This is a genomic window from Streptomyces sp. NPDC024017, assembly GCF_040638895.1.
Lineage (GTDB): Bacteria > Actinomycetota > Actinomycetes > Streptomycetales > Streptomycetaceae > Streptomyces.
The window spans coordinates 333,698-447,768 of sequence record NZ_JBEZYZ010000006.1 but is presented as its reverse complement, the minus strand read 5'-3'; the positions used below and the strand labels follow the sequence as shown (position 1 = coordinate 447,768).

Here is a 114,071-nt window from a genome sequence, read left to right as displayed (position 1 = left end):
TCACGAACTTTTCCGACGGGCTGTCGCCGGGGGTTCGTCCGAGCCTCCCGGACGCGCTCATTCGTGATCCATGCCTGCTCAGAAGCGGGCTAGGCGACCGACCACGCGATGCCGTCGAGGATGTCGTGCTCGCTCACGACGACCTCCTGCACTCCGATCCGCTCCATGATCGACAGGAGTACCAGGGCGCCCGCCCCGATCACGTCGACCCGGCCCGGGTGCATGGAGGGCACGGCCGCGCGCTCGGCGTGGGTGGAGCGAAGCAGCCACTCGGTGATCTCGCGGACCCGGTCGTGGGAGACGCGGGAGTGGTGGATGGCCTCGGAGTCGTACTCGGGCATCTCCTGCGCGATCGCCGACACGGTCGTCACGGAGCCGGCCAGGCCGACCAGCGTGCGCGCCTCGCGCAGCGGAACGGTCTGCTCGGCGAGGTCGAGCGCGGCCTCGGTGTCGGCCCGCATCGCCGCGATCTGCTCCTCGGACGGCGGGTCGCTCACCACCCCGTCCCGGGCCAGGTGCCGCTCGGTCATGCGGACGCAGCCGATGTCCACCGAGCGGGCCGCCCGGACGCGGTCGTCGCCCACGACGAACTCGGTCGAGCCGCCGCCGATGTCCACCACCAGGTAGGGCTTCGGGAGGTGGTCGCCGCCGGCGAGTTCCTTGGTGGCGCCGGTGAAGGAGAACTCGGCCTCCTGGTCCCCGGTGATCACCTCGGGCTCGACGCCCAGGATGTCCAGCACACCGCGCACGAACTCGTCCCGGTTCTCGGCGTCCCGGGAGGCGGACGTCGCCACGAACCGCAGCCGCTCCGCCCCGTGCTCCTTGATGATCCCGGCGTACTCGCGGCACGCCGCGAAGGTCCGCTGCAGCGCCTCGGGGGCGAGCCGGCCGGTGCGGTCGACACCCTGCCCGAGCCGCACGATCGTCATGCGGCGGTCCAGGTCGACGAGCTCACCGGTGGCAGGGTCCGCGTCGGCGACCAGGAGCCGGATGGAGTTCGTACCGCAGTCCACGGCGGCGACACGGGTCACTGGGCGTCCTCCTCGACGGCCGTCACGCACGGGCCCTTGCGCCACCACTCGGGCAGCATCGCGATCGCCTCGTCCCCGAGCGGGTTCACGCCCGGCCCCGCGGCCAGGGAGTGGGCCACGAGGACGTGCAGGCACTTCACCCGGTCCGGCATGCCGCCCGCGCTCGGGAAGTTCTTCAGCTCCTCGATCTCGTCGCGCCGCCGGATGTAGTCCTCGTGCGCGGCGCGGTACGCCGCCGCCAGCTCCGGGTCCGAGTCCAGCCGCTCGGTCATCTCCTTCATCACGCCGTTGGCCTCCAGCGTGCCGATGGCCGAGTTCGCCTTGGGGCACGTCAGGTAGTACAGCGTGGGGAACGGCGTGCCGTCCGGCAGCCGCGGGGCCGTCTCGACGACGTCCGGCTGTCCGCACGGGCAGCGGTGCGCGATCGCGCGCAGACCGCGCGGGGGCCGACCGAGCTGCTGCTTGAAGGCCTCGACGTCGGCGTCGCTGGGCTCGGTGCGCGGGGTGGTCGGCGGGGGCGTTTCCATGACTGTCTTCAGGCTGTCTTTCTCTGGGTTCAGGTCACTGACTGGGGCTCGGGTCACTGGCCGGAGGCGTCGGCCTTGTCGACCCCGTCCCAGACGTTCGAGTACCAGGGGCGGTCGGCCGCCCCCAGGTCGGTGCGCGACTGCTTCGCCGCGCGCGGGTCGACGACGATGAAGCCCGTCTCCCCCGGCATGACGTAGTGCAACCGCTGCCGGATCTGCTGCTCGGCGTACGCGTCGTCCTGCCAGCGCGCCTTCAGGTCGCGCAGCCGTTCGACGCGCTCTCGGGCCTGCTGCTGTTCGCGCTGGAGGTCCTCGATCTCGGCGCGCTGCGAGACGTACTCCCGCATCGGGTAGGCCAGGGCCACGATCAGCGAGCACATCACCAGGGCGAGCAGCGCGGCCCGGCCGGTCAGCCGCGAGCGGCGGGCCTGGCGCTTGGTCTGGGAGCGGTAGACCCGGGCCGCGGTCTGCTCACCGAGCAGCCGGATCCTGGTCGCGGTGGAGAACCGGTCCCGGTCCTTCACGGCCATCTGTCCGCCTCCCGCTCCACGTCATACGCGCGTACGTCCCCGGACACGGTACGGGACCGAGTACGGGGACGTACGTACGACTGGCGCAAGCCTCGACGGGCCGGGGCTTTTGCTGATCAGCCCTTGAAGCGCGGGAAGGCGCTGCGGCCGGCGTAGACCGCGGCGTCGTCGAGGATCTCCTCGATGCGCAGCAGCTGGTTGTACTTGGCGACGCGCTCGGAGCGGGCCGGGGCGCCGGTCTTGATCTGGCCGCAGTTGGTGGCGACGGCCAGGTCGGCGATGGTGACGTCCTCGGTCTCACCGGAGCGGTGCGACATCATGCACTTGAAGCCGTTGCGCTGGGCCAGCTCGACGGCGTCCAGGGTCTCGGTCAGCGAGCCGATCTGGTTGACCTTGACCAGGAGCGCGTTGGCGGCGCCCTCGTCGATGCCGCGGGCCAGGCGCTCGGGGTTGGTGACGAACAGGTCGTCGCCGACGAGCTGGACCTTGTCACCGAGCTTGGCGGTGATGGTCTTCCAGCCCTCCCAGTCGTCCTCGAACAGCGGGTCCTCGATGGAGACGAGCGGGTACGCGTCGACGAGCTCCGCGTAGTACTCGGTCATCTCGGCGGCCGAGCGCTGCTTGCCCTCGAAGGTGTAGACGCCGTCCTTGTAGAACTCGGAGGCGGCGACGTCGAGCGCCAGGGCGATCTGCTCGCCGGGGGTGTAGCCGGCTTCCTTGACGGCCTCGAGGATGAGGTCGAGGGCCTCGCGGTTGGAGCCGAGGTTCGGGGCGAAGCCGCCCTCGTCGCCGAGGCCGGTGGCCAGGCCCTTGCTCTTCAGGACCTTCTTCAGCGTGTGGTAGACCTCGGCGCCCCAGCGCAGGGCCTCGGAGAAGGACTCCGCGCCGATCGGGGCGATCATGAACTCCTGGATGTCCACGTTGGAGTCGGCGTGCGAGCCGCCGTTCAGGATGTTCATCATCGGCACCGGCAGCAGGTGCGCGTTGGGGCCGCCCAGGTAGCGGAACAGCGGCAGGTCGCTGGCCTCGGAGGCGGCGTGGGCGACGGCGAGGGAGACGCCGAGGATGGCGTTGGCGCCGAGGGAGCCCTTGTTGTCGGTGGCGTCCAGGTCGAACATGGCCTGGTCGATCAGACGCTGCTCGGTGGCGTCGTAGCCGACCAGCTCCGGGCCGATCTGCTCGATGACCGCGAGCACGGCCTTCTCCACACCCTTGCCGAGGTAGCGGTTCGAGTCGCCGTCGCGGAGCTCGATGGCCTCGAAGGCGCCCGTGGAGGCGCCGGACGGGACGGCGGCACGACCGGTGCTGCCGTCGTCGAGGCCGACCTCGACCTCGACCGTGGGGTTGCCTCGGGAGTCCAGGATTTCCCGGGCTACGACGACGTCGATGGACGGCACGAGCATCTCCTTCTTGGTGTGACGCGGTGACGCGGGTCGCGTGGACCCGGCGAGGTGCGGGCCCGGTGGCTCGCGACATGAGCCTAACCGGCTCCGGGCGATCGGCCACCGGGTCGCCCACCCCATGGACAGAACCGAGAGTAAATTGTTTCCGAACGGAACAAAGCCCGTTGCCGAAAAAACCCCGCCCCGGTGCGTACGGGGGATGACGCACCGGGGCGGGGAGACCGTGGACCCTGGGCGGGTCCGGGTGGGCCGCTGCTTACTTCAGGTGCAGCTGCTGGCCCGTGTAGATGAGGTTGGCATCGTCGATGATGTCCTTGTTCAGCTGGTAGAGCTTCTCCCAGCCGCCCTTGACCTTCTTGTCCTCGGCGATCGAGCTGAGGGTGTCACCCTTGACGACCTTGTACTCGCCGTCGCCCTTCTCGACCTTCTTGCCGGTCGGGGTGGTGACGGTCTTCTTGGCCGCCGGACGCTCGTCGGAGCGGGAGGCCGGCTGCTGGGTCTCGCGGGACTCGGTGCTCTGCTCGGAGGAGCTGCCGGAGTCGCTCGAGGAGCCGCCGCCGGTGTAGCCGGCGCTCGACAGGCCCTTGCCGCAGACCGGCCAGGCGCCCTTGCCCTGGCTCGCCAGGACCTTCTCGGCGATCTCGATCTGCTGCTCCTTGGTGGCCTGGTCGGCGGTGGAGGCGTACTTGGTGCCGCCGTAACCGGACCAGGTGGAGGCGGAGAACTGCAGACCGCCGTAGTAGCCGTTGCCGGTGTTGATGGACCAGTTGCCGCCGGACTCGCACTGGGCGACGGTGTCCCACTCGGAGGCGGTGGCGGCGGAGGCGTTGCCGGCCGCCATCAGCGGGGCGGCGACGGCGGCACCGGTGACACCGGCGATGGCGATGACCCGAGAGGCCTTGGACGGACGGCGGTGCGTGCCCTTGCCGGAAAACAGCATGGAGAGATCCCCTCACCGACGCCTGCGAGGTGAGCTGTCGGGTTCGGGCCGGTTGAGTTGCCCGGCCGCGTCCCTCCCGGGACACGGCTTCACCCCAAGCCCTTCCGGCACAACTGGCCGGTCGGGCACCTACCTTGGGTCCCCCGCTCCTGCCTACGGCGCTTGACGCGACGACTGTTCCCGTACGGCCGCTGGCAGGATTCGGCGTTGCGGCAGCCGGGGCTCGTGGTGACGAGCGGTCACGACCGTAGACACGCGATCCGCGGAATTTCAAAGACGATCAGGGCTTCTGAGATCTATCTCTCACGGGCCTCAAACGGGACATTCTCCGCGAATCATGACGCGAACTCGTGCGGTTTGGGGGCGACTTCCGCCAACGTTTCCGCACTGCCCGAACAGCTACTCCTCGTCCCCTTCGCCCTCCACCGTGAGCTTCTGACCGGGGTGGATGAGGTTCGGGTCGGTACCGACGGCCTTCTCGTTGCCGTCGTAGAGCGCGTGCCATCCGCCGCTGACCCGAAGGGCGTCGGCGATGGACCAGAGGCTGTCGCCGACGCCCACGATGTAGGCACCTTCGGACGCGTCAGCGGAGGCCTCGTCACCGCGCGAGGAGTGACGGCCCGTGGACTCGTCCGCACGGCCGCTCTCGGGCGTGCCGGTCTCGTCGGCACTGGGACCGCGATGGCGGCCGGAGCCGGCGTCTGTCGGCGCCGAGGAGTCGTCGCTCTGCTGCGAGTTGCCGGACCGGCCGCTCTCGGGGGTGGCCGACGGAGAACCGTCGGACTGCCGGTCCTGCGACGAGTCGGAGGATGCGGACGACTTGCCCGGCTTGGCGGTTTCGTCATCCGACGATGACGACGTGTCAGGCGACGACGAAGACGAGGAAGGACTCGCGGAAGGAGACGAACCCAGCGAGTCGAGCAGACCGGGCGAGTCCTCAGACCCGGATGATTCAGACGAGTCGGACGAATCCGACCCCTTGTCCTGCTGGAGCCCGGAGAGCAGTCCGCAGGTGCGCCACGCGCCGACCCCCTGGTCGGCGAGGATTCTCTCCGCCACGGCTATCTGCTGGGAGCGGCTGGCCAGGTCGGCGCTCGCGGCGTAGTCGAGGCCGCCGTGGTTCTCCCAGTCCTCCTGGGACAGTTGCAGGCCGCCGTAGTAGCCGTTGCCGCTGTTCTGGCTCCAGGCGCCGCCGGTCTCGCAGTCCGCGACCCGGTCCCAGGTCGTGCCGTCGGCCGCACTGGCACCGGAGGCCCCGAGGAGCGGGATCGCGATGGCGGAGCCGGTCACTCCGGCCGCGACGAGGAGAGCCGGAGCCTGGCGAGGGCGACGGTGCCGACCGTTCCCGGAGAGCATACGGAGACCTTTCACGAGGCATCAGTGACCGACGCGTCCGGAATCCCGGGCCGCGTTGATGGGTGAACGTATCGGCAGACGATCACTTGTCACAAGTTAATGCCGCGCAGATCACGTGAAGATCACAGTCCTGATGTTTCGTCACCTCCCGTCGGTGAGAACTCCACCGGCAGCGTGCGCAGCCCGCGCATGATGAGGCCGCCGCGCCATCTCAGCTCGGCCGGATCCGCCGCGAGCCGGAGGTCCGGGAGACGGGTGAGGAGGGTGGCGAGCGCGGTCTGGCCCTCCAGGCGGGCGAGCGGGGCACCGAGGCAGTAGTGGATGCCGTGGCCGTACCCGAGGTGCTGGTTGTCGCGGCGGGCGAGGTCCAGCACGTCCGGATCGGCGAACCGTTCCGGGTCCCGGTCCGCGGCGGCCAGGACGACGAGGACGGGGTCGCCGGCCTCGATGTGCTGCCCGCCGAGGGTGAGGGGCTGCGTGGCGAAGCGCCAGGTGGCGAGTTCGACGGGGCCGTCGTAGCGGAGGAGTTCCTCGACGCCGGTCTCCAGGAGGCCGGTCTCCCCCGCGGCGAGTGAGGCCTGGAGCCGTGCGCGCTGCTCGGGGTGGGTGAGCAGGGCGTAGGTGCCGTTGCCGATGAGGTTCACGGTTGTCTCGAAACCGGCGAACAGCAGGATGAAGGCCATGGCCGCCGCCTCGTTCTCGGTGAGGTGCTCACCGTGGTCGGAGGCGCGGATGAGACCGGAGATGAGGTCCTCGCCGGCGGCGGGTTCGGCGGGCAGCGCCTCCCGCTTGCGGTGGATGAGGTCGGCGAGGTAGCCGCGCATCTTCTTCACCGACCGCGCGACCCCGCCCCTGGGCCCGCCCTGGTGACGGATCATCATGCCCGCCCAGTCGCGGAAGTCGTCCTGGTCCTCGCGCGGGACACCGAGCAGGTCGCAGATGGCGTAGATGGGGAGCGGGAAGGCGAACTCGTGGATCAGGTCGGCGGATCCCTTGCGCGCGAACCCGTCGATGAGGGTGTCGGTGAGCTCCTGGACCCGTGGCGTGAACTCGGCGACCCGGCGGGGCGTGAAGGCCTTGGACACGAGCCGCCGCAGCCGGGTGTGGTCCGGCGGGTCGATGTTGAGCAGATGCGTCATCAACTCGGCCTTGCGCTCCCCGGGGATCCCGGTCTTGCCCTTGGCGTGCGCCGGTTCGTCGTGATGCGCGGGGTTCTTCGAGAGCCGGCTGTCGGCGAGCGTCTGCTTGGCGTCGGCGTACCGCGTGACCAGCCAGGCCTCCACACCGCTGGGGAGCCGCGTCTTGTGAACGGGGCTGTGCTCGCGGAGCCAGGCGTAGGCGGGGTAGGGGTCGCTCGCGAACTCCCAGGTGAAGAGGTCGGGAGCGGCCGCGGGGGTGCTGGGCTGGGGCTGGTCGGTCACGCCTCGACCGTATCCGGCACCGGGGAGCTCGCCTGCCCCAGGCCGCTCAGCCCTCGGCCTCCCTGATCGCGTCCCGGTACGCGCGGGCCGCGGCTCGCAGGGCCGCCTCCGGGTCGACGCCCTCCGACTCGGCGCGCACGGCCAGGGCCAGGAGGTCGTAGCCGATGCCCTCGACGGGTGGCAGCGGTATGTCCAGGTCCGCTGTGCGGGCGCGGGAGGCCAGCTTGGCGGCGAGGGCCAGGCCGGGCTGGCCGAGGGGGATGCCCTCGGTGATCGAGGTGCGCTGCTTCTCGACCGCCTTGGTGCGCAGCCAGTGTTCCTTGACCTCCTCCGGGGTGGTGGCGGTCGCGTCGCCGAAGACATGGGGATGGCGGTGGATCAGCTTGGCGACGATGCCGCCGGCCACGTCGTCGATGGAGAAGGGGGTCTCCCCTTCCTCCGGGCGGGCTTCCTCGGCGATGCGGGCGTGGAACACGACCTGGAGGAGGACGTCGCCGAGCTCCTCGCGCAGTTCGTCGCGGTCGCCTTCCTCGATCGCCTCGACGAGTTCGTACGCCTCCTCGATGCCGTATTTGGCCAGGCCCTTGTGGGTCTGCTGGGAGGACCAGGGGCACTCGGCGCGGATGCGGTCCATGACCTGGACGAGATCGAGGAGCCGGGCGCCCGGCAGGTCGTAGGAGGCGGGCAGCAGCTCCAGCTCGGGCATGGCGATACGGCCGGTGCCGGCGAGGCGTGCCAGGCCGTCCGTCAGGGCCGGTTCGCCCTCGCCCGTCGCCACCACGACCACCGTGTGTCCCCCGGCGCAGGCGTCGACCAGCTCCTGGGCGGTCGGGGACGCCTCGGCGACGGTGATCCCCGCCTCGCGCAGATACGGCAGCTGCGGATGTGTGCCGTCCGTGCACAGCACCCGGTCCGCCGCGTGGAGGGCCTGCCAGGCGGGCCAGGAGAGCAGACCGGGTGCGACACGGTGGCTGGTGGTGAGCAGGATGATGCGGCCGGGGGCGGCGGCCGCGTCGGGAGCGGTCCGCTCGGGGCCCGGGGTGGCTTCGGGGCTGTTGGCGTTCACGGTTCGAAGCTATCCCACGCCGCCGACAGCGCCCGAAGTCGTCCACAGGGCCCGGCGGGCGGGTGCCCTGCGTGCCGGACCTGCTCTCCGCGCCGGACCCGCTGTCCGTGCCGTACCCGCTCTACATGCCCTGCTGGGGCTGTGCCGCCGCCGTGACGTCCCGCACCCACGGCGTCTTGGCGTCGGCGCGGCTGCTCTTCTGGACGTCCCAGGTGCCGTAGCGCGGGTTGAGGTCGACGTTCAGGTCCTTGGAGGCGTCGGAGAGGGCCTTCCAGAACTCGGGGCGGCCGGTGTCCGTGCCGAGCTTCTCGGCGAGCTTCTGGGCCTCCAGCTGGAGGCGGAGGTTCTCGTCGAGGCGCTGCGGCGGGATGCCGTACTGCTGGAGCCAGGTCGTCTCCAGGGCCTTGGCGCCGCCGGCCTGCTGTTCCAGGCCGGACCGCATCGCCTGGATCTCCTTGCGGGAGACGGTCACTCCGGCGTCCTCGGCGGCGCGGTGCAGCACCCGGTCCAGGACCATGGTCTGCAGGGTGTCGCGGGTGAGGGTGCCGGTTCTGGCGATGGCCTGCTGGTACTGGGCCTCGTCCTGTACGGCCGCCCGCTGGGCCGCGCGTACCTCGCCGACCCGCTCGTCGAGCTGGGCGACGGTGATCCGCTGGCCGCCCACCACGGCTGCGGCGCCGGGATGCGCGTCGTTTCCGCAGGCGGTGAGGAGGGGCGCCGCGGCGGCGATCGCGGCGGTGAGGAGGAGCGCGGTGCGACGGCGGCGGTGCAAGGAAACCTCCCGAGGAGATTGTGCGACGGTGCACAAGGTCTTGCGATGATCGATGGTAGGCAGTGGGCAAGCTCTGGCCAACCCATTCGACCAACGATTCACCGGGACTTCCGGCACCGCCGCGCCACGCCCCGGGGCGGTCGTCAGCCGCGGACCTGCCCCAGCCAGTGCAGCGTCCTGCGGATCTCCGCACCGAGCGGGTGCCCGGGGCCGTGGGTGCGCTCCACGTCGTGCAGCAGCCGGGCCAGGGTGTCGTGGGCGGCGCCGCGGTCGCCGAGGGCGAGCAGGAGATGCCCGATCCGGCGGCGGACGTCGTGCGCGAGCTCGGGGCCGCCGGCGGCGACGTACTGGTTCTCGTAGTACGGCAGCACCGCCCGGTACTCGGCGAGCGCCGCGGCCGGTTCGCCCAGCTGTTCGAGGCACTGGGCGGCCTCGTAGCGGAAGCGCAGGGCCTGCGGGTCGGCCTGGCCCGCCTCGGCGGCGCGCTCGTCGGCGAGCCGGCGCAGCTCGGGCAGGGCGCGCCGGTACTGACCGTCGTCCAGGAGCGTCGCCGCGTACTGCTTGCGCAGGGTGCGGACGACCGGGGAGTGCGCCCCGTGCTGCTCGGCGGCGGCGGGCAGGATTGCTCCGAGGATGTCGACGGCCTGGGTGACGCGGCCCTCGCCGAGGAGCCGTTTGACCTCGTCGACGGCGCGGGCGATGTCGGTCTGCCCCGGTGTGTCGGTGACGGTCGTGGCGGGCGTGGGCTGGGGCGCGGGGGTGCGCGCGCGGTCGGGCCAGGGGGCGTGCGGGCGCAGGAACGGGCGGGTGGGGTCCAGGGCGGCTCCGGTGGGCGTCCCGCGCGCGGGCAGGAGCAGCTCCAGGTGCTCGTAGACCTCCTGCGCCGAGGCGGGCCGGTGCTGCGGGTCCTTGGCGAGGAGGCGCAGGACGAGGGCCTCCAGGGCCTCGGGGACCTCGGGGCGGAGGCGGCGTACGGGCAGCGGGGGCTCGTACAGGTGCCGGTGCAGGACGCCGAGGGCCGTGGAGCCGGAGAAGGGCACGTCGCCGCTGAGCAGTTCGTGCAGGACCACGCCGAGGGCGTACAGGTCGGTGTAGGGGCCGACCGCGCCGCCCATCGCCTGCTCCGGGGCCATGTAGGCGGGCGAGCCGATGGGGGTGCCGGTGTGGGTGAGGCGGGTGGTGTCCGCGTCCATGACGGAGGCGACGCCGAGGTCGAGGACGGTGACCGTGCCGTCCTGCTTCACCATCACGTTGCGCGGTTTGAGGTCACGGTGGACGATCGGCACGGCGTGCACGGCGCTCAGCACGGCGCACAGCTGCGCGGCGACCGCGACCGCCCACTGCCAGGGGTACGGGGCGTGCTCGGCGAGGTGGCCGGCGAGGTCGGCGCCGTCGATGTACTGCATGACGAGGAACAACTCCTCGCCCTCACTGCCCGCGTCGTGCACGGTGACCAGGCCGGGGTGGTCGACCTGCGCGGTCACCCGGCACTCGCGCACGAAACGGCGGCGCAGTTCCTCCGCGTCCTGGCCGGCCACCTTGTCGGGGCGCAGCAGCTTCACCGCCACGCGCCGGTCGAGCCGCTGGTCGTACGCCGTCCAGACCTGGCCCATACCGCCCTGCCCGAGGACCGTGGACAGTTCGTAGCGGCCGGCGACGACACGTCCTGCCGCGCCGGTCACCGTCCGCCCTCGTGATTGCCGTCCCGGTGGCCTTCGCCCTCGTGCCGGCGCAGGTAGTCGCTGAGCTCGTCGAGTTCGGCGCGGACCTGGTCGATGCGGGCGGGGGCGGGGCGCTGGGGGGACGGGGGCGGCTGGATCGGGCCCGGGGCGTGAGGCGTGGCGTCGTGGGGGGCCGGTGTGTGAGGTGCCGGGGGCTGCGGGACGGGCGTGGACGTCGGGGCGTACGGCGGCGCGGGTTGCGGATAGCCGTACGGGGTGTGCGTGACGGTCGGTGCGTGGGGCGAGGCGTAACCGGCGAACTTCCGCTGTTCGCCGTGGTGGCCGATGTCCACGACGAGGAAGTAGATGGCGGCGCCCGCCCCGAGCAGCAGGATCATGGCCAGCGCGATGTCGGTGCGGTAGTCGTCCTCCGGCAGCGCGCCGACCACGGCGAAGCCCGCGATGGACAGCGGCAGGCTCACCCAGGCCAGCACCCAGTCGAGGGCCCGTCCGCGCAGGACCGCGACCCGGAACAGCGGTACGCAGGCCAGCACGCCGCACGTGAGGAAACCGGCTGCGGCGAACAGCACCCGCAGGGAGATGACCGTTGCCGCGCTGCGGGGAGGCGGCGCCGCGCCGTGGCCGTACATGACTGCTCCTGGACCGGTGGCCGATGAGGACGGACGTGCGAGTGACAGACCCTGTTGGGGAATCCGAGCGTATAGCCCGACACGGACAACCGGTCACGGGTTGTACCGAACCGTTGTCATGCTGATCACTTCGTGTGAACAGCCCGCCCCCGGCCCGTCGTAGGCCGTACCGTCCGTCACGCCCTACAACGGGTGCCGCATCCACACGTTGGGCTCGACGTACACCGCGTACCCGCGCTCCACCTCGCAGCGCACCGGCACCAGAGCGCCCGGCACCTCGATGTCGCCGTCGGTGTCGAAGGGCAGGCCCGTCCAGCGGCGCCAGTCCGCGAGCGGGGCGGCCACCGTCATGGACGCCGGTGCCACCGAGTCGATGGTGGCGCCGGCCCTGGCGTGGACGCGCAGCCACGGGTCCTGGGGCAGGCCGTCGGGGCGGACGCGGTGGGCGTACTCCTCCATCGGCGTGTGCGGTTCCAGGTGTTTGGCGTTGGGGCGGACCGGGGCGACGACCTCGCGGAAGCCGCGGGCCCGGGCGTTGTCGCGCATGGCCGAGAGCATCACCGCGGACAGGCCGTGGCCCTGTGCCTGCGGGGCGACGGAGACCGAGATTGCGCTGACGGTGTCGGGCCGGACTCCGCGCCGCAGATCGGAGAAGGCCCACACCAGCGCCGCGTCCCAGCCGTTGGCCGGCAGCCGGCCGCGGTGCGCGGCGTCGAGGGCGAACGGCACGCTGTAGGCGTTCGCCACGATCTCGCCCTGCTCGTCCTCGGCGAACAGGACGTACTCCGGGAGTTCGGTGGCGATCCGCGGGAAGTGGGCTGCGCCCACGAGGTCCTGGATCACGAACTCCGGCCAGCTGTCCGCCATCCCGACGACCCGCTCCAGCATGTCCGGGCGGTCGGCGAGGCTCGATATCTTCGGCTGCATGTGATCACGGTAGACACGGGGGGCGGGCCCCCGGAACCGATTAACGAGCGGGCACCCGGTCCGCCGGCCGGGAAGACCTGGCTCGCTGTGCGGCAACCACCATGACGGCCACGGACATCAGAACGATCCCGGCGCCCACGTAGAGCGGCGCGGTGTAGCCGAGACCCGCGGAGATGGCCAAGCCTCCGAGCCAAGCGCCCAGCGCGTTGCCGACGTTGGAGGCGGACACGTTGGCGCTCGCCGCCAGTGCCGCCCCGTGGGCGAAGTCGGTGACGCGAGTGATCATGCCGGGCACGCTGGCGAACCCGGTCACCCCCATGAGGAAGACGAGGACCACCGAGGCGGTGGCGCTTTCCGCCAGCAGCCCGAACAGGGCCAGGGTGAGGGCGAGTCCGAGCAGGGCGAGGACCAGGGCCCGGTCCCGGTCGCGGTCGGCCGCGCGCCCGCCGACCAGGTTTCCGACGACCAGGCCGATGCCGTAGACCATCAGCAGCCAGGCCACGTCCGCCGGGGCGAAGCCGCTGACCTCGGTGAACGTGTACGCGATGTAGCTGAACGCGCCGAACATCCCGCCGTAGCTCAAAGCGGTGGCCACCAGCGTCAGCCAGACCTGCCAGGACCGGAAGGCCCGGAGCTGCTGCACCAGGCCGCTGGGCGGTATTCGCTCCGCCTCCACAGCGGTCGTCCCCACATCCGTCGCTCCCACCGCGGTCGCTCCGACCGCGGTCGTCTTCGCCGCCTCTGCCACCGGCCGCGCCTGGTCCGCCCGGGCGGGCACCAGCGCGGCGATTCCCGCCAACGCGAGGAGGCCGATCGCCGTGACCGCCCAGAAGGCCGCTCGCCAGCCCCACCGCTCACCGACCAGCGCGCCGAAGGGCACACCCAGCACGTTCGCGACCGTCAGCCCGGCGAACATGATCGCCACGGCCTGGGACTTCTTCTCCGGTGCGACCAGGCTGCGCGCGACCAGGGATCCGATCCCGAAGAACGAGCCGTGGCACAACGCCGCCACGATCCGCCCGAGCAGCATCACCTGGTAGTTCGGTGCGACCGCGGACAGCAGGTTGCCGATGACGAACAGCGCCACCAGGCCGACCAGGATGTGCTTCCGGGGCAGCCGCGCCGTCGCCGCGGTCAGGGCGATCGCGCCGACCGCGACGCTCAGCGCGTACCCCGAGATCAGCCAGCCCGCGGCCGCCTCGGACACCGCGAAACTCGACGCCACCTGCGGCAGCAGCCCGGCGATCAGGAATTCGGTCAGGCCGATACCGAAACCGCCGAGTGCCAGCGCGATGAGTCCACTCGGCATCCGTCACTCCCCGATCGACATCAACTGGCCTCCGGGCAGGGCTCCTACCCGCCGCACTGCTCCAGCATCATCTCCTTGTCGGCCGCCGTCACGGCGAGTTCGTACTTCAGCGACACCTGGGCGAAGCGCACCGAGTAGGCGCAGCGGATCCGCTTGTTCGGGGGCAGCCAGGACGCCGGGCCGGAGTCTCCCTTCGAGCCGTTGGTCGGCCCGTCCACCGGGACGAGGTTGAGCGGGTCGTTGGCGATGGACTCCCGCTTGTCCTTCGTCCAGCGCGAGGCGCCCATCTGCCAGTCGTACGACAGCGGCATGACGTGGTCTATCTGGACCTTGATCGCATGGGACTTGGTCCACTCGATGACCTTCCCGGTGTACGGGTCGTTCAGCGTCAGTGAGGTGACGACGCAGTCCGATCCCGCCCGGAAGCGCAGGTCTTCCCCGTCTCGTTTCAGAAGGTCGTTCCGCGAGTCGCAGCCGTTGCGGGAGAAGGGGACGTCGCGGGGTGCCGAGTCCATCCAGGCGTAGCCGAACTTGTCCCGTTCGTAGCCCGTCTTGGGGCCGCGTCCCTTCGTCGCCACCTTCTCGATCAGGGCACGCGCCCGCTTCTTGTCCGCGCTGGAAGTGATCGCCGCCAGCCCCGGCTTGGTGCCGTCCGGGTTGTCCAGCGGGTTCACGGCCCGTCCGTCGCCGGCGGCCGGGACTCCGGAACCGGAGGCTCCACCACCGTCCGCGGGCGGGGCCAGGCCCTCGCAGCCGGCCAGTGCCGAACCGGTGAACACCATCGCGACAGCCAGTGCCGCCCCGCCCCTCAGACGCGTCACCGTGCGCCCCTCCTCTGTCTGCGTGTTCCGCTCCGGCACGGGCGCCCGTGCCCGGTCCCACGGTAGCGAGGAAGAGGTTCAGACCACATCGGGCCTCAATGCGCATTCTTCGCATCTCGCGCGTATCGTCGGTTCTGAATCACCTCCGGAGGGAGCTTTGCATGGGCATCTTCGACAAGTTCAAGAGCCAGGCGCGGAACAAGGGCAAGCAGGGCTCTGACACCGCGGAAGAGCGGATGAACGAGAGGACCGGCGGCAAGTACGAGGACCAGGTCGACTCCGGCCAGCAGCGCGTCGAGGGCTCGCTGGGTATGGACCGCGACCGCGACCGCAACCGGCCCGAACAGCAGTAAGGCCTCCGATTCCGGGGCCGTCCGCGGAGACACGGACGCATTCTCCTGCGGGCGGCTTCCCATGTCCGGAGCCGGGCCACCCCCTCCGGTCAGACCTTGCCTATGCCCAGCGTCGTCTCCGAGGGCAGCAGGCCCGAGGCCAGGACCGCGACCCAGAAGTCGCCCAGCAGTTCGGCGAGACGGTCGGCACCGACCGGACCGAGGAACTGCCAGGGTCCGGTGGCCAGTTGATCGGTGTGCTGCTCCACGCGGAGGCGCAGGGCTCGGCCCGCCTCCGTCGCCTTACCGTCCGCGTCGACGAGTCCTCTGGCGGCCAGGCGGTCGCGCGCGGCCGTCCACTGCTCAGGACTCCAGCCGCGGCTCTCGAAGCGTTCGACCGACGCGGCGCCTATCGCGGCGAAGGAGACGAGCGCCTCCACGGGATCCAGTCCCGCCATGAGCAGGGCCGCGAGGTGGCCGTCGCCGCGGTGTTCGCGCAGGATCGTCGCCGCGTGCCACAGCTGCAGGTGCGGGGCCTGCGGCCAGTCGAGCGCGGCGTTGGCCGCGGCCAGTGGACGGGCGGCCGTGTCCGCGGCCTCTGCCGCGCGCCGGGCGAGCGCGGCGGCCTCTGCCAGCTCGGGGCCGGCCACCCGGTCGCCGAACAGGGAGCGGTAGGCCCTGTCGACCGCCCGCATCCTCGCTTCCAACACCGCGGCGGGGCTCGCGATCCGCCACGCCGGTTCGACGTACTCGGCGACCATGCGGGGACTGAAGCTGTAGAAGGCCGAGGCCACCTGCTCCGGCCCGACCTGCCCCAACGGGGCGGCGCGATACGGGAAGTAGCTCGGCCAGCGCTCCCTCGTGTCGTATCCGAGAGCGGCCGCCTCCTCGAAGGCCTCCGGCGCGTAGTACACCACCGCGTGCAGGGGCTCCAGCAGGTGCCACATCTGCCGCACGCGGGCCGGCTCCACGCCGCCCTCCCGCGCCCCGGCGCCCCCGCCGATCTCACTGACCTGTTCCGGCATGGCGTTCCTCCACTCGTGCCCGACCCCCGCAGCCCGTGACCCCGTCGCATCCGGCCACGCACAACTTGACACTGACAAGATTGCACGGAGCGAGCCCAACTTGTCAATGACAAGATTCGGCGTACGCTCCTGACCATGAGCTCCAGCAAGGCATCAGCGAACGAAAAGGGCCCCGCGAACCGCCCGTACCACCACGGTGATCTGCGCCGTGCCATCCTCGGCGCCGCCCTCGACGTCATCGCGGCGGACGGTCCGGCCGCGCTGAGTCTGCGCGACCTCGCCCGCCGCGCCGGTGTCTCGCACGCCGCGCCGGCCCACCACTTCAAGGACCGGGCGGGGCTGCTCACGGCGATCGCCGCCGAGGGCTTCGGACTGCTCGCGACCACGCTCAGGGAGGCGGCGGACCTGAAGGAGGCGGGCGTGCGGTACGTGCGTTTCGCGCGCGAGCATCCGGCGCACTTCCAGGTGATGTTCGCGCCCGAGCTGCTGCGCGGCGGCGACCTGGAACTGACCACCGCCCGAGCCCTCGCCTCGGACGCCCTGCGCGACGCCGTCGCCGCCGTGCCGCCGGAGGGCCGCGGCACCGACGCCCGTCTCGCCGGTGTCGCCGCCTGGTCCCTGGCCCATGGCTTCGCCACGCTGCTGCTCAGCCACAACCTCGACGGCCCGGTGGGCGACCAGGACCCCGAGGAGGTGTTCCGCCGGCTGGCGGCGATGCTGTTCCGCCCCGCCGACTAGCGGACCCGGGTGTGGCGCGCGCTTGACCTTGACACTGACGTCAGGGTCGGACGATCCCCGCATGACATCCCCGTATGCGAAGACCAGGCCGCAGAACGCGCGGACGGCCCCGCGCACCGTGCTCGTCACCGGCGCCAGTACCGGCATAGGCCGTGCCACCGCGCACGCCTTCGCCGACGAGGGCGCACACGTCGTGGCGGTGGGCCGCCGCGAGGCTCCGCTCGTCGAGACCGCCGGCCACGCCCCCTCCCGGATCAGCCCGCTCGTAGCCGACATCACGGCCGCCGACGGCCCCGAGACCGTCGTCCGTACGGCACTCGACCGGCACGGCCGTATCGACGTGCTGGTGAACAACGCGGGGATCGTCACGACCCAGTCGCGTGATGTCACGGCCGGGCCCGCCTCCGAGAAGGGGCTGCGGGTGGCCGCCGACCGTCTCGCCGTGCTGGAGGCCCGTATCGCGGCGCAGGTCGCTGTCCGCGACCGGCTGGCGGCAGCGCTGCGTCAGGCCGGCGGCACCGCACCCGCACGACCGGCGGCCCTGCACCAGGCCACCGGTGCACACGTACGACCGGTGGCCTGACGGAGCCTCAGCGGAACCGGGGCGTCAGCCTCGCCCCGGCCCCCGGGGTGAGGCCTCGGCGCGGCCCCGGGGTGAGGCGTCGGCGCCGCCCCGTTCGCCGATGCCTCAGGAGCCCAGAACCGAGGTGAGGAACTCCCCCACCCACGCCAGCAGTTCCCGTCCGACCAGCGGCTTCCCGCCCACCTTCGCGGTCTTCGGGCGCGGCACCAGCACCTGGTGCACCGCCGGCTTGATGACGACCCCGGGGTACAGCCGCTTGACCCGCAGTTCCTGCGACTCGCGCAACTCCACCGGCGCGAACCGGATGTTGTTGCCCTGCAGCACGATCTCGCCGACGCCGCACGCGCGGGCGAACATGCGCAGGCCCGCGACGAGCAGCAGGTTCTCCACGGGCTCGGGCAGCTTGCCGTAGCGGTCGACGAGTTCCTCGCGGACCGCCTTGATGTCCTCCTCCGAGTTGGCGGAGGCGATGGCGCGGTACGCCTGGAGCCTGAGCCGCTCGCCCGGCGCGTAGTCGTGCGGGACGTGCGCGTCGACGGGCAGCTCGATCTTGACCTCGAGCGGCGGCTCCTCCTCGATCTCGCCGGTCTCCAGCTGGCGCCGGTAGTCGGCCACGGCCTCGCCGACCATGCGCACGTACAGGTCGAAGCCGACGCCCGCGATGTGGCCGGACTGCTCGCCGCCGAGGAGGTTGCCCGCGCCGCGGATCTCCAGGTCCTTCATGGCCACGTACATACCGGCGCCCATCTCCGTGTGCTGGGCGATCGTCGCGAGCCGCTCGTGCGCGGTCTCGGTCAGCGGCTTCTCCGGCGGATAGAGGAAGTAGGCGTAGCCGCGCTCGCGGCCACGGCCCACCCGGCCGCGCAGCTGGTGCAGCTGGCTGAGCCCGAAGTTGTCGCCGCGCTCCACGATCAGGGTGTTGGCGTTGGAGATGTCGATGCCGGACTCCACGATCGTGGTGGACACCAGCACGTCGAACTTCTTCTCCCAGAAGTCGACGACGACCTGCTCCAGCGCCGACTCCGACATCTGCCCGTGGGCGGTGGCGATGCGCGCCTCGGGGACGATCTCGCGCAGCCGGCCCGCCGCGCGGTCGATCGACTCGACGCGGTTGTGGATGTAGAAGACCTGGCCCTCGCGCAGCAGTTCACGGCGGATGGCGGCGCCGATCTGCCTCTCCTCGTAGGGGCCGACGAAGGTGAGCACCGGGTGGCGCTCCTCCGGCGGGGTGGTGATCGTCGACATCTCGCGGATGCCGGTGACCGCCATCTCCAGCGTCCTGGGGATCGGGGTCGCCGACATCGTCAGCACGTCGACGTTCGCCCGCAGCTTCTTCAGCTGCTCCTTGTGCTCGACGCCGAAGCGCTGCTCCTCGTCGACGATGACCAGGCCCAGATCCTTGAACTTCGTCTCGGACGAGAACAGCCGGTGCGTGCCGATGACGATGTCGACCGAGCCCTCGCGCAGGCCCTCCAGGACCGCCTTGGCCTCGGTGTCCGTCTGGAAGCGGGACAGGGCCTTCACGTTGACCGGGAACTGCGCGTACCGCTCGCTGAACGTCCCGAAGTGCTGCTGCACCAGCAGGGTCGTGGGCACCAGGACGGCCACCTGCTTGCCGTCCTGGACGGCCTTGAAGGCGGCGCGGACCGCGATCTCGGTCTTGCCGTAGCCGACGTCGCCGCAGATCAGGCGGTCCATCGGGACCGTCTTCTCCATGTCCTCCTTGACCTCGGCAATGGTGGTGAGCTGGTCGGGCGTCTCCGCGTAGGGGAAGGCGTCCTCCAGTTCGCGCTGCCAGGGGGTGTCCGCCCCGAAGGCGTGCCCGGGGGCGGCCATGCGGGCGCTGTACAGCTTGATGAGGTCGGCGGCGATCTCCTTGACCGCCTTCTTCGCGCGGGCCTTCGTCTTCGTCCAGTCGGCGCCGCCCAGGCGGTGCAGGGTGGGGGCCTCGCCGCCGACGTACTTGGTGATCTGCTCCAGCTGGTCGGTGGGGATGTAGAGGCGGTCGCCGGGCTGGCCGCGCTTGGCGGGGGCGTACTCGACGACCAGGTACTCGCGGGTGGCGCCCTGCACGGTGCGCTGCACCATCTCGATGTAGCGGCCCACGCCGTGCTGCTCGTGGACGATGTAGTCGCCCGGCTCCAGAGTGAGCGGGTCGATGGTCTTGCGGCGGCGGGCCGGCATCCGGGCGCCCTCGCGGCCGGACGCCTTCTGGCCGGTCAGGTCGGTCTCGGTCAGGACGGCGAGTCTGAGGGCCGCGTCGACGAAGCCGTGCTCGATCGAGCCGCACGCCACGTGCACGACGGACGGGGAGATCTCGGCGAGGTCGGAGTCGAGGCGGGCCGCGATGCCCTCGCCGCCCAGCACCTCGACCGTACGGGCGGCCGGGCCGTGGCCCTCGGTGACGTACACCGCGCGCCAGCCGTCGGCGAGCCAGCCCTTGGTGTCGGCGAGGGCCTTGGCGGTGTCGCCGCGGTAGGTCTCCGGGGCACGCATGCCGAGCTTGAGGGTGTCCCTGTCCAGTTCCTCGTCCGCGGCGAACGGCGACACTGACCACCACATCATGTCCAGCTCGCGGGCCCGGTCCCGGACGTCCGCGATGGACCACAGGGAGGCCGCGCCGACGTCGATGGGCGCCTCGCCGCCACCGGCGGTGGCCGCCCAGGAGGCCTGCAGGAACTCCTGCGAGGTGGCCACGAGGTCCGACGCGCGCGTGCGGACCCGCTCCGGGTCGCACACGACGGCCATGGCGCCCTTGGGCAGGACGTCGAGCAGCAGCTCCATGTCGTCGACGAGGACCGGCGCGAGGGACTCCATGCCCTCCACCGCGATGCCCTCGGCGATCTTGCCGAGCAGCTCACCGAGCTCCGGGTGCTGTTCGGCCAGGGCACGCGCGCGCGTGCGGACGTCCTCGGTCAGCAGCAGCTCGCGGCACGGCGGCGCCCACAGGCCGTGCTCGGCGACTTCGAGGGAGCGCTGGTCGGCGACCTTGAAGTAGCGGATCTCCTCGACGTCGTCGCCCCAGAACTCGACGCGCAGGGGGTGTTCCTCGGTGGGCGGGAACACGTCGAGGATGCCGCCGCGCACGGCGAACTCGCCGCGCTTCTCGACGAGCTCCACGCGCGCGTACGCCGCGGCCGCGAGGGCACTGACGATCTCCCCCAGATCGGCGCTCTGCCCCGACTTCAGGGAGACCGGCTCCAGGTCGCCGAGGCCCTTGACCTGCGGCTGGAGCACGGAGCGGACAGGCGCCACGACGACCGATACCGGACCGGTCTCGGGGTCGTCGGGGCGAGGATGGGCCAGGCGGCGCAGCACGGCCAGGCGGCGGCCGACGGTGTCGCTGCGGGGGCTGAGCCGCTCGTGCGGGAGCGTCTCCCAGGACGGGTACTCCACGACCTCCTCGGCCGGGAGGAGGGAGCGCAGGGCCGCGGCCAGGTCCTCCGCCTCACGGCCGGTCGCCGTGACCGCCAGCACCGGGCGGCCCGTGTCACGGGCCAGGGCGGCGACCGCGAAGGGGCGGGCCGCAGGGGGGCCGACCAGGTCGACGTGCATGCGGTTGCCGTCTGCGGCCGCCCTGATCGCTTCCGCGAGGGCGGCGTCCTTGACTACGGCGTCGAGCAGACCGTGCAGGCTCATGGGGGCTTTTTCCGTCCAGAGGTGGGCAACACGACGGGCCCGACGCGCGCCGCGGGCCGGGGGGTCTCCAGCGTACGACGATGCGCGCCCGCGCGGCGGGCCTGTGGATAACGCCCGTTCTCCGCGGGGCGGACCCTGGATTCATCCGCCCGACCTTCACAACATCATCCCCACCCGCTGATTTCGCCCCGGCATGATCGGTCGGACGCCGCTTCCGGCCGCTCACCGCACCCCTAAGGCACGGCATGCCTGCCCCCACCCTCCAGGTCTCGCAACCTCACATACCGGCGCCGGTCGCCCACCCCCCGGGTGACCGGCGCCCCGGCCGCGCGCGAGGGGAGCCCTGGGTCCTCGCGGCAGCCCTCTTCATCGGCTACGCGGTCGTCTCCGTGGGCCGTTACCGGCACATGGCCACCCTCTCCTGGGACCTGGGCATCTTCGAGCAGGTCGTGCGCGCCTACGCACAGCTGCGGGCGCCGGTGTCCGACCTCAAGGGGCCGGGGTTCGACATCCTCGGTGACCACTTCAGCCCGGTGACCGCCCTGCTCGCGCCGCTGTACCGGCTCTTCCCGTCGCCGGTCACGCTGCTGGTCGCGCAGGCCGTGCTCTTCGCGCTGTCCGCCGTTCCGGTCACACGGGCCGCCGCCCGGCTCCTGGGCCGTCGCCGCGGGCTCGCGCTCGGTCTCGGGTACGGACTGTCCTGGGGCGTCCAGCGCGCGGTCGACTTCGACTTCCACGAGATCTGCTTCGCCGTCCCGCTGATCGCCTTCTCCCTGGAGGCGCTCCTCGCGCGGCGCCCCCGCGCGGCCCTGTGGTGGGCGCTTCCCCTGGTGCTGGTCAAGGAGGACCTGGGGCTGACGCTGGCCGCGATCGCGCTCGTCGTCGCCTGGCGGGCGCGCGGCTCGTCGCCGCGGACGGTTCCTCACGCGCTCGGCGTCGCGGTGTTCGGCGCGGCGGCGACGGTACTCGTCCTGACGGTGGTCATCCCGTCGTTCAACACCTCGGGCGGCTACGACTACTGGAACAAGGTCAGCGACGCGGGCAGCCCCTTCGACGGCGCCGGCATCAAGCTCCGCACGCTCGCCTGGCTGCTGATCCCCACCACGGGCCTGCTCGCCCTGCGCTCCCCGCTGCTGCTGGTCGCCCTGCCGACGCTCGGCTGGCGTTTCCTCTCCGGTGACGAGCACTACTGGGGCACCGACTGGCACTACAGCGCGGTCCTGATGCCGGTGGTCTTCCTCGCCCTCGCCGACGCGCTCCCGGCGGTCCGCCGCAGCACGCGCGCGTGGCTGCGTTCCTACGCCGCTCAGGTGCCGGCCGCGGTCGTCGCGGCGGCACTGGCGCTGACCACGTCGCTGCCGCTGGCGCAGCTCACCGAGGCCGAGGTCTACCGCAAGCCCGCCGCGGTTTCCGAGGTGGAACGGCTGCTGGCGCGGATTCCCGACGATGCCACCGTCGAGGCCGACATCGGCCCGATCAGCCGCCTCGCCTCGCGCTGCCGGGTCTTCTGGCTCGGCGACACCCGGCACGTCACCCCGCGGTACATCGCCCTGGAGAACATCGGCGACGAGTACCGCGACCCCGTGGGCTACGCCCGCAAGCTGCACCCCCTCGCCGAGTACGCCGTCGCGGGCGAGGCGGGCGGGTACGTGGTTCTCGAGCGGCGGAGGGCGGCCGGGGGCTGACCCGCCGGGTGCGGCCTGGGGGCTGACGCGCCGGGTGCGGCCCGGGGCGCGACCGTCCCCTGCAGAGCCACCCGGCACCCACACCACCCACCACGAACCGCCGGGCCCGCCCCGGAGGTGGAGACCTCCGGGGCGGGCCCATCCCCCGCAACCCCCGTGTGCGGTGGTATTCGGGTGGCTACGGCTACTCCGTCGCGATCGCGTTCAGGACGTTCATCCGGCCCGCCCGGAACGCCGGGATCAGTGCCGCGAACAGGCCCACGAACGCCGAGCCGATGAAGACGCCGATGATCGTCGGCCAGGGGATGTCCAGGACCATCAGGCCCTCCAGGGCGAGCAGCTTCTGCGCCGTCGCGCCCCAGCCCATGCCCAGTCCGAGGCCCAGCAGGGCACCGAAGAGCGCGATGACGACCGACTCCAAGCGGATCATGCGGCGCAGCTGGCGGCGGGAGAGGCCGATGGCCCGCATCAGGCCGATCTCCCTGGTGCGCTCCACCACCGACAGGGCCAGGGTGTTCACCACGCCCAGGATGGCCACGATGATCGCCAGGGCCAGCAGGCCGTAGATCATGTTGAGCAGCTGGCCGATCTGGTCCTTCAGGGCGTCCTTGTAGTCGGTCTGGTCGCGCACGACGTACTGCGGGTAGTCGTGCAGCGCCGACTTCAGGGACTTGTAGGCGGCGTCCTGCTGCCCTTCCTTGGCGCTGGCGAAGACCAGCGAGTCCAGCGGCATCTTGTCGGCCGGGACGTACTTGGCCATCGTCGAGATGGACGTGTACATCGCGCCCGCGTCGATCACGACGTCGCTGCTGGTGATCGCCCGGACCGTCAGGTCGGCCGCGGAACCGTCCTTGAAGGCGACCTTGATCTTGGACCCGAGGCTGATGCCGTGGTCCTTGGCGAACTTCTCGTGGACCGACATCGAATCGGGCTTGTAGGCGTCGGGGAGCTTGCCGGCGACGGTCTCGGTGCGCAGGTCGGTCGCGTACGACGGGTCGGCCGCCGTGATCGCCGTGTCCTTGAGCGTCTTGCCGTCGGGGGTGGTGAAGTCGGCCTTGGTCCACTTGTACTGCGTGACGTGCTCCAGGTCCGGAGACGACTTCACGGCCTTGACCGCCTGCGGGGTGACCAGCTGGCCGCTGTCGGACTGGATGATGAAGTCCGTGCCGACGGTCTTGTCGAGCTGGTCGGTGGCGGACGCCACCATGGAGGAGCCGACCACGGACAGGCACGCCACCAGGGCGAGGCCGATCATCAGCGCGGCGCCCGTCGCACCGGTGCGGCGCGGGTTGCGCAGGGCGTTGCGCTCGGCCATGCGCCCCACGGGGCCGAACATCCGCAGCAGGACGGCGCCGAGGACGCGGACCACGCCGCCGGCGAGCAGCGGGCCGATGACGACGAAGCCGATCAGCGACAGCACCACGCCGAGGCCGAGCCAGAGCGAGCCCTCCTTGGCCTTGTCGGCCTCGGCCGCCAGGTACAGGCCGAAGACGCCGGCGCCGGTGAGGACCGTGCCGATCGCGGCGCGGATCCAGCCGGCCTTGGCGTCCGCGGGGGCGCCCGCGTCGCGCAGGGCCGCCATCGGGGAGATCTTGCCGGCGCGCCGGGCGGGCAGGTAGGCGGCCAGGACGGTGACGATCACGCCGAGGAGGAGGCCGACCACGGGGGTGGTCCAGGCCACGGTGAGGTCGTCGGTGGACAGCTCCATGCCCATCTGGCCCATGAGCTTCATCAGGCCGACGGCGAGACCGACGCCCGCTCCTACGCCGAGCACCGATCCGACGAGGCCGAGCAGCAGCGCCTCGGCCAGCACGGAGCGGTTGACCTGCTTGCGGGAGGAGCCGATCGCCCGCATCAGGCCGATCTCCCGGGTGCGCTGGGCGACCAGCATGGAGAAGGTGTTGATGATGAGGAAGATGCCGACGAGGAAGGCGATCCCGGCGAAGCCGAGCATCGCGTACTTCATGACGTTCATGAAGCCCGCGACGTCCTTCTGGCCGGCGTCGGCGGTCTCCTTGGCCGTCTTCACCTGGAAGCCGGCGCCGAGTTCGGCCGTGACGTTCTTCTTCAGCTGTGCGTCGCTGACGCCGGCGGTCGCGGTCACGTTGACGTTGGTGTAGACGTCGCTCTCGCCGACCAGCGACTGCTGGGCGGTCCTGGTGTCGAGGTAGAAGATCGCGGCGCCGGGGTTGGTGACGGTGAAGTCGGCGATGCCGGAGATCTTCGCGGAGTGGGTGCCGATAGCGCTGATGACGCCGATCTCGTCGCCGAGCTTCAGGTCGTGCTTGTCGGCGGTGTCGGCGTCGACCATGATCTGGTCGGCGCTCTTGGGAGCCGCACCGGTGGTGATCTTCATGGTGCGGGCCTCGTTGGCGTTCCAGCTGCCGACGATGGTCGGGGCGCCGCTGGAGGGCGACAGGTTGTCCTTGTCGGCGTCGACGACGGTCACCGAGGTGGAGAACACCGAGCCCTCGGCGGACTTCACGCCCTGCACCTTGCGGACCTCGCCCAGCACGGAGGCCGGCATGACCGGCGGCTTGCCGTTGTCCGCGGTCGTCTCACCGCCGTCGGAGGCACCCTTGGCGCTCACCGTCACGTCCGAGGACGTGGCCGCGAAGAGCTTGTCGAAGGTGGTGGACATGGTGTCCGTGAAGACGAGCGTGCCGCAGACGAAGGCGACCGACAGCAGGACGGCGATCGCGGAGAGCGCCATCCGCCCCTTGTGCGCGAAGAAGTTGCGCATCGAGGTCTTCATGACGGTCATGACGTGCGCCCCCGGGCGTCGAAGTCCTTCATGCGGTCCAGGACGGCCTCGGCGGTCGGCTTGAACATCTCGTCGACGATGCGGCCGTCGGCGAGGTACAGCACACGGTCCGCGTAACTGGCGGCCACCGGGTCGTGGGTGACCATCACGATGGTCTGGCCCAGCTCGTCGACGGACCGGCGCAGGAAGCCGAGGACCTCGGCGCCGGCGCGCGAGTCGAGGTTTCCGGTCGGCTCGTCCCCGAAGATGATCTCGGGCCGGGCCGCCAGGGCCCGCGCCACGGCGACGCGTTGCTGCTGGCCGCCGGAGAGCTGGGTGGGCCGGTGCTTGAGGCGGTCGGCGAGCCCGACGGTCTCCACGACCCGCGTCAGCCACTGCTGGTCCGGCTTGCGGCCCGCGATGTCCATGGGCAGCGTGATGTTCTCGATGGCGTTCAGCGTCGGCAGCAGGTTGAACGCCTGGAAGATGAACCCGATCCGGTCCCGGCGCAGCCGCGTGAGCTTCTTGTCCTTCAGACCGGTGATCTCGGTCTCGTCGAGGTAGATCTGGCCGCTCGTCACGGTGTCGAGCCCGGCGAGGCAGTGCATGAGCGTGGACTTGCCGGACCCCGAGGGGCCCATGATCGCGGTGAACTGGCCGCGTGCGATGTCCACGTCGACGTGATCGAGAGCGACGACACGGGTCTCACCGGATCCGTACGCCTTCACGACCTGCCGCGCCCGCGCGGCTACGGCCGTACGCCCTCCAGTACCCCCGTGCCTGGGAATGGTCACAGCCGAAGTCACGGTATGTCTCCTATATCGGTCAGCAGATGGTGAAGGCGGTCGCCTGGTCGACAGCCGCTGTGCGTGGTGCCGGACCAGGAATCCGTCCGACGCGTTTCAAGTCTCGCGGCGGGGAGGGGTCCCGCGCCCTGGTGCTCAGCGCAGTCTTTTGCTGTGGAAAACCCCACCCCCGCCGGTGCGCCGAACCGCCCCCCGGCGGCGTAAAGCCAGGTTAAGGACGAGCCCCTGCCGGTCTCGTCCTCCGTCGGTACGAACCCTCCCCAGGTCGTAGTACGGAGGTACCCCTAGGGGCAGTCCACCGACGGGTGGAGACCGTCTCAGGGTTGGCTCCACCCGTCGGCCCGGTCAGGCTCCACCCTCCCGCTGCGTCAGGGTCAAGTGGGAAGCTGTCCGCGGCAGGTAGGTGCAAGGGGCAGACATACGACGGGACCCGTGGCGCGGGCGCGGCCGGGGCGAGGGGGAGGGACCCGGGGTGGGCAGCACCAATTCCGCGGCACGAGAGGCCGCACGTCCCGCCACGGCCGGGCGGCGGGGAGCCGTCGTCGCGGCGCTGATGCTCTCGATGGCGCTGGCGGCGCTCGACGCGACCATCGTCTCCACCGCCGTCCCGCAGATCGTCGGGGACCTCGGCGGCTTCTCCGTCTTCTCGTGGCTGTTCTCCGGCTATCTGCTGGCCGTGACCGTCACGCTGCCCCTGTACGGCAAGCTCTCCGACACCTTCGGCCGCAAACCGGTCCTCATAGCGGGGTCGGTGGTCTTCCTGCTCGGGTCCCTGTTGTGCGCGCTGGCCTGGAACATGGGTGCGCTCATCGCCTTCCGCATCGTGCAGGGCCTGGGCGGCGGCGCGCTCCAGGGCACGGTGCAGACGCTCGCCGCCGACCTGTACCCGCTGAAGGACCGCCCCAAGATCCAGTCGAAGCTGTCGACGGTGTGGGCGGTGTCCGCGGTCGCGGGCCCCGGTATCGGCGGGGTGCTCGCCGCGTACGCGGACTGGCGCTGGATCTTCCTGATCAATCTGCCGATCGGCGCGGTCGCGCTGTGGCTGATCGTCCGTCACCTCCACGAGCCGGAGCGGGAGGCCACCGCGCACGGGCGCGTGGACTGGGCGGGTGCGCTCGCGGTGTTCGCCTGCGGCGGCGTGCTGCTCACGGCCCTGGTGCAGGGCGGGGTGGCGTGGCCGTGGCTCTCGGCGCCCTCACTGGCCCTGTTCGGTGCGGGACTCGCCCTGGTCGCGGTCGTGGTGCTGGTGGAGCGCCGGGCGGCGGAGCCGATCATCCCGGGCTGGGTGTGGCGGCGCCGTACGATCGCCGCGGTCAATCTGGCCCTGGGCGCGCTGGGTCTGCTGATGGTCGCGCCGTCGGTCTTCCTGCCCACCTACGCCCAGTCGGTGCTGGGCCTCGCGCCCGTGGCGGCCGGATTCGTGCTGTCCGTCTGGACGTTGAGCTGGCCGGTGTCGGCGGCGCTGAGCCAGCACGTGTACCGCAGGATCGGTTTCCGCAACACGGCGATGCTGGGCATCGGCACGGCCTCACTGATCCTGTTCGCGTTCCCCTTCCTGCCCTACCCCGGGCAGGCGTGGCAGCCGGCGCTGCTGATGCTGCTGCTCGGCGCCGCGCTGGGCCTGTTCCAGTTGCCGCTCATCGTCGGTGTGCAGTCGACGGTGGGCTGGGCGGAGCGCGGTACGACGACCGCGTCCGTGCTGTTCTGCCGCCAGACCGGCCAGACGATCGGCGCGGCGGTGTTCGGCGCGGTCGCGAACGGGGTGCTGGCCGCGCGGCTCGGTGGTGCGGGCGACCTGGACTCGGTGACGCGGGCGCTCGACTCGGGCAGCGCGCCGGAGGCGACCCGGCGGGCCATCGCCGACGCGGTGCACGCGGTCTACCTGGGGGCGGCGGGCGCGGCGGCACTGGCGTTCCTGGTGCTGCTGTTCCTCGCTCCCCGGAAATTCCCGGTGCTGAAGGACTGACCGTCCGTATCCTCCCGCCCATGGTGACCTTGGAGCCCTTGCGGGCGGAACACGCGGACGCGTTGCTGGCCTTCGAGCGGGAGAACCGGGCGTATTTCGCCCGCACGGTGCCGGACCGCGGGGACGCCTTCTTCACGACGACGGGGTTCGCCGCACGCCTCCAGGCGCTCCTCGACGAGCAGCACGCGCGCGTGTGCCGCTTCCACGTAGTCCTCGGGGAGGACGGCGAGCTGATCGGCCGGGTCAACCTGATGGACCTGGTGGACGGCAGCGCCGAACTCGGCTACCGCGTCGGCGAACAGGCCGCCGGCCGGGGCGTGGCGACGGCCGCCGTCGCGCAGGTGTGCCGGCTGGCCGCCACCGACTACGGTCTGACGTCCCTCACCGCGGTCACCACCCTGGACAACCCGGCTTCCATGAGGGTCCTGACCCGCAGCGGCTTCACGCAGGTGGAGGACACGACCGTGGACGGCCGCCCCGGACTCCGTTATGTGCGCCGGAACTTGGCGTTCACACCACCCGCACCACCGGTGATTGCGGGTTAACGCGGGTAACACCCGAGGTCGGAGAGGTAAGCGCGTACCGACCGATCAGTTTGCAGAAACCCTCGCGCAGGACCCCTACTCCGAAGTAGCGTGCGTGGCTCCCGCCCCCCACCTCCCTGCGGCCCGCCGCACCGGATCCCACCTCGCAAGGAGCCCCGGGATGTCCTACGACCCGTCCCCGTCCTACCCGTACCGACCACCCGATCCGCCGTCGTCCTACGACCCGTACACGTACGACACCTACCCCTGGGCACCGCAGGAGGCGCCCGAACCGGCCGGACGGCGTCCCCAGCGCCACGCCGCGCTCGGACACCACAGCGACCTTCGCGTTCTGCGCAGCGCCTACCGCTGGCAGCGGCGCGTGGCCACGCTCACGGCGCTCGGCTACTTCGTCCTGTTCCTGCTCCTGTCGGCGTTCGCACCGTCGTTCATGACGAGCACCGTCACCGACGGCGTGCCCACCGGCCTGCTGCTCGCGCTCCTCCAGGTCCCCGTGACCTGGCTGGCGATCGCCCTGTACGAGCAGACGGCCCGCCGCCGCGTCGACCCGATCGCGGACCGGATACGCAAGCACGCCGAGCTGGACGCGAAGCGGGAGGGGGCACGGTGACCACCGATTTCAGCGGCAACGCCCAGACGATGTCCCTCGTCGGCTTCTCCGCCGTCGCCACGATCACGCTGCTGCTGTGCGTGATGACGGGCCCGGACCGGGACGACCTGGACGAGTTCTACACCGGCTACAGCTCGCTCTCGCCCATGCGCAACGGCCTGGCGATCGCCGGCGACTACATCTCCGCCGCGACCGTCCTCGGCACCGGCGGCGTCATCGCGCTGTTCGGCTACGACGGGATCGTGCTGGCGCTGAGCACGGCCCTGTCGCTGATGCTGCTGATGTTCCTGCTGGCCGAACCGCTGCGCAACGCGGGCCGGTTCACCATGGGCGACGCGCTGACCCGCCGGATGCCGGGACGCGGTGTCCGGATCGCGGCCTGTGCAGTGACCCTGGCGGCGCTGGTGCCGCTGATGGTGGTGCAGCTGGCCGGAACCGGGCAGCTGATGGCGTTCATCCTCGGCTTCTCCGGCGAGACGCTGCAGACGGGCTGCATCATCGGCGTGGGCGCGCTGATGATCAGTTACGCGGCGATCGGCGGGATGAAGGGCACCGCCCTCATCCAGATCCTGAAGATCGTGATGCTGCTCGGCTCCGGCATGGTGGTCGCCCTGCTGATCCTCAACCGGTTCGACTGGGACCCGGGGGCGCTGTTCGACGCGGCCGCCGCGAACAGCGGTGTGGGCTCGGCGTTCCTCTCCTCGGGCCTGCAGTTCGCGGACGGCCCCAGCCCCGACCTGGACATGATCACCGCGCAGCTGACGGTGGTCCTCGGCGGTGGCGTCCTGCCGCACGTCACCATGCGCATGTACACGGCCTCCAGCGCCCGGCAGGTGCGGCGTTCGATGTCCTGGGCGGTGTCGGGCGTGGCCCTGTTCGTGCTCGTCATCACGGTCGTCGGCTTCGGCGCGACCGCGCTGGTCGGGCGGGAGCTGATCGCGCAGGTCGACCCGCAGGGCAACACGGCGTATCTGCTGGGATCGCAGGCGGCGTTCGGGGCGGATGTGTCGTCGGCGGAGACGTTCCTGTTCACGACCGTCACCACGGCGGTGTTCCTCACGCTGCTCGCCTCCGTCGCCGGCATGATCCTGGCCTGCGCCAACTCCCTCGCCCACGACGTGTTCGCGGCCCGGGTACAGGAGATGTCGCCCCGCCGCGAGATGACCGTGGCACGGCTGTCGGCCCTGGCCGTGGGCGTCTCCGCGATCCTCCTGGCCACCCAGGTCCAGCACCGCAGTCTGCAACCGCTGGTGACGCTGTCGTTCTGCCTGGGTGCCTCGGCCATCGCGCCCGCGCTGGTCTACAGCCTGTTCTGGCGTCGCTACACGCGAACGGGCCTGCTCAGCACCCTCATCGGCGGCTCCCTGGCCGTCCTGCTGCTGATGCCGGGCACCAACCTGGTCTCCGGCTCACCCGTCTCGGCCTTCCCCGAAGCCGACTTCAACTGGTTCCCGTTCACCACCACGGGTCTGCTCTCCATCCCCCTGGGCTTCGCCTGCGGCTGGCTGGGCACGATCGCCTCCGGCCATCGGAAGTCGGAGGAGCAGCGCCACCAGTACGAGGCGGTGGAGGGCTGGATCCTGGCGGGCGCGGTACGCAGGGACCACTGACGCGAACGCGAACGGCACGGCAGCCGAGGGCGGCTTGCCGTGCCGCCGGGCGGGAGGTGTGCGCCTGCGCGGACTCGCGCGCTCAGGTCGCAAACACCGTCGGCATCGGCGCGCACCGCGAGCCGGAGAGCGACGTCATCCGTCGGCCCCGGCCGACCTTGCACGCTGCGCCGTCCCGTTCAGTGTCGCGTACGGGCGGCGGGGACAGCGGGCCCTGTGTCGTCCACCACCGGCAGCCTGTGTGCACCCGCCCTCGGCTCACTGCGCCGCCCGCCCTCGACTCACTCCGCCGCCACCCGTCCGGCCCAAGCCGTCAGGCTGGTGTGGACGTGGTCGATGTGGGCCCGGGCGTCGTCTCGTTGCCCGGCGTGTTCGCGCAGGATCCGGTCCGTCTCCTCCTCCACGCTCTCCGCCTGTTCGCGGGCCTGGGCGATCAGCTCCGCCGCATGGGCCTGGGCCTCTTCCTCCAGGTCGCGGGCGGAGTCCTCCGCGTCGGCGAAGGCCTGCTCGGCCTCGGACAGCGCCTCCTCGGCGCGCGTCACCGCCTCCTCGTCGCGCGCGTCCAGCGCCGCCTCCCGGGCGGCCTCCTCCCGCTCCGTCTCCGCCCATCGCTCGGCGCGTTCCTTGTCCTGCTCGGCCAGCATCCCGGAGGTGCGTTGTCGCATCTCCTGCAGCGCGGCCAGCGCCTCGCCCCGCTCTTCCTGCGTCTCGCGCCGGGCCGCGCCCCGGATCTCGTCGGCCTCGGCGTGCGCGGCGAGCAGCCGCTGCCGGGCACGTTCGTCGGCATCGGCGCGTAGGGCATCGGCGTACGCCTGCGCGGACTCGCGCACGCCGTCCGCGAACTCCCGCGCCCCGTCCACGCGTTGCCGCGCCGCCTGCCGCGCCCCCTCCCGTACGGCTGCGGCCTCCTCCTCGCCGAGTTCGAAGAGCCGCCGTGCCCGTTCTCCGAGCATCTCGTAGTTCTGCGGGGCCAGCCGGGCCACGGCCTCGTGCAGCCGCCCCAGTTCCTCGTCCATCTGCCGGGCGAGCACCGTCAGCCGGGCCGCCCTCTCCCAGGCCGCGTCCCGATCCGCGGAGAGGGCCTCGGCGTACTCGTCGACCTGCTCGGGACGGTAGCCGCGCCCCCGCACGGCCGTGAAGCCGTGCGGTGACACCGTCGCGCTGCTCATCCGGACCCCTCTCCACCACACCGCCGTGAAGTAGCGCTAGAAATGGGATGATTTCGCGCACATCTTGGTGGATCAGACGGAAGTGTTCATAACGCGACACTCCGCACAGAGGCCACGGGCCCACTGCCGGGCCGTACGGCCGTCAGCCCCAGGTGGTGCCCGCGGGCTCCTGGATGGTCGTGTTGATGCGGTTGAACATGTTGGTGACCGAGACGGTGAGGATCAGCGCGGAGAGCTCCTTCTCGTCGAAGTGGTCGGCCACCTCGTCCCACAGCGCGTCCGGCACCGACTCCCCGGAGAGGTCGGAAAGCCGCGTCATCGCCTCCGTCAGCTTCAGTGCGGCGCGCTCGGCGTCCGAGAAGAAGGGCGCGTGCCGCCAGGCGGCGACGGCCGCGATGCGCTCCTCGCTCACCCCTGCCTTGCGGAGGTTGGCGACGTGGCCGTGCACACAGGCCCCGCAGCCGTTGATCTGGCTGGCGCGCAGCCCGGCCATCTCCGCCACGTCCTGCGCCAGACCGGCCTCCCCGATCGCCTGGAAGAGGGTGCCGATGCCCTTCATCGCGCCGGAAAGGACATACGCCGGGTTCGTCATCCGTGCCTGCATGATCTCTGCCTCCTGGGTCGGCGGTTCGTCACTGTCACTGCACTGACGGAGCGGCGGCAGAAGGTGTGACAGCCCGGCCCGGATTTCTTCTCCCGGCCCGGGCACGAAGAAGCCGGGCCCGGTCGTACGAGCGACCCGAACCCGGCTCCTTGCGGCACGTCAGCGGCGAGGCGTCACAGCAGTCCGTCCCACATCTCCTCCAGCAGCACCGACCACCAGCTCTCCGGCGAGCCCAGCGCCGCCGGGTCGAGCGCGGCCAGCTGGGCCTGGAAGTCGACGGTCCAGCGGCCCGCCTGCTCCTGGTTCAGCCCGAACCGCAGCCGCCACATCCGCCCGAGCAGCGCCAGACAGCGCGCGAACTCCGGCAGCCCGGTGTTCACGAACTGCGGCGGCACGGGCGCCCCGCCCGGCCCGGCCTCCACCGGCACGGCGACGATGTTGGCCGTGCCGTACTGCACGCAGATCGCCTTGCCGAAGTCGCTGCCCATCACCAGATAGGAACCCGCGTCCGAGGCCGGCTGCACACCACGCTCGGCCGCCAGCTCCGCCAGCGTCGGAACCGGCCGCCCGGGCTGCGCCTGAGCCCAGAAGAACGGGCCCATGTCCATCGGCAGTCCGGCCGCCACCAGCGTGTGCGCCACCACCGGCGGCACACCCTGCCGTGACACGGCGGCCTGCTCGAACCGGAACACCCCCGGCCCGAACGCGGCCCCCAGCTCCTGCCCGATGGCCTCCGGCGGGATCGGCGGCACCGGCTGCACCGGCTGCAGCGGAGCGCGCACCGGAGCCGGACGCGCCGGGCCGTCCGCCACCTGGTGCAACTCGCCCTGGTGGGCCAGCAGCTGCTGCATGCCCTGCTGCCGGCTCGCGTGGTCCGTACCGTACGGCGCGATGCTCGTGATGCGCGCCTGCGGCCACTGCTCCCGGATCATCCGCGCGCAGTACGCACCCGGCAGCTCGCACGACTCCAGCTCGGTGTGCAGCTCCAGCACCTGGTCCGGGGGCACGTTCATGGCCCGCAGCTCGTGGAAGATCTGCCACTCCGGGTGCGGCGTACCCGGCGCCGAACGCCGGATCAGCTGCTGCTCGGAACCGTCCTGCGCGCGGTAGCGCAGCACGGCCTGGTAGCCGGGGCCGACGGTCGGCTGCCCGGTGGGCTGCTGCGGATAGCCGTACGCCGGCGGCTGCCCGGGGACGGGCTGGCCGGGCGGCGGCATCGCACCCGGGGGCATCGCGCCGGGCGGCATCGCACCCGGCACCGCGCCCTGCGGCATGGGTGACGGAGCACCGGGCACGCCAGGGGCGCCCGGGGCAGCGGGTGGTGCGCCGGGGGCCTGCGGCGGCGGAGGCACGCCGGGGCCGCCCGCCGGAGGCGCGGCCAGCATGGTCTCCGCGTGATGCACGGGACCCGGGCCGCCGGGGACACCCGGAGCACCGGGGGCACCGGGGGCACCGGGTGGATGCGGCGCGCCGGGCGGCTGCGGAGCACCCGGAGGCTGCGGCGCACCAGGCGGGTTCGGAGCGCCAGGTGCTCCCGGAGGCCCAGGCGGCTGCGGAGGCTGAGGCGCGCCCGGGCCCATCCGGCCGGGGTCGGCAAGCATCGTCGCGGCATGGTGCACACCACCCGGAGGCGTACCACCAGGAGCGCCAGGCGGCTGCGGCGCACCAGGCGGGTTCGAAGCACCAGGCGGGTTCGGAGCGCCAGGGGCCCCCGGAGGCTGCGGCGCATGCGGAGCACCCGGCGGTTGCTGCGGAGGCGGCGGCGTACCCGGCCCCTGCGGAGACCCGGCACCACCGGGACCCTCGGAACCCGGGCCTCCCGGACCCCCCAGCCCCTCGGGACCGAGCGCCGACACAAGCTGCGTAGGCACGTAACCGCCCGCCGGAGTCCCCGGAGCCCCGGGTCCCGACGGCGGGGGCGTGCCGCCCGGCCGCGCACCCGGCGCACCCGGAGCGCCCGGCGGAGGCGGGGTGGTCGGACCCGCGTTCCGCCCACGGCCGGGCGGCGGAGCCGCCTTGCTGGTCGCGGCGTCGGCGATGTCCCCGGCGTTGGGCGCGAGGCGCCGCTCGGGCACACCGGGCCCGGCCGGCGGCTGCGGCCCACCCACAGGACCGACAGCACCGGAAGGACCACCGGGACCGGCAGCCCCACCGCCCGCCCCCTGCGGATACCCGTACGTCGTCCCGCCCGGCCCGGCCGGAGGCGTGCTCCCCTGCGGACTCTGCGCGTTCTGAGAATTCTGCGGATAGCCGTACGGCTGACCGCCCGGCACAGGCGGAGGCGTACTGCCCTGCGGCACCCCACCGGGCGGCGTCCCCGGCACGCCGGGCGCGGTGGCCGGTCCCGAGGGATAGCCGTACCCCGGGCCGCCCGCAGGGCCGGAGCCCGGGGCGTTCGGGCCGTCCACCGCCGGTGTCACCGCCGTCGGCGGAAGCTGGCTGCCGCCCGACATCAGGGCCGTCTTGGCGTCGGGCGTCGCCGAGGGCGGCGGCGTGTCGCCGTCGGCCTCGCTCAGCGGCGGCGCGAAGACCGTCGCGGGCAGCGGCACGGAACGGTCGTCACCGGCATCGCCGTTGGTGTCCGTACCGGCCCAGGGCGTCGCCCCGGCGGGCACACCCGGCGCACCGGAAGCACCCGGATCGGCGGCCGAGCCACCGCCCGCCCCCGAGTCGCTCCCGCCCGCGGCCGGCCACGACGCACCACTCCCCGGCGCGACGGGCGCTCCCTGCGCCGGAGTCGCCGAGCCACCGGCCGACCCGGCGGCAGCGGAAGCCGGCCCACCGGCGGCAGCCGCACCAGCGGCAGAGGCCGGATCCCCGGCGGAAGCCGCGGAAGCCGAACCCGGCTCACCGGCAGCGGCCGACGCGGCACCAGCCCCCGCACCCGCACCCGCACCCCGACGATCCGGAATGCCCAGCTTGTCCGCCGCGTCCTGCAACCACTCCGGCGGAGTCAGCAGGAAGGACGTCTGATTCAGGTCCACCCGCGCGGCCGGCGCCGGCTCGTCCACCTCGTCCGGGCGGCCGTACTCCTCCTCGTACCGGCGGACCACCTCACCCACCGGCAGCCCGGGCCACAGCGTCGCCTCGCCGCTGTCCCGCGCGATCACCAGCCGCTGCGCACCGCCGTCCGACCGCGGCCCGTCGGCCCGGTCCTCGGCCCACACCACGAACCCGAGGTCGAACTCCCGCACCCGCACCTCACGATGCTGGTACGAGGGCAGATCCCCGTTGATCCACTCTTCCGCGCGCTCCTGCGCCTGCGCGAAGGTCACCATCGCCGACCTCACTCCCCCACAGCCGAGGACGACACCGCACCCACCGGCACCACACGCGCGAACCCGCCGTCCACCATCAGGTTCGCCACCGTCTCCAACTCCGGCGGATTGCCCGCCAGCCGCGACAGGAACACGTCGAAGTCGTCCCCGCACGGCAGCAGCAGCCGCTCCACCCGCTCCGCCGGCGGCACCGAGGGATCCACGTCCCGCGCGTCGTCGTACGCGCAGAACCACACCGAACCGATCCGCTCGCCCTTCACCTTCACGGCCAGCAGCCCGCCCTGGACGAACGAGATCCCCAGGTAGTCCTTGGTCAAATGGTCACGCAGACACTTGTTGACGTACACCAGGTCATTGACCGCAGCCTCGTCGCGCACCGTGAAGAACGGCTGGTCGACCAGCAGCCCCAGCTCCGCGTCCAGCGCGGCACCCACCGGCGCGCAGCCACCCGCCGCCTTCAGGAACGACCGGTACGCACCCGGCAACCGGTAGCCGAGGTCCTCCTCGACCCCCTGCACCTGCGACTCCGTCACCGCGACACCCGACTTCGGCAGCCCGAAGTGCGCCGGACGCGTCTCCTGCAGCGGCCGCGTGCCCCGCTTGGAGTGGTCGACGCCCGACGTCGCCACACCCCCGTGATGCCGCAGCAGCGCCTTCACCTCCACCGGGACCAGCTCCAGCCGCCGCGAGCCCACCACGTGGTGCCACGTCCAGCCGTGCGGCGTCGCCACCGCCGGCACCGTGTCCCACAGCTCGTGCCCGGACGCCGACAGCGCCGTGTTCGCCGACACGTAGTCCGTCAGCCGCAACTCGTCGACGCCGAAACCCTCCGGCGGCTCCGCGATCTCCGCGGCCGCGCGCGCGTAAGCCGAGAAGTCGGGGTAACCATGCTCGTCGACCCGTACCCCTCTCGGGTGACGGGCCGCCCGGACCGGATCCGGGAAATGCACGACCTGCCCGGCGTAGGCCGCGTTCGGCGGCGCGGCTTGCTGCCCGAGCCGACCTGTCGTCATGGCGGTTGCCCCCTGCGGCACTCTGTACGACCCGTATTGACCACCCTCGGCGCACTACGACCCGTATCGACTGTCACGTCCACTGTCTCGACTGCACTGCACCTCGGCGCACTTCACCGCGCCTCACTGCGCACGCACCGGCACCGCGGATCACCCTCCGGTTCACTGCATCGATCTCCGAACGGATCACCGCATCGCCCGCGGTGCGGACAGCCTATGCGGTACGACGACACCGGTCACCGGGCACCGGTCGGCACCCCCTCCGCCTCCGTGACCAGCCGTCACCCCACCGTGACGGCACACCCCGCTACGGGCGTGTCGCCGCGCCCCAGCTTCCGCACCAGCCACGGCATTTGGCAGTCTGTGACCTCCGGGGGGATGCACGGAGGGGAAGGCGATCATGAACGCGACGCAGACGGGACCACACACCGGCAGGTCCGCCGACCCACGAAACGGCGACCCCCGCATCGGCTGGAGCGCCACCGAAGCGGCCCACGCCCCCGTCCTCCGGCACCGCCGCGACGGCATCCTCCCCACCGTCGCCGCCGCCCTCTCCGTCCGCGGCGCCACCCTCACCGGCACCGCCGCCCGCGGCGACACACCCCCCGCCCTGCACCCCCTCGTCCAGGACTTCCTGGACACCCTCACCAGCGCCCAGCGCGACCGCTTCACCGGACGCTGCGCCGAAACCATCCTCATCTCCCGCCACCTCGCCGCCGCCGACACCGCCCGCAGCAAACGCGCCGCACGCAAACCCATGACCAACGGCGAAGCGCGCAAAGCCCTCAAGCAGGCCAAACTCACCGCCCGGCGCATCCGCGAGGACGGCGACCCCCTCCACGGCAGCTTCGCCACCCCCTGCCGCGCCTGCACCGCGCTCAGCGCCCACTTCGGCGTCCGGATAGTCGACCCGGCGTCCCAGAACGGCTGACGCCCCCTCCCCCCACCGCCCCGGCGCCAGGCACCCCGGCGCGCCCCTCACGCCACCCCATGACCTCGACGAGACGAAGGGCAGATGCACACCGACCGCACCTCCACCACCCGCTTCGCCGTACCCGTCGACGCCGCCCTGCGCGCCGCCGGCTGGCAACCCGGACGCTGGGACATCAAACAAGCCGAGATCTGGGCCGACGCCCTGCGCGACCACGCCTCCCCCGCGGGCCACCGCCACACCGTCTTCCCCGCCGCCGTCGAGGCCTGGGCCGAATTCGGCGGACTCCACATCACCCCCACCGGCCCCGGCCGCCAGGTCGCCCCCGCCACCCTCCACCTCGACCCGCTGCACGGCCTCCACATGGCCCGCACCCTCGGCGACCTCGGCCGCGCCCTCGGCACCGACGTCTGCCCCCTAGGCGCCGAAACCGACAGCCAGGCCCTCCTCGCCATCGACACCCACGGCCGCGTCTACACCCTCGACCACACCGGCGACTGGTACCTCGGCCCCGACATCGACCAGGCCCTCGCCACCCTCATCGCCGGCACCGAACCCCTACGCCTCACCACAGGCTGACCACGGCACCCCGAGCGGGCTACGACGCCGGAATCACCGCCGACACCCGAAAACCCCCCGCATCCGTCGGCCCCGACACGAACACCCCACCCAGCGCCGAAACCCGCTCCTTCATCCCCACCAGCCCGTTCCCCCCGGACGGCAACCGCGCCGACGACGCCGCCTCCTCAGGCGGCTCGTTCTCCACCTGCATCGCGATCTCCGACACCCGATGCGCCAACCGCACATACGTCTTCGCCCCGGCCGCGTGCTTGTGGACGTTCGTCAACGCCTCCTGCACCACCCGATACGCCGTCTGCTCCACCTGAGGCGCATACGACCGGACATCCCCCTCCACCGACAGCGCCACCACCATCCCCGCGGCAGCCGACTGCCCCACCAACTCCTCGATCTCCGCCAGACTCGGCCCCTCGTCATCGGCCGCCCGCGAAGCCGCCGCAGCAGCGGCCGCGGCCACCCCCACCGCCGCCAACGGCACCGACGCCGCCCGCTCACGCCGCCCGTCCCCACCGCTGCGCAGCACCCCGAGCATCTCCCGCAGCTCCGTCAGCGCCTGCCGCCCCATGTCCCCCACCAGCGCGGCATTGCGGACGGCCTTCTCCGGATCCTTCCGGGCCACCGCCTGAAGCGCCGCGGCATGCACCACCATCAGACTCACCCGGTGCGCGACGACATCGTGCATCTCCCGCGCGATCCGCGTCCGCTCCTCGTTCCGGGCCCACTCGGCCCGCTCCTCCGCCCGCTCCGCGAGCAACTGAAGCTCCCGCTCCAGACTGTCCGCCCGCTCCCGCAGGCTCTCCATCAGCCGGCGCCGCGCCCCCACGTACAGACCGAGCAGCACCGGAGGCGCCGTAAAGCCCAGCGACATCGTGATCGCCGCGAAGGGCACGAACCAGTCCCCTATGTCGAGGTCCCCCCGCGACATGTCCTGCCGCGTCTTCACGAACGTCACGATCAGCATCCCCACCAGCGACATCCCCGCCAGCGAGGCGATGATCCGCCGGGGCAGCTCGGCCGCGGCCAGCGTGTACAGGCCGACGACGCCCATCAGGAAGCCCATCTCGGCCGGCGTGATGGCGATCGAGACCAGCACGACGGCGATCGGCCACCGCCGCCGCACCAGCAGCACGGAACCGGCCAGCAACCCGAACACGACCCCCGCCGGCACCGGGATCCCGGCGTCCCTGGCGAACGGCACCCCCTCCAGCGCGCACTCCAGCGCGGACACCACGGCCAGACTCACATCGAACACGGCACTGCGCTGCCTGGCCCACCACCACGGCCCTCCCCGGGCCGTCACATGGTCTTCCCCCGTCGCGGTCATGCCTCCAGCCTAAAGGCGCCCCCCGCCCGCTTTCCGGTGAGTTTCCGGGACTGGCCCGCACCACACTCCGTGACCGTTCGGCTGCGATACCACCCGATATCCCTCGAACTGCTGAATCGCACACCGTTCGACCCCGGAAGCGATCATTCCGCCCGGACGGTATGCGTATGACACATGCACGGGGCAAGTACGCCGACTTCGAGGGGCTGCGGGAGAGGGCGGTGTCACTCCGCCGTCAGGGCCTCAGCCTCCGCCAGATCCGCGACGAACTGAAGATCTACAACAACGACATCCTCAACCAGCTGGTCAAGGGCGAACCGCCCCCGGCCTGGACGAAACGCCCCCGAGCGAAGGACGACCTCCGGGAGAGGGCGAGGGAGCTCCGGCTCCAGGGCTGGACGTACGACCAGATCGAGGTCGAGCTGGGGTGTTCGAGGAGCTCGGTGTCGCTTTGGGTGCGGGATCTACCGAAGCCGGAGCGTCGCGATCCCGCGGAACAAGCGAAGCTGGCAGCACAGAAGCGCTGGGAGCACGAACTGGCCGTTCGGGACGAGGAGCGGCAACGGACCAAGATGACTGCGGCGCAGGAGATCGGCGAGCTGTCAGCGCGCGACCTGTTCATGGCCGGCGTGGCCCTCTATTGGGCCGAGGGTGCGAAGGACAAGCCCTACGCCCGACGAGAGAACGTCCTCTTCGTCAACAGCGACCCCGGAGTGATCCGGCTCTACCTCGCCTGGCTGAACTTGCTGGGCGTCGAGCGTGACCGCCTGCGGTACCGCGTCATGATCCACGCGACGGCAGACATCGAGGGCGCCGAGCGCTTCTGGGCCACCGCAGTGGGCGTCGAAGTCTCCACCTTCCAGAAGACGACGATCAAGAAGCACAACCCGAAGACCGTTCGCAAGAACGTGGGCGAGGACTATAGAGGCTGTCTCGTGATCCGCGTTTCCCAGGGAGCCGAGTTGTACCGTCGCATCGAGGGCTGGTGGTACGGCATAGTAGGAGCTGTCCTTCCGGGCGATCATTCGAACCGGACATAAGGGCGATCCCGGGTCGTCTAAGGGCAAGACGGTGTCTTTTGGTGTCACTTATGGGGGTTCGAGTCCTCCCCCGGGAGCCCCGGTAGATGCGGGCCCTGACAGTCACGTCAGGGCCCGCACCCATACCCCCCACAAACCCCCCGGTATCCTGCGGATGTCACCCCACCCCATCCACAGCCGAAGGGCATCCCGTGAGCGCCAACCGCCCGGCAGCCGTCGTCGTTCTCGCAGCGGGTGAGGGCACCCGTATGAAGTCGGCCACACCCAAGGTCCTGCACGAGCTCTGCGGCCGCAGCCTCGTGGGCCATGTGCTCGCCGCCGCAGGTGAGCTGCAGCCACAGCACCTGGTCGTCGTGGTCGGCCACGCCCGTGAGAAGGTCACCGCCCACCTCGGCGACATCGCCCCCGACGTCCGCACCGCCGTACAGGCGGAGCAGAACGGCACCGGGCACGCCGTGCGGATGGGTCTCGAGGAGCTCGGCGGGTCCGTCGACGGGACCGTCGTGGTCGTGTGCGGCGATACGCCCCTGCTGACCGGCGCCACCCTGCGGGCCCTCGCCGCCACGCACTCCGCCGACGGCAACGCGGTCACCGTGCTGACCGCCGAGGTGCCGGACGCGACCGGCTACGGCCGGATCGTGCGGGACGACGCCTCGGGTGCCGTGACGGCGATCGTGGAGCACAAGGACGCCAGCGAGGCCCAGCGGTCGATCCGTGAGATCAACTCGGGTGTGTTCGCGTTCGACGGGCAGCTGCTCGCCGACGCGCTGAAGAAGGTGCGGACGGACAACAGTCAGGGCGAGGAGTACCTGACCGATGTGCTCGGGATCCTGCGTGAGGCCGGGCACCGGGTCGGGGCGTCGGTGGCCGGCGACCACCGTGAGATCGCCGGGATCAACAACCGTGTGCAGTTGTCCGAGGCCCGCCGGATTCTGAACGACCGGCTGTTGACCGAGGCCATGCTCGCCGGTGTGACCGTCGTCGACCCGGCGACCACCTGGATCGACGTGACGGTCACCTTCGAGCAGGACGCCGTCGTCCACCCGGGCACGCAGCTGCACGGCTCGACGCACTTGGCCGAGGGCGCCGAGGTCGGGCCCAACTCCCGGCTGACCGACACCCGCGTGGGTGCCGGTGCGCGGGTCGACAACACCGTGGCCTCGGGTGCCGAGGTCGGCCCGGAGGCGACCGTGGGTCCGTTCGCGTATCTGCGTCCGGGGACGCGGCTCGGCGCGAAGGGCAAGATCGGGACGTACGTCGAGACGAAGAACGCGTCGATCGGGGACGGCACGAAGGTGCCGCACCTCTCCTACGTGGGTGACGCGACCATCGGGGAGCAGACCAACATCGGTGCCGCGAGCGTGTTCGTGAACTACGACGGCCAGGAGAAGCACCACACGACCATCGGTTCGCACTGCCGGACGGGCTCGGACAACATGTTTGTGGCGCCTGTCACGGTGGGGGACGGTGCGTACACCGCTGCCGGGTCTGTGATCACGAAGGATGTGCCGCCCGGTTCGCTGGCTGTGGCCCGTGGTCAGCAGCGGAATATCGAGGGTTGGGTGGCTCGGAAGCGTCCGGGGAGCGCCGCTGCGAAGGCGGCGGAGGCGGCTTCCCGGGAGTCGGCCGGCGAGGGCTGACCGGAAACCGATGCCTCAAACACGGCGTACGGTGATAAGTGCACACCCGCACCCCCACCAGCTGAGACGGCCTCCGGCAAGCCGGCTGCGAGGTCTCTCGACACCCAGCTGCGAAACCTCTGAGGAGACAGTGCTGTGACCGGGATCAAGACGACCGGCGAGAAGAAGTTGATGTTCTTCTCCGGCCGCGCCCACCCCGAGCTTGCGGAGGAGGTCGCCCAACAGCTGGGTGTCGGGGTTGTCCCGACGAAGGCCTTCGACTTCGCGAACGGTGAGATCTATGTGCGGTATCAGGAGTCGGCTCGTGGTGCCGACTGTTTCCTGATCCAGAGCCACACCGCTCCGATCAACAAATGGATCATGGAGCAGTTGATCATGATCGACGCGCTGAAGCGTGCGTCGGCTCGCTCCATCACGGTCATCGTGCCCTTCTACGGTTACGCGCGGCAGGACAAGAAGCACCGTGGACGTGAACCGATTTCGGCGCGTCTGATCGCGGACATGATGAAGACCGCGGGTGCGGACCGGATCCTGACCGTGGATCTGCACACGGACCAGATCCAGGGCTTCTTCGACGGTCCGGTGGACCATCTGTTCGCGCTGCCGCTGCTGGCGGACTACGTGGGCCGGAAGGTGGACCGGCAGAAGCTGACGGTCGTGTCGCCGGACGCGGGCCGGGTGCGGGTCGCGGACCGCTGGTGCGACCGGCTGGGTGCGCCGCTGGCGATCGTGCACAAGCGGCGTGACAAGGACGTCGCGAACCAGGTCACCGTCCACGAGGTCGTGGGTGAGGTGAAGGGTCGCGTGTGTGTCCTGGTGGACGACATGATCGACACCGGTGGGACGATCTGTGCCGCGGCGGACGCGCTGTTCGCGCACGGTGCGGAGGATGTGATCGTGACGGCGACGCACGGTGTGCTGTCGGGCCCTGCGAGCGACCGCCTGAAGAACTCGCGGGTGAGTGAGTTCGTGTTCACGAACACGCTGCCGACGCCGGGTGAGCTGAGCGCGGACCTGGACAAGATCTCGGTGCTGTCGATCGCGCCGACGATCGCGAATGCGGTGCGTGAGGTGTTCGAGGACGGCTCGGTGACGAGCCTGTTCGACGACCAGTAAGAGCCCTTGGTCGTGCTTGTGTAGATCGTTTTGGGTGCGGCCTCCCTTGCCGAGTAGACTGCTGAAGTTGCTCGGCGAGGGAGGCCGTTCCCGTTTCGGGACGCGGTTGTCCGTTATCGACGCGCTCTTCGTAGCAGGCCGTTCGTGGCCGGGTGACCACGTCCGTTCTGATTTCGAGGAGTGACTATGTCCGAGGTGAAGATCTCCGCCGCGACGCGCACCGAGTTCGGCAAGGGTGCCGCGCGCCGTATCCGTCGTGAAGACAAGGTTCCGGGTGTCCTGTACGGGCACGGTTCGGACCCGGTGCACCTGACCCTGCCGGGTCACGACCTGCTGATGGCGCTGCGTACGCCGAACGTGCTGATCGCGCTGGACATCGACGGCAAGACGAACGAGCTGGCGATTCCGAAGTCCGTGCAGCGTGACCCGCTGAAGGGCTTCCTGGAGCACGTCGACCTGCAGCTGGTGAAGCGTGGCGAGCAGGTCAACGTCGACATCTACGTCCACACCGAGGGTGAGCTGGCCCCGGGCGGCAACCTGCTGGAGCACGTGCTGAACGCGCTTCCGGTCGTGGCCGAGGCCACGCACATCCCGGAGTCCGTGACCGTCTCCGTCGAGGGTCTGACGGCCGGTGACTCCATCCTCGCCAAGGACATTCCGCTGCCGAAGGGCACGACGCTGGCCGTCGAGGAGGACACCGTCGTCCTTCAGGTCCTGGCCGCGCAGGCCGAGGAGGCCCCGGAGGGTGAAGAGGCCGCGGGTGAAGAGGCCGCTGAGGCCTGATCCTCTTCGTCGTCGTTTCGTCGGCCGCTGCTCCCGTGCGGGGCGGCGGCCGACGCGTATGAAGGAGACATGGACGTGACGACCGATGCGGCCGCTCCCTGGCTGATCGTGGGGCTGGGCAATCCGGGGCCGGAGTACGCGGGGAACCGGCACAACGTGGGTTTCATGGTGGCCGATCTGCTGGCGGACCGGGTCGGGGGGAGGTTCAAGCGGGCCGGGCGTGCGCAGGCGCAGGTCGTGGAGGGCCGGATCGGGCCGCCGGGGCCGTTGAACCGGCGGGTGGTGCTGGCGAAGCCGATGTCGTACATGAATCTGTCGGGCGGGCCGGTGAACGCGCTGCGGGATTTCTACAAGGTGCCGGTGGGTCATGTGGTGGCGGTGCATGACGAGTTGGACATCGACTACGGGATGTTGCGGCTGAAGCTGGGTGGCGGGGACAACGGGCACAACGGTCTGAAGTCGATGACGAAGGCGTTCGGTGCGGAGTATCACCGGGTGCGGTTCGGGATCGGGCGGCCGCCGGGGCGGATGCCGGTGGCGGATTTCGTGCTGAAGGATTTCTCGTCGGCGGAGCGCAAGGAGCTGGGCTACTTCGTGGACCGGGCGGCGGACGCGGTGGAGGCTTTGGTGATCGAGGGGCTGGAGCGGGCGCAAAGCACGTACAACTCCTGACTTGTCACCCACCGAGGTTGACGGGCCGTTCAGGCATGGCCAATGATCCCGGCCATGCCTGCCACTGCCACCTCCTCCCGTCAGGCCTCGGCCGCCGTGCTGCGGTTCGGGCGGTTCGCGGCGATGGGTGCGGTCGCGGTACTGATCCTGATCGCGGGTGTGTGGGCGTCGTGGGGTACGGCGCAGCACGTGATGCTGACGAAGGGCCGGGAGCGGGGCACGGTCGATGTGGCGCGGTGCGGGCCACAGACGTGCTGGGGCCGGTTCACGCCGTCGTCGGAGGGGTGGCAGCCCCGGGCGCGGGTGGTGCTGGAGAAGTCGGTCGCGGTGGAGAGGGGCCGGACCTACACGGTGGTCGTGAAGCCCGGGAGTGATGATGCGGTGCGTTCGGGCCCGGCGGGGGTGCTGTACGCGTGGATTCCGCTGGGTGGTGCGCTGTTGCTGGCGTCGGTCGTGGTGGCGGGTGGTCTGCTGCGGACGCGGGTGGCGTGGGTGATGGCGTTGTCGGGGGTGGCGTTGCTGACGGCCGCGTTCGTGACCGTCTGAGGGGTTGGGGCGTTCTTTCCTTCTGTGGAGGGGCGAGCGTTGTGTGTTCGTGATTGACGTGCTGCCGGGCGAGGCTGGAAGCTGAGCCGCCCCCTCCACATCTTCCCGGTCACTTCTCGAAGATGGACTACCTCCCCATGCGAACCTTCTCGCGTTTCGGCGCTGTGTGCGCCGCTGCTTCCGCGGTCCTGCTGCTTGCTCCGGCCGCCCACGCCACTCCTGGTGGTGACAACGGCACGGTGAAGATTCATGACGCCTCGACGGGCGAGGAGCTGCGCCGTAACGAGCCGCATGTGTGCGCCTTCTACCTGGATGCCTTCGGTTTCGACGGCGGTCAGGAGGTGGACTGGCGCATCGACGCGATCCCTCCGAGTGCGAACAAGGGGGAGACGGTGGAGTCCGGTGCGCTGACGCTGGATGCCCAGGGTCACGGCCGTAGCGAGGATCTGTCGCTGCCCGACGGGCACTACAAGCTGTTCTGGAACTTCGAGGGCGAGAAGGGCTCCGCCAAGCACAAGGTGTTCTGGTCGGAGTGCGAGGACGAGGAGGAGCCCGGTGGGGCGACGCCGTCCGGTTCGGCGTCCGTGTCGCCTTCGCCGGGGGTGTCCGAGGCGCCGTCGGGTGAGCCGGGTGCGTCGGCGTCCCCGAGCTCGTCGGCCGGCGGAGGTGTGCCGGCGTCCTCGTCGCCGTCCCCGCAGGGCGGTGCCGACGGTGACCTGGCCGAGACGGGCAACGGGGCCCCGGTGGGTCTGCTGTCCGGTGTGGCGGCGGCGCTGGTGGCGGGCGGCGGGTTCCTGGTGCTGCGGCGCCGGAGGCTCGGCCGCGGCTGATGTGGAACGCGCCGTGCCCCCGAGTCCGTACGGGCTCGGGGGCACGGTGGTGTCGGGGGTGGTTCAGCCGGTGTTGCGCAGGCCGGCTGCCACGCCGTTGACGGTGAGGAGCAGGGCGCGGGCGAGCAGCGGGTCGGGCTGTTCGGCGGCGCCGGCGGCGTCGCGCTGCCGCTTGAGCAGGGCGACCTGGAGGTAGGAGATGGGGTCGAGGTAGGCGTCGCGGATGGCGAAGGTCTGCTTCAGGACGGGCGCGGCGTCGAGGAGTTCCTGTTCGCCGGTCACGCGCAGCACTTCACGCACGGTCAGTTCGTGCTCGGCCTTGATGGTGTCGAAGACGTGCTTGAGCTCGTCGGGGACGAGGGTGTCGACGTAGTGCTGGGCGATCCGCAGGTCGGTCTTGGCGAGGGTCATCTCGACGTTGGAGATGAAGTTGCGGAAGAAGTGCCACTGCTGGTGCATCTCGTCGAGGACGGTGTCGAGGCCGGCTTCGCGCAGGGCCTTGAGGCCGGAGCCGACGCCGAACCAGCCGGGGACGATCTGGCGGGACTGGGTCCAGCCGAACACCCAGGGGATGGCGCGCAGTCCGTCGAGCGAGACGCCGGAGCCGGGGCGGCGGGAGGGCCGGGAGCCCAGGTGCAGGTCGGCGAGCTGGTCCACCGGCGTCGACGCGAGGAAGTACGTCGGCAGGTCGGGGTCCTCGACGAGGCGGCGGTAGGCGGCGTGGGCGGCGTCGGAGACGACGTCCATGGCAGCGTCCCAGCGGGCGAGGGCCTCGTCGGACTGGCGGGGTGCGGTGTGCAGGGCGGAGGCCTGGAGGGTGGCGGCGACGGTGAGTTCGAGGTTCTCCCGGGCCAGGGACGGGATGAGGTACTTGTCGGAGATGACCTCGCCCTGTTCGGTGACCTTGATCTCGCCTTCGAGGGTGCCCCAGGGCTGGGCGAGGATGGCGTCGTGGGTGGGGCCGCCGCCGCGGCCGACGGTGCCGCCGCGGCCGTGGAAGAGGCGCAGGCGGACGCCGTAGCGGTGGGCGACGTCGCGCAGGCGGCGCTGGGCGCGGTGGATCTCCCACTGGCTGGTGGTGATGCCGCCGAACTTGGAGGAGTCGGAGTAGCCGAGCATGACCTCCTGGACGTCCCCGCGCAGCGCGACCAGGCGCCGGTAGGACGGGTCGGAGAGCATGTCTTCGAGGATGGTGTCGGCGGCCTTGAGCTCGTCCGTCGTCTCCAGCAGCGGCACGATGCCGATCTTGGCCCAGCCGGCGTGCAGGTCGATGAGGCCGGCCTCGCGGGCGAGGACGGCGGCGGCGAAGACGTCGTCGGCGCCCTGGCACATGGAGATGATGTACGACTCGATGACCTCGGGCCCGAAGACCTCCAGGGCCCGCTTGACGGTCTGGAAGACGCCGAGGGTCTTCTCGCCGGGCGCGTCCACGGGTGCCGGGGTGGGGGCGAGGGGGCGGCGGGAGCGCAGTTCCTTGGCGAGGAGCTTGCCGCGGTAGTCGCGGGGCATGTCCGCGTACCGCCAGGACTCCTCACCGAGCCGGTCGAAGAGCTGGCCGAGGGCGTGGTGGTGGGCGTCGGCGTGTTCGCGGACGTCCATGGTGGCGAGCTGGAGGCCGAAGGCGGCCAGGGTGCGGATGGTGCGGGCGAGGCGTCCGTCGGCGAAGAGGCTGCCGCGGTGCTCGCGCAGGGAGTCCTGGATGATCCGCAGGTCGGCGAGGAGCTGGCCGGTGCCGAGGTAGTCGCGGCCCGGCACGTGGGCGGTGCCCTCGGCGAGGCGCTTCTTGGTGTTCTCCAGCTTCTGCCGGATGCAGGTGGCCTTGAGCCGGTAGGGCTCTTCGGCGTTGAGGCGCTTGTAGCGGGGGCTGATCTCGGGGAGGTTCTCCAGGTCGGCCTGGAGGGAGGTCAGGAGTTCCTCGGTGGCGCCGGCGTAGCGGATGGAGTTGGACAGGAAGCCGCGGAGTTCGTCGATCGTCTCCAGGGCGTCGTTGATGCCGTGTTCGTGCTGGAGGATGAGGACGTCCCAGGTCACCTGGGGGGTGACGTTGGGGTTGCCGTCGCGGTCGCCGCCGATCCAGGTGCCGAAGGAGAGGGGGCGGGTTTCGTCGGGGAGCTTGACCCCGGCCCGCTCCAGCTCGGCGGTGAGGTCTTCCAGGACGTCGCCCACGGCGTTCGCGTGGAGCTCGTCGAGGTAGTAGATGGCGTTGCGGGCCTCGTCGGCGGGCTCGGGGCGGACGACGCGCAGTTCGTCGGTCTGCCAGACGAGGTCGATGTTCTCGGCCAGACGGGTGTCCAGGCGGCGCCGGTCGGATTCGATGACCGGGGTCTCCAGGAGCGCGGCGATGCGCCGGAGCTTGTTCAGGACCGAGCGGCGTGCGGCCTCGGTGGGGTGGGCCGTGAAGACGGGGCGGACGTTGAGGTTGCGGACCGTCTCGCGCAGGTGCTCGGGGTCGGCGTCCTTGAGCCGGTCGGCCGTTCGGGCGAGGAGTCCGCCCTCGGCGGCGCGGCGGGCGCGCAGCTCGCGGCCGCGGTGGACCTGCTCGGTGACGTTGGCCAGGTGGAAGTAGGTGGAGAAGGCGCGGACCAGCTTGGCCGCGGTGTCGAGTTCGGTGCCGCGCAGCAGCTCGGCGGCGGCCTCGCCGTCCTCACGGGTGAGGCGGCGGACCTTCTCGACGAGTTCCAGGAGCTCAGGGCCCTCTTGGCGGACGAGGGTCTCGCCGAGGAGGTCGCCCAGCCGGCGGATGTCGGCTCGCAGCTCACTGCTCGTCGTCGTGGTCTGGTCGTCGGCACTGCTCACAGGTGCGGCTCCTTGCAGTGTTGAAGCTCGTCTGGGAGGGGAACCCGGACGGCGTCTCGCGCGGCGGCGCGCCGCGTACGGTCCGGACATCCGGGAAGAAATCAGAGCGGACCGCGCTGTCCGACCGACTCCAGGATAGGTGTCGGCCGGGACGCGCAGGCTCTTGGGCTCTTGCCGCCGGGCGACGCGCTGCCATACTTACGATGCCGTAGGTTACGGAACCGTAGGAAGCACGTCGCGGTTCACGTGCCCCGGCCACTCCTTCTCCGTCCACATACCCCCCAGGGGACGCGTATGACCAGTAGTTCCGACGTGATCGAGGACGCCCCCGAGGCGCCCGGTCAGGCCACCGACGCCGCTACCGCCACGCTGGGCGGCGAGAAGAAGCGGTCCATCGAGCAGATCGCCCTCCTCCTCTTCATCACCGTCCCGTTCCTCGCGCTGCTGGCGGCGGTGCCGCTGGCGTGGGGCTGGGGGGTGAGCTGGCTGGACCTCGGTCTGCTGGTCTTCTTCTACTACCTGGGGTGCCACGGCATCACGATCGGCTTTCACCGTCACTTCACCCACGGTTCCTTCAAGGCCAAGCGGCCGCTGAAGATCGCGCTGGCGGTCGCGGGGTCCATGGCGGTCGAGGGGCCTCTGGTGCGCTGGGTGGCCGATCACCGCAAGCACCACAAGTTCTCCGACGCGGAGGGCGATCCGCACTCGCCGTGGCGGTTCGGCGAGACTCTGCCGGCCCTGATGAAGGGCCTGTGGTGGGCGCACATCGGATGGATGTTCGATGAGGAGCAGACGTCGCAGGAGAAGTACGCCCCGGACCTGATCAAGGACAAGACGCTCCGCACCATCTCGCGCCAGTTCGTCCTGTGGACGGTGGTGTCGCTGGGGCTCCCGCCGCTGATCGGCGGTCTGGTCACGATGTCCTGGTGGGGCGCGTTCACCGCGTTCTTCTGGGGTTCGCTCGTCCGGGTGGCCCTGCTGCACCACGTGACCTGGTCGATCAACTCGATCTGCCACGCGGTGGGCAAGCGCCCCTTCAAGTCGCGGGACCGCTCGGGCAACGTGTGGTGGCTGGCGATCCTGTCCTGCGGTGAGTCCTGGCACAACCTGCACCACGCCGACCCGACCTCGGCGCGGCACGGGGTGATGCGCGGCCAGCTGGATTCGTCCGCCCGGCTGATCCGCTGGTTCGAGATGGCGGGCTGGGCGTACGACGTGCGCTGGCCGTCACGCTCGCGTATCGATTCGCGCCGTAACAGCGGGGAAGGCGGCTCCCGGCAGGGGAAGGAGCCCGTCGAGGCGGCATGATGGTCGCTGTGGCGACCGACTCGAGCAGCACCCCCAGCAATGACAAGCCGCGGCGAGCGCGTCGCACCCGGATGACCGGTGCCGAGCGCCGTCAGCAGCTGCTGGAGATCGGTCGCACGCTCTTCGCGGCGAAGGGCTTCGAGGGCACGTCGGTGGAGGAGATCGCGGCGAAGGCCGGGGTCTCCAAGCCGGTGGTGTACGAGCACTTCGGCGGCAAGGAGGGGCTGTACGCGGTCGTGGTGGACCGTGAGATGCGGCGCCTGCTGGACATGGTGACCAGCTCGCTCACGGCCGGTCACCCCCGCGAACTCTGCGAGCAGGCGGCGTTCGCCCTGCTGGACTACATCGAGGAGTACACGGACGGTTTCCGCATCCTGGTCCGTGACTCCCCCATCCCCCAGTCGACGGGCTCCTTCGCCTCGCTGATCTCGGACATCGCCACGCAGGTGGAGGACATCCTGGGCCGCGAGTTCAAGAGCCGCGGCTTCGACCCCAAGCTGGCCCCGCTGTACGCCCAGGCCCTGGTCGGCATGGTCGCCCTGACCGGCCAGTGGTGGCTGGACGTGCGCAGGCCGAAGAAGGCCGAGGTGGCCGCGCACCTGGTGAACCTGGCATGGCACGGCCTGGACGGGATAGAGGCCAAGCCGCACCTGATAGGGCGCCGGAAGGCTTAGGGGTCCTTTCACCACCTCACCGGGCGGGCGTGGTGAAAGGACCCCTTAGCGGGGTTCAAGGAACTCCAGGCGGTTGAGGACATCGACGTAGTACGCCCGCAGCCGCTCCTCGCTCCCGGGCGGGGCGGCGAGCTGGACATGATCGAGGGCGGTGATCATCAGCCCTCCCTCCGGGCCACGGCGAACACCCGGCGGAACGGGAACGGCGTGCCGTGCGGGCCGGCCGGATAGGCCTCGCGCAGGGCCGCCCGGTACTCGGCGACGAAGGCCTCCCGCGCCTCGGGCTCCTCGGCGAGCGCGGTCAGCACGGGCCGCAGGCCGGTCCCCTTCACCCAGTCGAGCACCGGGTCCTCGCCCTGCAGCAGATGGATGTACGTCGTCTCCCACACGTCGGCCGCGCAGCCGAGGGACGTGAGCCGCGCGAGGTAGGCCTCGGGGGTGAGGACGGCGTCGGCGTGGCGCAGGGTGCCGGCGAGCCGGCCGCGCCAGCGCGGGGAGGCGGCGATTTCGCGCATGAGCCGGTGGCTGGGGGCGTCGAAGTTGCCCGGCACCTGGAAGGCGAGGGTGCCGCCGGGTTTCAGCCCGGCCACCCAGTCGGCGAACCGCTCGACGTGCCCCGGCACCCATTGCAGCGTGGCGTTGCTGACGATCAGGTCGTACGGCTCGTCCGGCGTCCATGTCCGTACGTCGGCGTGGCCGAAGTCGAGACGCCCGCCGCCGGACGTGGGCCCCTCGTGATCGACGTGGGCCTTGTCGAGCATCTCGGGCGAGTTGTCGTAGCCGGTGATCCGGGCGGTGGGCCAGCGGGCGGCGAGCAGCGTGGTGACGTTGCCGGGGCCGCAGCCGAGGTCGGCGATGCGGGGACGGCCTACGGGCGGTTGCGTGGGCAGGTCGGGGACGCGGGCGAGGAGGTCGGCGAAGGGGCGGGCGCGGTGGCCGGCGTGACGGAGGTACTGGGCGGGGTCCCAGGTGGGGGCGGCTGCGGGCATGGGTCCTCCTGGTGTCCTGGTGGTGGCCGTGCGGGACGCACACCCAGCGTGATCCCCGAGATATCTCGACGTCAAGAAACTAGACGTCAAGAGACTCTACGTCGACACAACCACTACACTGATCGTCATGGAGGACGAGGTCGATCGGCTGGTCGCAGCGTGGCGCCGGGAGCGCCCGGACCTCGACGTGGAACCGCTCGAGGTGCTCAGCCGCGTGAGCAGACTGGCCCGGCATCTGGACCGGGCACGGCGGCTGGCGTTCGCGGAGCACAATCTGGAGCCGTGGGAGTTCGACGTCCTGACGGCCCTGCGCCGGGCGGGCACTCCGTATCAGCTCTCACCGGGACAGCTCCTCACCCAGACCCTGGTCACGTCGGGCACGATGACGAACCGCATCGACCGCCTGGCCAAGAAGGGCCTGGTGGAACGGCTCCCCGACCCCAGCGACCGCCGAGGCGTCCTGGTCCGGCTGACGGACGAGGGCCGGGACCGCGCGGACCAGGCCCTGGCGGGTCTGCTGGACCAGGAGCGCGCGATCCTCGCCGAGCTCTCCCGAGCCCAGCGCGGCGACCTGGCGGGGCTGCTACGCCAGCTGACCGCCCCGTTCGACAACATCCCCGGCTAGGTCCGCGGGCCCGACCCCGGCCCGCCGCGCGAGGGCTACGGCGGCGAGGGTGGAATGCACGCCGAGCTTGCCGAGAACGTTCTGCATATGAGTCCGCACGGTGTGCGGCGACAGATACAGGCGCTCGGCGACGGCCTTGCGCCCCAGCCCCGCCACCATGCACCGCAGCACTTCCCGCTCACGCGGAGTGAGGGACTCGACGAGCCGCTCGCTCTCGGTGCGGTGCTTGCGGGCGGCGGTGAGCTCCCGCAGCACGCCCGTCAGCAGAGCGGGCGGCAGATGGGTCTCGTCCCGCAGCACACCCCGGATGACCGTGAGCAGCCGGGACAGCGAGCAGTCCTTCGCCACCCATCCGGAGGCGCCGGCCTGGAGGGCGAGCGCCGCCCGCCGCGGATCGTCCTTCTCGGCGAGCACGACGATCCGTACGTTCGGCTGCCCGGAACGCACTCCCGTGACGAGGGAGATCCCGTCGACGAGCCCGTCCTCGTTGCCCTCCTGCACGGGTACGGCCGGGCGGGCGCCCGGCACCTTGCCGCCCAGGTCGGCGTCCACGAGCAGCACGTCGAACCGTCGCCCCTCGGCGACCGCCCGCTCCAGGCTGCGCAGCGCGGCCGGGCCGCTGCCGGCCGCGGAGACGTCGACATCGGGCTCGGCGGCCAGTGCCGCCGCGAGTGACTCGGCGAAGATGCGATGGTCGTCGACGACCAGGACTCGAATGCGAACCACGAAACCCCTTCCCCGAGCTCCTGAAGAGCAGGGGCTACCCCATCGTCGGAGGATGACACCGCGCGGGTACGACGCCGGAGTGTCCGGATCTGCTGCGGCTGACCGTTCGTCCTTGCCGCAGCAGCCCGTTCGGGTCGCCGCAGCCGCACGGCCGCCGCCGTGCAGTAACCGCTACCCCCACCCCGGGCGTCGTACCCGGCTGTCTCGCCCCCTGATCGGCACCGGCCCCCACCGGTGCTGTTCATCAGGGTACGGACGGGGGCCCGGAGCGGAAGGTTATTTGCAGAACTGACTGTCCGACGCGTTTATGGTGTGCCGCATGTTCCGTCTTGAGACAGAAGTCGACAAGGCCCGACGTGATCTGCTCCGCACACGCCTGCGGGACGCGAACACGGCCGCCTCTCCGATCCTGCGCGCCCTGCGCGGAACACCGGACGAAAGGGACGCCCCCTTGCATGTGTGGGCTGTGAACGACAGGGACGACGACCTCGCCGGCGGCCTGGTCGGCCACACCTGGGCGACATGGCTCCACGTGACCTACCTCTGGGTCGACGAACGCCACCGCGGCAGGGGCCTGGGCGCGCAGTTGCTCGCGCAGGCGGAACACATCGCGACAACGTCCCGCGGCTGCCGCTCGGCCCGCCTGGAGACCTGGGACTTCCAGGCCCCGAGGTTCTACCAGAAGCAGGGGTACGACGTGGTGTGCGTGGTGCCGGACTATCCGCCGGGGATCACGGAGTACACGCTGACGAAGAGGCTGGGCTGAGCTGACCTGCGGGGACGAAGCCCTCGATGACGCCCCGTCTTCGCTCACCGATAGCGTTGGTTCGCTTGAGTTATCCCCCCACATGATCAACGGGAGACACAGTGAACCGCCCCGCTCGGCTCGTGACAGCCGCGCTCACCGCATCCGCGGCCCTGCTGCTGACCGCCTGTGGCTCGGGGGGAGGTGACGGTTCGTCGTCGTCCGACAAGATCGCCGGAGCGGATTCGGGCGACAAGGCCTCTGCCTCGCCTTCGGTTTCCGCGTCTGCGGGCGGGATCGATCGGCCGGAGATCAAGCTGCCTGGGGACATGAAGCTGGTCTTCGAGGGCCAGCAGACCGGTGACGCCGTCAAGGACGCGATCCTGGCGGACAACGAACGTGCCGTCAGCACCGTGTGGCAGGCCGTGGCCTCCGGCGATCTGAAGAAGTCGGGCATGGGCTTCTACTACACGGACACCGCGCTGAGGGGCGTTTACAACTACGCGAAGGACAACAACGCCAGGAAGACCAGCTGGGCCGGCACCCTGCGCTACTTCGATCGCCAGGTGACGGTGTTCGACAAGACGTCGGCGGCGCTGACGTACTGCGTGGACGAGAGCAAGGCGAACGTCAAGGACCTGAAGACGAAGAAGGTGAAGGTGGTCGAGACCTCGCCTGACAGCTACGTGTACTACAACGCCAGCGTGAAGAAGGACAAGCAAGGCGTCTGGCAGATCTGGAGCCTGCACGAGGACCGCGGTTCCCAGAGGTGCCAGCCGTGACCCAACGCGTGGCGCTTGTTGCCCTGACCGCCGCGATGCTCTTCCTCGGAGTGGACACAGCCGTCGCTGGAGGTATCGGCAGCAATGGAGAGCAAGCCGAGGAAACGTCTGGTGACTCCTCAGGCCCCATGCTGGAGTCGCGCGTCAGCTTCAACGTAAAGGGCAGTGTCCCCTCGAAAGACAGTGGCCCGATCACGTCCGCCGCCGTGGACTGGGAACCACCGGCCTGCTGGTACGAGCCCTACTGGAAGGCCAAGGACTTCAAGACCTACACCGAGGCCAACTGGTCGATCTACGACTCGGTCGGTGGTGCGCCTGCGGGCGTCGCGGACGACAAGGCGCGCTACAAGGGGGGCCGCCCCTACAAGAACTTCAACGTCGACAAGAACGACGAGGGCATGTGGTGGGTCGCCGTCAAGAATCCGAAGATGGTGGATGACCCTGCCGCCGGAAACTGTAAGCGCGACCCCTTCTGGGTCGACAACGGTGAGGACCCCGGTGTCCCCCAGGCCATCGACACCGAAACCCTCGCCGGGCTCGCGCACCAGCGCACCGTCGTGCCGCCGACCAAGATCTCGCTGGCCCCGGACGGCAAGTCGACGGTGAACGCCCCCACCTGGATCTGGCTGGACAAGGGCGCCTTCAAGCCGGTCTCCGTCACGGCGAGTCTGCCCGGCACCGGGCTGTGGGCGACCACGACCGCCAAGCCAGTGAGCCTGCACATCGAACCGGGGACGCAGGACGCGGAGAGCCTGCCGGCGTCCGGCGAGTGCGGGATCAATGAGGACGGTTCGATCGGCGAGCCGTACGCCAGGGGCAAGGGCGAGCTGACGCCTCCGTGCGGCGTGCGGTATCTGCGCTCGTCGGGAGACCGCACCTACGGCCTGGAGGCGACTCTCACCTGGGAGATCAGCTGGGAAGGCGCGGGCGGCACGGGCGGCGACCTGCCCAACGGCACGTTCGCCACCACCACCCAGGTGCCGGTCCAGGAGATCCAGTCCGTCAACCGCTGACCATGGCGAGAGCGGCGCCCCGTCGGAGGAAGGGTGCCGCTCTCGTCGGGTCGGGTCAGTGCAGGCGGCGTGCTCCCGCCGAAGGGACCGCTTCGAAGACGCGGGGGGTCGTGAAGCCCGCCGTCGCGAAGGCCTCTGTCACCGCCTTGGTGATGGCGTCCACGTCCGGCTCCTGCGCGAGGACGATCGCAGCGCCGCCGAAGCCGCCGCCGGTCATGCGGGCGCCCAGGGCGCCGGAGGCCAGGGCCGTGTCGACGACCAGGTCCAGCTCCGGGCAGGAGATGCGGAAGTCGTCGCGGAGCGAGGCGTGGCCCTCGACCAGGACGGGGCCGATCGCGCGGGTCTCGCCGGACTCCAGCAGGGAGACCACTCGTTCCACGCGCGCGTTCTCCGTGACGATGTGGCGGACCAGGCGGCGGACCTCCTCCTCGTCGCCCAGGCGGGCCAGCGCCGCGTCCAGGTCGGCGTAGGGGACGTCCCGGAGCGCGTCGACGCCCAGCAGGTCCGCTCCCTTCTCGCAGCCGGCGCGGCGCTTGCCGTACTCGCCCTCGCTGTGGGAGTGCTTGACCTGCGTGTCGACGACCAGCAGGCGCATGCCCTCGGCCGCCAGGTCGAAGGGGATCTGCTTCTGGGAGAGGTCACGCGTGTCGAGGAAGAGGGCGTGGCCGGCCTCGCAGCAGGCCGATGCCGTCTGGTCCATGATGCCGACCGGGGCGCCGACGTAGACGTTCTCCGCGCGCTGGCACAGGCGGGCCAGCTGCCAGCCGCGCAGGCCGAGCGAGAACAGGTCGTTCAGGGCGAGGGCGACGACGATCTCCAGGGCCGCCGACGACGACAGGCCCGCGCCCGACGGGACCGTGGAGGTCAGGTGGATGTCCGCGCCCGTGACCGCGTGACCGGCCTCGCGCAGGGCCCAGACCACGCCCGCCGGGTACGCCGTCCAGTTCTTGTCCGACTCGGGGGCGAGATCGTCGAGACGGAGTTCGGTCACCCCGCTCTCGACGTCGGCCGAGTGCAGGCGCAGCACGCCGTCCGTGCGCCGGGAGACGGCCGCCACGGCGGTGTGCGGCAGCGCGAAGGGCATCACGAAGCCGTCGTTGTAGTCGGTGTGCTCACCGATGAGGTTGACGCGGCCCGGGGCCGCCCAGACGCCCTCGGGGGCGGCTCCGTAGAGCTCCTCGAAACCGTCCCGCGCCTGCTGTGCGCCCACTACTGCTCCCTTGAGATGTTCTGTGCGAAGTCCCACGCGTCCGCGACGATCCCCGCGAGGTCCGCGCGGGACGGGTTCCAGCCCAGCTTCTCGCGGGCCGTGGCGGCCGACGCCACCAGGACCGCCGGGTCGCCGCCCCGGCGCGGAGCGACCACTTCCGGGATCGGGTGGCCCGTCACCGTGCGGACGGTTTCGATGACCTCGCGGACCGAGAAGCCGTTGCCGTTGCCGAGGTTGCAGATCAGGTGCTCGCCGGGAGCGGCGGCCTGAAGCGCCAGCAGGTGCGCCTCGGCCAGGTCCGCGACGTGGATGTAGTCGCGCACGCAGGTGCCGTCCGGCGTCGGGTAGTCGTCGCCGAAGACCGAGATCGCCTCGCGCCTGCCCTGCGCGACCTGGAGGACCAGCGGGATCAGGTGGGACTCGGGGTCGTGACGCTCGCCGTGCGCGCCGTAGGCGCCCGCCACGTTGAAGTAGCGCAGGGAGACCGCTCCCAGGCCGTGCGCCGCGGCCTCGCCCGTGATCATGTGGTCGACCGCGAGCTTTGAGGCGCCGTACGGGTTCGTCGGGGACGTGGGCGCCGACTCGACGATCGGGACCTGCTCCGGCTCGCCGTACGTCGCCGCCGTCGAGGAGAAGACCATCGTGCGGACGCCCGCCTCGCGCATCGCGGCCAGCAGCGCCATGGTGCCGCCGACGTTGTTGTCCCAGTACTTCTCCGGCTTCACGACCGACTCGCCGACCTGCGAGAACGCGGCGAAGTGCAGCACCCCGTCGAACGAGGGGTCGAGCCACTTGGCTGCGTCGCGGATGTCGCCCTCGACGAACGTCGCGCCCGCGGGGACGCCCTCGCGGAAGCCCGTGGAGAGGTTGTCGAGGACGACGACCTCGTGGCCGGCCTCCAGCAGGTGCTGTGCGACCACGCTGCCGACGTATCCCGCGCCGCCCGTCACCAGGTACTTCCCGCTCATGAACTCGCTACCTCTCGCAGTCGCTCGGCCGCGCGCTCCGGCGGCACGTCGTTGATGAACACGTTCATGCCGGACTCGGAACCCGCGAGAAACTTCAGCTTGCCGGAAGTGCGGCGGATGGTGAAAAGCTCGAGGTGAAGCGCGAAGTCCTCGCGCACGACCCCGTCGAACTCCTCCAGCGCGCCGAACGGTGCCTGGTGCCAGGCCGCGATGTACGGCGTCGGAGGCTCGCCCGCAGAGCCTTCCCCTCCGTCCCGTCCGTCGAAGATCCGGTCGAAGCGCCTCAAGAGTTCCAGATAAACCTTGGGGAACTCTGTGCGCGCGCCCTCGTCCAGGCCGAGCAGGTCGGGCACGCGGCGCTTGGGATACAGGTGGACCTCGTACGGCCAGTGCGCCGCGTACGGCACGAAGGCCACCCAGTGTTCACCCTCCAGGACGACCCGCTCGCCGGCGAGTTCACGCTCCAGGACGGCGTCGAAGAGGTTCTCCCCGCCGGTCATCTCCTTGTGGGCCGCGGCCGAGCGGAGCATCAGCGCGGTGCGGGGCGTGGTGAAGGGGTAGGCGTAGATCTGCCCGTGGGGGTGCTGGAGGGTCACGCCGATCTCGGCCCCCCGGTTCTCGAAGCAGAACACCTGCTCGACGGAGGGGAGATGGGACAGCTCCGACGTACGGTCCGTCCACGCCTCCAGCACCAGGCCCGCCTGCTCCTCGGTGAGCTCGCCGAAGGACGCGTTGTGGTCGGAGGTGAAGCAGACGACCTCGCAGCGGCCCGAGTCACCGGCGAGCGAAGGGAACCGGTTCTCGAAGACGACGACGTCGTACGAGGAGTCCGGGATCTCGCTCAGGCGATCGCCCGCCGACGGGCACAGGGGGCACTCGTCGGCCGGGGGGTGGTAGGTGCGGCCCTGGCGGTGCGAGGCGATGGCGACGGAGTCGCCGAGGAGGGGGTCACGGCGAATCTCGGACGTGGTGACGGTGCGGTCCAGCGGGCGGCGGTCGATGGAGTCCCGCACGCTGTCGTCACGCAGGTCGTAGTAGATGAGCTCGCGACCGTCGGCCAGCCGGGTCGAGGTCTTCTTCACGCCGGACTCCTTGTCCTTCAAACAGAACCCAACATACTAAAACATAAATCCCCCCAATCGACAACATCACAAACAAACAAAGAGAAGTAACGAAGCGAGGGCTCATGCAGACCCCCACACATCTGTCAGCCGAGCTGCGACTCCCCACGAACTGGCTCGACTACACGATCCTCGGCATCTACTTCGTCGTCGTCCTCGGCATCGGCTTCGCCGCCCGCCGCTCGGTGAAGACCAGTCTCGACTTCTTCCTCTCCGGCCGTTCCCTGCCCGCCTGGGTGACCGGCCTCGCGTTCATCGCCGCCAACCTGGGCGCCACCGAGATCCTCGGCATGGCCGCCAACAGCGCCCAGTACGGCGTCTACACCACGCACTGGTACTGGATCGGCGCCATCCCGGCCATGGTCTTCCTCGGCCTGGTGATGATGCCCTTCTACTACGGCTCCAAGGTGCGCTCGGTCCCCGAGTTCCTGCTGATGCGCTTCGACAAGGCGGCGCACCTGCTCAGTTCGGTCCTCTTCGCCTTCGCCGCCATCCTCATCGCCGGCGTCAACCTCTACGCCCTGGCCATCGTCGTCGAGGCGCTGCTGGGCTGGCCGGAGTGGGTGGCGATCGTGGTCGCCGGCTTCTTCGTCCTGGCGTACATCACCCTCGGCGGCCTGTCCTCGGCGATCTACAACGAGGTCCTGCAGTTCTTCGTCATCCTCGCCGCGCTCATCCCGATCACGGTGCTCGGTCTGAAGAAGGTCGGCGGCTGGGACGGCCTGTCCGACTCCCTGACCGAGAGCCGCGGCGCCGACTTCATGACGTCCTGGGGCGGCACGGGCATCGGCAGCGCCAACCCGCTCGGCGCGAACTGGCTGACGATCGTCCTGGGCCTCGGCTTCGTCCTCTCCTTCGGCTACTGGACGACGAACTTCGCCGAGGTGCAGCGTGCGCTGTCCGCGAAGAACCTCTCGGCGGCCCAGCGCACCCCGCTGATCGCCGCGTTCCCGAAGATCTTCATCGTGTTCCTGGTGATGATTCCGGGCCTGGTCGCCGCGGTGCTGGTCCCGAAGATCGGCACCGCCGGATCCGATCTCCAGTACAACGACGCCATCCCGTACCTGATGGAGCAGCTGCTGCCCAACGGCGTGCTGGGCATCGCCGTCACCGGCCTGCTCGCGGCGTTCATGGCGGGCATGGCGGCCAACGTGTCGTCGTTCAACACCGTGTTCACGACGGACATCTGGGCGAAGTACGTCGTCAGGGGCCGCGAGGACGAGTACTACGTGCGCTTCGGCCGGCTCATCACCGCGGTCGGTGTCCTGGCCTCCATCGGCACGGCGTTCCTGGCGCGGTCCTTCTCGAACATCATGGCCTACCTCCAGACGCTGTTCTCCTTCTTCAACGTGCCGATGTTCGTCGTCTTCATCATCGGCATGTTCTGGAAGCGGGCGTCCATGAAGTCGGGGTTCTGGGGGCTGTTCGCGGGCACCACCGCCGCGATGGTCAACTACTTCGTCCTCTACAAGCAGGACATCGTCGGCATCCCCTCCGACCAGGGGGCCAACTTCGTCTCGGCGATCGCGGGATTCGTCGCGGGCGCGGTCGTCATGGTGGCGGTGTCGCTCTTCACCGCGCCGAAGCCCGCCGAGGAACTCCAGGGTCTGGTCTACGGCACGACCTCGCCCGGCATGACGGAGCCGCCGGCGCCCGGGGACGAGGCCTGGTACCGCAAGCCGGCGCTGCTGGGCTGGGGCGCGGTGGTCCTGGCCGCGGTCTGCTACATCCCGTTCTCGTTCTGACCGAGGGAGGATCGATCACTCATGTCCGAGTCCTACTCCGAGAAGGACCTGCAGCGGGAGGTCACCGAGCTGCAGGGCAAGTCGGCGACCGCTGCGCGGTTGTTCGACATCCGGCGGATCATCGGTGGGCTGTTCGTGGTCTACGGCGTCATCGTCACGATCGCGGGGTTCACTGCGTCCGACGCCGACATCGACAAGGCGGAGGGCGTCAACATCAACCTGTGGACCGGGTTGGGGATGCTCGCCCTGGGGTTGTTCTTCCTGGTGTGGCTGAAGCTGAGGCCTGCGGCACCGGCCCCTCCGGGGGTTGAGCCGGAGGGCGACGAGCGGGTGGAGTGACCCGGGGTCGTGCAGTGCCCGGCGCCGGGGCCGGGGCCGGGTGGGTGCGCAACCCGGCGGAGCGGGGTGCCGCTGCGCCCACCCGTGCCGCCCTCAGCGGCACGCATGCCCGCAGCTCGGCGAGACCGGGTGCGAGGGGACGCTACTCCCGCTGCACCGGCCCCGCCCGGTCCAGCAACCCCGTCCGCGCCGCCAGAGCCGCCGCCTCCAGGCGGGAACCCACGCCCAGTTTCATCAGGACCCGCTGGACGTGCGTGCGGGCCGTGGAGGGCGCGATGCCCATGCCCGCCGCGATCAGCCGCGTGTCCTCGCCGTCGGCGACGCGCACCAGCACCTCCACCTCGCGCGGCGTGAGCATCTGGAGCAACCGCTGGCCCTCGTCGTCCGGTTGGGCCGCCGGGTTGAGCAACTCGCTGAACGCCCCCTGCAGCAGCTGCGGCGCCACCGCCGCCTCCCCCGCCCGCGCCTTGATGATCGCCCGCTCGACACCCTCTATGCGCTCATCGTGCCGCACATAGCCGGAGGCCCCCGCCGCGAACGCCGCCGCGATCCCCCGAGGGCTCGGCACCGGCCCCAGCACCAGCACCGCGACCTGCGGCCGTTCCCGTTTGATCTTCACCACCGGGTCGAAGATCCCTGGCTCCGCCGGCGCCGCCGTCCCCAGCAGGCACACCTCCGGCGCCCGCGTGATCACCAGCTCCGCCGCGCCCGCGGCCGGCGCCGCCGCGGCCAGCACCCGGTGCCCCCGCAGCTTCAACGCCGAAGCCAGTGCTTCGGCCAGCAATCGGTGGTCGTCGACCACCATGAGCCGTACTCCCATCGAGCAACCCCCCAGTCACCCCAGCCCCCTATGGAAGCCCCCCGGCTCCCCCGCCTTCATGCCCCCGGAAGCTACACGCTTGTTCGACGTTGCGCTCCCCCTACCGGCGAGAATCGCCCCGGATCGCCGAAATTCCTCTCATTCCAGGTTGACCGCGCCAAACAGATGCGGCCCCGCCCCTGAACAGGGACGGGGCCGCATCAGCCACCAGTCGATCAAGAACCGGTCAGTATCCGATCAGCCCGTACCGAAGCCGACCGCGAGGTACTCCTTCTCCCTCACCGTCGACCGCTTGCTCGCGTACACCTTGGACATGTAGAGGTGTCCCTCGGCGTACAGGAACTCGGAGTACTCCGGCGACATGCTGGTCTCCACGTCGCGGACCGAGTCCGTCGCGGGGTTCTGCAGCAGCGTCGTCTGCTTGAAGCTGCCTCCGGCGATGCTCACGACCTGTCCGCCCTTGTCGTACGGGGGACGCTTGTACGCGATCAGGTTGCCGCCGTCCATGCGCAGCGGCGAGATCGTGTAGCCGTCGCCCGCGTCGGCCCGCTGCCCGGTCTGCTTGCCGGTGGCGAGGTCGAAGGCGACGATCTCGTTGGTCTCGCTGTACTTGCCGGTGCCGTCGTGCTCCTCGGTCGGCAGGTACAGCCGGTCGTTGCCGACGGCCAGCAGGTTGCAGGCCTCGACGCGGGTGATGCCCTCGCAGCGGGCCGCGAACTGCTCGCCCGGCGCGGAGATGCGCGTGCGCAGCTTGCCGGTCTTGCTGTCGATGGAGAAGAAGTCGGAGATGCCGCTGCCGTCGCCGGCGGAGTCGCCGACGTCGGCGGCCACGACCAGCGGGTTGGTCGACACGATGCTCGCGTACTCGATGCCCTCGGTCATCTTGTACTCCGAGATCACCTTCCCGGACTTCGGGTCGATGGTCTGGATGTGCAGCTGCCGCTGGTCGTACGAGCCGCACTTGCGCACCGCGACCAGCTTCTCGCCGCCGCCGTACCCGGCGTCGTAGCAGGAGTCGGTCGGCTTCGGGCTCCACAGGAGCTTGCCGGAGACGTCGAACGCGGCGCCGCCGCTGGTGCTGCCGACGGCGATGGTCTTCCCGCTGACCGTGACGTTGTCGAAGGTGATCAGCTGGTCACCGGTCTTGACGGTCTTGGTCCACAGCCTCTTGCCGGCGTCCAGGTCGATCAGCGCGATCTCGCTGCACCCGTGCGAGGGGTCGGCCTTGGTGGGCATCGCCGGCTGGTAGAGGACCGCCGTCAGGTTGTCGTCGGTGACATGGCGGCTGGCCTGGCAGACCGGGCCGGCCAGCGGGATCTTCCACAGCTCGCCGCCCTTGTCGCGGTCGTAGCCGACGATCTGGGCGATGCCGCTCTTGACGTACGCCTTGTCGGTGAGCCACGAGCCGGAGACGACGACCGTGCTGTCGTTCTTCACCTCGGGTGCCGGGACCTGGAAGAGGACCTTGGCACTGGGGTCGGACGGTGCCTTCTCCTTGCCGGAGGTGGTGCCGCCGTTGATGTCGTCCGTGCCGCCGGTGCCGCCGCTGGAGCCGGCGGTGTCGTTCTTCTTGCCCTCGTCCCCGCCGGACTTGGCGTACCAGACGCCGCCGCCGATGATCAGGGCGATCGCCACGACCGCGGCGATGATGATCGCCATCTGGGCGTTGAACTTCCCGCCGCCGCCCGGCTGTCCGGCCTGCGGCTGGTGCGGCATGGCCTGCTGCGGATAGCCGTAACCGGGCTGCCCGTAGCCCGGCTGCCCGTAGCCCGGCTGCCCGTAAGGCGCCTGCTGCGGCTGCCCGTACGGCCCCGGCTGCTGGCCGGGGTAGCCGTAGCCGGGCGGGGCCTGCGGAGGCTGGGGCGCCGGAGCCCCCTGCGGATACCCGTAACCCTGTGGAGGCTGGGGCGGCGTCTGCGGGGCGGCCGGCGGAGGCGTCTGCGGCGTCTGCGGCGTCTGCGGCGTCTGCGGCGTCTGCGGCGTCTGCGGCGTCTGCGGGTAGCCGTAGCCCGGCTCCGGGGCCTTGCCGAGGTCGGGCCCGGCCGCGGGCGGCGGGGTCTGCGGCGGCTGGTCCTGGGGCGGACCGAAGCCGCCCCCCTGCGGGGGCTGTTGGGGCGGCGGGGGCGGCGGCTGGGTCATGGCGTGGCTACCTCGGGGAAGGGGACGGGCGACTGAGGGAGTTCGGAAGGAGGAGGAGTCACTTGCCGTAGGCGAGCATCAACTTCTCCTTCGTGTCGTCGTTCCCGCTCAGCCGGGTCGTCGAGATGTAGAAACGCCCGTCGACCCAGTCGATCTCCTTCGAGAAGAAGCTGTCCTCGATGTCAGCGGCGTTCTGCGGGTTCTGCAGCAGCTTGGACGGCTTGTGACTGCTGCCGCCGGTCGGGATGGACACGACCTGCCCGCCCGCGTCGTACGACGGCTCCACATAGGCGATGAGCTTGCCGCCCTCGGTCTTCACCGGCAGCATCGACTCGTCGGAGGGCGACTTCACGCGCCACTTCTCCTTGCCGTTCGCGAGGTTGACCGCGACGATCTCGTTGGCGCCGGAGGTGGCCTCGGTCGGCAGGTACAGCGTGGTGTCGTCGACGGCGACGCCCTGACAGCCCGTGAGGTCGCGCTCGAGGATGGCCCAGCCGCACTCGGGGGCGAAGTCCTCGTCGAAGCCGACCTGCGAGCGGAACTTGCCGCCGGAGGTGAAGGTGGAGATGTTCCAGGCCTTCTTGTCCTCGTTGGTGCTGTAGACGACCAGCGGGCTGACCGAGTAGGTGCGCGCGACCCGCCAGCCCTTGTCGAACGGCTGGGTCCACCGGGCCTTGCCGGTCTTCGGGTCGAGCTCCTGGATCTCGTCGTGCTCCTTGTCGGTGCCGGCGCCGCAGGAGGAGACGGCGATCAGCTTCTCGCCGCCGGCGAAGGCGGCGGGGAAGCAGGCGTTGCCGTAGCGCTTCTTGTCGAAGAGCTTGTCGCCGTTGGTGACGTCGTAGGCGGTGCCGGACTGGGAGCGGCCCACCATCAGGGTCTTGCCGGTGATGGACAGTTCGACGGAGAGCGTGGAGTCGAACAGGGCGCCGTCGGCGACCTCTTCCTTCCAGCCCTTCTCGCCGGTGCCGAGGTCGATCTCCTGCAGCTGGTTGCACTTGGCGCGGTCGCTGCTGCCGCTCATGTACGCGACGACGATCTTGTCGTCGGACGTCTTCTGCTCAGTGGTCGCGCAGATCTTCTGCGGGAAGGTGATCGGGTCCCAGGCCGGTTTGCCGTCACCGACGTTGTACGCGGAGAGTTGCTTGTACGCCGCCTTCACCGCGGTCTTGCCGGTGATCCACATGCCGTCGGCGTCGGCGCCGGAGCCGGGGGCGTCGGGCGCCTCCTTGTACCAGAGGACCTTGGCCTCGCCGGCCTGGCGGCCCTCGTTGAGGTCCTCCGGGTCCTCGCCGCCGTCGCCGCTGCCGTCACCGGGGTTGACCGGGGCGGAGGAGGCGGGCTTGGCGTCGTCGGTCTTCTGGGCGACCGGCTTCTTCTTGCCCTTGCCGTCGTCACCGGTGACGGCCCACACGGTGCCGCCGACGACGAGCAGCGCGGCGACCGCGGCGCCGATGATCAGGGCGGGCTTGCCCTTGAAGGGGTTGCCGGAGCCGCCCCCGGGCGGGGTGCCGGGCGCGCCGGGGTACTGCGGCTGCTGCGGGTAGCCGTAGCCGGGCTGGCCGTACGGCCCGGGCTGCTGCGGCTGGCCGTAGGGGCCGGAGTTGTACGGTCCCGGCTGCCCGTACGGACCGGGCTGCTGCGGAGGCTGCTGCGGGTAGCCGTACCCGGGCTGCGGCGGGCCCTGCGGGGGCGGCGGCGTCTGGGGCGGGCCCTGGGGCGGTGGCGGCGTCTGCGGTGCCCCGTAACCACCGCCCTGCGGCGGCTGGTTCTGCGGTGCTCCGAAGCCACCGTGCGGTGGCTGATTGGGCGGCTGAGTCATCAGCGGCTCCCCCGTTCGATCACTGATTTTTAGCCACACCCTGAGATACGAAATGGGCTCAGAGTCGCTTCATAAAGTTCTAAGACGACTCTTTGTATCACCAGGTTCCGACAGCGGCCGGGCCGTCCCACCCCCTGTTCCCAAGGGCGGACCGGCCCGTGATGCCGTCGTTATGCGTCTTCACGCACCCTTCACGCGTCCTCGGCGAGTTCCAGCCAGCGCATCTCCAGCTCCTCGCGCTGACCGGCCAACTCCCGCAGCTCGGCGTCCAGTTCAGACACCTTCGAGAAGTCCGTGGCGTTTTCGGCGATTTGGGCGTGGAGCTTGGTCTCCTTCTCGGAGACCTTGTCGAGCTGCCGCTCGATCTTCTGGAGTTCCTTCTTGGCGGCGCGCTGGTCGGCGGCGCTCACCGCCGGGGCGGCGGACTGCGAGACGGCGGCGGGGGCCGAGGCGGCAGCGGCCTCCTCCATGCGCCGGCGCCGCTCCAGGTACTCGTCGATGCCGCGCGGCAGCATCCGCAGGGCGCCGTCGCCGAGCAGGGCGAACACCCGGTCGGTGGTGCGCTCGATGAAGAACCGGTCGTGGGAGATGACGATCATCGAGCCGGGCCAGCCGTCGAGCACGTCCTCCAGCTGGTTCAGCGTCTCGATGTCGAGGTCGTTGGTGGGCTCGTCGAGGAAGAGGACGTTGGGCTCGTCCATGAGCAGGCGCAGCAGCTGGAGCCTGCGGCGCTCACCGCCGGACAGGTCGCCGACGGGCGTCCACTGCTTCTCCTTGCCGAAGCCGAACGTCTCGCACAGCTGCCCGGCGGTCATCTCGCGTCCCTTGCCGAGATCGACGCGCTCGCGCACCTGCTGCACGGCCTCCAGCACGCGCGTGGCGGGGTCGAGTTCGGCGACCTCCTGGGAGAGGTAGGCCAGCTTCACCGTCTTGCCGACGCGGACGCGCCCGCCGACGGGCTGGGCCTCGCCGTCGGACCGGGCGGCCTCGGCCATGGCCCGCAGCAGGGACGTCTTCCCGGCGCCGTTGACGCCGACGAGGCCGATCCGGTCGCCGGGTCCGAGCTGCCAGGTGACGTGCTTGAGGAGGACCTTGGGGCCCGCCTGGACGGTGATGTCCTCCAGGTCGAAGACGGTCTTGCCCAGCCGGGTGGAGGCGAACTTCATCAGCTCGCTGCTGTCCCGGGGCGGCGGTACGTCGGCGATGAGCTCGTTGGCGGCCTCGACGCGGAAGCGCGGCTTGGACGTACGGGCGGGCGCCCCGCGGCGCAGCCAGGCCAGCTCCTTGCGGACCAGGTTCTGCCGCTTGACCTCCTCGGTCGCGGCGATGCGCTCGCGCTCGGCCCGGGCGAAGACGTAGTCGGAGTAGCCGCCCTCGTACTCGAAGACCGAGCCGCGCTGGACGTCCCACATGCGGGTGCACACCTGGTCCAGGAACCACCGGTCGTGGGTGACGCACACCAGCGCCGACCTGCGGTTCTGCAGATGCTTGGCCAGCCAGGCGATGCCCTCGACGTCGAGGTGGTTGGTGGGCTCGTCCAGGACGAGCAGGTCCTGGTCCTCGATGAGCAGCTTGGCCAGCGCGATCCGGCGCCGCTCACCACCCGAGAGCGGGCCGATGACGGTGTCAAGACCCTTGGGGAACCCCGGCAGGTCGAGCCCGCCGAACAGGCCGGTCAGCACGTCCCTGACCTTGGCGACGCCCGCCCACTCGTGGTCGGCCATGTCGCCGATGACCTCGTGGCGGACGGTGGCCTCGGGGTCGAGGGAGTCGTGCTGGGTGAGCACGCCGAGGCGGAGCCCGCCGGAGTGCGTGACGCGCCCGGTGTCGGCGCTCTCCTGCCTGGCGAGCATGCGGATGAGCGTGGTCTTGCCGTCGCCGTTGCGGCCGACGACGCCGATGCGGTCCCCCTCGGAGACGCCGAGGGAGACGCCGTCGAGCAGGGCGCGGGTGCCGTACACCTTGCTGACGTTCTCGACATTGACCAGGTTGACGGCCATTACTCTCCTGCCAGGGGGGATGGATCGACCCCCAGGGTAGTCGCGCGCAGGGGTGCTCCGGCCGGGGCGGTCAGCCGCCGTCCGCGGCTTCCCGGCGGCGTTGGTAGCGCGACACGTCCATCAGCCTCTCGTCGAACGGCAGCTCCGGGTCGAGGGGGCCGATCCGGTGCTCGGCCTCCACGCAGCGGGGATCGTCGCGGTAGGCCAGGCCGGAGACGGCGCAGATGCGGATCTGCTGCCGCTCGTCATGGGTGAGGGCGACCAGCGCGTCCCCGATCTCGGGCTCGATCCCCCGGTAGTGGCCGAGCCAGCGGCAGGCGGCCTCGCGCACGCCGGGGTCCTCGTCACCGGCCAGGGTGAGCACCGTGGTGAGGCTCTCGGGGCGGACCTGGAAGCGGCCGTCCTCGGAGCGCTCCAGGGTGTCCGGCACCAGGGAGCGCACCCTCGGGTCCGGGTGGGTGAGGTGCAACAGCCCCACGGCCTCGATCTCGGGGGCGCTGTCATGAGTGATCGCGTTCAGGAGGGCTGCCAGCACCTCCGGATCCTCCTCCTGTTCGGCCCAGGGCACCAGCTCCCTGCCCCGCTCCCAGAACGGATCGCTTCCCTTGACGGGGTCGCCGAGGATCAGGAACAGCAGCGTCTCCGCCGCCAGCAGGCGGTGCAGCCGGTCGGGGTGGTTGAGGAGGTCCCTGGTCCACTGCCATGTCTCCTCGTCCAGTCGGCGGCCGAGGGTGAAGACCACGTCCGACCAGACGACGTGGTCCCGGTCGGGGTGGGCGAGGGCCCGGGCGACCAGTTCGTCGAAGGGCGTACGGATCCCGTAGCGCTCCTCCATGGACGTGAGCACCGCCCGGTGCTCGTCGCGCACGGTCGTCCCGCCGAGCGTGAACTGCTCGCACCACCAGCCGATCTCGTCGTGCCGGACCCGGATCCGCTCGATGGGCCCGGTGAGTCCGGTGACGCGGCGCAGTCCGGCCTCCGCGCCCGCCTCGGCCCAGTGCCCGGCCCGGGCCAGCAGTTCGGCGCGCGCGGGTGCCGGGAGGGGGGTCCGGCTGGTGGCGAGCGCGTAGGTCAGGAGGTGGGACCCGCCGTCCACCGCCCGCAGCAGCGGGGTGCTCCCGTCGGGCAGCCGGCGCAGCGGGTCGGCTCCGGCCCGAAGCAGCGCTTCGGCGACGGGTTCGTCGTACGCCTCCACCGCGAGGCAGAGGACCGGCAGGCCGTCGGCGAGGGTGTCGGGGTCGGCCCCGGACTCCAGCAGTGCCGTGACCTCGTCCGCGTCCCCGCGCCGTACCGCCGCGACCAGTTCCCGCACGCCCGCGCCCCCCCCCTCGTGAAACAACCGGGAGAGCCTAGGCGCCCGGCAGCCGCCGGGGCACGTGATTAACGCCCGGCGATCGTCGCCCCGGGTGCCGGGCCCGACGCCGTGCGCACCGTCCGGCACGTCCCGGACGACACCAGCGCCTGCGCCACCGCGGCGGCCGACTCCGGGTCGCGGACCAGGAACGCCGTGGTCGGGCCGGAGCCCGAGACGAGCGCGGTGAGGGCGCCGGCGGCCCGGCCCGCGGCCAGGGTGTCGGCGAGTTCAGGGAAGAGGGAGAGGGCGGCGGGCTGGAGGTCGTTGGAGACGGCGGCGGCGAGCGCGTCCGGGTCGCCCTTGGCGAGGGCGGCGAGGAGTTCGCCGGAGGCGACGGGCTCGGGGATGTCCGTGCCCTCGCCGAGCCGGTCGAACTCGCGGAAGACCGCCGGGGTGGACAGGCCCCGCCCGGCCATCGCGAACACCCAGTGGAAGGTGCCGCCGACCTCCAGGGGGGTCAGCTGCTCGCCCCGCCCGATGCCGAGGGCGGCCCCGCCGACCAGGCTGAACGGCACGTCGCTGCCCAGCTCGGCACAGATGTCGAGGAGTTCGTCGCGGGAGGCGCCGGTCTCCCACAGGGCGTCGCAGGCCACCAGGGCGCCCGCGCCGTCCGCGCTGCCGCCCGCCATGCCGCCGGCGACGGGGATGTCCTTGGCGATGTGGATGTGGACGCCGGGGCTGCGGCCGTACCGCTCGGCCAGCGCGATCGCCGCGCGCGCCGCCAGGTTCGTACGGTCCAGGGGGACCTGGTCGGCGTCCGGGCCGTCGCAGGTGACGCGCAGTTCGTCGGCCGGGGTGACGGTGACCTCGTCGTAGAGGCCGACGGCGAGGAAGACGTTGGCCAAGGGGTGGAAGCCGTCGGGGCGGGCGGCGCCGACCGCCAGCTGGACGTTGACCTTGGCCGGGACGCGGACCGTGACGCTCACGCGGTCTCCTTCTCCTGGTGCCGGTTCGCCTTGTGCTCGGCGATCCGCGCGAACTCTTCCACGGTCAGCGACTCGCCCCGGGCCTGCGGCGAGACCCCGGCGGCGACGAGGGCCTCCTCGGCGGCTGCGGCGGATCCGGCCCAGCCGGAGAGCGCGGCCCGCAGCGTCTTGCGGCGCTGGGCGAACGCAGCGTCGACGACGGCGAAGACCTCGCGCTTCGAGGCCGTCGTCTTCAGCGGCTCGCTCCGGCGGACCAGGGAGACCAGGCCGCTGTCGACGTTGGGCGCCGGCCAGAACACGTTCCGCCCGATGGCACCGGCGCGCTTGACCTCGGCGTACCAGTTGGCCTTGACCGAGGGGACCCCGTAGACCTTCGAGCCGGGCGGGGCGGCGAGCCGGTCGGCGACCTCCGCCTGGACCATGACGAGGGTGCGTTCGATGGTCGGGAAGGTGTCGAGCATGTGCAGCAGGACCGGGACGGCCACGTTGTAGGGGAGGTTGGCGACCAGCGCGGTCGGGGCGGGGCCCGGCAGCTCGGTGACGTGCATGGCGTCCGAGTGGACCAGGGCGAACCGGTCGGCGCGCTCGGGCATGCGGGCCGTGATGGTCGCGGGCAGCGCACCGGCGAGCACGTCGTCGATCTCCACCGCCGTGACCCGGTCGGCGACCTCCAGCAGCGCGAGGGTGAGCGAGCCGAGCCCCGGGCCGACCTCGACGACCACGTCGTCGGGGCGCACCTGTGCGGTGCGCACGATACGGCGGACGGTGTTCGCGTCGATCACGAAGTTCTGTCCGCGTTGCTTGGTCGGGCGTACGCCGAGGGCTGCCGCGAGCTCGCGGATGTCGGCGGGGCCCAGGAGGGCGTCGGGGGTGGGGCTGCTGGTCACGGGACAAGGGTACGGGGGTTCGGTTCCCCCCTTAGCCGCCCAGCCGTGCCCCGCAGTGCGGCCAGGGGCTGGCCCCACGCCGCACATACAGCTTCTTCGCCCGGTACGTCTGTTCCGCCGCCGGGGCGTCCTGGGGGCGGCCGCTGCCGCCGAGGGCCTGCCAGGTCTGGGTGTCGAACTGGTAGAGGCCGCCGTAGGTGCCCGAGGAGTCGACCGCGTCGGGCCGGCCGCCGGACTCGCAGGCGGCGAGGCCCTGCCAGTCGAGGTGGTCGGCGCCCTGCACGGACGCGGGGCGCGGTTTGGTGCCGACCTTCACGACCTGCGGGCGCGGCTCGCGCACCACCTCGGATCTGATCCGGCGCGGCTTCTGCCTGACGCCGTTGACCGTGCGCACGGAGAAGGTGACCCGGCGCAGTCCCGGCTCGCCCGCGCGCTCCACGACCTCCGTGCCCCGGAACAGGTCCGGGTCCTCCGTCCGCCGTACCTGGAACGGGATCGGCTCCTCGCGGACCTCCTTGCCGCCGGTGATCCGCAGCACCGTCACGGTCTGCCCGTCGCGCGGGAAGCTCCCCTGCGGGACCGACGTGGTGTCCTGGCCGTGCAGGGTGATCCCGGCCTCCTCGACGGCCTCCCGTACGGTCGCGGCGTTGGTGCGCACCGTGCGGGCCCGGCCGTCCGCCATGATCGTGACCGTGCGCTCGGTCCGCACGTCCAGCGCGAGCCCCTCGCGCCCGATGCGCCGGGAGCGCGACGTGGACACGTAGGCGCCCTCCTGCCGCACTCCGAGCTGCCGCAGCGCGCCCTCCACCGTGTGGGCGGTCGTCCACACCTCACGGCGGTGTCCGTCGAGGGTGAGCCGTACGGGGCGGGCGTAGTGCACGGCGACCTCGTCGCCGCTGCTGATCTCCGTGCCGGGTCCGGGCGCCACCACGTCGTGGGCGCCGACCTCGACGCCTTCCTCCGCCAGCAGCTCGGTGACGTCGTCGGCGAAGGTGTGCAGCGTGCGCGCCTTGCCGTCGACGTTCAGCTCGATCGCCTTGTCCTTGGCGACGAACGCCGTGGTGCCGCCCGCCAGGAAGGCGACGACCAGGGCCTGCGGGAGCAGCCGCCGCATGGGGCTGTCCGGGCGCTCGGCGTAGCGCGCCTTGCGCCGGCGCGCGGACCTGCGATGCGAGCCGGTGCGCGCCGCGGCACGCGATCCGGCGCGCGCACCCGTGCCCTGGTCGGGGTGCCCGGCGGGCCCGGGCGCGGGCTCGCCGCCCGGGGCGCCCTGCCGGGGCAGCCCAGGCAGGGTCGGCGCCTCGTAGGCGGGCCGGTAGGTGTCCTCGTAGGCGCCCGGTGCGCCGGGTACCCCGTAGGCGAGTGTCTCGGCGCTGTGCAGATCGGCGGGCGGCGCGTCGTAACCGCCGTACACCGGGTCGGCGTAGGCCGGGCCATACGTCTCGTACGTCTCGTACCGCGAGTTGCTCACGCCGACACGCTCCAGGGGCCGGAGGGGGTCCAGAGGGGTCCGGATGGGGCCCCCAGAACCTAGCGGAGCGGCCGTCACTCTCCAAAGCGACGCGACTACGCACAGTCGTGCGGTGCGGGTCGGCGGGCGGGGTCGGCGGGGCGGGGTCAGTAACCGAACGCGCGTGCCGTGTTCGCGCCGAGGGCGGTGGCCAGCGTGTCCTCGTCGACGCCGCGCACCTCGGCCATGGCGCGCACGGTGATCGGCACCAGATACGGAGCGTTGGGCCGCCCGCGGTAGGGCGCCGGTGTGAGGAAGGGCGCGTCCGTCTCCACGAGGAGGAGCTCCAGCGGGGCCACCGCCACCGCGTCCCGCAGGTTCTGGGCGTTCTTGAAGGTGACGTTGCCGGCGAAGGACATGAAGTAGCCCGCGCTCGCGCAGATCCGGGCCATCTCGGCGTCGCCCGAGTAGCAGTGGAAGACGGTCCGCTCGGGGGCGCCCTCCTCCTTCAGCACGCGCAGGACGTCGGCGTGGGCCTCGCGGTCGTGGATGACCAGGGCCTTGCCGTGCCGCTTGGCGATCTCGATGTGGGCACGGAAGGACCGCTCCTGCGCGTCCTTGCCCTCGGGCCCGGTGCGGAAGTAGTCGAGGCCCGTCTCACCGACGCCCCTGACCTGTTCCAGCGCGGCCAGCCGGTCGATCTCGGCGAGCGCGTCGTCCAGGGCCGCTTGGCCACCGGGTTCGCGGGCGCCCTGCCGCGACCAGCCGTCGGGGTCGCCGTGCACGATCCGGGGAGCCTCGTTCGGGTGCAGGGCGACCGTCGCGTGGACGGCGTCGTGGGCCGCCGCCGTCTCGGCCGCCCACCGGGAGCCCTTGAGGTCGCAGCCGACCTGCACGACCGTCGTCACTCCGACCGACGCCGCCTTCGCCAGCGCCTCCTCGACCGTGCCGGACTGCATGTCCAGGTGGGTGTGGGAGTCGGCGACCGGCACCCGGAGGGGCTTCGGGAGGGGTGGGGCCGCGTTCTTGTCCTGGCGGTCGGAGTCGTTCGAAGGCATGCCCCGATCCTACGAAAGGGGTACGCCCTCCCCGGCGGGGAGGACCGGGGAGGGCGTCGGCAAGGGAGGCCGGACGGGTCAGCTCGCCTTGCGCTGGAAGTGGTGCAGCAGGTCGGACAGGTGCCAGTGGTGGTCCTCGCCCTCGGCCGCTGCCGCGGGCGCGTCCACGGGCCCGGCGGGCGGCGGCACGCGGGAGGGCCGGTGCGCCGCGTCGCGCGCCGACGCGACCCGCCCGGGCCGCATGATCCGCACGACATGGCTGTCGCAGTGGTGGCATTCGGGCTTGCTCAGCGGAGAGGGCACGACCTTGCCGTCCGCCACGTAGAGGACGAACTCGTGACCCGCGGCGTCCGTGTGGTGCTCTATCTCGAACGACTGCTCCCAGCCGTGCCCGCACCTCATGCAGGCGAAGGAGTAGGACTCGTTGACGACTGCGGTCGCACCGGCGCGGAGCCCGGTCTGCCCTGCGATCTCACTCATGCCAGCTCCTGTTGGTCCGCTGTGGCGTGAGGACGGTTCCGTCCCCGCGACCCAGTGGACTCCTCGGCCGGACCGATGGCAGCAGACCTGTCGAGTGTTGGCCCCGATTTGGGCGTCCCTTGCCCCTGCGCCCCTTCTGCTTTGCCCACCCATGGGGCGCACGCTCATCTGACATGCGCCCTGCTCAGAGGGCACTTGGCGCTCCTTCAGGGGCGCGGGGAATCGCGCGATCAACCTTCCACAACGCGCGTCCCGCGCACCACGTCAGCCCCCAGCCCGAACCCGGCTGTCACGCCGAATTCTTCGCAGCGACCACCGCATCGAACACAACCCTCTTCGGCACCCCGGCCTCCACCGCCACCGCGGCGATCGCCTCCTTGCGGCGCTCCCCCGCTTCCTCCCGCACCCGGACCCGCCGCACCAGTTCCTCCGGCCCGACCTCCTCGGGCCCCTTCTCCGGCGCCCCCTCCACCACGACGGTGATCTCCCCGCGCACGCCCTCCGCGGCCCACGCGGCCAGCTCCCCCAGCCCGCCCCGCCGGACCTCCTCGTAGGTCTTGGTCAGCTCCCGGCACACCGCGGCCCGCCGCTCGGCCCCGAACACCTCGGCCATGGCCGCCAGCGTGTCGTCGAGCCGGTGGGGAGCCTCGAAGTAGACGAGCGTGCGCCGCTCCTCGGCGACCTCCCGCAGCCGCCCCAGCCGCTCCCCCGCCTTGCGCGGCAGGAACCCCTCGAAGCAGAACCGGTCGACGGGCAGCCCGGACAGCGCGAGCGCGGTGAGCACCGCGGACGGCCCGGGCACGGCGGTGACCCGCACGTCCCGCTCGACCGCGGCGGCGACCAGCCGGTACCCCGGGTCGGACACCGACGGCATCCCCGCGTCGGTCACCAGCAGCACCCGCGCCCCGCCCACCAGCTCCTCGACCAGCTCCGGCGTCCGGGCGGACTCGTTGCCCTCGAAGTACGACACCACCCGGCCCTTGGGTGTGACGCCGAGCGCCTGGGTCAGCCGGCGCAGCCGCCGCGTGTCCTCGGCGGCGACGACATCGGCTCCGGCCAGTTCCTCGGCGAGCCGGGGCGGGGCGTCCGCGATGTCGCCGATGGGGGTGCCTGCGAGTACGAGGGTTCCGATCACGCTCCCATCCTCCCAGGGGCGGACGGTGCGGACTCCTCCCAGGGGCGGAGGATGCGGACGCATACCGGCCATGCACGGGACTCACACAGAACGGTTCCCTACGATGGCGCGGTGACCAGTACCGCGTCCTCCACGGACACCCGTCAGGGCCAGGCACCGCTCGACCAGCGGCCGTCCTGGCAGCAGCGGCTGCGCCGCTTCGGCTACCAGGGGCAGCCCAGAAGCGACGCCCGCGACGTCCGTGACCGGCTGGTGCCGCCGTACACCGAGCCCGGGCCGCGCCTGTGGGCGGCGCTCGGCGTCCCGCACACGCTCGCGGGGCGGCTGGTGCGCTGGTCGGGCTGGATCGGCCCGCTGCTCGTCACGCTGCTGGCGGGTGTGCTGCGGTTCTGGAACCTGGGCAGCCCCAGGGCGGTGATATTCGACGAGACGTACTACGCGAAGGACGCGTGGGCGCTGGTCCACCGCGGGTTCGAGCTCAACTGGGACAAGAACGCCAACGACCTGGTCCTGTCGTCGGGCGGGAACGTCGCGCTCCCGACGGACGCCGCGTACGTGGTGCATCCGCCGGTCGGCAAGCTCATGATCGGGCTCGGCGAGCTGATGTTCGGGTTCGACCCCTTCGGCTGGCGGTTCATGACGGCGCTGCTCGGCACGCTGTCCGTGCTGCTGCTGTGCCGCATCGGCCGCCGCCTGTTCCGCTCCACCTTCCTGGGGTGTCTCGCGGGCACGCTGATGGCGGTGGACGGCCTGCACTTCGTGATGAGCCGCACGGCGCTGCTCGACGGCGTGCTGATGTTCTTCGTGCTGGCCGCGTTCGGCTGTCTGCTCGTCGACCGGGACAAGGCCCGCGGGAAACTCGCCGCCGCGCTGCCGCTCGACGACGACGGCCGGGCCCGGCCCGACCGGCACACGGCCGAGACGGCCCGCCTGGGATGGCGGCCCTGGCGCTGGGCGGCGGGCCTGATGCTGGGCCTGGCCATCGGCACGAAGTGGAACGGCCTCTACATCCTGGCCGCGTTCTGCCTGATGGCGGTGTTGTGGGACGTCGGTTCGCGGCGGGTCGCCGGCGCCCGGCACCCGTACTCGGCGGTCCTCAAGCGCGACACGGGTCTGGCGTTCGTCGCCACGGTCCCGGTCGCCCTGGTCACCTACGTCCTGTCCTGGACCGGCTGGATCCTCTCCGCGACGAACGGCTCCGGCGGCTACTTCCGCAACTGGGCCGCGACCAGCGGCAAGGGCGGCAGCTGGACGTTCCTGCCCGACTGGCTGCGCAGCCTGTGGCACTACGAGCACCAGGTGTACGAGTTCCACGTCGGGCTGTCCTCGCCGCACACGTACCAGTCCAACCCGTGGAGCTGGCTCGTCCTCGGCCGCCCGGTGTCGTACTTCTACGAGTCCCCGGCGCCCGGCAAGGACGGCTGCCCCGCCGACGCCGGCGAGAAGTGCGCCCGCGAGGTCCTCGCCCTGGGCACGCCGCTGCTGTGGTGGGTCGCCTGCTTCGCGGTCCTCTACGTCCTGTGGCGCTGGTTCTTCCGCCGCGACTGGCGCGCGGGCGCCATCGCCTGCGGCATCGCCGCCGGCTACCTGCCCTGGTTCATGTACCAGGAGCGCACGATCTTCTTCTTCTACGCCGTCGTCTTCCTGCCGTTCCTGTGCCTGGCGGTGGCGATGCTCCTCGGCGCGATCATCGGACCGCCACGCTCCACCGACACCCGCCGCGTCGCGGGCGCCACAGCCGCGGGCGTCCTGGTCCTCCTGATCACCTGGAACTTCATCTATTTCTGGCCGCTGTACACAGGCACTGCCATCCCCATCGACGACTGGCGGGCCCGGATGTGGCTGGACACCTGGGTCTGATCTACATTCGGTCACAAATCGAAACTCCCGGCCCTGCAGTAACCGCTTCCCCATAGAGTGCAGCCGGGGCCGAGCTTTCTGAACGTGTTCAAAGGAGCACGTTGGGGGCTCAACGGGGAGGGGACCGCCCAATGGGCAAGGGGGTCAAAGCCGCCGTCATAGGCGGGGTGTTCGCGGTGATGGTGGGTGGGGCCGGGTACGGCGCCTACAACCTCGTGAGCGCGCTGAACGGTGACGGGGGCGGCACGAGCGGGGTGTCCGCGGAGAAGCGGACGGGGCCGCCCGGCGAGGACGAGGTCAAGGAGACCACCGCCAAGTTCTTCGCCGCCTGGCAGACGGGAGCGGCCGGGAAGGCGGCGTCGTACACGAACAACGACGCGGCCGCCGAGCAGCTGCTCTCCGCCTTCAGCGGCGATGCGCACATCACCGACGTGAAGATCACACCGGGTGCGGCCCGGGGCACCACCGTGCCGTACACGGTGAAGGCGAAGGTGGCCTACGACGGGAAGTCCAAGCCGCTGAGCTACCAGAGCAAGCTGAAGGTCGTGCGCGGGCTGACCACCGGGCGGGCGCTCGTCGACTGGCAGCCGTCCGTCGTGCACCCCGAGCTGAAGAGGGACGACACCCTCGTCACCGAGCAGTCGGCCACCCCGCCCATCGAGGCCGTGGGCCGCGACGGCTCCGAGCTGACGAAGGAGAAGTACCCCTCCCTCGGCCCGGTCCTGGACGCCCTGCGCGACAAGTACGGCGACAAGGCCGGTGGCACCCCCGGCATCGAGCTGGTCGTCCGGCACGACGGCGACGGCGCTCACGACACCCCGCTGCTCACCCTCGCCAAGGGCGAGCCGGGCAAGCTCACCACCACGATCAGCCCGAGCGCGCAGGCGGCGGCCGAGAAGGCGGTCAAGCGGTTCGCCCAGTCGTCGGTGGTGGCCGTCAAGCCCAGCACCGGCGAGGTGCTGGCCGTGGCCAACCACCGCACGGACGGCTTCAACGCCGCTTTCCAGGGTGAGGCGGCACCCGGCTCCACCATGAAGATCATCACCGCCGCGATGCTCATCGACAACGGCGTGACCTCCATGAACGGCCCGGCGCCCTGCCCCGACACCGCCGTGTGGCAGAGCCAGACGTTCAAGAACCTCACGAACATGAAGTCCAACGAGAACGCCACGCTCGCCAACAGCTTCATGCGGTCCTGCAACACCGCCTTCATCAAGCTCATCGACGAGAAGCCGCTCACGGACGCCTCGCTGGCCCAGGAGGCCGAGGAGCGCTTCGGGCTGGGGCAGGACAACTGGAAGACCGGCATCGCCTCCTTCGACGGCCGGGTCCCCGCCGTCGACGGGCCGGACCGGGCGGCGGGCGCCATCGGGCAGGGCCAGGTACAGATGAGCCCGCTGAACATGGCCTCGGTCACCGCGACCGCGATCACCGGCGCCTTCCGGCAGCCCTACCTGGTCTCGCCGAAGCTGGACGGCCGGGAACTGGCCCAGGCCCAGGGCCTGCGGTCGAGCACCGCCGCCCAGCTCAAGCAGATGATGCGGCTCACCGCCACGCAGGGCACAGCCGCGCAGGCCATGGCCGGACTGGGCGGTGACATCGGTGCCAAGACCGGTTCCGCCGAGGTCGACGGCAACGCCAAGTCCAACAGCTGGTTCACCGGTTTCCGGAACGACATCGCGGCGGCGGCCATGACCGAGGAGGGCGGCCACGGCGGCGACGCGGCCGGGCCGATTGTCGCAGCCGTGCTACGAACGGGTGGCTGATCTCACCTCCGCGGGACGGGACTCTAGGGTGGTGGCCGTCGTTGGGACAGCTGAGGGCAACGGGGACCCTGGGGATTCGCGGAGGAAAGAACAGCAGTGGGCAACAGAAGGCGCGTCGCCGAGCGACGGAAGACGAGACCCGCCGTGATCGGCGGGGTGATCGCCGTGGTCGTCGTGGGCGCAGGGGCCGGTGCCTACGCGCTGTACGGCGGTGGCGCCGCCGCCGACGACGGGACGCGCGCGTCGGACCAGAAGGCCGAGGTGAAGACCGGCCCGCTGTCGCAGGCCGAGGTCGCCACCACGGCCCGCGCCTTCCTCACCGCCTGGCAGTCCGGAAAGGTCCCGCAGGCCGCCGCGGCCACCGACGACGCCCCCGCGGCCCAGCGGCTGCTCACCGGCTACACCAAGGACGCCCACATCAAGGACGTCACCCTCACGCCGGGCAAGCCGACCGGTGACAAGGTGCCGTTCTCCGTCAAGGGCACGGTGTCCTACAAGGGCACCGACAAGCCGCTGACGTACGCCGGCGCGCTGACCGTCACGCGCCGCGCCGCCGACGGAAAGCCGCTGGTCGACTGGCACGCGGCGGTCGTCCACCCGGATCTGAAGGACGGCGACGAGCTGGTGACCGGTGAGGCGGGCACGCCCCCGGTCAAGGCCCTCGACCGGGACGGCGGCGAACTGACCAAGCAGAAGTACGCCTCGCTCGGCCCGATCCTGGACGGACTGCGCGAGAAGTACGGCAAGAAGGCCGGGGGCAAGGCCGGCATCGAACTCCGGGTCGTGCGCGGCAAGTCCGCCAAGGCGAAGGACCTCTCCGACAAGACGCTCCTGGAGCTGAGCGAGGGCACGCCCGGCACGGTGAAGACCACGCTGGACCCGGCCCTGCAGGCGGCGGCCGAGCAGCAGGTCGCGAAGAAGGCCAAGTCGTCGGTGGTCCTGCTGCGGGTGTCGACCGGCGAGATCCTGGCCGCCGCCAACGCCTCCCCCGGCTTCAACACCGCCTTCCAGGGCTCCCTGGCCCCCGGCTCCACGATGAAGGTCATCACCTCGTCGCTGCTGCTCGAGAAGGGCCTGGCCTCGGCGGACAAGAAGCACCCGTGCCCGAAGTACTTCACGTACGGCCACTGGAAGTTCCAGAACGACGACAAGTTCGAGATCAAGAACGGCACCTTCAAGGCGAGCTTCGCCCGCTCCTGCAACACGGCCTTCATCAGCCAGGCCCCGAAGCTCAAGGACGACGACCTGACCAAGGAGGCCCAGCAGGTCTTCGGCCTGGGGCTGAACAACTGGGCGATCGGTGTGCCGTCCTTCGACGGCGCGGTGCCGGTGCAGTCGGCGGCCCAGATGGGCGCCTCGCTGATCGGGCAGGGCGGGGTCCGGATGAACCCGCTGAACATGGCGTCGGTGTCGGCGACGGTCAAGGCCGGCACCTTCCACCAGCCGTACCTGGTCTCCCCGGACGTGGACGGCCGCAAGCTGGCGAAGGCCTCGCGCACGATGCCGGCGAGCACCCTGTCCCAGCTGCGTGAACTGATGTCGTACACGGCCGCTTACGGCACGGCGGCGGAGGCGATGGCCGGGGTCGGCGGCGATGTCGGTGCGAAGACCGGGTCCGCCGAGGTCGACGGGCAGAAGAAGCCGAACGGATGGTTCACGGCCTACCGGGGCGACCTGGCCGCCGCGGGCGTGGTCCAGCAGGGCGGGCACGGCGGTTCGACGGCCGGTCCGATCGTGGCGGCACTGCTGAAGAAGGGCGGCTGAGCCACCGGTTCAGTGCGTCACGGGTTCCGCGGCGGCCATGTACGTCCGCCGCAGGAACCGCAGCAGCGCCTGCCGCTCGAACTGCACCACCGACACGCCCTGCGCGGAGTGGAACTCCACCACGACCTGCACCCGGCCGCACGGCCACACCCGCACCTCGCCGCTCCCCACGGGGGCCCGCAGCCCTTCCTCCAGGAGCTCGCGGCCGAAGGTCCATTCGCGTCCCCCGGCGCCGGGCAGCACCATGCGCACCGACCGGGGGTCGTGGTCGGGGTCGTACCGCAGGGTGACCGGAACCGCCTCCAGCTCGTCGACGAGAGGGACGGCCGCGTCCGAGACGATGTGGGCTCGCGCGTACTGCTCGACTACGGACATCGGACGGCCCCTTCACCGTGCGTGATCCGAGTGGAAACCGTGCGTCCACTCCCCCTCCAATGTCGCATATTTTCCGGATTACGCCCTTGGAGCCGGATATATCACGGGTGAGATAAAACGAACCTCGCGCTCTTGCAAATCGTTCGCATCAAGCCACATCATCGAACGGTGCATGTACCTGACGGATTCATCAACGCGCCCACCTCCGCCGCCACCGGTGTGATCGCCGCGGGCGCCGTCGCCGTGAGCCTGCGCGGCGCACGCCGCGAACTCGACGAGCGCACGGCGCCGCTGGCCGGCCTCGTCGCGGCGTTCATCTTCGCGGTGCAGATGCTGAACTTCCCCGTCGCGGCGGGGACCAGCGGCCATCTGCTCGGTGGCGCGCTGGCGGCGATACTCGTCGGCCCCTACACCGGGGTCCTGTGCGTCTCCGTCGTCCTGCTGATGCAGGGCATCCTCTTCGCGGACGGCGGTCTGACCGCGCTCGGCGTGAACATCACCAACATGGCGATCGTCACGACGGTCGTGGCCTACGCCCTCTTCCGCGGCCTGGTGAAGGTGCTGCCCCGCACCCGCCGGTCGGTCACCGCGGCCTCCTTCGTCGCGGCCCTGGTCTCCGTGCCGGCCGCCGCGCTGGCCTTCACGCTGATGTACGCGATCGGCGGCACCACCGACGTCTCGATCGGCAAGGTCGCCACCGCCATGATCGGCGTGCACGTCCTGATCGGCATCGGCGAGGCCACGATCACCGCACTGACCGTCGGCGCGGTCATCGCCGTACGCCCGGACCTGGTGTACGGGGCGCGCGGTCTGACGCAGAAGCTCAAGCTGCGGGTGAACGGCGAACTGGTCGACGCGCCGGAGGCCGAGCCCGCGCCGGTGGCCGCCCGGACCTCGCACCGCAGGGTGTGGGCCGCCGGTCTGGTCGCCTCCCTCGTGCTGGCCGGGTTCGTCAGCTTCTACGCCTCCGCGAACCCCGACGGCCTGGAGAAGGTCGCCGCCGACCACGGCATCGACCAGCAGGCCGAGGAGCACGCGGTGGCCGACTCCCCGCTCGCCGACTACGGCGTCGAGGACGTCGACGACCCCCGCCTGTCCGGGGGGCTGGCGGGCGTCATCGGCGTGGGGGTCACGGTCGTCGCGGGCACCGGCGTGTTCTGGGCCGTGCGCCGTCGCCGTACGGGCGACGCCTCCCCGTCGGACACGTCGAACACGCCGGACGCGGCGGACTCGACGAGCCCCACGAGCGTCTGACATGGGAGCGGGGCACGCGCACAAGCTGTACCGGCACGGGCACTCGCCCGTGCACGGCCTGCCGCCGCACACCAAGCTCGCCGCCGTGTTCGCCTTCGTGGTGGTCGTCGTGTCGACGCCGCGGGAGGCGATGTGGGCGTTCGGGCTGTACGCCGTGCTGCTCGGGACCGTCGCGTACATCGCGCGCGTGCCCGCCGCCTTCCTGCTCAGGCGACTGCTGATCGAGGTGCCGTTCGTCGCGTTCGCGGTGCTCATGCCGTTCGTGGCGGAGGGCGAGCGGGTCGACGTCCTCGGCCTGTCCCTGAGCGTGAACGGCCTGTGGGGCGCCTGGAACGTGCTCGCCAAGGGCACGCTCGGCGTCGCGGCCTCCGTGCTGCTGGCCGCCACGACCGAGCTGCGCGAACTGCTCCTCGGCCTGCAGCGCCTCAAGCTCCCGCCGCTCCTCGTGCAGATCGCGTCCTTCATGATCCGCTACGGCGACGTCATCACCGACGAGATGCGGCGCATGCGGATCGCCCGGGAGTCACGCGGCTTCGAGGCCAGCGGCGTCAAGCACTGGGGCGTGCTCGCCAAGTCGGCCGGCGCGCTGTTCATCCGCTCCTACGAGCGCGGCGAGCGCGTGCACCTGGCCATGATCAGCCGCGGCTACGCCGGCTCCATGCCCGTCATCGACGAGGTGACCGCGTCCCGGGCGCAGTGGTCGTACGCCCTCGCCCTCCCCTGCGCCGCTCTGCTCGTCTGTCTGCTGGGATGGACCCTGTGACACCTTCACTCGACGTGGCCGGACTGGCCTTCGCCTACCCCGACGGACACCAGGCCCTCTTCGGCGTCGACTTCTCGGTCGCCCGCGGCGAGCGGGTCGCGCTGCTCGGGCCGAACGGCGCCGGCAAGACGACCCTCGTGCTGCACCTCAACGGCATCCTGACCGGCGGCGCCGGCACGGTGAAGGTCGCCGGGCTGCCCGTGGACAAGCGGAACATGGCCGAGGTGCGGCGCCGGGTCGGCATCGTCTTCCAGGACCCGGACGACCAGCTCTTCATGCCGACGGTCCGCGAGGACGTGGCGTTCGGGCCCGCGGCGGCCGGGCTGAAGGGGCCGGAGCTGGAGGAGCGCGTGGACCGGGCGCTGGAGCGGGTCGGCATGGCGGAGTTCAAGGACCGCCCGCCGCACCACCTCTCCTTCGGCCAGCGCCGCCGGGTGGCCGTCGCGACCGTGCTGGCGATGGAGCCGGAGATCCTCGTGCTGGACGAGCCGTCCTCCAACCTCGACCCGGCCTCGCGCCGCGAACTGGCGGACATCCTGCGCTCCCTGGACGTGACCGTGCTGATGGTCACGCACGACCTGCCCTACGCCTTGGAGCTGTGCCCGCGCTCCCTGATCCTCAGCGACGGGGTGATCGCGGCGGACGGGCCGACCGGCGAGCTGCTCTCCGACGAGGAGCTGATGCGGGCCCACCGGCTGGAGCTGCCGTTCGGCTTCGATCCGCGTTCCGTCCCGGCGGCTGAGGCCCGTCCGTGACAATGGCCGCGTGACGAACGAGGAGAGCGACGGATCACCGCTGCTGGACGACCAGCTGTGCTTCGCCCTGTACGCCGCCCAGCGGGCGGTGACGGCGGCGTACCGTCCGCTCCTCGACGAACTGGGCCTCACCTACCCCCAGTACCTGGTCCTGCTGGTCCTCTGGGAGCGTGGCGAGACCACGGTCAAGGAACTGGCCGCGGCCCTGCGCCTCGACTACGGCACGGTCTCGCCGCTGCTGAAGCGGCTGGAGGCGGCCGGTCTCGTACGGCGTGAGCGGTCGGCGCGGGACGAGCGGTCGGTGCTCGTGGCCGTGACAGGGCGCGGGGAGGAACTCCGGGAGCGCGCGGGGCGGGTGCCCGGCGCGCTGCTCACGGCGACGGGGCTCGACGGCACGGAGGCCGGGCGGCTGCGTGCGGAGCTGTGGCGGCTGGCCGAGCGGGCGGAGTCGGCGGCGGACCGGGCCCGCTGAGGGTTACCCCGGGTTGCCACCCCCTGGGCATGACAGGGGAGTTACCGGCCAGTACCTTGTGCACGATGTGTTTGTGCGCACTTGGTTCCGGGGGAGGACAGCATGACTGACGGCCCCGCCGTCGACAGCCGCCCGACGAAGATCATGTACGTGGCGGAGGCCACCGCCCACGGCGGTCGCGAGGGCTACGTCACCAGCCAGGACGGTCAGCTCGACCTCAAGGTCGCGATGCCCCAGCCGCTCGGCGGCGACGGCAACGGCACCAACCCGGAACAGCTCTTCGCGGCCGGTTACAGCTCCTGCTTCCACAACGCCCTGATCCTCGTCGGCAACCGCGAGGGCTACGACCTGACCGGCTCCACGGTCTCCGCGAAGGTCGGCATCGGCCCCAACCGGCAGCGCGGCTACGGTCTCGCGGTCGCCCTCAGCGTGTCCCTGCCGGTCGTCGACGCGGACCTCGCGACCAGGCTGGTGGACGCGGCCCACGAGGTCTGCCCGTACTCGAACGCGACCCGCGGGAACATCGACGTGACCATCCTGCTTGGCTAGAGGGGAGCACCACGAGCACAGCGGCGAGACGAGGAGTACGGGCGTGGACGTGCACGGCACAGTGGCCGAGGGCTTCGAGCCGGTGAGGGACGCGTTCGTACGGAACTTCGACACGCTCGGGGACCGGGGCGCGGCGGTCGCCGTCTACCGGGACGGGCAGAAGGTCGTCGACCTGTGGGGCGGCACCAAGGACGTCGACGGTACGGCTCCCTGGGAGCGCGGCACCGCCCAGGTCGTGCGCTCGGCGACGAAGGGGGTCGCCGCCGCCGTCCTCCTGCTGCTGCACCAGCGCGGGCAGCTGGACCTGGACGCGCCGGTGGGGCACTACTGGCCGGAGTTCAAGGCGCAGGGCAAGGAGCGGGTCCTGGTCCGGCACGTGCTGAACCACCGGGCCGGGCTGCCGGTCCTCGACCGGCCGCTCACCCCGGAAGAGGCCCTCGACCCGTTGAGGGGCCCGGCGGCCCTCGCCGCTCAGGCGCCGGTCTGGGAGCCCGGCACCGACCACGGCTACCACGCGCTCACCTACGGCTGGCTGCTCGACGAACTGGTGCGGCGCGTGACCGGGCAGGGCGCCGGGGCGTGGCTCGCGTCGCAGGTCACCGGCCCGTTGGGGCTGGACCTCTGGCTCGGCCTGCCGGAGTCGGAGGCCGGCCGGGTCGGGCGCGTGGGCCGTGTCGAGGGGGCCGAGCCGGCCGGGGGTCTGCGGGCCCGCCCGAAGCGCTCGGTCACCGAGGCCTACGAGGACCCGGCCTCCCTCACGCGCCGGGCGTTCGCCGCGATCTCCCCGTTCCCGGACCAGAACGACCCCGCCTACCAGGCGACCGCCCTGCCCGCGACGAACGCCATGGCGACGGCGGACGGACTGGCCCGCTTCTACGCGACCCTGATCGGCGACACGGCCGGAGCCGCACGCCTCTTCACGCCGGAGACGGTGGAACTGGCCCGGGCCGAGGAGTCGGCGGGTCCCGACCGGATCCTGGTGGTCGGCACCCGCTTCGGCCTCGGCTACATGCTGCATGGCAGTGCCTCGCCGTTGCTCACCCCGGGTTCCTTCGGCCACCCGGGCCGCGGCGGCGCCCTCGGCTTCGCCGACCCGGAGACGGGCGTCGCCTTCGGTTACGTCACCAACGGCTTCCGCAAGACCGTGACGGCGGACCCGCGGGCGCAGGCGCTGGTGCGGGCGGTGCGGGGAGTGCTGAACCTCTAGGGTCTGTCGTCTGGATCAGGCCCTACACGTGGATGGGGTGCGAGGTCCGGCCGGACGCCTGGTCGATCTCCTCGTGGGCCTTGGTCAGCAACGCCATGGCGAGTTCGTTGAGCGCCCGGGCCCCGGCGATCTCCTCCCCGACCCTCGGCTGATTCGCGTCGGTCCGGTGCCGGCTCGCGTGCCCGTGCGCCCGTATCTCGCTGCCGTCGGGCAGGCGGACCATTGCGGCCGCGCGCGTGTGCTGGTCGTCCTCCGTGAACTCCATCTCGACGTGCCATCCCACTGTGGTGTGCATCATGACGATCACCTCCGGAACGCTTAGTTCCAGGGTGCTCCTCGCACGGGCCGGACGCACCCGCCTGACGGGCCCCTATCCGGCGTGCAGCATCAGCCCGATCCCCACGACCAGCAGCCCGGCCGCCGCGATCCTCGGCGCCCCGAACCGCTCCTTGAAGAACACCGCCCCGATCGCCGCGCCGACGATGATCGACGACTCGCGCAGGGCCGCGATGGGGGCGAGCTCGGCCCTGGTCTGGGCCCACAGGACGAGGGCGTAGGCGGCGACGGACAGCGCGGCCCCGAGCAGCCCGATCCCGGCGAACGGCCGTAGCAGGGCGAGGGTCTCCCCGCGTCGGCGCCATACGACGTACGCCGGGACGAACACCCCCTGGACCGCCATGAGCCAGGCGATGTACCCGAGCGAGGACCCGGAGGCCCGCACGCCCAGCCCGTCGACGACGGTGTACACCGCTATGGTCAGCCCGGTCGCCAGGGCCGCCCCGATCGCCGCCCAGTCGGGCCGCCGCCCGCGCAGTCCCCACAGGGCGACGCCGGTCAGGCCCGCGCACGACACGGCGATCCCGGTGGCGGCCCACCCGTCGGGCACCTCGTGGGCGAAGAGGGCGGCGAGCAGGGTCACGACGAGGGGCGCGGTGCCCCGGGCGATGGGATAGGCCTGCCCGAAGTCGCCCAGCCGGAAGGACTTCATCAACAGGGCGTAGTAGGCGACGTGGACGGCGGCGGAGGCGAGCAGGTACGGCCACGCCGCGGCCGCCGGGAACGCCACGAAGGGTGCGAGGGCCAGCCCGATGGCGACGCCCCCGCCCGAGATCAGCGCGAAGCCGGCCGGCTTGTCGGTGATCTTGTGGGCGATGGCGTTCCAGCTGGCGTGGGTGACGGCGGCGAGCAGGACGGCGGCGGTGACCAGAGGGGTCACGAGGTGCGCTCGCGCACGTCCACCAGGGTGCCGTCGGCGTGGCTGACGAGGTCCTCGGGGGCCATGGGGAACACGGTGTACGGCGTCCCGGCAGCGGCCCAGACGACGTCGTGCTCCAGCAGGGACCGGTCGGCGAGCACCCGGGTTTTGGTCCGGTGCCCGAAGGGCGGCACGCCGCCGATGGCGTACCCGGTGGTCTCCCGCACGACGTCGACCTTGGCCCGGGTGACCTTTTCGGCGCCGAGCTCCTTGCGGACTAGTTCGAGGTCGACCCGGGAGGACCCGTCCATGAGCACCAGAACGGGCACCCCGTCCGCGGCGAAGATCAGCGACTTGCAGATCTGGCTCAGCTCGCATCCGACCGCTGCGGCGGCCTCGGCGGCGGTACGGGTGGCGTCCGGGAACCGGCGAACCTGCTGTACGAGATCTCCCAGCCCGAGCTCCCGCAGGGCCTCGGCGAATCGGGGATGAGCTCCGGAGCTTCCGGCGTCAGTGGCGGCTGTCGTCGTCATGCCCTGCACGCTAGCGGTACGTGTACGGGACACGCGAGGCCGTATCGGCGCGGTGCCCGGGTCCGGTTCAGCCGGTGGCGTCCTCCGGCCGGACGTCCGCGAACTCCCACCAGGCGAGCGGCAGCCAGTCCCCGTCGACGAAGCCGTCGACGGAACCGCCGGTGCCCTGGATGGCCACGCGGGTCCCGACCGGGTAGGTGGTGCCGGACAGTCCGGAGACCGCCACGAGAAGGGTGCCGATACGTCGCGACAAAGTCCTATTTCCTTTCTTGTGTGCGTGCAAATCGTCTCATCATGCACCAGCCTGGTATATGAGCCACGGCACAGACGGAGGTGCTTGACGATGAGGGCTGTCGTATACAAGGGGCCCTTCGAGGTAGCGATCGAGCAAGTGGAGGATCCACGCATTCAGCACCCGAACGATGTGCTCGTCCGGGTCACGTCAACGGCCATCTGCGGCTCCGACCTGCACATGTACGAGGGCCGCACGGCCGCGGAGCCGGGCATCGTGTTCGGCCACGAGAACCTCGGAGTGATCGAGGAGACAGGAGAGGGGGTCACCACCCTCAACAAGGGCGACCGGGTGGTCATGCCGTTCAATGTGGCCTGCGGGTTCTGCAAGAACTGTTCGGCGGGCTTCACGGGCTTCTGCCTGACGGTGAACCCGGGCTTCGCCGGCGGCGCCTACGGCTATGTCGCTATGGGCCCCTACACGGGCGGCCAGGCGGAGTACGTACGGGTTCCGTACGCCGACTTCAACTGCCTCAAGCTTCCGGAGGGCACCGAGAAGGAGAGCGACTTCGTGCTGCTCGCGGACATCTTCCCGACGGGTTACCACGGCAACGAACTGGCCGACGTGCGCCCCGGTGACTCGGTCGCCGTCTACGGCGCCGGTCCGGTCGGGCTGATGGCCGCCTACTCCGCGATGCTGCGCGGCGCGAGCAAGGTGTTCGTGGTCGACCGGGTGGCGGAACGTCTCCAGAAGGCCCGGGAAATCGGCGCGATCCCGATCGACTTCACCCAGGGCAGCCCGGCCGAGCAGATCAAGGAACAGACCGGCGGCGAGGGGACCGACAAGGGCATCGACGCCGTGGGCTACCAGGCCCAGGCGCAGGGCGAGGACCGTGAGGAACCGGCGATCGTACTGAACTCCCTGGTCGAGACGGTCCGGCCGACGGGTGCTCTCGGGGTGCCCGGCCTGTACGTCCCGAGCGACCCGGGCGGTCCGGACGAGCAGTCGAAGAAGGGCTTGCTCATGGTCGCCGTCGGACGCCTCTTCGAGAAGGGGCTCCGCATGGGCACCGGGCAGTGCAACGTCAAGAGGTACAACCGCCACCTGCGGGACATGATCATCGAGGATCGCGCGAAGCCCAGCTTCGTCGTCTCGCACGAACTGCCGCTCGACCAGGCGTCGTCGGCATACGAGAAGTTCGACAAGCGCGTCGAGGGCTACACGAAGGTGGTCCTCCACCCACAGGCGGCCTGAGAAGCCCGGGTGGGACCGCCCGCTTCTTTGGCCAGTGTCGTGCTTCCGCGAGCCGAGTAAAGGGCGCTACGCGTCGCCTGCGGCGATGGCCCTGCGGGCCACCCTTGACTCACCTCGCTCCAGCACGGGGAAGAAGCGAGCGAGCGGCCCGGAAAGAACGGGTGGCCACACCACGTGTGCGATCAACGGCCCGTGGCCTGGCCACCCGGCGTCAGCGGACGCACCCGCGCCTCGCCGGCACGCCGGGCGGACTCAGCGGCGAGCGCTGGGCGGGTGGCCAGGCCACGGACCGGACGCGGGGCCTTTTGGAGCGTCTGGGCCACCTCAGAGATCAGAGTCCCAGGCATGTGACATCAGCAGTGTCCCAACCGCTCCAGTTGGCCCCCCGCACCCCACCCACACAACACCGGCAAGGAAGCGGGCGGCCCCGACAGTCAGGTGGTGACGTACGTCAGGAACGACGCCCACGTGGTGGAGTCGACCGTGACGTGGGGAGTGCCCGGGGTCTTGGAGTCGCGGATGTGGATCGTGGCGGGGGTGTGGGCGACCTCTACGCAGTCGCCGGGGTCAGGTCCGCTGCTGTAGCTGCTCTTGACCCAGTGGAGTTCCGTGGCGCTCATAGTCTCCCCAGCACTTGCTCAATGAAGGCCAGCGACTCCCTCGGAGAGAGAGCCTGCGCCCGGATCATCCCATAGCGCAGTTCAAGGACCCTGAGGTCTCGAGGGCTTGAGACGGGACGGCCGTTGAACGCACCGTCAGAACGCCCGACCCCCGTGCCGTCCGAGAACCTCAGCACTTCGATCAGCCCGTGCATACCGGCATGCTCCTCACGATCAGTCGGCATCACTTGGAGCGAGATGGTCCGCAACTCTCCTACCTCCAGAAGGTGTTCGAGTTGTCGGCGCAACACCATCCTGCCTCCGAGAGGGCGTTCCAGCGTCACCTGTTCCTGGACGAAACTCAAAGCCGGAGCAGGGTCCCGATCGAACACGGATTTTCGAGCCATCCGTGCTGCGACTGCGCGTTCCACCACGTCTCGCGAGAGCGCGGGGAGTCGGTTCTCGAACATCACCTCCGCGTACTCGGGCGTCTGCAACAGGCCGTGGATGTGATGCGTGGTGTAGAGCAGCATCTCAACCGCCCGCTCCTCCAACTGCGCCAGTTCCCGAGCCCTCTTCGGATACCGAGCCCTCTCCATATCCTTCATGAACGCCCTCAGATGCCCCTGGGCGTTCAGCACCTGGTCCGCCCTGTCCAGGTACTCCGGCCGGGGGATCCGTGCCCCGCGTTCCATCTTGCGGATCATGTCCTCGCCGTAACCGAGCACCTCGCCCAGCTCGGCGACCCGCAGGCCCGCCGCCTCCCGGCACACCTTCAGCAGCTTCCCCACCGCCTGGACCAGCGGCTCGATCTCGTCGCCCGGCTCGACATCCCAGCCGGCCTCGTCGACAGCCTCGTTCATGCCCCACCTCCATCGCGCAGCCGTACCCGTACAACGCCCGGGACAGCCGAGACAGCACGAGACAAGCTCCGGACAGTAGCCATACGCACACCTGCTGTCGCCGGTCACGGTGAGCGGACTCCGCCACGCTGAGTCACATGGACCAGGAGACCACCATCCGCAACCTCAGCCTTCTGCTCTCCCCCACACCCCGGGGGGCCCGGCTCGCCCGGCTCCTCACCACGGAGCAACTCCGCGCGTGGGGAATGCCCTTGGACCCTGCCGGGCAGATCGTCGCCGAGCTCGCGACCAATGCCGCCACGCACGGGCGCGTCCCCGGCCGGGACTTCCGGCTGACGCTCCACGTCGTCGGCGGCACCCTCCGTATTGAGGTCACGGACACGCGCGGTGACCGGCTTCCCCACCCCACCCGGCCGACCCCGGACGCCACCACCGGCCGGGGCCTCCTCGTCGTGGCCGCCCTCGCCGGCCGCTGGGGCGTGACCCCGGGTCCGCACCCGCGCAAGACGGTGTGGGCCGAGGTCGACGTGCCCAAGTGAAAGGCCGGTGAGGGCGCACCGTCCCCACAGCGCCCTCACCGGCCGGTCTCTCGCGAGCTGTCAGACGCGGACCAGTTCCCTGTCTCCGTCGTCGTCGCCGGAGGCGTCGCGCAGCCCCTCGCCCTCCACGTCCACGTTGGGCAGCGCGCGGTCGAGCCACCTGGGGAGCCACCAGGCCTTGCGGCCGAGGAGGGCCAGGACGGCCGGGACGATGGCCATGCGGACGATGAACGCGTCGAAGAAGACCGCGATCGCGAGGCCGAAACCGATCATCTTGACCATCGACTCGGACGAGCCGATGAAGCCGGCGAAGACGGCCATCATGATGACCGCGGCGGCGGTGACCACCCGCGCGCCGTGGCGGAACCCGGTGACCACGGCCTGGGCGGGCTTCTCACCGTGGACGTAGGCCTCCCGCATCCGGGTCACGAGGAACACCTCGTAGTCCATCGCCAGGCCGAAGACCACGCCGACCATGAAGATCGGCATCATCGACATGACCGGCCCGGTCTGCTCCACGCCCATCAGGCCGGACAGCCAGCCCCACTGGAAGACCGCGACGACCGCGCCGAGGGCCGCCATCACCGACAGCAGGAAGCCGAGGGCCGCCTTCAGCGGGACCAGGATCGAGCGGAAGACCACGATCAGCAGGAGGAAGGCCAGGCCGACGACCAGCACCAGATACGGCACCAGCGCGTCGTTGAGCTTCTGGCTGACGTCGATGTTCATCGCCGTGCTGCCGGTGACCAGGACGTTCGCGTCCGTGTCGGCCTTGATGTCCGCGCCCGCGTCCCGGATGCCGTGCACCAGGTTCTCCGTCGTGACGGAGGACGGCTTGGAGCCGGGGATCACGGTGATGGTGGCGGTGTCACCGGCCTTGTTGGGCTGCGGCGGCGTGACGGTCACGACGTCCTTCAGGCCCTTGATCTCGTCGCCGGTCTGGGTGAAGACCGCCTTCGGGTCGTCGCTGCCCTTGGCGTCGACGACGACCATCAGCGGGCCGTTGAAGCCCGGCCCGAAGCCTTCGGACAGCAGGTCGTAGGCGCGGCGCTGGGTGGTGGAGGTCGGCTGGGAGCCGTCGTCGGGCAGGCCCAGTTCGAGAGAGGTCGCCGGGACGGCGGCCGCGCCCAGGCCGATGACACCGAGCAGCAGGACCGCGATCGGGCGGCGGACGACGAAGCTCGCCCAGCGCGTGCCCAGGTTCGGCTTGGCCGGCTGGTCCTTCTTCTGCGCACGGCCGAGGCGCTTGCCCTTCTCACCCATCGGCTTCACCTTGCGGCCCGCGTATCCGAGCAGCGCCGGGACCATCGTCAGGGCGATCAGCACCGCGATGGCCACCGTGCCCGCGGCCGCGATGCCCATCTTCGTCAGCATCGGGATGTTGACGACGGACAGGCCCACCAGGGCGATCACCACCGTCAGACCCGCGAAGACCACCGCGGAGCCCGCCGTGCCGGCGGCCCGGCCCGCCGCCTCCTCGCGCTCGCGGCCCTCGGCGAGTTCGGCGCGGTAGCGGGAGACGATGAACAGCGCGTAGTCGATGCCGACCGCCAGGCCGATCATCATCGCGAGGGTGGAGGTGGTCGTGCCCAGGTCCAGCGCACTGGCCAGGCCGGTGATCGCGGAGACGCCGATGCCCACGCCGATGAGCGCGGTCAGCAGCGGCAGTCCGGCCGCGACCAGCGAGCCGAAGGTGATGACCAGGACGACCGCGGCGACCGCGATGCCGATGATCTCGCTGGAGCCGGTGTGCGGTACGGCCTGGAGCGCGTCACCGCCGATCTCGACGGTCAGCCCGGCCTTCCGCGCGTCCTGCGCGCTGTCCTCCAGGGCGTCCTTCGCGGCCTCGTCCAGCTCCATGCCGGAGACCTTGTACGACACCTGCGCGTACGCGACCGTGCCGTCCTTGCTGACGGCCTTCGCCTGGTACGGGTCGGTCACGCGGACGACCTCGGAGCCGTCGGACAGCTCCTTCACCGTGTCCTGGACCGTCGCCTTGTTGCCGGGGTCGGTCATCTTCTCGCCGCTCGGCGCCTTGAAGACGACGCGTGCGGTGGCCCCGTCGGCACTCGTGCCGGGGAAGCGCTGTTCCAGCAGGTCGAAGGCCTTCTGGGCCTCGGTGCCGGGGATGGAGAACGAGCTGTTGCCCGCGGCGGGGGCACTGGCCGCGCCGACACCGGCGAGGGTCAGCAGCGCCACCCATATCAGGGCGACGAAGTGCCGCCGCCGGAACGAGAGCCGGCCGAGTTTGTAGAGGAAAGTGGCCACGAGGGCGTACTCCCGGTCAGTCGTGGGGTCTTCAGGGCAGGGGTGATCAGCCCGACGACGTGAGCGGAGACGTCAGGTAAGGGCTAGCTGAGGGGGACTACTCGGTGGGCACGCCGAGGGCGGGGAGGACCACGGCGTCGATGTACGAGATGAGGAACTGTTGTGTCGGCGGCTGGTCGTCGATCAGCGTGCGCGTCGCGAAAGCGCCGGTGAGCATGTGCATGAGGTAGTCCAGTGCCGGGCAGTCGGCGCGGACCTCGCCTCGGTCGACGGCCCGCTGCACCACCCGGTGGAACTCCTCCATCTCCGGCTCCACGAGCAGTTCCTTGAACGCCTGGAGGAGGTCCGGATTGGCGTGCACCGCCATGAACAGGCCCCGCATCAGCGCGGCGTTCTGCTGCATGGTGCAGTCGTCCTCACGGGAGGTGAGGGCGTGCAGGTCGCCCCGCAGGGACCCGGTGTCGATGTCGGCGATGTTGCCCGGCTTGTTGTGCCGGATCGCCTTCGCCACCAGCTCCGGCTTGCCGCCCCACTGGCGGTAGAGCGTGGCCTTGCTGGACCGGGTGCGGGCGGCCACGGCGTCCATGGTGAGAGCGTCGTAGCCGACTTCGCGGAGCAGGTCGAGCACGGCCGCGTAGAGCTCGGCCTCACGCTCGGGGGTGATCCGACTGCGACGCGCGGCGGCGACCTCAGCCATCTCTCTCACCTTCCTGCTCCGAACGACACGGTTTCGTACGCCACGAATGTAGCGCACCCCTCATGAAAACGAAACCGTTTCGTACGTGTGCTGGCTCACGCCGGACATATGCCTTGACTTGCCCCGGTCCGTCCCCCGGCAAAGCATGAGGACGTGACCTATCTGCGTCTGCCGCACCTCCATGACGACCTGCTGTGCTTCGTGGCCGAGGACGACCTCTGGCTCGCCCCGCTCGACGCCCCCGGCCGGGCCTGGCGGCTCACCGTCGACCGCACCAAGGCCGGCCACCCGCGCTTCTCGCCCGACGGCCGCCACCTCGCGTACACGAGCTGGCGCAGCCTGGTGCCCGAGGTCCACGTCGTCCCGGTGGACGGCGGCCCGGGCCGCCAGGTGAGCCACTGGGGCAGCGCCGACACCCGGGTCTGCGGCTGGACCCCGGACGGCGAGATCCTGGCCGTGGCCTCGCACGGCGAGCCCTTCTCCTACTTCACCTGGGCCTACAAGGTCACCCCGGAAGGCGACCCGGGCCGCAAACTGCCCTGGGGGCCGGTCGCCGACATCCAGGTCGCCGACGTGGACGGGGAGCGCAAGTCCCTCCTCCTCACCGGCGCCCCGCCGCACGAACCGGCCTCCTGGAAGCGCTACCGCGGCGGGGCCACGGGCAGGCTCTGGCTGCACGGCGAACGGCTGCTGGAGGGCCTCGACGGCCATCTGCACTCCCCCATGTTCGTCGGCGGCCGCATCGCCTTCCTCTCCGACCACGAGGGCGTCGGCAACCTCTACTCCTGCGCCTACGACGGCTCCGGTCTGCGCCGGCACACCGACCACGACGCCTTCTACGCCCGGCACGCCGCGAGCGACGGCACCCGGGTGGTGTACCAGTGCGCGGGCGACCTGTGGCTGGTCGACGACCTCTCCCCTGGCTCCGAGCCGCGCCGGCTGGACGTACGGCTGAGCGGGCCGCGGGCGGGGCGGCGCCCCTACCAGGTGGCGGCGTCCCGGCACGTCGACGGCCTCTCGGTCGACGAGACCGGGCGGGCCAGCGCCGTCGTCGTGCGCGGCAGCCTGTACTGGCTGACCCACCGGGACGGCCCGGCCCGCACCCTCACCGACACCCCCGGCGTCCGGGTGCGGCTGCCGGAGATGCTCGGCGGGAGCGGGCAGGTGGCGTACGTGACGGACGCCGGCGGCGAGGACGCGATCGAGATCGCCTCCCTGCCCCGGGCGAGCGGCGACCGGGCGCCCCGGCGGCTGGCCTCCGGTGCACTGGGCCAGGTGCGCGAGCTGGTCTCGGACCCGGAGGGCGAGCGGCTGGCGGTCGCCTCGCACGACGGCCGGCTCCTCCTCGTCGACGTCACGGAGGAATCCGGCGGCGAGGTCACCGAGCTGATCCGGTCCGTCAACGGGCCCGTGCGCGACCTCGCGTTCTCCCCGGACGGGGCGTGGCTCACCTGGTCGCACCCGGGCATCGGACGGACCCTGCGGCAGATCAAGATGGCCCGGCTCGCCGGCACGGCGGACGGGGAGCTGCTGATCGTCGACGTCACCAACGGCCGCTTCGAGGACGAGAACCCGGTCTTCACACGCGACGGCCGCTACCTCGCCTTCCTGTCCTGGCGCGGCTTCGACCCCGTCTACGACGTGCACACCGGCGACCTGTCCTTCCCGCTGGGCTGCCGCCCGTACCTGGTGCCGCTGTCCTCCGCGACGCCCTCCCCGTTCGCGGTGAACCCGGAGGGCCGCCCGGCCGCCGGGGGCCTGGACCCGGTCGAGGACGACGACAACGGGGACAACGGGGCCGTGACCGTCGAGGTCGAGGGGCTGGAGAGCCGCGTCACGCCGTTCCCGGTGGCCGCCTCCAAGTACTCGGCGCTGCACCCGGTCGCGGGCGGCGGGCTGGTGTGGCTGCGCTGGCCGATCTCGGGCGCGCTCGGCGAGACGTTCGCCAACCCGGACGACACCAGCGGCCGGCCGACCCTGGAACACTTCGGCATCACCAAGGCCAAGAAGTCCGAACTCGCCCAGCACCTCGACTGGTTCGCGGTCAGCGGCGACGGCAGCCGGCTGGTGATCGTCGACGAGAGCGAGCTGCGCGCGGTCCCGGCCGGCGAGCCGGGCGACAGCGACTCCACCGTGTGGATCGACGCGCGCCGCATCCTGCACACCGTCGACCCGGCCGCGGAGTGGCGGCAGTCGTACGACGAGGCCGGGCGGTTGATCCGGGCCTACTTCTGGGAGCCGGGCATGTGCGGCATCGACTGGGACGGGGTGCTCGACCAGTACCGTCCGCTGGTCGAACGGGTCGCCTCCCCCGACGAGTTCGCCGACCTGCTCCGCGAGGTCCTGGGCGAGCTGGGCACGTCCCACGCCTACGTCACCGCCGCCCGGCGCAACGAGGGCCCGCCGCACTACCAGCGCCGGCAGGGCCTGCTGGGCGCCAACCTCGTACGCCGGGACGGCGGCTGGTTGGTCAAGCGGATCCTGCCCGGCGACTCCTCCGACTCCAAGGCCCGCTCCCCGCTGGCCGGCACGGGCATCCGGGAGGGGGCGGTCCTCACCCACGTCGACGGCCGCCCGGTGGATCCCGACGCGGGCCCGTATCCGCTGCTGGCCGGCGCGGGCGGTACGACGGTGGAGCTGACCTTCGACCCGGCGGAGGGCGAGGGCCCGCCCCGGCGGGTCGCCGTCGTCCCGCTCGTCGACGAGCGGCCGCTGCGCTACCAGGACTGGGTGGCCAAACGCCGGGCGGTGGTGCGCGAGTTGAGCGGCGGACGCTGCGGCTATCTGCACATCCCGGACATGGGCGGCTCGGGCTGGGCGCAGTTCAACCGCGACCTGCGCATGGAGGTCTCCCGCCCGGCACTGATCGTGGACGTGCGCGGCAACGCCGGCGGCCACATCAGCGAGTTGGTCATCGAGACGCTGAGCCGGACGATCCTGGGCTGGGACCTGACCCGCGACGCCCAGCCGGTGTCGTACACCTCGAACGCGCCGAGGGGCCCGGTGGTCGCCCTGGCGGACGAGGCGACCTCCTCCGACGGCGACATGATCACCGCCGCGTTCAAACTGCTGAAGCTCGGCCCGGTCGTGGGCCAGCGCACCTGGGGCGGCGTGGTCGGCATGACCGGCCGCCACGAACTGGGCGACGGCACGGTGATCACGGTGCCGATGAACGCGGCCTGGTTCGACGCGTACGGCTGGTCGGTGGAGAACAAGGGCGTCGCCCCCGACATCGACGTCCTGCGCACCCCGCTGGACTGGGCCGAGGGGCGGCACGCCCAGCTGACCGACGCGGTGGAGCTGGCGCTCGGGCTGCTGGAGACCAACCCACCGGCGACGCCGCCGACCTACAGCGACGTACCGGACCGCTCCCGTCCGAAGCTGCCGCCCAGGACGTGAACGCCCGGGGCCGGACAGGGGAAAGGGGCGCCCCGCACGGGGACGCCCCAGTCCGCTCAGCACGCAACGTCAGGCGTCGAAGTCCTGGTCGAAGCGGTCCTCCTGCTCGCGCTCACGGTCGCGGTCGCGCTGCGGCTCCGTGCGCTCACGGTCGCGCTGCGGCTGCGAGGGGTCCATGTCCTCGTCACGCCGGCGACCGCGGCCCGGCACCTGCTCGCGAGCCTGCTCCGCCTTCTGGCGAGCCTGGTTCTGCCACTGCTCGGACTTCTCCTGGAACTGGTCCTTCATACCCATGTGGGTTCACTCCCGTTGGGGGTGAGGGGATCTGGCTCGTTCAGATTCACACGGGCCGTGACGCTGCGCATGTCGATCATTTACGGAGCGTAGTCCGCTGCTGTTCATCGGCCGCCCCACCGGCCCCGACCAGACCCGTGCGCATGCCCGTCAGCCGGTCCGCGAACCGCCGCATCTCGCGCTGGCCCACCGTCCCGATGACCGCGGGCAGGTAGCCGCGCACGCCCTGCATCCCGCGCAGCCACCACTGCCCGTACACATGGCTCGACCTGCGCTCGATCCCCTCCACGAGCCGGTCCACGGCCGGCCCCAGCGGGTAGGTCTTGTTGGACGGCCAGGGCAGCCGCTGCCTCAACTCCCGCATGACATCGTCCTGGTCGGCCCCGCGCACCATGTCGGTGTCCGTCCACGACAGGTACCCGACGCCCACCTTCACACCCCGGTGCCCCACTTCGGCACGCAGGCTGTGCGCGTACGCCTCCACACCGGACTTGGACGCGCAGTACGCGGTCATCATCGGCGCCGGGGTGATCGCCGCGAGGGACGCGATCTGGAGCAGGTAGCCCCGGCTCTGCGTCAGCAGCGGCAGGAAGGCGCGGGCGGTCACCGCCGAGCCGATCAGGTTGACCTCGATCACCCGCCGCCAGGACTCCGGGTCGGAGTCGGCGAACGGCCCGCCGGTGGCGACACCGGCGTTGGCGACGACGATGTCGACCCGGCCGAAGCGTTCCTTGACCTCGGCCGCGACACGGGCCATCGCCTCATGGTCGGTGACGTCGGCGTGCCAGTGGTCGCTGTCGCTGTGCAGCCGCGCGGAGACCTGCTTCAGCGCGTCCGGTTCCAGGCCGACCAGCGCCACCCTCACTCCGCGCGCCGAGAGCTTGCGGGCCAGCAACTCCCCGACGCCGCGCGCCGCCCCGGTCACCACGGCGACCTTGCCCTCGAGGCTCACCCTGCTCATGCGCTCTCCTCGGATACGACCTGGATGTGTGCGTGGACGAGGTCCCGGATCGTGCCGGTGACCAGTTCGGGCGCCTCGATGGGCGTCATGTGGCCGATGCCGGGCAGTTCGACGATCCCGGTGCAGTGCGGCAGCGCGGCGGCCAGGGCCCGGGCCTGCACCGGCGGTGTCAGCCGGTCCGCCGTACCGACGATCACGGCCGTGGGCACGTCCAGCTCCCGCACGCCGTAGTCGAGGTCCAGCAGATCCAGCACCTGCGACCAGGAGTGGCGGACCTTGCGGGGGCAGGCGTGCACGATCCGGGCACACGCCTCGATCATGTGCGGGGCCGAACCGGGCCCCATCGTGCCGTACTTGAGGATCCGGCGGGCCAGCGGCGTGACCGGCCCGAGCGGGGCGCGGGAGCCGAGGATCCGCCGGGTCAGCCAGGTCCGCGGCCGCCCGGCCCGCATGGGCACGACGGTGGAGGCCGCGACCAGCTGCGAACTGCCCGTGCTGCACAGCAGGACGGCGGCCGCGTGCGCCCGGAAGGCAGCCCTCCCGGAAGCCGCCATGACGGTCATCCCGCCCATCGAGTGCCCGGCGATCACGGCCTGCTCGCCGGGCGCGAGGGCGGCCTCGAGTACGGCTTCCAGATCGTCCGCGAGCGCGTCGGAGCTGCACGCGGGGCTCGCGGGGCTGCGCCCGTGGCCGCGCTGGTCGTAGGCGATGACCCGGTGGTCGGCGGCCAGGTCGCGGATCTGCGCCGCCCAGAAGGCGGTCGAGCAGGTCCAGCCGTGGGCGAGGACGACGGCGGGTGCGCCCTCGGGCCCGTGGACCTCGACGTGCAGCCGGGCGCCGTCGGCGGAGACGGCGGTCAGCTCACGCGCCGGGGCGGGCGGGGCGTAGGGGCCGGAGTCGACGTGCAGGAGGCGGCTCACGCGTCCACCTCCGCCTTCTCCGCATCGGCGGCCTTCTTCGTCGCGGGCGCCCGCAGGACGTCGTACTCCGCGAGGTCCACCCGCCGCGTCGCCCGCCGGAACTCGGCTGTCGTACCGGGCCAGATGGTGGTGTTGCGGCCGCTCGCGTCGAGGTACCAGCTGGTGCAGCCGCCGGTGTTCCACACCGTGCGCTTCATGCGCTCCTGCACCCGGTGGTTCCAGGCGCGCACGGCGTCCGGACGGGCGTCGAGGGCGACCCGGCCGCCGAGGACGTCGAGTTGACGGAGGTAGTCGGCGAGGTAGTTCAGCTGGGACTCGATCATGAGGATCATCGAGGAGTTCCCCAGGCCGGTGTTGGGCCCGATGACCGTCATCCAGTTGGGGAAGCCGGCCGCCGAGGCGCCGCGCAGGGCCTCCATGCCACTCTTCCAGGTCTCGGCGAGGGTCCGCCCGTCGGCGCCCACCACCCGGTCGGCGATGGGCATGTCGGTGACGTGGAACCCGGTGCCGAAGACGATCGCGTCGACCTCGGCCTCGCTGCCGTCGGCGGCGACCAGGGTCGAGCCGCGGACCTCGGCGAGGCCGCTCGCGACGACGTCCACATTCGGCTGCGCGATCGCCGGGTAGTACGCGCTGGACAGCAGGATCCGCTTGCAGCCGATGCGGTAGTCCGGGGTGAGCTTCGCCCGCAGGGCCGGGTCCTTGATGGAGCGGGCCATGTTGCGCCGGGCCAGCTGCTCGACGAAACCCAGCTCGTTCGGGCGCTTGGTGAACGCCTGGACCTGCAACTCCCGGATGCCCCACAGCAGTCCGCGCCGGACCTGCGAGGTGAAGGGCAGCTGCCGGTGGATCCACCGCTCGGCGTCGCTGATGGCCCGGTCGATGCGGGGCATCACCCACGGCGGGGTGCGCTGGAAGAGCGTGAGCCGGGAGACGTCGGGCTGGATGGACGGCACGATCTGGATGGCCGAGGCGCCGGTGCCGACCATCGCGACGCGCTTGCCGCGCAGGTCGTAGTCGTGGTCCCAGCGGGCGGAGTGGAAGACCTTGCCCGGGAAGGAGTCCAGGCCGGGGATGTCCGGGACCTTCGGGTCGGACAGGGGGCCGGTGGCCGACACGACGATGTCGGCGGACAGGCTCCCGCTGCTGGTCTCGATGTCCCAGCACAGCCGCTCGCCGTCCCAGGCCATCCGCTTCACCTCCGAGTCGAAGCGGATGTGCGGCCGCAGCCGGAACACGTCCGTCACGTGCTCCAGATAGGCGCGGATGTGCTCCTGCCCCGAGAAGGTGCGCGGCCAGTCCGGGTTGGGCGCGAAGGAGAACGAGTACAGATGGGACGGCACATCACACGCACACCCCGGGTAGCTGTTGTCCCGCCAGGTGCCGCCGACGCTGCTCGCCCGCTCCAGGACGACGAAGTCGGTGACACCCTCGCGGCGCAGCCGCACGGCGGCCCCCAGCCCGCCGAACCCGGACCCGACCACCGCGACCCGCACATGCTCGTGTTCGCGCTCGCCCATGCCGACACCTCCACACACCACGAGAACCATGCCAGTGAACACTGGCGCAATGGGAGCGTAGGGCAGCGGCGTACTGATGGGTAGGGGGCGGGACGAGGAAAGTTACCCTTGGTACGCCTTAAGGTGCCCAGGTGGCCGAGAAGCGTGAATACCGCATGGAAGAGCTGGCCCGCCTCGCCGGGATCACGGTGCGCACCCTGCGCTTCTACCGCGAACGCAAGCTGATCCCGCCACCCCGCCGCGAGGGCCGCATCGCCTGGTACGACGACCACCACCTGGCCCGGCTGCGCACGATCACGGCCCTGCTGGAGCGCGGCCACACCCTCAGCGGCATCGCGGAACTGGCGGAGGCCTTCGACCACGGCCGGGACGTCGGCGACCTGCTCGGCGTCGGCGGCCCCACCGAGGAGGAGCCCGTCCACCTCACCCCCGAGGAACTCGCCGACCACTTCGCGGGCGAGGCCACACCGGAGAACCTCGCCGCCGCCATGGAACTCGGCTACCTCGGCACCGACGGCGAGGAGATCGTCCACATCAGCCGCCGCCTCCTGGACGTCTCCTCGGCCCTGGTCCACGAGGGCATCCCCCTCGCCGATGTCCTCGGCGCGGCCAAACAGGTCCGCACCCACGCCGACGCCCTGGCCGAACTCTTCACCGCCCTGGTCCTCCGCCACGCCTCCCCCCAGGACCTCCCCCGCCTGCGCCCCTTGGCACGGAGCGTGGTGGAGGCGGAACTGTCGCTGGCGCTGGACCGGAGGATGCGCAGGCCTTAGCGGGCGGCGGGCCTAACGGTCGTAGACGACGGTGACGGGCGCATGGTCGGACCACCGCTCCGTGTGCGTGGCGGCCCGCTCCACGAAGCCCTTGACCGCCCGCTCGGCGAGCCCGGGGGTCGCTACGTGGTAGTCGATCCTCCATCCCGTGTCGTTGTCGAAGGCCCGCCCGCGGTACGACCACCACGAGTACGGCCCCTCGGTGTCCGGGTGCAGGGCGCGGACGATGTCGACGTACCCGCCGTCGTCCGGGTCGAGGACCCGCCCGAGCCACTCCCGCTCCTCCGGCAGGAACCCGGAGTTCTTCTGGTTGCCGCGCCAGTTCTTCAGGTCGGCCTGCTGGTGGGCGATGTTCCAGTCGCCGCAGACGAGCACCTCGCGCCCCTCGGCGGCGGCACGCTGCCGCAGCCCCTTGAGGTAGGCGAGGAACTCGCCCATGAAGCGTTCCTTCTCGTCCTGCCGTTCGGTGCCGACCTCGCCGGAGGGCAGATAGAGGGAGGCGACGGTGACCCCTGGCAGGTCGATCTCCACGTACCGCCCACTGCCGTCGAACTCTTCCGACCCGAAGCCGACCTGCACACGGTCGGGCTCACGGCGGCTGTACAGGGACACTCCGGCCCGCCCCTTGGCGGCGGCCGGCGCGTGCACCACATGCCACCCCTCGGGCGCACGGACGTGCTCCGGCAACTGCTCCGGCTCGGCGCGCACCTCCTGGAGGCACAGCACATCGGCTTCGGTCGCGGCGAGCCACTCCACGAAGCCCTTCTTCGCGGCGGCACGCAGTCCATTCACATTCACAGAGGTCACAGTGAGCACCCCGGCACGATACCGGCACACTGGACGAGGTCCAGTTCCGGATCGAATACGGTAGCGGCCATGCACATACGCCGGGTCTCCTTCGACCACCCCGACGCCTTGAAGCTGAACGACCAGGTCCAGGCCGAGTACGCCGTCCGCTACGGCGACGATGGCGACGCCACGCCCATGGCCGCCGCGGACTTCGACCCGCCGAACGGCACCTACCTGATCGCGTACGACGAGGACGGCACCCCCGTCGCCTCGGGCGGCTGGCGCGCCCAGGACACCAACGGCGAGGGCAACGTCGACGGCGACGCCGAGCTCAAGCGCATGTACGTGATCGACGGCATGCGCGGCCGGGGCCTCGCCCGCCGCATCCTGGCCGCCCTGGAGGAGGACGCCCGCACGGCCGGCCGCGTCCGCATGGTCCTTGAGACCGGCACCAAGCAGCCGGAGGCCATAGCCCTGTACACGTCCAGCGGCTACGAGCCGTGCGCCAAGTTCGGCTACTACCGCTTCCACGACGCGAGCCGCTGCTTCGCGAAGAGCCTCTGACACATGAGGTGCTGAACACACGTCAGAGCCCCGGTCGGTTTCCCGACCGGGGCTCTGAGCTGCGTGGACCTGAGGGGATTTGAACCCCTGGCCCCCTCGATGCGAACGAGGTGCGCTACCGGACTGCGCCACAGGCCCTTGCAACGAGTGAAACTTTAGCACCCCGATCGGCCTGCTTGGAAATCCGTTCCTCAGGGGCGGTCACCTGCGGCTTCGCGGGGCTACTCGTTGGCGGCGCGGGGGCGATCCCCGTCCTCGTACTGGTCGAACAGCGGGGTGCGGCCGCGCTCCCTGGCCCGTCGGGCGGAGGCCGCCCGGCGCGCGTCGCTGCGTCCGTCGTCGTCGCCGGTGTCCTGGGTGGAGGGGTGCGGCTCGCCCGGGTGGTCCGCGGAGCCGTCGTCGTTCTCCCCGTTCGGGGTGACGGCGCTGGACCGGGCCGAGCTCCAGGTGTCGGGGGCGCCGAGGTCCACGTCGCTGGTGGCCCGCGGGGCGACCGGGGCCGTCACGTACGTCGGCAGGGGCACCGGCACGGGCTCCCAGCTGTCGCCGCCCTGGCCGGGGCGGCGCTGTCGCTCGCGCTGCTGGTCGACCCACTCCGCGTGGTCGGTCTGCTCGACGAGGGCGCGCCGGTCCGCCGCGAGGGCCGACAGGCCGGGGTCGGTCACCGGCTCGGGTCCTTCCTCCGGTTCGTCGCTCGCCTCGTCGGCCAGGGGGCGTCGGCGAGGCTGGCGCTGGCGCTCCCGCAGGCGCTGGGCCGCGGCCTCGGCCATGCGGCGGTCCATCTGGTAGGCGAAGCGGCGGCGCTCCTGGGAGCGCAGGTACGCGATGTAGACGCTGAGCATGACCGCGGGCACGCCGGGGGCCCACAGGAACGCGAGTCCCCCGACCGCGGCGACGATCGCGCCGAGGGTGAAGGCGAGGAACAGCATGGTGGTGGTGCGCCGACGGCGCGCGAGCACCTTCGAGCGCCGGGCTCGCGCAGCGGCCGCCTGGTTCGCCTGCGCCGAGGCGCTGCGCCGGGCGGCGGGCACCTGGTCCCGGGGGCGCCCGGAACGCGCCGCGTTCGGTGCGGGCGACTGGCGGGCCGGGGGTTCGGGGGCCGCCGGCCGGGCCGGCTGCTCGGGGGCGGGCGACGGTACGGGCACCTGGGTCTGCGGGCGGGTCTTGGACACGGCGAAGGCCCGGACGTCCACCGAGTCGGTGACGGCGTCCAGGTCGTCGGCGTCCTGCTCCCCCTCTTCGGTGGAGCGCGCCCGCAGGTCCTTGGCGTACCGGCGCTCCATGGCCGCCTTTCCGGACAGAAGCCGGATGGCGGTGCTGAAGCGTTCCGTCGGACGGGCCTCGTTCAGCTCGTCCTGCCTACGGAGCCACATCGGCACCAAGTAGGCGGCCCAGGCCCCGACAATGACTGCGTAGATGAGGCCGCTGCTGCTCACGCCTCACACGGTAGAGGGGTTTGCGTGAGGCCATCTGCCAATTGAGCCGGTGTGTCGCACGATCTGGCTGATATTTCGAACTTTTTTTGTGACCGATGCGATCAGCAGACCGCTCTGGCCGGGAATTCATTGCCCTGAGACGGTCACCGGCCGATCAATTTCGAACACTTATTCAATTTCCGGGGTAGGGCCGCATTCCCGGATTACTCTGCGATCGTGCCCGTTGCCAGCGCCTCAGCAACCCGTCGGGCACCTCTTCCGCCGTGAGGGCGAAGACGAGATGGTCGCGCCAGGCTCCGTCGATGTGGAGATATCGGGGCCGCAGGCCCTCCTCGCGGAATCCGAGTTTCTCCACGACCCGGCGGCTGGGGGCGTTCTCCGGGCGAATGCAGACCTCGATGCGGTGCAGTCCGACGGTGCGGAAACAGTGGTCCGTGACGAGCGCCACCGCCGTCGGCATCACACCGCGTCCCGCCACCGCCTCGTCGACCCAGTAACCGACGTGGCCCGAGCACATCGAGCCCCAGGTGATCCCCGCGACCGTCAACTGCCCGACCAGCCGCCCCTGGTACTCGATGACGAAGGGCAGCATCCGGCCCGCGTTCGCCTCCGACCTCAGATGGCGGACCATCTGGCGGAAGGTCGGGCGGTGGGTCATCGGCCCGCCGGGCGTGGGCGGCGGGATCGTCGCCTCCCAGGGGCGCAGCCAGTCGCGGTTGCGCCGGTTGACCTCGCGCCATGCCCGCTGGTCGCGCAGCTTTATCGGCCTGAGGACGATGTCTCCGTCCACCAGCTCCACGGGCCAGGATGGGCTGTTCAGCTCGCACCCCCACTGCCGGGTCTGGGGTGGTCGCCGCCCCGGAGCTGCTCGACGGCGTGGACGAGCAGCGGCTCCAGGACGGCGAGGCCGTCCTTCACGCCGCCGCTGGAGCCGGGCAGATTGACGATCAGCGTGCCGCGCGCCACTCCTGCCAGGCCGCGGGAGAGCGCCGCGGTCGGCACCTTCTCCCGGCCGAACGCGCGGATGGCCTCGGCGATGCCCGGCACCTCGTGGTCGATCACGCGGCGGGTCGCCTCGGGGGTGCGGTCGGTGGGTGAGATGCCCGTGCCGCCGGTGGTGACGATGACGTCGTAGCCGGCGTCGACCCCGGCGCGCAGGGCCGCCTCCACCGGGTCGCCGTCGGGGACGACCTGCGGGCCGTCGACCTCGAAGCCGAAGCGCTTCAGGCCGTCGGAGATCAGCGGGCCGCCCTTGTCCGCGTAGATCCCGGCGGAGGCCCGGTTCGAGGCGGTGACGACGAGAGCGCGGTACGTCATGCCCGGCTCCAGTCGCCCGACTTGCCGCCCGTCTTCTCCTCCACCCGTACGTCCGTGATGACCGCTCCCTTGTCGACCGCCTTGACCATGTCGATCACGGTGAGCGCGGCGACGGAGACCGCGGTGAGGGCCTCCATCTCGACGCCCGTGCGGTCCGTCGTCTTCACGGTGGCGAGGATCTCCACGGCGTCGTCCGCGACCGACAGGTCCAGTTTCACACCGGACACCGACAACGGGTGACAGAGCGGGATCAGATCGGGGGTGCGTTTGGCGCCCATGATCCCGGCGATCCGCGCGGTCGCGAGGGCGTCGCCCTTGGGGACGCCCTCGCCGCGCAGCAACTCGATCACGCGGGGCGAGACGAGGACGCGTCCGCTGGCGCGGGCGGTGCGCGCGGTCACGTCCTTCTCCGACACGTCGACCATGCGGGCGGCGCCCGCCGCGTCGATGTGCGTCAGCCGGTCCTGCGTGGGGCCGTCCTGCGGGGGTGGGTCCTGCGTGCTCATGCTGTGTGGCGCTCCCGGTCCGGGCCCGTCGCGGTGCGGCGCACGGGCCTGCTGTGCGCGACACGGTACTCCCAACCAGCGGCTATCGGCCGAGCAGGACCACGTCGACCTCGGTGCCCGGCTCGACGGACTCGGTGTCCTCGGGGACGGTGATCAGGGCGTCCGCGTGGGCGAGGGCGGCGACCAGGTGGGATCCGGCGCCGCCGACCGGGGTGACCTTGCCGTCGGCGTACGTGCCGCGCAGGAACTGGCGGCGGCCCTTTGGGGAGGTCAGCGCCTTGTCGGCGGCCAGCGTCGCCCGGGTCGTCGGCCGGTGGACGTCCGGCAGGCCCATGAGGGCGCGGATCGCGGGGCGGACGAACAGTTCGAAGGAGACGTACGACGACACCGGGTTGCCGGGCAGGGCCAGCAGCGGGGTGTGGTCGGGGCCGATGGAGCCGAAGCCCTGGGGCTTGCCGGGCTGCATGGCGAGCTTGCGGAAGTCGATGCCGCTGCCGGCCTCGTCCTCGTCGCCGACGTGGGACAGCGCTTCCTTGACCACGTCGTACGCGCCGACGCTCACCCCGCCGGTGGTGACCATCAGGTCGGCGCGGACCAGCTGGTCCTCGATGGTGGAGCGCAGGGTCTCGGCGTCGTCGGCGACGGCGCCCACGCGGTAGGCGATGGCACCGGCGTCGCGGGCGGCGGCGGTGAGGGCGAAGCTGTTGGAGTCGTAGATCTGACCGGTGCCCAGTTCCGTGTCCGGCGGGACGAGTTCGCTGCCGGTGGAGAGCACCACCACGCGCGGGCGCGGTCGGACGCGGACGGTGCCGCGGCCGATCGCGGCGAGCAGGCCGATCTGGGGCGGGCCGAGGATCGTGCCGGCCTCCAGGGCGCGGTCGCCGGCCTTCACGTCGCTGCCCTTGGCGCGGACGTGCGCGCGTGCCTCGGCCGGGCGGTACACGTGCACGTGCCCGGTCGCGCCCTCGGGGCCGAGGCTGCGGGCGCGCATGCCGCGCACGGGGCCCTCGCCGAGCCCGCCGTCGGTCCACTCGACGGGCACGACCGTCTCGGCGCCGGGCGGCAGCGGGGCGCCGGTCATGATGCGGGCGGCCTGGCCGGGGCCCACGTGGAGCAGTTCGGCCTGGCCCGCGGCGACGTCCCCGACGACCTCCAGGGCCGCCGGGAACTCTTCGCTCGCGCCGGCGACGTCCGCGACCCGTACCGCGTATCCGTCCATCGAGCTGTTGTCGAAGGGCGGCAGGGACACCGGCACCGTGATGTCCTCGACGAGGACGCAGCCCTGGGCGTCGAGCAGGTGCAGCTCGATGGGTTCCAGGGGCCGGACGGTGGCGAGGATGTCCTCCAGGTGCTCGTCCACCGACCAGAGGTGGTCGGGGCCGACGTGGTCCTGGCCGGTGACGTGGGGCGCGGCGCTGCTCAACGTGCTACATCTCCTCGGCTACGTAACTGCGAAGCCAGGTCCGGAAGTCCGGGCCCAGGTCTTCACGTTCGCATGCGAGTCGGACAATGGCACGCAGGTAGTCGCCGCGGTCGCCGGTGTCATAGCGGCGGCCCTTGAAGACGACGCCGTGCACCGGTCCGCCGATCTTCTCGTCCTCGGCGAGCTGCTGGAGGGCGTCGGTGAGCTGGATCTCGCCGCCGCGACCCGGCTCGGTCCGGCGCAGTATGTCGAAGATGTGCGGGTCGAGGACGTAGCGGCCGATGATGGCGTAGTTGGACGGGGCGTCGGCCGGGTCGGGCTTCTCGACGAGGCCGCTGATCCGGACGACGTCGCTGTCCTCGGTGGTCTCCACGGCCGCGCAGCCGTAGAGGTGGATCTGCTCCGGGGCGACCTCCATGAGCGCGATGACGCTGCCGCCGCGCTGCTCCTGGACCTCGACCATGCGCTGCAGCAGCGGGTCGCGGGGGTCGATGAGGTCGTCGCCGAGGAGGACCGCGAAGGGCTCGTCGCCCACGTGCGGGGCGGCGCACAGGACGGCGTGGCCGAGGCCCTTGGGGTCGCCCTGGCGGACGTAGTGCATGGTCGCGAGGTCGCTGGACTCCTGCACCTTGGCGAGACGGCCGGCGTCGCCCTTCTTCTGCAGCGCCGACTCGAGTTCGTAGTTGCGGTCGAAGTGGTCCTCGAGGGGGCGCTTGTTGCGGCCCGTCACCATGAGGACGTCGTCGAGACCCGCGGCGACGGCCTCCTCGACCACGTACTGGATCGCGGGCTTGTCCACGACCGGCAGCATCTCCTTGGGAGTGGCTTTGGTGGCCGGCAGGAACCGGGTGCCGAGGCCTGCTGCGGGAATGACAGCCTTGCTGATCCGAGGGTGCAACTGAGTCATGTCCGCCACCCTATCCGGTGCCTTTGCATGGAATCTGCGGCTCCGGTTCATAGGCGCTCATATGAGCGTATTGCCATAGTTCGGGAGCAACCATTGAGTCCTATTGCACGTCCGGGCGAGCCTGACAAGCGCAGTTTGCGGCGCGGACTCCTCGCGGTGAGGAGCAGGTTGACGGCGGATGACCTGCGGGAAACGTCGGTGGCGCTGGCCGGGCGGGCCCTGGAGCTGCCCGAGTTGGCGGGGGCCGGCACGGTGGCGGCGTATGTCTCGGTGGGGAGTGAACCGGGGACGCTCGCGCTCCTGGACACTCTGCGCGCCCGGGGCGTGCGCGTGCTGCTGCCGGTGCTGCTGCCCGACAACGACCTGGACTGGGGCGCGTACGAGGGCGAGGGCTCGCTGGCGCCTGTCCGGCACGGCGGCAGGATGACCCTCTTCGAACCCGCGGGCGAGCGCCTCGGGCCGGACGCCGTGACCACCGCCGGCGCCGTGCTGCTGCCGGGGCTCGCGGTGGACGCGCGCGGGATGCGGCTCGGGCGGGGCGGCGGCTCGTACGACCGGGTCCTGGCCCGGCTGGAGCGGGCGGGCGCTCATCCCGCCCTGGTGGTGCTGCTGTACGACTCCGAGGTCGTCGAGCGCGTCCCGGAGGAGCCGCACGACCGGCCGGTGCACGCGGTGGTGACACCGTCGGGCGTACGGCGCTTCCGCCAGGAGCCCTGACGCGAAGCGGCCCTCCACGCACGCGTGGAGGGCCGCTCGTCCTGCCGGCGTCAGTGGCTCACGGTTTGAGCACCAGCTTGTCGGACGTGCTCTTCTCCACCGCCTGGTCCGAGAAGGACCACGGCAGCAGTTCGCCGTCGGCCCACTTGTCGGTCTGGTCGACGTAGTGGGCGCTGTAGGCATGCCCGGAGGCGCCGGTGAGGTTGATCCACTTCGACTTGTCGAGGTCGCCGAGGTTCACCACCATCCGCATGGACGGCACCCACACCACCCCGTAGCCGCCGGCCGCGTTCCAGCCGGTCGCGTTGACCGTGGCCTCGCCGCCGCCGAGCTCCCAGGGGCCGCGGTTGAGGGCGTACCGGATGAATTCGGGGCCCGCGGTGCCGAGGGTCTGGTTCTTCAGGAACAGGCGGTGCAGCCGGCCCCAGCTCCAGGAGTCGATGTCCTTGCCGAGCTTGGCGGTCAGCTCCCAGCGGGCGTCGATCATGGCCCGCTTGAACAGCTCGTCGCGGTTGTCGGCGCCGGGGCGGGTGCCCACCTTGGACGTCTTCCACCAGTCGCTGTCCGGCTGGTCCATGAGCCCCCGGACCACCTCGAACCAGCGGTCACCGCCGTCCGGCTGCGCCTGGTCGGGGTCGCGCTGGCCGCACTCGCGGACCTCCTCGGCCTCGTCGGCGGGGCCGGTGGTGTTGACCGGCTTGACCCACAGGCACTGGCCCTTGGGCCGCAGCTCCTTGGGGAGCTTGTTGCCGAAGGCGAGCTTGAGGATGTTGCGCCAGACCGCGTTGAAGTACGCGGCGGCCGCCGAGTCGGCGTCCTGGGTGTAGTCCCAGCCCTCCAGGAGCTTCTGCGCCTCGCGGACGTCCTTGTTCTCGGGGTCGATCTTCAGCAGCGTGGGCACCAGCAGGCGGGCGACCTCGCTGCTGTTGTCCAGCTGCATCTGGCGCATGTCGTCCGTGGAGATCTTGCCGCCGTCCTTGATCTTCGACTGGATCAGGTCGGTGATCCGCTGGCTGCGCGCGCCGTAGCCCCAGTCCGCGGTGAGCGTGTACGGGTACTTGTCCGGGTCGATCACGGCCTGGTTGGCGGTGACGATGTAGCCGCGGTCCGGGTTGTACTCGTAGGGCAGCGCGTCCTGCGGGATGTAGCGGGTCCAGCGGTACTTGGGGTCCCAGCCGGGCGCCGGGATGGAGCCGTTGTCGCTCTCCGCGCGCGCCGGGATCTTCCCCGGCAGCGTGTAGCCGATGTTGTTCTCGCCGTCGGCGTAGATCAGGTTCTGCGAGGGCACCTCGAACTGCGCGGCGGCCTTGCGGAAGTCGGTCCAGTTCTTCGCCTTGTCCATGGCGAAGACGGCGTCCATGGTGGTGCCGGGCTGCAGGGCGGTCCAGCGCAGCGCGACGCCGTAGCCGTCCCCTCTGTCGGGTGCGGCGGTGTCGACACCGGCCTTCTTGCCGACCTTCACGAGCTCCTCGTCGCGGTCGGACAGCAGGGGCCCGTTGTTGGTCTCGCGGACGACGATCTTCCTGGGTGAGCCGCCGGCGACCTTGATGGTCTCCTCGCGCGTCTCGAAGGGCTTGACCTTGCCGTCGTACAGGTACCCGCTACCGGTGATCTTCTCCAGGTAGAGGTCCGTGACGTCCACGCCGGAGTTGGTCATGCCCCAGGCGATGTCCTGGTTGTGGCCGATTATCACGCCCGGCATGCCGGCGAAGGTGTAGCCGCTGACGTCGTACTGGCAGGTGCTGGAGACGCTGCGGCAGTGCAGGCCCATCTGGTACCAGACGGACGGCAGGGAGGGCGACAGGTGCGGGTCGTTGGCCAGCAGCGGCTTGCCGGTGATGGTGTGCTCCCCGCCGACGACCCAGGAGTTGGAGCCGATGCCGTCGCCGTTCACGCCGACGGCCGGCGGGAGGTCGTTCAGGACCCGGGTCAGGCCCCCGAGCTGGCTGCCCAGGCCCGCGGTGCCCGAAGCGCCGGAGGAGGTGCCGCTCGTGCCGGACGCGCCGGAGGCCGTGCCCGAGGCGCCGGTGCCGCCGGCCCCCGTGCCCGCGGTGCCGGTACCGGTACCGGTACCGCCGGTTCCGTTCGTGCCGGACGCGCCGCTCGTGCCGCCCTGCTCGAATGCCCCCGCCAGCTCGCTGTACTGGCCCTCCTGGACGATCGCCTTGTTCCGGCTGTACGGGTACTGCGGGTACAGGTCGGCGATCTGCTTCGGGCCGAGGCGGCTGGTCAGCAGGGCGCGGTCGATCTCGTCCTGCATGTTGCCGCGCAGGTCCCAGGCCATCGCCTTCAGCCAGGAGATCGAGTCGACCGGGGTCCACGACTGCGGCTTGTAGTCGTTGGTGAAGCCCAGTGCCGCGTACTCCAGGGAGATGTCCTCGCCGTCCTTGCCCTGGAGGTAGGAGTTGACTCCCTTGGCGTACGCCTGGAGGTACTTCTTCGTGGCGGCCGACAGCTTGGTGTCGTACTCCTGCTTGGCGACCCGGTCCCAGCCGAGGGTGCGCAGGAACTCGTCGTTGTCGACCTGGCTCTTGCCGAACATCTCCGACAGCCGCCCGGAGGCCATGTGGCGGCGGACGTCCATCTCGTAGAACCGGTCCTGCGCCTGGACGTAGCCCTGCGCCATGAACAGGTCCGCGTCGGAGGAGGCATAGATCTGCGGGATGCCGTAGTTGTCGCGTTTGACCTCGACGGGACCCGAGAGGCCCTTCAGCGTGAGGGTGCCCTTGGTCTGCGGGAAGGAGGCCCGGACGGTACTGATGGACCAGTACGACCCATAGGCCACGCCCCCGATGAGGGCCAGCACCAGGACGAGCACGAAAAGTCGGGCTTTGCGCCCTTTTCTCCTGCCGGACTTGCCGGGCTGCTGACCCGTGGAGGCGGTGGTGTTGGGGGGCATCGCTGTCCTTGCTGTCCTAACGCGAGCGGCAGGTTCGGCTGTGCTTTTAACTGAGCGCTGGAGCAACGATAGGCGCAGGGCCTTGCACCCCTTGACGCGGAGTCGGGAACCAGCCCGGACGAACGTTCGATCTTGCCCTCGGAAGCGTCAAGAAATCGTCAAGAGTTAGGTAAGGTAACGAAGTAGTTGGCGCGGTGCGCCACAGCTTCATGTGCGATGTACGTGAGCCCACGCGCGTGTGCGTGCGGGCCAGGGAAGGATTCGGCCGCTGACTGTTCACCACCTCAACCAGCTCCTGCTCGTCTGCTCGCTCGTCCTGCTCGTCGCCGTCGCAGCGGTACGGATCTCCTCGCGCAGCGGGCTCCCCAGCCTGCTCGTGTACCTGGGGATAGGCGTCGCCATGGGCCAGGACGGCGTGGGCGACATCCACTTCGACAACGCCGAACTGACCCAGGTCATCGGGTACGCGGCCCTGGTCGTGATCCTGGCCGAGGGTGGTCTGGGCACGAAGTGGAAGGAGATCAAGCCGGCCCTGCCGGCCGCCACGGCACTGGCGCTGGCCGGTGTCGCGGTGAGCGTTGGGGTCACGGCGTCGGCCGCGCACTATCTGATCGGGCTGGAATGGCGGCAGGCGCTCATCATCGGGGCGGTCGTCTCCTCGACCGACGCGGCGGCCGTGTTCTCCGTGCTGCGCAAAATCCCCCTCCCCGCGCGCGTGACGGGCACGCTGGAGGCGGAGTCCGGCTTCAACGACGCCCCGGTGGTCATCCTCGTGGTGTCGCTGTCCACGGCCGGACCGGTCGAGCACTGGTACGTGCTGCTGGGCGTGATCCTGCTGGAGCTGGCCATCGGCGCGGCCATCGGGCTCGCGGTGGGCTGGCTGGGCTCCTGGGGGCTCAGGCACGTGGCGCTGCCCGCCTCCGGTCTCTACCCGATCGCCGTCATGGCGATCGCCGTGGTGGCGTACGCGGCCGGCGCGCTGGCCCACGGCAGCGGATTCCTCGCGGTGTACCTCGCCGCGATGGTGATGGGCAACGCGCGGCTGCCGCACTGGCCGGCCACGCGCGGGTTCGCCGACGGGCTCGGCTGGATGGCCCAGATCGGCATGTTCGTCCTGCTCGGCCTGCTGGTCACCCCGCACGAGCTGGGCGACGACATCGTGCCCGCGCTGGTCATCGGACTGGTGCTGACCATGGTGGCGCGACCGCTGAGCGTGGTGCTCTGCCTGTCGCCGTTCCGGGTGTCGTGGCAGGAGCAGGCACTGATGTCCTGGGCCGGGCTGCGCGGGGCCGTGCCCATCATCCTGGCGACCATCCCCATGGTGGAGGGCATCGAAGCCAGCCGCCGGATCTTCAACATCGTCTTCATCCT

101 protein-coding genes, 2 tRNA genes, 2 pseudogenes and 1 riboswitch (1 of these 106 cut by a window edge) are annotated in these 114,071 nt (G+C 71.1%); of the genes and pseudogenes, 42 read left to right on the top strand and 63 right to left on the bottom strand.

Annotation, left to right across the window (positions count from 1 at the left end):
• Positions 1–89: 89 nt before the first annotated feature.
• The 14 genes from AB0G20_RS19165 to AB0G20_RS19100 all read right to left on the bottom strand — a co-directional run bounded on the left by AB0G20_RS19165 (position 90) and on the right by AB0G20_RS19100 (position 14,414).
• Positions 90–1,031 (bottom strand): Ppx/GppA phosphatase family protein, encoded by a 942-nt coding sequence (locus AB0G20_RS19165; RefSeq protein WP_361303589.1) that lies wholly within the window; start codon positions 1,029–1,031, stop codon positions 90–92.
• Entirely contained in the window at positions 1,028–1,558 is a 531-nt protein-coding gene (locus AB0G20_RS19160) for a DUF501 domain-containing protein (protein WP_361303586.1), read from the bottom strand. The genes AB0G20_RS19165 and AB0G20_RS19160 overlap by 4 nt, the downstream gene beginning before the upstream one ends.
• A 53-nt stretch (positions 1,559–1,611) precedes the next feature.
• Positions 1,612–2,088 carry a septum formation initiator family protein gene (locus AB0G20_RS19155; RefSeq protein WP_361303583.1) on the bottom strand — a complete coding sequence of 159 codons (477 nt, stop codon included), beginning with the start codon at positions 2,086–2,088 and terminating at the stop codon, positions 1,612–1,614.
• Between the two features lie 116 nt (positions 2,089–2,204).
• Positions 2,205–3,485, bottom strand: coding sequence for a phosphopyruvate hydratase (gene eno, locus AB0G20_RS19150; protein WP_361303580.1), 1,281 nt, complete (start codon positions 3,483–3,485; stop codon positions 2,205–2,207).
• Between the two features lie 262 nt (positions 3,486–3,747).
• On the bottom strand, positions 3,748–4,431 hold the full coding sequence (locus tag AB0G20_RS19145) for a transglycosylase family protein (RefSeq protein WP_361303577.1): 684 nt from the start codon (positions 4,429–4,431) through the stop codon (positions 3,748–3,750).
• Between the two features lie 4 nt (positions 4,432–4,435).
• A riboswitch (cyclic di-AMP (ydaO/yuaA leader) is annotated at positions 4,436–4,602 on the bottom strand.
• Positions 4,603–4,830: 228 nt separating this feature from the next.
• Positions 4,831–5,787: a transglycosylase family protein gene (locus AB0G20_RS19140; protein WP_361303574.1), complete on the bottom strand. Its 957-nt coding sequence runs from the start codon at positions 5,785–5,787 to the stop codon at positions 4,831–4,833.
• A 122-nt stretch (positions 5,788–5,909) separates the two neighbouring features.
• Positions 5,910–7,208: a cytochrome P450 gene (locus tag AB0G20_RS19135; RefSeq protein ID WP_361303571.1), complete on the bottom strand. Its 1,299-nt coding sequence runs from the start codon at positions 7,206–7,208 to the stop codon at positions 5,910–5,912.
• Positions 7,209–7,254: 46 nt separating this feature from the next.
• On the bottom strand, positions 7,255–8,274 hold the full coding sequence (locus tag AB0G20_RS19130) for a nucleoside triphosphate pyrophosphohydrolase (RefSeq protein WP_361303568.1): 1,020 nt from the start codon (positions 8,272–8,274) through the stop codon (positions 7,255–7,257).
• A gap of 121 nt (positions 8,275–8,395) precedes the next feature.
• Positions 8,396–9,046 (bottom strand): SurA N-terminal domain-containing protein, encoded by a 651-nt coding sequence (locus tag AB0G20_RS19125; RefSeq protein ID WP_361303565.1) that lies wholly within the window; start codon positions 9,044–9,046, stop codon positions 8,396–8,398.
• Between the two features lie 143 nt (positions 9,047–9,189).
• Positions 9,190–10,686, bottom strand: coding sequence for a protein kinase (locus AB0G20_RS19120; protein ID WP_361303866.1), 1,497 nt, complete (start codon positions 10,684–10,686; stop codon positions 9,190–9,192).
• 38 nt (positions 10,687–10,724) lie between these two features.
• Complete coding sequence (locus AB0G20_RS19115; RefSeq protein WP_361303562.1) at positions 10,725–11,357, bottom strand: hypothetical protein; 633 nt, start codon at positions 11,355–11,357, stop codon at positions 10,725–10,727.
• Between the two features lie 183 nt (positions 11,358–11,540).
• Positions 11,541–12,284: an N-acetyltransferase gene (locus tag AB0G20_RS19110; RefSeq protein WP_361303559.1), complete on the bottom strand. Its 744-nt coding sequence runs from the start codon at positions 12,282–12,284 to the stop codon at positions 11,541–11,543.
• 40 nt (positions 12,285–12,324) lie between these two features.
• Entirely contained in the window at positions 12,325–13,593 is a 1,269-nt protein-coding gene (locus AB0G20_RS19105) for an MFS transporter (RefSeq protein WP_361303556.1), read from the bottom strand.
• Positions 13,594–13,637: 44 nt separating this feature from the next.
• Positions 13,638–14,414 carry an HNH endonuclease family protein gene (locus AB0G20_RS19100; protein WP_361303553.1) on the bottom strand — a complete coding sequence of 259 codons (777 nt, stop codon included), beginning with the start codon at positions 14,412–14,414 and terminating at the stop codon, positions 13,638–13,640.
• Between the two features lie 161 nt (positions 14,415–14,575).
• Here AB0G20_RS19100 and AB0G20_RS19095 point away from each other — a divergent pair, with 161 nt between their 5' ends.
• Positions 14,576–14,767 carry an antitoxin gene (locus AB0G20_RS19095; protein ID WP_361303550.1) on the top strand — a complete coding sequence of 64 codons (192 nt, stop codon included), beginning with the start codon at positions 14,576–14,578 and terminating at the stop codon, positions 14,765–14,767.
• An 89-nt stretch (positions 14,768–14,856) separates the two neighbouring features.
• Here AB0G20_RS19095 and AB0G20_RS19090 read toward each other — a convergent pair whose 3' ends face one another.
• Positions 14,857–15,693, bottom strand: a complete 837-nt coding sequence (locus AB0G20_RS19090) for a hypothetical protein (protein WP_361303863.1) — start codon at positions 15,691–15,693, stop codon at positions 14,857–14,859.
• Between the two features lie 213 nt (positions 15,694–15,906).
• Between AB0G20_RS19090 and AB0G20_RS19085 the strand changes: the two genes are divergently transcribed.
• A complete protein-coding gene (locus AB0G20_RS19085) occupies positions 15,907–16,509 on the top strand; it encodes a TetR/AcrR family transcriptional regulator (RefSeq protein WP_361303547.1) in 603 nt (200 codons plus the stop codon).
• Positions 16,510–16,570: 61 nt separating this feature from the next.
• Positions 16,571–16,876: pseudogene (locus tag AB0G20_RS19080) on the top strand (SDR family NAD(P)-dependent oxidoreductase); the annotation flags it as partial.
• A gap of 321 nt (positions 16,877–17,197) precedes the next feature.
• Here AB0G20_RS19080 and mfd read toward each other — a convergent pair.
• Entirely contained in the window at positions 17,198–20,731 is a 3,534-nt protein-coding gene (gene mfd, locus AB0G20_RS19075; protein ID WP_361303544.1) for a transcription-repair coupling factor, read from the bottom strand.
• A gap of 245 nt (positions 20,732–20,976) precedes the next feature.
• Here mfd and AB0G20_RS19070 point away from each other — a divergent pair, with 245 nt between their 5' ends.
• Positions 20,977–22,416, top strand: coding sequence for a DUF2079 domain-containing protein (locus AB0G20_RS19070; RefSeq protein ID WP_361303541.1), 1,440 nt, complete (start codon positions 20,977–20,979; stop codon positions 22,414–22,416).
• A 184-nt stretch (positions 22,417–22,600) separates the two neighbouring features.
• On the opposite strand, the gene AB0G20_RS19065 is transcribed toward AB0G20_RS19070, so the two are convergent.
• Both AB0G20_RS19065 and AB0G20_RS19060 read right to left on the bottom strand, forming a co-directional pair.
• Positions 22,601–25,180 carry an FtsX-like permease family protein gene (locus AB0G20_RS19065; RefSeq protein ID WP_361303538.1) on the bottom strand — a complete coding sequence of 860 codons (2,580 nt, stop codon included), beginning with the start codon at positions 25,178–25,180 and terminating at the stop codon, positions 22,601–22,603.
• Positions 25,177–25,965: an ABC transporter ATP-binding protein gene (locus AB0G20_RS19060; protein ID WP_361303535.1), complete on the bottom strand. Its 789-nt coding sequence runs from the start codon at positions 25,963–25,965 to the stop codon at positions 25,177–25,179. The genes AB0G20_RS19065 and AB0G20_RS19060 overlap by 4 nt, the downstream gene beginning before the upstream one ends.
• 472 nt (positions 25,966–26,437) lie before the next feature.
• Here AB0G20_RS19060 and AB0G20_RS19055 point away from each other — a divergent pair, with 472 nt between their 5' ends.
• The 4 genes from AB0G20_RS19055 (at position 26,438) to AB0G20_RS19040 (ending at position 30,696) form a co-directional block, all read left to right on the top strand.
• A complete protein-coding gene (locus AB0G20_RS19055; RefSeq protein WP_361303532.1) occupies positions 26,438–27,931 on the top strand; it encodes an MFS transporter in 1,494 nt (497 codons plus the stop codon).
• Between the two features lie 20 nt (positions 27,932–27,951).
• Positions 27,952–28,476, top strand: coding sequence for a GNAT family N-acetyltransferase (locus AB0G20_RS19050; RefSeq protein ID WP_361303527.1), 525 nt, complete (start codon positions 27,952–27,954; stop codon positions 28,474–28,476).
• Between the two features lie 160 nt (positions 28,477–28,636).
• Complete coding sequence (locus tag AB0G20_RS19045; protein WP_361303524.1) at positions 28,637–29,086, top strand: DUF485 domain-containing protein; 450 nt, start codon at positions 28,637–28,639, stop codon at positions 29,084–29,086.
• Entirely contained in the window at positions 29,083–30,696 is a 1,614-nt protein-coding gene (locus tag AB0G20_RS19040) for a cation acetate symporter (protein ID WP_361303521.1), read from the top strand. Before AB0G20_RS19045 ends, AB0G20_RS19040 begins: the two co-directional genes overlap by 4 nt.
• 281 nt (positions 30,697–30,977) lie before the next feature.
• Here AB0G20_RS19040 and AB0G20_RS19035 read toward each other — a convergent pair whose 3' ends face one another.
• The 4 genes from AB0G20_RS19035 to AB0G20_RS19020 form a co-directional block, all read right to left on the bottom strand.
• The gene (locus AB0G20_RS19035; protein ID WP_361303518.1) at positions 30,978–31,865 is read right to left on the bottom strand and encodes a cellulose-binding protein; all 888 of its coding nucleotides are present in this window, start codon (positions 31,863–31,865) and stop codon (positions 30,978–30,980) included.
• A 142-nt stretch (positions 31,866–32,007) separates the two neighbouring features.
• Positions 32,008–32,469 (bottom strand): carboxymuconolactone decarboxylase family protein, encoded by a 462-nt coding sequence (locus tag AB0G20_RS19030; protein WP_361303515.1) that lies wholly within the window; start codon positions 32,467–32,469, stop codon positions 32,008–32,010.
• A 173-nt stretch (positions 32,470–32,642) separates the two neighbouring features.
• Positions 32,643–35,747 carry an SUKH-4 family immunity protein gene (locus AB0G20_RS19025; protein ID WP_361303512.1) on the bottom strand — a complete coding sequence of 1,035 codons (3,105 nt, stop codon included), beginning with the start codon at positions 35,745–35,747 and terminating at the stop codon, positions 32,643–32,645.
• 8 nt (positions 35,748–35,755) lie between these two features.
• Entirely contained in the window at positions 35,756–36,760 is a 1,005-nt protein-coding gene (locus AB0G20_RS19020) for an SMI1/KNR4 family protein (protein WP_361303509.1), read from the bottom strand.
• Between the two features lie 400 nt (positions 36,761–37,160).
• Here AB0G20_RS19020 and AB0G20_RS19015 point away from each other — a divergent pair, with 400 nt between their 5' ends.
• Together AB0G20_RS19015 and AB0G20_RS19010 are read left to right on the top strand one after the other, a co-directional pair.
• Positions 37,161–37,691, top strand: coding sequence for a YwqJ-related putative deaminase (locus tag AB0G20_RS19015; RefSeq protein ID WP_361303506.1), 531 nt, complete (start codon positions 37,161–37,163; stop codon positions 37,689–37,691).
• An 84-nt stretch (positions 37,692–37,775) separates the two neighbouring features.
• Positions 37,776–38,270, top strand: coding sequence for an SUKH-3 domain-containing protein (locus AB0G20_RS19010; protein ID WP_361303503.1), 495 nt, complete (start codon positions 37,776–37,778; stop codon positions 38,268–38,270).
• Positions 38,271–38,289: 19 nt separating this feature from the next.
• Here the strand turns inward: AB0G20_RS19010 and AB0G20_RS19005 are convergent, their stop codons facing one another.
• Positions 38,290–39,594, bottom strand: a complete 1,305-nt coding sequence (locus AB0G20_RS19005; RefSeq protein ID WP_361303500.1) for a histidine kinase — start codon at positions 39,592–39,594, stop codon at positions 38,290–38,292.
• 167 nt (positions 39,595–39,761) lie between these two features.
• On the opposite strand from AB0G20_RS19005, the gene AB0G20_RS19000 reads away from it, so the two are divergent.
• The 8 genes from AB0G20_RS19000 to AB0G20_RS18965 all read left to right on the top strand — a co-directional run bounded on the left by AB0G20_RS19000 (position 39,762) and on the right by AB0G20_RS18965 (position 46,221).
• Positions 39,762–40,634, top strand: coding sequence for a hypothetical protein (locus AB0G20_RS19000; RefSeq protein ID WP_361303497.1), 873 nt, complete (start codon positions 39,762–39,764; stop codon positions 40,632–40,634).
• Positions 40,635–40,640: 6 nt separating this feature from the next.
• A tRNA-Gln gene (locus tag AB0G20_RS18995) sits at positions 40,641–40,711 on the top strand.
• Between the two features lie 114 nt (positions 40,712–40,825).
• Positions 40,826–42,274 (top strand): bifunctional UDP-N-acetylglucosamine diphosphorylase/glucosamine-1-phosphate N-acetyltransferase GlmU, encoded by a 1,449-nt coding sequence (gene glmU / locus AB0G20_RS18990; RefSeq protein WP_361303494.1) that lies wholly within the window; start codon positions 40,826–40,828, stop codon positions 42,272–42,274.
• A gap of 135 nt (positions 42,275–42,409) precedes the next feature.
• On the top strand, positions 42,410–43,390 hold the full coding sequence (locus AB0G20_RS18985; RefSeq protein ID WP_361303491.1) for a ribose-phosphate diphosphokinase: 981 nt from the start codon (positions 42,410–42,412) through the stop codon (positions 43,388–43,390).
• Between the two features lie 186 nt (positions 43,391–43,576).
• Positions 43,577–44,173: a 50S ribosomal protein L25/general stress protein Ctc gene (locus AB0G20_RS18980; protein WP_361303488.1), complete on the top strand. Its 597-nt coding sequence runs from the start codon at positions 43,577–43,579 to the stop codon at positions 44,171–44,173.
• A gap of 69 nt (positions 44,174–44,242) precedes the next feature.
• Positions 44,243–44,845: an aminoacyl-tRNA hydrolase gene (gene pth / locus AB0G20_RS18975; protein WP_361303485.1), complete on the top strand. Its 603-nt coding sequence runs from the start codon at positions 44,243–44,245 to the stop codon at positions 44,843–44,845.
• 42 nt (positions 44,846–44,887) lie between these two features.
• Positions 44,888–45,391, top strand: a complete 504-nt coding sequence (locus AB0G20_RS18970; RefSeq protein ID WP_361303482.1) for a hypothetical protein — start codon at positions 44,888–44,890, stop codon at positions 45,389–45,391.
• A 137-nt stretch (positions 45,392–45,528) separates the two neighbouring features.
• Complete coding sequence (locus AB0G20_RS18965; protein ID WP_361303479.1) at positions 45,529–46,221, top strand: LPXTG cell wall anchor domain-containing protein; 693 nt, start codon at positions 45,529–45,531, stop codon at positions 46,219–46,221.
• Between the two features lie 63 nt (positions 46,222–46,284).
• Here AB0G20_RS18965 and ppc read toward each other — a convergent pair whose 3' ends face one another.
• Positions 46,285–49,017: a phosphoenolpyruvate carboxylase gene (gene ppc / locus AB0G20_RS18960; RefSeq protein WP_361303476.1), complete on the bottom strand. Its 2,733-nt coding sequence runs from the start codon at positions 49,015–49,017 to the stop codon at positions 46,285–46,287.
• Positions 49,018–49,311: 294 nt separating this feature from the next.
• Here ppc and AB0G20_RS18955 point away from each other — a divergent pair, with 294 nt between their 5' ends.
• Together AB0G20_RS18955 and AB0G20_RS18950 are read left to right on the top strand one after the other, a co-directional pair.
• Entirely contained in the window at positions 49,312–50,325 is a 1,014-nt protein-coding gene (locus AB0G20_RS18955; protein WP_361303473.1) for a fatty acid desaturase, read from the top strand.
• A complete protein-coding gene (locus AB0G20_RS18950) occupies positions 50,322–50,999 on the top strand; it encodes a TetR/AcrR family transcriptional regulator (protein WP_053675827.1) in 678 nt (225 codons plus the stop codon). The genes AB0G20_RS18955 and AB0G20_RS18950 overlap by 4 nt, the downstream gene beginning before the upstream one ends.
• Positions 51,000–51,074: 75 nt before the next feature.
• Here AB0G20_RS18950 and AB0G20_RS18945 read toward each other — a convergent pair.
• Together AB0G20_RS18945 and AB0G20_RS18940 are read right to left on the bottom strand one after the other, a co-directional pair.
• Positions 51,075–51,158, bottom strand: a pseudogene (locus AB0G20_RS18945) (glyoxalase); the annotation flags it as partial.
• Positions 51,158–51,988, bottom strand: a complete 831-nt coding sequence (locus AB0G20_RS18940) for a trans-aconitate 2-methyltransferase (RefSeq protein WP_361303469.1) — start codon at positions 51,986–51,988, stop codon at positions 51,158–51,160. The pseudogene AB0G20_RS18945 and the gene AB0G20_RS18940, both read right to left, overlap by 1 nt.
• A 127-nt stretch (positions 51,989–52,115) precedes the next feature.
• On the opposite strand from AB0G20_RS18940, the gene tamR reads away from it, so the two are divergent.
• Positions 52,116–52,613 (top strand): MarR family transcriptional regulator TamR, encoded by a 498-nt coding sequence (gene tamR / locus AB0G20_RS18935; RefSeq protein WP_161369771.1) that lies wholly within the window; start codon positions 52,116–52,118, stop codon positions 52,611–52,613.
• Here the strand turns inward: tamR and AB0G20_RS18930 are convergent.
• Positions 52,572–53,339, bottom strand: coding sequence for a response regulator transcription factor (locus AB0G20_RS18930; RefSeq protein WP_361303465.1), 768 nt, complete (start codon positions 53,337–53,339; stop codon positions 52,572–52,574). The genes tamR and AB0G20_RS18930 overlap by 42 nt on opposite strands.
• Before the next feature lie 307 nt (positions 53,340–53,646).
• Here AB0G20_RS18930 and AB0G20_RS18925 point away from each other — a divergent pair, with 307 nt between their 5' ends.
• The 3 genes from AB0G20_RS18925 (at position 53,647) to AB0G20_RS18915 (ending at position 55,879) form a co-directional block, all read left to right on the top strand.
• A complete protein-coding gene (locus AB0G20_RS18925) occupies positions 53,647–54,105 on the top strand; it encodes a GNAT family N-acetyltransferase (protein WP_361303462.1) in 459 nt (152 codons plus the stop codon).
• Between the two features lie 308 nt (positions 54,106–54,413).
• Positions 54,414–54,866, top strand: a complete 453-nt coding sequence (locus tag AB0G20_RS18920) for a hypothetical protein (RefSeq protein WP_361303459.1) — start codon at positions 54,414–54,416, stop codon at positions 54,864–54,866.
• A gap of 206 nt (positions 54,867–55,072) precedes the next feature.
• The gene (locus AB0G20_RS18915; RefSeq protein ID WP_361303456.1) at positions 55,073–55,879 is read left to right on the top strand and encodes a hypothetical protein; all 807 of its coding nucleotides are present in this window, start codon (positions 55,073–55,075) and stop codon (positions 55,877–55,879) included.
• 55 nt (positions 55,880–55,934) lie between these two features.
• Here AB0G20_RS18915 and galK read toward each other — a convergent pair whose 3' ends face one another.
• From galK to galT, 3 genes are read right to left on the bottom strand one after another with little or no spacing between them, the layout of a single operon-like run.
• Positions 55,935–57,089: a galactokinase gene (galK, locus tag AB0G20_RS18910; protein ID WP_361303453.1), complete on the bottom strand. Its 1,155-nt coding sequence runs from the start codon at positions 57,087–57,089 to the stop codon at positions 55,935–55,937.
• Positions 57,089–58,057, bottom strand: coding sequence for a UDP-glucose 4-epimerase GalE (gene galE / locus AB0G20_RS18905; protein WP_361303450.1), 969 nt, complete (start codon positions 58,055–58,057; stop codon positions 57,089–57,091). Before galE ends, galK begins: the two co-directional genes overlap by 1 nt.
• Positions 58,054–59,139: a galactose-1-phosphate uridylyltransferase gene (gene galT, locus AB0G20_RS18900; protein ID WP_361303447.1), complete on the bottom strand. Its 1,086-nt coding sequence runs from the start codon at positions 59,137–59,139 to the stop codon at positions 58,054–58,056. Before galT ends, galE begins: the two co-directional genes overlap by 4 nt.
• 104 nt (positions 59,140–59,243) lie before the next feature.
• Here galT and AB0G20_RS18895 point away from each other — a divergent pair, with 104 nt between their 5' ends.
• Complete coding sequence (locus AB0G20_RS18895) at positions 59,244–60,923, top strand: sodium:solute symporter family protein (RefSeq protein WP_361303444.1); 1,680 nt, start codon at positions 59,244–59,246, stop codon at positions 60,921–60,923.
• 21 nt (positions 60,924–60,944) lie between these two features.
• A complete protein-coding gene (locus AB0G20_RS18890) occupies positions 60,945–61,262 on the top strand; it encodes a hypothetical protein (protein ID WP_361303441.1) in 318 nt (105 codons plus the stop codon).
• A 142-nt stretch (positions 61,263–61,404) separates the two neighbouring features.
• Here the strand turns inward: AB0G20_RS18890 and AB0G20_RS18885 are convergent, their stop codons facing one another.
• The 11 genes from AB0G20_RS18885 to rsmI all read right to left on the bottom strand — a co-directional run bounded on the left by AB0G20_RS18885 (position 61,405) and on the right by rsmI (position 75,330).
• On the bottom strand, positions 61,405–62,082 hold the full coding sequence (locus tag AB0G20_RS18885) for a LuxR C-terminal-related transcriptional regulator (protein ID WP_361303438.1): 678 nt from the start codon (positions 62,080–62,082) through the stop codon (positions 61,405–61,407).
• A 237-nt stretch (positions 62,083–62,319) separates the two neighbouring features.
• Entirely contained in the window at positions 62,320–64,221 is a 1,902-nt protein-coding gene (locus tag AB0G20_RS18880) for a PQQ-binding-like beta-propeller repeat protein (protein WP_361303435.1), read from the bottom strand.
• A 58-nt stretch (positions 64,222–64,279) separates the two neighbouring features.
• Entirely contained in the window at positions 64,280–66,040 is a 1,761-nt protein-coding gene (locus tag AB0G20_RS18875; protein WP_361303432.1) for a PQQ-binding-like beta-propeller repeat protein, read from the bottom strand.
• Positions 66,041–66,231: 191 nt separating this feature from the next.
• Positions 66,232–68,040, bottom strand: coding sequence for an ABC-F family ATP-binding cassette domain-containing protein (locus AB0G20_RS18870; RefSeq protein ID WP_361303429.1), 1,809 nt, complete (start codon positions 68,038–68,040; stop codon positions 66,232–66,234).
• Positions 68,041–68,110: 70 nt separating this feature from the next.
• Entirely contained in the window at positions 68,111–69,379 is a 1,269-nt protein-coding gene (locus AB0G20_RS18865; RefSeq protein ID WP_361303426.1) for a hypothetical protein, read from the bottom strand.
• Between the two features lie 41 nt (positions 69,380–69,420).
• A complete protein-coding gene (locus AB0G20_RS18860; RefSeq protein ID WP_361303423.1) occupies positions 69,421–70,320 on the bottom strand; it encodes a 4-(cytidine 5'-diphospho)-2-C-methyl-D-erythritol kinase in 900 nt (299 codons plus the stop codon).
• Positions 70,317–71,207 carry a 16S rRNA (adenine(1518)-N(6)/adenine(1519)-N(6))-dimethyltransferase RsmA gene (rsmA, locus tag AB0G20_RS18855; RefSeq protein ID WP_361303420.1) on the bottom strand — a complete coding sequence of 297 codons (891 nt, stop codon included), beginning with the start codon at positions 71,205–71,207 and terminating at the stop codon, positions 70,317–70,319. Before rsmA ends, AB0G20_RS18860 begins: the two co-directional genes overlap by 4 nt.
• A gap of 31 nt (positions 71,208–71,238) precedes the next feature.
• Positions 71,239–72,678, bottom strand: a complete 1,440-nt coding sequence (locus AB0G20_RS18850; RefSeq protein WP_361303417.1) for a ubiquitin-like domain-containing protein — start codon at positions 72,676–72,678, stop codon at positions 71,239–71,241.
• 146 nt (positions 72,679–72,824) lie between these two features.
• The gene (locus AB0G20_RS18845; RefSeq protein WP_361303414.1) at positions 72,825–73,715 is read right to left on the bottom strand and encodes a TatD family hydrolase; all 891 of its coding nucleotides are present in this window, start codon (positions 73,713–73,715) and stop codon (positions 72,825–72,827) included.
• Positions 73,716–73,793: 78 nt separating this feature from the next.
• Positions 73,794–74,195, bottom strand: a complete 402-nt coding sequence (locus tag AB0G20_RS18840; RefSeq protein ID WP_361303411.1) for a hypothetical protein — start codon at positions 74,193–74,195, stop codon at positions 73,794–73,796.
• 289 nt (positions 74,196–74,484) lie between these two features.
• Complete coding sequence (gene rsmI / locus AB0G20_RS18835) at positions 74,485–75,330, bottom strand: 16S rRNA (cytidine(1402)-2'-O)-methyltransferase (RefSeq protein ID WP_361303409.1); 846 nt, start codon at positions 75,328–75,330, stop codon at positions 74,485–74,487.
• Positions 75,331–75,441: 111 nt separating this feature from the next.
• On the opposite strand from rsmI, the gene AB0G20_RS18830 reads away from it, so the two are divergent.
• The 3 genes from AB0G20_RS18830 (at position 75,442) to AB0G20_RS18820 (ending at position 80,720) form a co-directional block, all read left to right on the top strand.
• On the top strand, positions 75,442–77,190 hold the full coding sequence (locus tag AB0G20_RS18830) for a phospholipid carrier-dependent glycosyltransferase (RefSeq protein ID WP_361303406.1): 1,749 nt from the start codon (positions 75,442–75,444) through the stop codon (positions 77,188–77,190).
• A 131-nt stretch (positions 77,191–77,321) separates the two neighbouring features.
• Positions 77,322–78,956 (top strand): penicillin-binding transpeptidase domain-containing protein, encoded by a 1,635-nt coding sequence (locus tag AB0G20_RS18825; protein WP_361303403.1) that lies wholly within the window; start codon positions 77,322–77,324, stop codon positions 78,954–78,956.
• A gap of 96 nt (positions 78,957–79,052) precedes the next feature.
• On the top strand, positions 79,053–80,720 hold the full coding sequence (locus AB0G20_RS18820; protein ID WP_361303400.1) for a penicillin-binding transpeptidase domain-containing protein: 1,668 nt from the start codon (positions 79,053–79,055) through the stop codon (positions 80,718–80,720).
• Between the two features lie 9 nt (positions 80,721–80,729).
• Here the strand turns inward: AB0G20_RS18820 and AB0G20_RS18815 are convergent, their stop codons facing one another.
• Positions 80,730–81,095: an SsgA family sporulation/cell division regulator gene (locus tag AB0G20_RS18815; protein ID WP_361303397.1), complete on the bottom strand. Its 366-nt coding sequence runs from the start codon at positions 81,093–81,095 to the stop codon at positions 80,730–80,732.
• Positions 81,096–81,263: 168 nt separating this feature from the next.
• Here AB0G20_RS18815 and AB0G20_RS18810 point away from each other — a divergent pair, with 168 nt between their 5' ends.
• From AB0G20_RS18810 to AB0G20_RS18785, 6 genes are all read left to right on the top strand, one after another.
• Entirely contained in the window at positions 81,264–82,349 is a 1,086-nt protein-coding gene (locus AB0G20_RS18810; protein WP_361303394.1) for an energy-coupling factor ABC transporter permease, read from the top strand.
• A 1-nt stretch (position 82,350) separates the two neighbouring features.
• Positions 82,351–83,112, top strand: coding sequence for a cobalt ECF transporter T component CbiQ (gene cbiQ, locus AB0G20_RS18805; protein ID WP_361303391.1), 762 nt, complete (start codon positions 82,351–82,353; stop codon positions 83,110–83,112).
• Positions 83,100–83,867, top strand: a complete 768-nt coding sequence (locus tag AB0G20_RS18800) for an ABC transporter ATP-binding protein (RefSeq protein WP_361303388.1) — start codon at positions 83,100–83,102, stop codon at positions 83,865–83,867. Before cbiQ ends, AB0G20_RS18800 begins: the two co-directional genes overlap by 13 nt.
• A 10-nt stretch (positions 83,868–83,877) precedes the next feature.
• Positions 83,878–84,339 carry a MarR family transcriptional regulator gene (locus AB0G20_RS18795; protein ID WP_361303385.1) on the top strand — a complete coding sequence of 154 codons (462 nt, stop codon included), beginning with the start codon at positions 83,878–83,880 and terminating at the stop codon, positions 84,337–84,339.
• 102 nt (positions 84,340–84,441) lie between these two features.
• Positions 84,442–84,888, top strand: a complete 447-nt coding sequence (locus AB0G20_RS18790) for an organic hydroperoxide resistance protein (protein WP_361303382.1) — start codon at positions 84,442–84,444, stop codon at positions 84,886–84,888.
• A gap of 43 nt (positions 84,889–84,931) precedes the next feature.
• A complete protein-coding gene (locus AB0G20_RS18785; protein ID WP_361303379.1) occupies positions 84,932–86,095 on the top strand; it encodes a serine hydrolase domain-containing protein in 1,164 nt (387 codons plus the stop codon).
• Between the two features lie 22 nt (positions 86,096–86,117).
• On the opposite strand, the gene AB0G20_RS18780 is transcribed toward AB0G20_RS18785, so the two are convergent.
• The 4 genes from AB0G20_RS18780 to AB0G20_RS18765 all read right to left on the bottom strand — a co-directional run bounded on the left by AB0G20_RS18780 (position 86,118) and on the right by AB0G20_RS18765 (position 88,076).
• Positions 86,118–86,393, bottom strand: a complete 276-nt coding sequence (locus tag AB0G20_RS18780; protein WP_361303376.1) for a DUF1876 domain-containing protein — start codon at positions 86,391–86,393, stop codon at positions 86,118–86,120.
• Positions 86,394–86,465: 72 nt separating this feature from the next.
• Positions 86,466–87,311 carry a DMT family transporter gene (locus AB0G20_RS18775; protein WP_361303373.1) on the bottom strand — a complete coding sequence of 282 codons (846 nt, stop codon included), beginning with the start codon at positions 87,309–87,311 and terminating at the stop codon, positions 86,466–86,468.
• Positions 87,308–87,823, bottom strand: a complete 516-nt coding sequence (locus tag AB0G20_RS18770) for a YbaK/EbsC family protein (protein WP_361303370.1) — start codon at positions 87,821–87,823, stop codon at positions 87,308–87,310. Before AB0G20_RS18770 ends, AB0G20_RS18775 begins: the two co-directional genes overlap by 4 nt.
• A gap of 67 nt (positions 87,824–87,890) precedes the next feature.
• Positions 87,891–88,076: a hypothetical protein gene (locus AB0G20_RS18765; protein WP_102910814.1), complete on the bottom strand. Its 186-nt coding sequence runs from the start codon at positions 88,074–88,076 to the stop codon at positions 87,891–87,893.
• A gap of 90 nt (positions 88,077–88,166) precedes the next feature.
• Here AB0G20_RS18765 and AB0G20_RS18760 point away from each other — a divergent pair, with 90 nt between their 5' ends.
• Positions 88,167–89,309, top strand: coding sequence for a glutathione-independent formaldehyde dehydrogenase (locus tag AB0G20_RS18760; protein WP_361303367.1), 1,143 nt, complete (start codon positions 88,167–88,169; stop codon positions 89,307–89,309).
• A gap of 434 nt (positions 89,310–89,743) precedes the next feature.
• Here the strand turns inward: AB0G20_RS18760 and AB0G20_RS18755 are convergent, their stop codons facing one another.
• Positions 89,744–89,929 carry a DUF397 domain-containing protein gene (locus tag AB0G20_RS18755; protein ID WP_361303364.1) on the bottom strand — a complete coding sequence of 62 codons (186 nt, stop codon included), beginning with the start codon at positions 89,927–89,929 and terminating at the stop codon, positions 89,744–89,746.
• Complete coding sequence (locus AB0G20_RS18750; RefSeq protein ID WP_361303361.1) at positions 89,926–90,771, bottom strand: helix-turn-helix transcriptional regulator; 846 nt, start codon at positions 90,769–90,771, stop codon at positions 89,926–89,928. The genes AB0G20_RS18755 and AB0G20_RS18750 overlap by 4 nt, the downstream gene beginning before the upstream one ends.
• A 137-nt stretch (positions 90,772–90,908) precedes the next feature.
• On the opposite strand from AB0G20_RS18750, the gene AB0G20_RS18745 reads away from it, so the two are divergent.
• Complete coding sequence (locus AB0G20_RS18745) at positions 90,909–91,310, top strand: ATP-binding protein (protein WP_361303358.1); 402 nt, start codon at positions 90,909–90,911, stop codon at positions 91,308–91,310.
• A gap of 60 nt (positions 91,311–91,370) precedes the next feature.
• Here the strand turns inward: AB0G20_RS18745 and AB0G20_RS18740 are convergent, their stop codons facing one another.
• Together AB0G20_RS18740 and AB0G20_RS18735 are read right to left on the bottom strand one after the other, a co-directional pair.
• Complete coding sequence (locus tag AB0G20_RS18740) at positions 91,371–93,578, bottom strand: MMPL family transporter (RefSeq protein WP_361303355.1); 2,208 nt, start codon at positions 93,576–93,578, stop codon at positions 91,371–91,373.
• 97 nt (positions 93,579–93,675) lie between these two features.
• Entirely contained in the window at positions 93,676–94,275 is a 600-nt protein-coding gene (locus AB0G20_RS18735; RefSeq protein ID WP_361303352.1) for a TetR/AcrR family transcriptional regulator, read from the bottom strand.
• A 153-nt stretch (positions 94,276–94,428) separates the two neighbouring features.
• On the opposite strand from AB0G20_RS18735, the gene AB0G20_RS18730 reads away from it, so the two are divergent.
• Positions 94,429–97,674, top strand: coding sequence for a S41 family peptidase (locus AB0G20_RS18730; protein WP_361303349.1), 3,246 nt, complete (start codon positions 94,429–94,431; stop codon positions 97,672–97,674).
• Between the two features lie 69 nt (positions 97,675–97,743).
• Here AB0G20_RS18730 and AB0G20_RS18725 read toward each other — a convergent pair whose 3' ends face one another.
• From AB0G20_RS18725 to AB0G20_RS18710, 4 genes are all read right to left on the bottom strand, one after another.
• Positions 97,744–97,968, bottom strand: a complete 225-nt coding sequence (locus AB0G20_RS18725; RefSeq protein WP_361303346.1) for a hypothetical protein — start codon at positions 97,966–97,968, stop codon at positions 97,744–97,746.
• A 76-nt stretch (positions 97,969–98,044) separates the two neighbouring features.
• On the bottom strand, positions 98,045–98,929 hold the full coding sequence (locus AB0G20_RS18720; RefSeq protein WP_361303343.1) for an SDR family oxidoreductase: 885 nt from the start codon (positions 98,927–98,929) through the stop codon (positions 98,045–98,047).
• Complete coding sequence (locus AB0G20_RS18715) at positions 98,926–99,849, bottom strand: alpha/beta hydrolase (RefSeq protein ID WP_361303340.1); 924 nt, start codon at positions 99,847–99,849, stop codon at positions 98,926–98,928. The genes AB0G20_RS18720 and AB0G20_RS18715 overlap by 4 nt, the downstream gene beginning before the upstream one ends.
• Positions 99,846–101,369: an NAD(P)/FAD-dependent oxidoreductase gene (locus tag AB0G20_RS18710; protein ID WP_361303337.1), complete on the bottom strand. Its 1,524-nt coding sequence runs from the start codon at positions 101,367–101,369 to the stop codon at positions 99,846–99,848. The genes AB0G20_RS18715 and AB0G20_RS18710 overlap by 4 nt, the downstream gene beginning before the upstream one ends.
• 131 nt (positions 101,370–101,500) lie before the next feature.
• On the opposite strand from AB0G20_RS18710, the gene AB0G20_RS18705 reads away from it, so the two are divergent.
• On the top strand, positions 101,501–102,142 hold the full coding sequence (locus AB0G20_RS18705) for a MerR family transcriptional regulator (RefSeq protein ID WP_361303334.1): 642 nt from the start codon (positions 101,501–101,503) through the stop codon (positions 102,140–102,142).
• Positions 102,143–102,154: 12 nt separating this feature from the next.
• Here the strand turns inward: AB0G20_RS18705 and AB0G20_RS18700 are convergent, their stop codons facing one another.
• Entirely contained in the window at positions 102,155–102,949 is a 795-nt protein-coding gene (locus tag AB0G20_RS18700) for an exodeoxyribonuclease III (protein WP_361303331.1), read from the bottom strand.
• 69 nt (positions 102,950–103,018) lie between these two features.
• Here AB0G20_RS18700 and AB0G20_RS18695 point away from each other — a divergent pair, with 69 nt between their 5' ends.
• Positions 103,019–103,495 carry a GNAT family N-acetyltransferase gene (locus tag AB0G20_RS18695; protein ID WP_361303328.1) on the top strand — a complete coding sequence of 159 codons (477 nt, stop codon included), beginning with the start codon at positions 103,019–103,021 and terminating at the stop codon, positions 103,493–103,495.
• Between the two features lie 64 nt (positions 103,496–103,559).
• Here the strand turns inward: AB0G20_RS18695 and AB0G20_RS18690 are convergent.
• The 7 genes from AB0G20_RS18690 to galU all read right to left on the bottom strand — a co-directional run bounded on the left by AB0G20_RS18690 (position 103,560) and on the right by galU (position 109,084).
• A tRNA-Ala gene (locus tag AB0G20_RS18690) sits at positions 103,560–103,633 on the bottom strand.
• Positions 103,634–103,716: 83 nt separating this feature from the next.
• A complete protein-coding gene (glpR, locus tag AB0G20_RS18685; protein ID WP_361303325.1) occupies positions 103,717–104,931 on the bottom strand; it encodes a gephyrin-like molybdotransferase receptor GlpR in 1,215 nt (404 codons plus the stop codon).
• 172 nt (positions 104,932–105,103) lie between these two features.
• On the bottom strand, positions 105,104–105,724 hold the full coding sequence (locus AB0G20_RS18680) for a GNAT family protein (protein WP_361303860.1): 621 nt from the start codon (positions 105,722–105,724) through the stop codon (positions 105,104–105,106).
• A 23-nt stretch (positions 105,725–105,747) separates the two neighbouring features.
• Positions 105,748–106,248 (bottom strand): MogA/MoaB family molybdenum cofactor biosynthesis protein, encoded by a 501-nt coding sequence (locus tag AB0G20_RS18675; protein ID WP_361303322.1) that lies wholly within the window; start codon positions 106,246–106,248, stop codon positions 105,748–105,750.
• Positions 106,245–106,754: a cyclic pyranopterin monophosphate synthase MoaC gene (gene moaC, locus AB0G20_RS18670; RefSeq protein WP_051814844.1), complete on the bottom strand. Its 510-nt coding sequence runs from the start codon at positions 106,752–106,754 to the stop codon at positions 106,245–106,247. The genes AB0G20_RS18675 and moaC overlap by 4 nt, the downstream gene beginning before the upstream one ends.
• A gap of 82 nt (positions 106,755–106,836) precedes the next feature.
• Positions 106,837–108,177 carry a gephyrin-like molybdotransferase Glp gene (gene glp / locus AB0G20_RS18665; protein ID WP_361303318.1) on the bottom strand — a complete coding sequence of 447 codons (1,341 nt, stop codon included), beginning with the start codon at positions 108,175–108,177 and terminating at the stop codon, positions 106,837–106,839.
• Between the two features lie 4 nt (positions 108,178–108,181).
• Positions 108,182–109,084 carry a UTP--glucose-1-phosphate uridylyltransferase GalU gene (gene galU, locus AB0G20_RS18660; RefSeq protein WP_062927362.1) on the bottom strand — a complete coding sequence of 301 codons (903 nt, stop codon included), beginning with the start codon at positions 109,082–109,084 and terminating at the stop codon, positions 108,182–108,184.
• Between the two features lie 93 nt (positions 109,085–109,177).
• Here galU and AB0G20_RS18655 point away from each other — a divergent pair, with 93 nt between their 5' ends.
• Positions 109,178–109,801 carry a 5-formyltetrahydrofolate cyclo-ligase gene (locus AB0G20_RS18655; RefSeq protein WP_361303315.1) on the top strand — a complete coding sequence of 208 codons (624 nt, stop codon included), beginning with the start codon at positions 109,178–109,180 and terminating at the stop codon, positions 109,799–109,801.
• A 58-nt stretch (positions 109,802–109,859) separates the two neighbouring features.
• Here AB0G20_RS18655 and AB0G20_RS18650 read toward each other — a convergent pair whose 3' ends face one another.
• On the bottom strand, positions 109,860–112,700 hold the full coding sequence (locus tag AB0G20_RS18650) for a penicillin acylase family protein (RefSeq protein WP_361303312.1): 2,841 nt from the start codon (positions 112,698–112,700) through the stop codon (positions 109,860–109,862).
• Positions 112,701–112,938: 238 nt separating this feature from the next.
• On the opposite strand from AB0G20_RS18650, the gene AB0G20_RS18645 reads away from it, so the two are divergent.
• Positions 112,939–114,071 carry the 5' portion of a potassium/proton antiporter gene (locus tag AB0G20_RS18645; RefSeq protein WP_361303309.1) on the top strand. It continues 397 nt past the right edge of the window, so the window shows 1,133 of its 1,530 coding nt (coding positions 1–1,133); its start codon is at positions 112,939–112,941; the stop codon falls past the right edge of the window.

Coding starts and splice junctions, on each gene's coding strand:
- AB0G20_RS19035 (WP_361303518.1), bottom strand. CDS start 31,865: ATGAGCAGCGCGACGGTGTCACCGCACGGCTTCACGGCCGTGCGGGGG.
- AB0G20_RS19160 (WP_361303586.1), bottom strand. CDS start 1,558: ATGGAAACGCCCCCGCCGACCACCCCGCGCACCGAGCCCAGCGACGCC.
- AB0G20_RS18980 (WP_361303488.1), top strand. CDS start 43,577: ATGTCCGAGGTGAAGATCTCCGCCGCGACGCGCACCGAGTTCGGCAAG.
- galU (WP_062927362.1), bottom strand. CDS start 109,084: ATGACTCAGTTGCACCCTCGGATCAGCAAGGCTGTCATTCCCGCAGCA.
- AB0G20_RS19005 (WP_361303500.1), bottom strand. CDS start 39,594: ATGACCGCGACGGGGGAAGACCATGTGACGGCCCGGGGAGGGCCGTGG.
- AB0G20_RS19140 (WP_361303574.1), bottom strand. CDS start 5,787: ATGCTCTCCGGGAACGGTCGGCACCGTCGCCCTCGCCAGGCTCCGGCT.
- AB0G20_RS18650 (WP_361303312.1), bottom strand. CDS start 112,700: ATGCCCCCCAACACCACCGCCTCCACGGGTCAGCAGCCCGGCAAGTCC.
- AB0G20_RS18890 (WP_361303441.1), top strand. CDS start 60,945: ATGTCCGAGTCCTACTCCGAGAAGGACCTGCAGCGGGAGGTCACCGAG.
- AB0G20_RS18955 (WP_361303473.1), top strand. CDS start 49,312: ATGACCAGTAGTTCCGACGTGATCGAGGACGCCCCCGAGGCGCCCGGT.
- AB0G20_RS18970 (WP_361303482.1), top strand. CDS start 44,888: ATGATCCCGGCCATGCCTGCCACTGCCACCTCCTCCCGTCAGGCCTCG.
- cbiQ (WP_361303391.1), top strand. CDS start 82,351: ATGGGAGCGGGGCACGCGCACAAGCTGTACCGGCACGGGCACTCGCCC.
- AB0G20_RS18790 (WP_361303382.1), top strand. CDS start 84,442: ATGACTGACGGCCCCGCCGTCGACAGCCGCCCGACGAAGATCATGTAC.
- AB0G20_RS19010 (WP_361303503.1), top strand. CDS start 37,776: ATGCACACCGACCGCACCTCCACCACCCGCTTCGCCGTACCCGTCGAC.
- AB0G20_RS18940 (WP_361303469.1), bottom strand. CDS start 51,988: ATGCCCGCAGCCGCCCCCACCTGGGACCCCGCCCAGTACCTCCGTCAC.
- AB0G20_RS18710 (WP_361303337.1), bottom strand. CDS start 101,369: ATGGGCGAGCGCGAACACGAGCATGTGCGGGTCGCGGTGGTCGGGTCC.
- AB0G20_RS18800 (WP_361303388.1), top strand. CDS start 83,100: ATGGACCCTGTGACACCTTCACTCGACGTGGCCGGACTGGCCTTCGCC.
- AB0G20_RS18745 (WP_361303358.1), top strand. CDS start 90,909: ATGGACCAGGAGACCACCATCCGCAACCTCAGCCTTCTGCTCTCCCCC.
- AB0G20_RS18840 (WP_361303411.1), bottom strand. CDS start 74,195: ATGAGTGAGATCGCAGGGCAGACCGGGCTCCGCGCCGGTGCGACCGCA.
- AB0G20_RS18720 (WP_361303343.1), bottom strand. CDS start 98,929: ATGAGCAGGGTGAGCCTCGAGGGCAAGGTCGCCGTGGTGACCGGGGCG.
- AB0G20_RS18920 (WP_361303459.1), top strand. CDS start 54,414: ATGAAGCTGGTCTTCGAGGGCCAGCAGACCGGTGACGCCGTCAAGGAC.
- AB0G20_RS19025 (WP_361303512.1), bottom strand. CDS start 35,747: ATGGTGACCTTCGCGCAGGCGCAGGAGCGCGCGGAAGAGTGGATCAAC.
- AB0G20_RS18770 (WP_361303370.1), bottom strand. CDS start 87,823: ATGACGACGACAGCCGCCACTGACGCCGGAAGCTCCGGAGCTCATCCC.
- AB0G20_RS19015 (WP_361303506.1), top strand. CDS start 37,161: ATGAACGCGACGCAGACGGGACCACACACCGGCAGGTCCGCCGACCCA.
- AB0G20_RS19030 (WP_361303515.1), bottom strand. CDS start 32,469: ATGCAGGCACGGATGACGAACCCGGCGTATGTCCTTTCCGGCGCGATG.
- AB0G20_RS19095 (WP_361303550.1), top strand. CDS start 14,576: ATGGGCATCTTCGACAAGTTCAAGAGCCAGGCGCGGAACAAGGGCAAG.
- AB0G20_RS18755 (WP_361303364.1), bottom strand. CDS start 89,929: ATGAGCGCCACGGAACTCCACTGGGTCAAGAGCAGCTACAGCAGCGGA.
- AB0G20_RS19020 (WP_361303509.1), bottom strand. CDS start 36,760: ATGACGACAGGTCGGCTCGGGCAGCAAGCCGCGCCGCCGAACGCGGCC.
- AB0G20_RS18675 (WP_361303322.1), bottom strand. CDS start 106,248: ATGACGTACCGCGCTCTCGTCGTCACCGCCTCGAACCGGGCCTCCGCC.
- tamR (WP_161369771.1), top strand. CDS start 52,116: ATGGAGGACGAGGTCGATCGGCTGGTCGCAGCGTGGCGCCGGGAGCGC.
- galE (WP_361303450.1), bottom strand. CDS start 58,057: ATGAGCGGGAAGTACCTGGTGACGGGCGGCGCGGGATACGTCGGCAGC.
- AB0G20_RS19145 (WP_361303577.1), bottom strand. CDS start 4,431: ATGCTGTTTTCCGGCAAGGGCACGCACCGCCGTCCGTCCAAGGCCTCT.
- AB0G20_RS18895 (WP_361303444.1), top strand. CDS start 59,244: ATGCAGACCCCCACACATCTGTCAGCCGAGCTGCGACTCCCCACGAAC.
- AB0G20_RS19000 (WP_361303497.1), top strand. CDS start 39,762: ATGACACATGCACGGGGCAAGTACGCCGACTTCGAGGGGCTGCGGGAG.
- AB0G20_RS18965 (WP_361303479.1), top strand. CDS start 45,529: ATGCGAACCTTCTCGCGTTTCGGCGCTGTGTGCGCCGCTGCTTCCGCG.
- AB0G20_RS19110 (WP_361303559.1), bottom strand. CDS start 12,284: ATGCAGCCGAAGATATCGAGCCTCGCCGACCGCCCGGACATGCTGGAG.
- AB0G20_RS19050 (WP_361303527.1), top strand. CDS start 27,952: ATGGTGACCTTGGAGCCCTTGCGGGCGGAACACGCGGACGCGTTGCTG.
- AB0G20_RS18695 (WP_361303328.1), top strand. CDS start 103,019: ATGCACATACGCCGGGTCTCCTTCGACCACCCCGACGCCTTGAAGCTG.
- AB0G20_RS18950 (WP_053675827.1), top strand. CDS start 50,322: ATGATGGTCGCTGTGGCGACCGACTCGAGCAGCACCCCCAGCAATGAC.
- AB0G20_RS18875 (WP_361303432.1), bottom strand. CDS start 66,040: ATGACTCAGCCGCCCAATCAGCCACCGCACGGTGGCTTCGGAGCACCG.
- AB0G20_RS19065 (WP_361303538.1), bottom strand. CDS start 25,180: ATGACCGTCATGAAGACCTCGATGCGCAACTTCTTCGCGCACAAGGGG.
- mfd (WP_361303544.1), bottom strand. CDS start 20,731: ATGAGCCTGCACGGTCTGCTCGACGCCGTAGTCAAGGACGCCGCCCTC.
- AB0G20_RS18815 (WP_361303397.1), bottom strand. CDS start 81,095: ATGTCCGTAGTCGAGCAGTACGCGCGAGCCCACATCGTCTCGGACGCG.
- AB0G20_RS18885 (WP_361303438.1), bottom strand. CDS start 62,082: ATGGGAGTACGGCTCATGGTGGTCGACGACCACCGATTGCTGGCCGAA.
- pth (WP_361303485.1), top strand. CDS start 44,243: ATGGACGTGACGACCGATGCGGCCGCTCCCTGGCTGATCGTGGGGCTG.
- AB0G20_RS19115 (WP_361303562.1), bottom strand. CDS start 11,357: ATGTACGGCCACGGCGCGGCGCCGCCTCCCCGCAGCGCGGCAACGGTC.
- AB0G20_RS19085 (WP_361303547.1), top strand. CDS start 15,907: ATGAGCTCCAGCAAGGCATCAGCGAACGAAAAGGGCCCCGCGAACCGC.
- AB0G20_RS19045 (WP_361303524.1), top strand. CDS start 28,637: ATGTCCTACGACCCGTCCCCGTCCTACCCGTACCGACCACCCGATCCG.
- moaC (WP_051814844.1), bottom strand. CDS start 106,754: ATGAGCACGCAGGACCCACCCCCGCAGGACGGCCCCACGCAGGACCGG.
- AB0G20_RS18825 (WP_361303403.1), top strand. CDS start 77,322: ATGGGCAAGGGGGTCAAAGCCGCCGTCATAGGCGGGGTGTTCGCGGTG.
- AB0G20_RS18925 (WP_361303462.1), top strand. CDS start 53,647: ATGGTGTGCCGCATGTTCCGTCTTGAGACAGAAGTCGACAAGGCCCGA.
- AB0G20_RS18880 (WP_361303435.1), bottom strand. CDS start 64,221: ATGACCCAGCCGCCGCCCCCGCCGCCCCAACAGCCCCCGCAGGGGGGC.
- AB0G20_RS18780 (WP_361303376.1), bottom strand. CDS start 86,393: ATGATGCACACCACAGTGGGATGGCACGTCGAGATGGAGTTCACGGAG.
- AB0G20_RS18725 (WP_361303346.1), bottom strand. CDS start 97,968: ATGGGTATGAAGGACCAGTTCCAGGAGAAGTCCGAGCAGTGGCAGAAC.
- AB0G20_RS18735 (WP_361303352.1), bottom strand. CDS start 94,275: ATGGCTGAGGTCGCCGCCGCGCGTCGCAGTCGGATCACCCCCGAGCGT.
- AB0G20_RS18845 (WP_361303414.1), bottom strand. CDS start 73,715: ATGCCTTCGAACGACTCCGACCGCCAGGACAAGAACGCGGCCCCACCC.
- AB0G20_RS18750 (WP_361303361.1), bottom strand. CDS start 90,771: ATGAACGAGGCTGTCGACGAGGCCGGCTGGGATGTCGAGCCGGGCGAC.
- AB0G20_RS18870 (WP_361303429.1), bottom strand. CDS start 68,040: ATGGCCGTCAACCTGGTCAATGTCGAGAACGTCAGCAAGGTGTACGGC.
- AB0G20_RS18760 (WP_361303367.1), top strand. CDS start 88,167: ATGAGGGCTGTCGTATACAAGGGGCCCTTCGAGGTAGCGATCGAGCAA.
- AB0G20_RS19090 (WP_361303863.1), bottom strand. CDS start 15,693: ATGTGGCACCTGCTGGAGCCCCTGCACGCGGTGGTGTACTACGCGCCG.
- AB0G20_RS19070 (WP_361303541.1), top strand. CDS start 20,977: ATGCCTGCCCCCACCCTCCAGGTCTCGCAACCTCACATACCGGCGCCG.
- AB0G20_RS19105 (WP_361303556.1), bottom strand. CDS start 13,593: ATGCCGAGTGGACTCATCGCGCTGGCACTCGGCGGTTTCGGTATCGGC.
- AB0G20_RS19155 (WP_361303583.1), bottom strand. CDS start 2,088: ATGGCCGTGAAGGACCGGGACCGGTTCTCCACCGCGACCAGGATCCGG.